The sequence below is a fragment of the Pseudomonas sp. BRG-100 genome (genome assembly GCF_000737955.1).
Lineage (GTDB): Bacteria > Pseudomonadota > Gammaproteobacteria > Pseudomonadales > Pseudomonadaceae > Aquipseudomonas > Aquipseudomonas synxantha_A.
In genome coordinates, this window is record NZ_JPRX01000001.1 from 1,996,495 (window position 1) to 2,111,837 (window position 115,343).

The following is a 115,343-nucleotide window of genomic DNA, read 5'->3' on the forward strand; positions in this document are numbered from 1 at the left end:
CCGAGGAAGACAGCGCCAGAACAGCCAGGGGAACAGCAACAGCAAACTTCTTGAACATGGTCAATACCTGTAGTTGACAACATTGATTGGTTCATTGCCAAGGAGATCCCTAACAACGAATTACATTGCCGATTAGTTGGAACAAGCAATGCCAAACAATGATCAATCGAAACTATAGGCAGGTATGCAGGCGCATTCCAAAATGAGCGTAGCCCTTGTAAACAGCGGTTGAGCGAAAAAGATGGCATTTCGCCAAAACTTTAAAATTATCCGTAGGAAACAGGCTACACACTTAAAAACACGATAAAGAAGTTACTGTAAGACACAGACCACACCAACTCAAAAGCACCTCCACAACCACGGGCCAGATAAGAATTCGAGTCATGACTCTAATTAAAGTTATAACTCTATAAATAGAAAAGATCCAATCGGACTTGTTTCACTTATGACCGAAACCCGTGCCTACCCCGTTGACCGTTGGTCGCCAAGGACTACCATTTCAGCAAAGATATATCTTAAGTTATATCTAAACCTGTTCAGAGGACTTGCGCATGAGACACGAGCATCGCGGCGAATTTGAAAAACGCGGCGGCCGCGGCCCACGGGTATTCGCCCCCGGCGACCTGAAGCTGCTGCTGTTGTCATTGATCGCCGAGCAACCTTGCCATGGCTACGACCTGATCCGCCGCATCGAGAGCCTGTTCGACGGCGCCTACAGCCCCAGTCCCGGCGTGATCTACCCCACCCTGACCTTTCTTGAAGAGAGCGAGCTGATCAGCGGCGACGCCGATGGTGGAAAAAAACGCTACACAATCACCGACGCCGGTCGTCTCTTCTTAAGCGAACAAGCCGTTGCCCTGGATGGCGTGCGCATGCGCCTGGATGTCAGCAAGCGCTCGCTGCGTGGCCACGACCGCCCACCCCAGATCCATGAGGCGGTGCACAACCTGCGCCACGCCTTGCATTCGCACAACGGGCACTGGAGCCCGGAAGAAATCATTCGTGTCGCGGCGCTGCTCAATCGCACCGCTCAAGCCATTGCCGACGGGACAGACCAATGAACACACAAGCCATTCATCGCGTGACCCACGAAATCAAACGCCGCCGCCTGGAAGTTCTGCGGGTGGTGGACATCACCCCGCGCATGCGCCGCATCACACTGGGCGGGCCTGAGCTGGAGGGCTTTATCAGCCTGGGCAGCGACGATCACATCAAGCTGCTGTTCCCGCAGAACGCCGCCGAGCAAGCAGCGCTTGAAAGCCCGACGTTCGCCATCAAGGGCGACGGCCCGCAACCGGCCATGCGCGACTACACGCCACGGCGCTACGACCTGGAAACCGGCGAGCTGGATATCGACTTCGTGCTGCATGGCGATGGCCCTGCGTCCACCTGGGCCGAGCAGGCGCAGGTCGGGCAGCACCTGTATATCGGTGGGCCACGGGGCTCGATGATCGTGCCGGACATTTTCGACAGCTACCTGCTGATCGGCGACGAAACTGCCCTGCCCGCCATTGCGCGGCGTCTGGAGGAGTTGCCCGCTGGGCGCAAGGTGCTTGCGGTGATTGAAATCGCCGATGCGGCGGAGCAACAGACGCTGCAAAGTGCGGCCGATGTGGAGGTGATCTGGGCGCTGCGTGGCCGCGATGACCTGCTTGAGGTGGTGCAAAACCTGACGCTGCCCGACGGCACGCTGTACAGCTTCGTGGCGACCGAAACCAGGTTGTCGCGCCAAGTACGGCGGGCGTTGCTGGACACCCACAAAGTCAATGAGGAATACCTCAAGGCCGTGGGTTACTGGCGCGCCGACGGCAGCCCGCAAGAGTGAGTCAGGGCCGGGGCTTGATGAATTTATCCAGCCCCACCATCACCAACGCTATCGCCACAAACCCCGCCAGAATCCCCCCGGCATTCACAAACACTTGTGGATAACCGAGGCGGTCCACATCGATGAACGGGTACTGATATTGCCCAAGCAAATGCCCACGCATCAGCACATACGCGAAGTACATCAATGGGTAAATCACCCAGGCGCCGATGTGCTTGAGGCGCAAAAAACCCTTGGGCACACAGCGCCACCAATAAATCAGAAACAGCAACGGCATCACGTCGTGCAGCAATTCATCGGCGATAAATTGAAAGCCTTCAGGGCTCCACAAATGCCGCAGCAGCAGGTTGTAGGCCAGGCTTACCACCACAATGCTCACGGCGACTCCACTGCTGATGTGAGGTGCCAGGAAAAACCGTTTGCCGGCTGACTCCCGGTTGACCCAGGCATAGCTCAACACCACCACCACCAGGGTGTTGGTCAACACGGTGAAGAAACTGAAAAAACTCACCAGCCCACCCAGCAGGCTGGCTTCAATGGACCAGCGTGAATAAAGGATCAGGTACTGCTGGATCGCCAACCCCACCCAGCCGGCAAGCGCCGCCGTCGCGACAAAACGCTTCATGGGTTCAGTCCAGCGGGCGTTTGGTGCGCATCAGCTTGACGTACAACCCTTCGACTTTTTCCCGCGCCCAAGGCGTCTTGCGCAGGAAGGTCAGGCTCGACTTGATGCTCGGGTCGCTCTTGAAGCAGCGGATATCAATACGTTCGGCCAAGCCGCTCCATTCGTAATGCTCCACCAGGGTGGTGAGCACGTGTTGCAGGGTCACGCCGTGGAGCGGGTCGTTGCTTGTCGCGGTCATGCCGGGCCTTTTGCAAAAAGAGGAAACACAGCCGCGCACCTTAGCCGACGAGGCGTGCAGGTGGAAGCATCGCATTGAATATAGCCCGCCAGGAAAAGTTCCCCTTCCAGACGAAAAAAGAGATGTTATATTGTAACTATATCTATCAGACGTTTTGCCTAGGAATATCCGATGTCCCTGCCTTCTCTCTGGCGCTTGTCCCCTCTCGCCGCCGCCTTGTTGATCAGCTCACAAGCCTATGCCCTGGAACTGCCCCCCCAAGTCGTTACTGGCAACCCGCTGGGTAGCGAACAATTGGCCTCGCCCACCACTGTGCTGGAAGGTGATGAGCTGACCCTGCAACAAAAAGGCAGCCTCGGCGAAACCCTGAACAAGCAGCCCGGGGTGTCATCGTCGTATTTCGGCCCAGGCGCCAGCCGCCCGATCATTCGCGGCCAGGATGGCGACCGTATTCGCATCCTGCGCAACGGCGTGGGGGCGCTGGATGCGTCATCGCTGTCCTATGACCACGCGGTGCCGCTGGACCCGATCAATGTCGACCGTATCGAAATCGTGCGCGGCCCCGCAGCATTGCTGTACGGCGGCAGTGCCATCGGTGGCGTGGTCAACACCTTCGACAACCGCATCCCCACCGAGGCCATCGAAGGCATCCACGGTGCGGGGGAACTGCGCTACGGCGGCGCCGACACCACCCGCAGCAGCGCGGGCAAGCTGGAGGCCGGCAACGGCACATTCGCCTTGCACCTGGACGCCAATGCGCGGGAATTCAACGACCTGAAAATCCCCGGTTATGCGCGCAGCCGCCACGCGCCGGAGAGCGAAAACGGCCCCGGCAAAAACGGCCGCCTGGGTAACAGCAACGGACGTCAGGACGGCGGTGCGGTGGGTGGTTCCTACACCTGGGATGATGGTTACGCGGGCCTGTCCTACAGCAACTACGACAGTAATTATGGCTCCCCCGCCGAGCAGGATGTACGCATCCGCATGAAGCAGGATCATTACGCCTTTGCCTCCGAAATCCGCAACCTGCAGGGCCCGTTTACCTCGGTGAAGATCGACGCGGGCTACACCGAGTATCAGCACCGCGAAATTGAAGGCGGCGAAACCGGCACCACCTTCAAGAACAAAGGCTATGAAGCCCGAGTGGAGGCGCGTCACCAGCCCATCGGCCCGTTCGACGGCGTGGTCGGCGCCCAAGTGACCCGCAATGAATTTTCGGCCCTGGGTGAGGAAGCGTTCGTACCGCAGACCGATACCAACGCTGGCGCCCTGTTTATCCTGGAAGAGATGCAAGCCACCGAGCGCTTGAAACTCAGCCTGGGTGCGCGCCTTGAGCACACCAACGTCGACCCGGATGGCAAGGGCAATGCGCGCTTTGCCACTGCGGATAAATCCAACGACTTCACCGCAGGCAGCCTGTCGTCGGGTGCGGTCTACACGCTTACGCCAATCTGGTCGGTGGCCGCGACGCTGGGCTACACCGAGCGCGCCCCGACCTTCTACGAGCTGTATGCCAACGGTGCCCACGTCGCCACCGGCACCTATGAATTGGGCGACGCCAACCTGTCGAAAGAAAAGGCCGTGTCCAGCGACCTGGCCCTGCGTTTTGACAATGGCACCCATAAGGGCAGCTTTGGCGTGTTCTACAGCCGCTTCTCCAACTACATCGGTTTGCTCGGCACTGGCCGCACGTTGAACGACGAGGGTGAAGAGGATGCTGGCGGTATTCCCGAGTACGGCTACTCCGGCGTACGTGCGCGTTTCGCCGGTTTCGAAGCCCAGGATCACTGGAAGCTCGGCGAAGGCGCCTACGGCAAGTTCGCTCTGGAACTGTCGGGCGACTACACCCGCGCCACCAACCTGGACAGCGGCGAAGCCTTGCCGCGCATTGCGCCCCTGCGTTTGAACAGCGGCTTGCTGTGGGAACTGGATCGCTGGCAGGCACGTATCGATGTGGAACATGCTGCGGGCCAAGGGCGCGTGCCGGATAACGAGAGCGGCACCGATGGCTACACCACTTTGGGAGCAAGCGCGGGGTATCGCTTCAACGTCGGTGGCAGCCAGTGGCTGGCGTTCGTCAACGGTGAAAACCTGACCAACCAGACCGTGCGCTACGCCAGCTCGATCCTGCGCGACATCGCACCGGCACCGGGGCGCAGTGTGCAGTTCGGCATCCGCACCACCTTCTGACCAACACCGAAAACCCTTTGTGGGAGCAAGCCCCCTCCCACATTATTAGCCAGCGACTATCTGTCACTGTTACCAAAACTGAAATGATGCATCTTGCGATTCACCCTTTCTCAAAACGCCCCGCCGCATTATCCTTCGCAACAATCTGAAACGCTTCACCTCCCGGTCGCCCCATTTGCCGAATCTCTTCATGCACAAAGACAGCGCTGTCTTGAATCGACTAGCGCCGGGGGGGTTATTGCCCGCCTGTGGATAACCGAGTTATCCACAGAAAAAACCAAAAATAACGATGAACCAAGCCCGAGCCGAATCGTCATCTACAGTGAGTGAAGCACGGGGTTACATAATTCCAACGTAACGGAGAAACACACTATGAGCACTGATGGTGCCTCAAGCCCAAGCCGCCTGTTGCCCAGGCTGCTGGGGGTCTTGCTGCTGATCATGGGGCTGGCCTTGCTGGCCGGCGGCGTCAAGCTGAGTATGCTCGGCGGGTCGCTGTACTACCTGCTGGCCGGTATCGGCATTGCCTTGACCGGCGTGTTGCTGCTGGCTACCCGCCGCGCTGCGCTGGGCCTGTATGCACTGGTGTTGTTCGCCAGCACCGTGTGGGCCCTGTGGGAAGTGGGCCTGGACTGGTGGCAGCTGGTGCCACGCCTGGCCCTGCTGTTCGCCCTGGGCATCGTCATGCTGCTGCCGTGGTTTCGCCGGCCATTGCTGCGTGGCCAAGCCGCGCCGCTGGGCACTGGCGCGCTGAGCGTGGCCGTGGTGCTGGCGGGCGCAACCGCCCTGGCCAGCCAGTTCACCAACCCAGGTGAAATGGTCAAGACCGGCCAACTGGACCGCGACGCGGTCCCCGGCATGGCCAACGCCGCACCCTCCCAAGCCGATGGCGACTGGAACTCCTATGGCCGTTCGGCCTTCGGTGACCGTTACTCGCCACTGGCACAGATCACTCCGGAAAACGCCCACAAACTGGTGCCGGCGTGGACCTATCGCACCGGCGATATCCCGGGGCCGAACGATCCGGGTGAAACCACCGCGGAAAACACCCCGCTGAAAGTCAACGGCATGCTCTACGTGTGCACGCCGCACAGCCAGGTGATCGCGCTGGACCCGGACACCGGCAAGGAAATCTGGCGCTTCGATCCGAAGATCAGCAGCCAGGGCGCCGAGAACTTCAAGGGTTGGGCGCACATGACCTGCCGTGGCGTGTCGTATCACGATGACGCCGCCTACGCTTCCGAACAGAGCCCGACTGGCAGCGCTAGCCCGGCTGCGGCACCGACTGCCTGCCCGAAACGCATCTTTGTGCCGACTGCCGACACCCGTCTGATCGCCCTGAACGCCGACACCGGCAAGATGTGTGAAGACTTCGGTGACAAAGGCCAGGTCGACCTGCGCGCCAACATCGGCAGCTTCGCCCCAGGCGGCTACTACTCCACTTCGCCACCGGCCGTGACCAAGAACCTGGTGGTGATCGGCGGTCATGTGACCGATAACGTTTCCATCGACGAGCCTAGCGGTGTGATCCGCGCGTTCGACGTGCACACCGGCAAGCTGGTGTGGAACTGGGACAGCGGCAACCCGGACGACACCACCCCGTTGGCCGAGGGCAAGACCTACACCCGCAACTCGCCGAACATGTGGTCCATGTTCGCCGTGGATGAAAAACTCGGCATGTTGTACCTGCCGATGGGCAACCAGATGCCCGACCAGTACGGCGGCGACCGTACCGATGATTCCGAGAAATACGCAGCGGGCCTGACCGCTCTGGACATCGACACCGGCCACGTGAAGTGGACCTTCCAGTTCACCCACCATGACCTGTGGGACATGGACGTGGGCGGCCAGCCTTCGCTGATCGACATCAAGACTGCTGACGGCGTCAAGCAAGCGGTGATGGCATCGACCAAGCAAGGCAGCATCTACGTGCTGGATCGCAGCAACGGTCAGCCAGTGGTTCCGATCAACGAAATCCCTGTACCGCAAGGCGCAGTGGCAGGTGATCGCACCTCCCCGACCCAACCCAAGTCCGACCTGAACTTCATGCCGCCGCCCCTCAAGGAGCGTGACATGTGGGGCGTGACGCCGTTCGACCAACTGATCTGCCGGATCGACTTCAAGTCGATGCGCTACGACGGCCCGTTCACCCCGCCGTCGCTGCAAGGCTCGATCGTGTACCCAGGCAACTTCGGCGTGTTCGACTGGGGCGGCATCTCGGTTGACCCGGTGCGTCAGATCGCGTTCGTGAACCCAAGCTACATGGCGTTCAAATCGAAACTGATCCCGGCAGCCGACATCGCCAAGCAAGGCCCACGCGTCAGCGAAACCGAAGGCGTACAGCCGAACAAAGGCGCGCCGTACGGTGTGATCCTTGAAGCACTGCTGTCGCCGATGGGCCTGCCGTGCCAGGCGCCAGCGTGGGGCTACGTGGCAGCGGTCGACCTGACCAACCACCAGACCATCTGGATGCACAAGAACGGCACCGTGCGTGACAGCTCGCCGGTCCCGATCCCGCTGACCATGGGCGTGCCTAGCCTGGGCGGTACGTTCACCACCGCCGGTGGCGTCGCGTTCCTCAGCGGCACCCTGGACCAGTACCTGCGTGCCTATGACGTGAAAAACGGCAAGCAACTGTGGGAAGGCCGCCTGCCAGCAGGCGCGCAAACCACCCCGATGACCTACACCGGCAAGGACGGCAAGCAATACGTGCTGGTCATGGCCGGCGGTCACGGCTCCCTGGGCACCAAGCAGGGTGACTATGTGATGGCGTTCAAACTGCCGGATTAAGCAGCACCGGCGATAAAAGCAAAGGCGGCTACCTCACAGTAGCCGCCTTTTTTTATATCCGTGTCCTGTACATCAGCCACAGGATGCTAGCGGGTATGGCAAATATCTATCCAAACCTGTCATGGTTGACAGGTTTTAACTGCGCAAAAATGATTTAGCCTCCCGCTCGAGATTGCTTTAGCTCGCGCACCGCTTACGCAATACCTAGGCGCACGGATGAAATTTTAAATGGAGCTTTTCACTATGACGGACCATAGCGCTGTACAACCAAACCTTTGTATCTCGACAAAAATCCTGGAACTGGAACAACTCGACAGTCCAAGTTTAAGAAAGCTGATCAGCGGGCAAGTGCTTGCCATTCGAGTGCCCGACTTCGCCAACGAAAAAACCAGCGCACGGCTGATTCAGAGCATCAGCGAAACCGCCACGCTGGAACAATACAGCCACGAAACCTACGAGGGCGGGCACGTCGTACAGCACTTCTATGGCGTGCATCGCTGGGGCACGCCGTTCAATTCCACCTATGGCAAGGTTGCGGGCAGTGATGCCCAACGCAAGTATTACGCTGACGCTGCCCATATGCGCAGCCTGATCGACCGTATTTGCGCCCCGCAACAACCGCCCATTCAAGACTTGATGGAGCAGTTCCAGAGCATTTGGCCGCAAGGCGCACAAGCCGCTGCATTCCAGGGCCAACCGATGTTCTGCGGGATTATCCGCGCCATGTTTCCCGAGACGGCGCACCTCTCGGAAACGGTTCCCCATGTTGATTGCCTGCCCCTGTCGATCGCGGAACTGGAACACCAATTCAGCGCCAATATTTATCTGGAAACGCCGCCATCAGGCGGAGAGTTGATCATCTGGGATACCGAGGCCTTTGCCTATGCCGAGGTCAAGCGTTTCGAAGGTGCGCAGCTACCCGAGGAGCGCTTGCAAAAGCCGTTGCGTATCCAGCCGCGCAAGAACGAATTGGTGATCATCAATACTCGCCGTCCCCATGCCATTTGCGGATTCGAATCGGGCAAACGTATCAGCATGCAGTCGTTTATCGGCTATACCGCTGGCAAACCGTTTTATTTCTGGTGCTGATACTTTTAACCCTCTTGCAAATGGACATCTTTTTATGACCCCCGAAGAATTCCGTCGCCATGGCTACGCCATGATCGACCTGATCGCAGACTATCGAGAAAACATCGAGCAACGCGGCGTGCAGCCCACCACGGTGCCCGGCGAAATCAAGGCCGCCCTGCCAGCGAGCCCGCCTGACAGCGCCGAACCGTTCGAACAGATCATGGGCGATGTCGAAAAGCTGATCATGCCCGGGCTGCTGCATTGGCAGCATCCGAGTTTTTTCGGCTTCTTCCCTTCCAACGTGGAGCTGTCTTCGGTGCTGGGCGATTGCCTGAGCACTGGCCTGGGTGTGGTGGGCTTGTCCTGGCAATCCAGCCCGGCCCTCACCGAAATCGAAGAAGTGACCACCGATTGGCTGCGCGACATGCTCGGCCTGAGCAGCGCCTGGAGCGGCGTGATCCAGGACTCCGCGTCCACCTCCACCCTGGTGGCCCTCATCAGCGCCAGGGAGCGCAGCTCCGATTACGCGCTGATGCATGACGGCCTGCAAAACAGCGGCGCACCCCTGATCGTCTACACCTCGGCCCACGCCCATAGCTCGGTCAACAAGGCGGCGATCCTGGCCGGATTCGGCCAGAACCATATCCGCACCATCGCCACCGACCAACACAATGCAATGTCGCCCCAGGCATTGGCGCACGCCATCGAACAGGACCTGGCCGCCGGCAATCGCCCCTGCGTAGTAATTGCTACCACCGGGACCACAGCCGCCATGGCGATCGACCCTCTGGATGCGATTGGCGACCTGACACAACGCCACGGTGTGTGGCTGCATGTGGACTCGGCCATGGCCGGCGCTGCGATGATCCTGCCGGAATGCCGGGCACTGTGGCAGGGCATCGAAAAAGCCGACTCCCTGGTGTTCAACCCGCACAAATGGCTGGGCGCGGCCTTCGATTGCTCGGTGTACTTCGTGCGCGACCCCGAGCATTTGATTCGCATCATGACCACCAACCCGAGCTACTTGCAGTCCAGTGCCGACGGCCAGGTCAGAAACTACCGCGACTGGCGGATTTCATTGGGCAGCCGCTTCCGCGCCCTGAAGCTGTGGTTTCTGATACGCGAACAAGGCGTCAGCGGCTTGCAGACGCGGCTGAGGCGCGACCTGGCCAATGCACGCTGGCTGGCTGAACAGGTCGAAAGCAGCGCGCAATGGAAACTGGTGGCCGCGCCAGCCCTGCAAACCCTGTGTATTCGCCATGAACCGCCAGGGCTGAACGGCGAGGCGCTGGATCAGCACACGCGGGCCTGGGCAGAAAAACTCAACCAGTCCGGTCATGCCTATGTCACCCCCGCCGTCCTCGAAGAGCGCTGGATGGTGCGGGTGTCCATCGGTGCATTGGGCACCGAGCGCCAGCATGTCGAACGGTTATGGACGCGGCTGCAAAGCCTGGTCGCTGAAACGCTGCCAAAGTAGCTCCCTCGCCACGGTTTAATGCTCGTCTGCTGTGTCTAAACAGACACCCGCGCACGGCGCATCCAGCGCTCGAACGCCATGGCATTCAGTGGCCGGCTGATCAGGTAGCCCTGGGCCGTGTCGCACTGCCAGTGCTTGAGCAGGGTGAGGCTGTGCTCGAACTCCACCCCCTCGGCCACGACCTTGAGGCCCAGGTTGTGGCTCATCTCGATGGTGGAGCGCACGATCACGCCGTCGCCGCTGGTGCTGTCGAGGTTGCGTATGAACGACTGGTCAATCTTCAACTCCTGTACCGGCAGGCGCTGCAACTGCGCCAGTGATGAGTAACCGGTACCGAAGTCGTCCACCGACAGGCTGATGCCGCAGCCGCGCAGTTGTTCCAGCACGCTGAGGGCTTGCTGTGGATTGTGCATGATGGCGCTTTCGGTGATTTCGAAAAGCAAATGCTCGGCGCTCACCTCGTATTGGATCAATAGCGCAGTGACGCGAATGGCCAAGTCGTCATCGACCAGGTCGTTCACCGAGATATTCACCGACAGTTGAATCACCAGGCCACGCAGCGCCCATTCGGCAATCTGGCGGATGGCCTCTTCAATCACCCATAAGGTCAGGGGCCCCATGCTGCCGGTGCGTTCGGCCAGGGGAATGAATTCTGTGGGCGACACTTGCCCAAGGGTCGGGTGTTGCCAACGCAACAAGGCTTCCGCCTGGCCCACATGGCCGTGCTTGAGGTCAAGCTTGGGCTGATAGCACAGGAACAACTCGCCTTCGACCACCGCCCGGCGCAGATCGCGGATCAGGGTAATCTGGCGTTGGTGAGCGAGGTCGCGATCAGGCTGGTAGATCTGCAAATGCCCCGGCATGGTGGCCGCGTCATGTCGAGCGATGGCGGCGCGGTTGATCAGTTCCTCGACCTGCTGACCGTCTGCGGGATACGCGGCAATACCGATGCTCACTTCATGACGCACTTCATCGTTACCGATGCGCTGGGGTTCGGTCAGCAGCCCGTACACGCGGTCGGCACGGGCGACGGCGGAGTCGATTTCGGTGTTTTCCAGCAACAGCAGAAACTCACTGCCGGCAATGCGCGCGGCGGTGTCGCTGGCCAGCAGGCTCATGGACAGGCAGCGGCTGGCTTCGCACAACATTTCTTCCACACCCTGGGGGCCGAAGCCTTCGTTGATGACCCGATAGTTTTCAATCCCCAGGTACAGCAACACCACCGGCCGCCGCGCACTGATCGCACTGCCCAGACGCTCCATGGCCAGGGCGCGATTGGGCAGGCCGGTGAGCGCATCATGCAAAGCGTTATGGGCCAACTGTCGTTCGCGCACGGCGATGCCGCTTTGCATGGCATTGAAAGCGCGGGCCAAGAGGCCGAACTCATCGTGGCTGCGCACCCGCACCGGCGTGTGGTAGTCACCGGCGCCGATCCGCTCAGCGGCCCGCACCAATGCATTGAGCGGGCGTGATACACGCCGCGCAAGAAATAACGCCGCCCCCAGCGAGACCAACAGCACCGCCACGGCAATCACCAGAAACTGCCGGTCCAGCGGTGCGAAGGATTCCAGGGCGTGGTCCAGCGGGCTTTGCAGCAACACGCGCACTTCATCGCCTTCGCCGCTATTGGCCAAGGGCAACACCTGGCTGAGCACGCGCTGGCCATGGAACCCTTGGACCCGCGCCTGCGGATCGATTGACGTACCCAGCAGCAGGTCGATAACGCTCGGGCGCAAACTGCCCGGCTGGGTCGTGAAGAGCTGGCCGACATGGCCGCCTTGTACGCTGAGAAACGACACCTCAAGGTTGCTCATGGAGCGCAACTCATGGGCAAATTGCGTATCCATGGGAAAGCCCATGATCACTCGGGCGATGGGCGCGGGTTCAAGGACTTCCTTCTGCACCAGCAAGTAGGGGCGCCCAGCCATGGCGACGATCAGCATTTGCTGGCCGCTGCGGCGCGCGCTGCGCAATGCATTGGCATAAGGGAACGCCTCCCCTTGCGTCATCGCCAGCAAGGTACTGACCATGACCCTGTCATCCAGGCCCAACACGAACACTTCGCTGGAGTTGACCCCAGTACCATGGCGTCCCAGGGCCTCCAGGATCGGCACAGTTGCGCCACCGGCCACGGCCTGCTTGAACGGGCCATCGATGGTGAGCCAGTCCAACCCATATTGCAGGCGGCGGCCGCGCAGGTCCAACAAGCGCTCGAACACCTGCCGGCCAGTGTCCAACTGCACCTGGGCCTGGTTCTCCACGGCGCGGGTAGTAGCGGCCTTGACGGCGAAATACGTGGCCGCCACGACCACCAGCAACAACAGCGCCAGTACTCCGGCAATCCGGGTTTGAAAGGTGTGACGCCACTGCAATGCCGCACCCGCCGGCCGCGCTCGGCGTTCTGTGCGGTGCGTTGCGTCTCTCATATGCATCCCTGCCGGTTGCTGAGCTGGCGTCAAAAAAACGTCCATCCTTAAAGAGAATTTTGTTTAGGCTAGATTAGCTTGGACAAGGCATAAGTAAACCCAATAAATACGGCACCGTTAGCGTCATATTATTGACTAAAGCACTGAGACAGCGTCATTTTGGTAATTTCATGCAATATGTTGCTATCTCACCCCCACCATTGAAACCACCGCTCCCCCGCCCCATCTAACCTGCATACTCCCTTATGCAGGTGCCCCATGAGCGACCAGCAAGACGTCCCTGATTACGACCTCAACGATTACGCCGACCCCGAAAACGCAGAAACCTCCTCGTCCAACACCGGCCTGGCGCTTCCTGGGCAGAACCTGCCGGACAAGGTCTATATCATCCCGATCCACAACCGGCCGTTTTTCCCGGCGCAAGTGCTGCCGGTGATCGTCAATGAAGAGCCGTGGGCCGAGACCCTGGAGCTGGTGAGCAAATCCGACCACCACTCCCTTGCCCTGTTTTTCATGGACACGCCGCCTGAAGATCCGCGACACTTCGACACCTCGGCCCTGCCGCTGTACGGCACCCTGGTCAAGGTGCACCACGCCAGCCGCGAGAACGGCAAGCTGCAATTCGTCGCCCAGGGCCTGACCCGTGTGCGCATCAAAACCTGGCTCAAGCACCATCGCCCACCGTACCTGGTGGAGGTCGAATACCCGCATCAGCCCAGCGAGCCCACCGACGAGGTCAAGGCCTACGGCATGGCGTTGATCAATGCGATCAAGGAACTGCTGCCGCTCAACCCGCTATACAGCGAAGAGTTGAAGAACTACCTCAACCGCTTCAGCCCCAACGACCCGTCGCCGCTCACCGACTTCGCCGCCGCCCTCACCTCGGCGACAGGTAATGAGCTGCAGGAAGTGCTGGACTGCGTACCCATGCTCAAGCGCATGGAAAAAGTGCTGCCGATGCTGCGCAAAGAGGTCGAAGTGGCGCGGCTGCAAAAAGAACTGTCTGCCGAAGTGAACCGCAAGATCGGCGAGCACCAGCGCGAATTCTTCCTCAAGGAACAGCTCAAGGTCATCCAGCAGGAGCTGGGCCTGACCAAGGACGACCGCAGTGCGGACGTCGAGCAGTTCGAGCAGCGCCTGGAAGGCAAGGTGCTGCCGGCCCAGGCGAAAAAACGCATTGATGAAGAATTGAACAAACTGTCGATCCTGGAGACCGGCTCGCCGGAATACGCCGTCACGCGCAACTACCTGGACTGGGCTACCTCGGTGCCGTGGGGCGTGTACGGCGCAGATAAGCTCGACCTCAAACACGCGCGCAAGGTGCTGGACAAACACCATGCGGGCCTGGATGACATCAAGAGTCGCATCCTCGAATTCCTCGCGGTGGGCGCCTATAAAGGCGAAGTCGCTGGTTCCATCGTGCTGCTGGTAGGCCCGCCGGGCGTGGGCAAGACCAGCGTGGGCAAATCCATTGCCGAGTCCCTGGGCCGACCGTTCTACCGTTTCAGCGTCGGCGGTATGCGCGATGAGGCCGAGATCAAGGGCCATCGCCGCACCTACATCGGCGCCCTGCCCGGCAAGCTGGTGCAGGCACTGAAAGACGTGGAAGTCATGAACCCGGTGATCATGCTCGACGAGATCGACAAGATGGGCCAGAGCTTCCAGGGCGATCCGGCATCGGCGTTGCTGGAAACCCTGGACCCGGAGCAGAACGTCGAATTCCTCGACCACTACCTGGACCTGCGCCTGGACCTGTCCAAAGTGCTGTTCGTGTGCACCGCCAACACCCTGGACTCGATTCCGGGCCCGTTGCTGGACCGCATGGAAGTGATTCGCCTGTCGGGCTATATCACCGAAGAAAAAGTCGCCATCGCCAAGCGCCACCTGTGGCCCAAACAGTTGGAAAAAGCCGGCGTCGCGAAAAACAGCCTGACCATCAGCGACGGCGCGCTGCGCGCGTTGATCGACGGTTATGCGCGGGAAGCCGGGGTGCGTCAGCTGGAGAAGCAACTGGGCAAACTGGTGCGCAAGGCGGTGGTCAAGCTGCTGGATGAGCCCGACAGCGTGATCAAGATCGGCAACAAGGACCTGGAAAGCTCCCTGGGGATGCCGGTATTCCGTAACGAGCAGGTACTGTCCGGCACCGGCGTGATCACCGGCCTGGCCTGGACCAGCATGGGCGGCGCCACATTGCCGATTGAAGCAACGCGTATCCACACGCTCAATCGCGGCTTCAAGCTCACCGGGCAGTTGGGTGAAGTGATGAAGGAATCCGCCGAAATCGCCTACAGCTACATCAGCTCGAACCTGAAGTCGTTTGGCGGTGATCCGAAGTTCTTCGACGAAGCCTTCGTTCACTTGCACGTGCCGGAAGGCGCCACGCCGAAAGACGGCCCGAGTGCGGGTGTGACCATGGCCAGTGCGCTGCTGTCGCTGGCACGCAACCAGCCGCCAAAGAAAGGCGTGGCCATGACCGGCGAACTGACCTTGACCGGGCATGTACTGCCGATTGGCGGGGTGCGTGAAAAGGTAATTGCAGCGCGGCGCCAGAAGATCCACGAGCTGATCCTGCCGGAGCCCAACCGTGGCAGCTTTGAAGAGTTGCCGGAGTACCTGAAGGAAGGCATGACAGTGCACTTCGCCAAGCGCTTTGCGGATGTGGCGAAGGTGCTGTTCTGATAGAGCTCTAGCGCCTGAACCGGCCTCATCGGGGGCAAGCCCCCTCCCACAGGGAACCAGCGTCGTGAATGACAACGCGGTCAAATGTGGGAGGGGGCTTGCTCCCGATGGCGTCAGCCGCCGTACCGCAAAGCGCTCTTGTCACACCCTGCCTCATCTTCGGTTATGCTCGCCCTTCGTCGTGTATAAACGGAGCCTCCATGACCGCTGCCCGCCTGCTTCTCCCCTTGAGCCTTGCCCTGTTGGCCGCGTGCGCCAGTGCACCGAAGCAAAACGTTACCGTGGACAACCAGAGCGCCTGCCCGCTCCAGCTTAAAACCAATCAGAACCTGATCCTCACCTTGCCCAGCAATCCCACCACCGGCTACCGCTGGGCCATCCAGGACTCCGCTGGCGGTGTTCTGCGCGCATTGAGCCCCGAGGTCTATAGCAGCGCCGAATCCGGTGTGATCGGCGGCGGTGGTCAATCGACCTGGCGCTTCCAGGCATTCGCCCCAGGGCAAGGCCGTTTGCGCCTGACCTCCCAGCAACCCTGGGAGCCGGAAGCCGAACCTGTCGAAACCTTTGACTGCGCCATTACGGTGAACTGATATGCCTTGGCTGATCCTTGCCTTGATGGGCGCCGGTACCTTTATCTACGGCCTGGCGACTCACGCGACGCTGCTGTGCCTGCTGGTCAAGCCACTGCCGGTTCTGGCGCTGCTGGGTTGGCTGCATGACGCACCGCCTACCGACTATCGACGCTGGATCAGCCTGGGGTTGATTTTTTCCGTGGTGGGCGACGTATTGCTCGCCTGGCCGGGGGACCTGTTTATCTTTGGCCTGGGCGCATTTCTGTTTGCGCATCTGGCTTACCTCAAAGCCTATTTCAGCGACTGTCGGCGCCTGGCAATAGTACCGCTGGTGCTGGCCCTGGCTGTCGGGGCGATCCTGCTGGGCATCCTGATCTCCCACGGCTTAGGCGAGTTGCTGATACCGGTGGTGGTTTACGCGCTGGTGATCAGCGCCATGCTCTGGCGTGCATTGGCAAGGTTGGGCAGCGCGGTACCGCAACGCTCGGCACTGCTGGCGGCAGCGGGTGCGGTGTCGTTTGTGTTTTCCGATACGTTGATCGGTATCAACCGGTTTGTATTGGCCTTCGATGCGGCGCCCTATTTGTTGATCACTACTTATTGGCTCGGGCAATGGGGCATCACCGCCTCAGCTTTCCATCAGACAACCCGCGCATCCGACGACCAACTTGGCTAAAATGCCGGCCTTTCCCCCTCGTCGCCGGAACAACCGTGAGCAAAGAACCCGATCGCCTATTCGCCCAGCCCCTGCCCCAGGTGCCGGACTTCGCCTTTAACGAGGATGTGGTGCGGGTGTTCCCGGACATGATCAAACGCTCGGTACCGGGCTACCCGACCATCGTCGAGAACCTCGGCGTGCTGGCCGCGCAATTTGCCCAGCCGGGTAGCGTGCTGTATGACCTGGGCTCGTCCCTGGGTGCCGTGACCCAAGCCCTGCGTCGCCATGTGCGCACCGATGGCTGCCGGGTGATCGCGGTGGACAACTCGGCGGCGATGGTGGAGCGCTGCCGCGAATACCTCAACGGCCAGGACTCGATGTTCCAGGAGTTGCTGCCGGTCGAGGTGATCGAGGGCGATATTCTCGCGTTGCAATTTGAGCCTGCATCGGTGGTAGCGCTGAACTTCACCCTGCAATTTATCGCCCCTGACGAACGTTTGGCGTTGCTCGGGCGTATCCGCCAATCGCTGCTGCCGGGCGGGGCGTTGATCCTTTCGGAAAAGCTGCGCTTTAACGATGTTGAAGAACACGCACTGCTGACCGACCTGCATATCGCGTTCAAACGCGCCAACGGCTACAGCGAACTGGAAATCGCCCAGAAGCGCAGCGCCATCGAAAACGTCATGAAACCCGACAGCCTCGAAGAACACCGCGAACGCCTGCTGGCGGCCGGGTTCTCGAAAGTCGTGCCGTGGTTCCAGTGTCTTAACTTTGCCTCGTTGATTGCCTTGCCATGATTGATTTATCCCCCCTCGCCCGCCATCTGGTCGGCACTCCTTTGGCCGTTTGGGCCCAGGGCCTGCAAGCGCAGCTCGACAGCAAGATGGAAAAAGGTCATGGCGACCTGGAGCGCTGGCAGAGTGCTTTGGACGCACTGCCGAAGATCCAGCCCAGCGAAGTCGACCTGTTGAACGGCCTGGTGCTGGACACCGATTGCGACGACGAAACCCGCGCCCGGATGCACTCGGCACTGATGGGGCTGAGCCCATGGCGCAAAGGCCCGTTCCACCTGTTCGGCGTGCATGTGGACACCGAATGGCGTTCGGACTGGAAGTGGTCGCGGGTTGCGCCGCACTTGAACTTGAAGGGCAAACGCATCCTCGATGTGGGCTGCGGCAACGGTTACTACATGTGGCGAATGCTCGGCGCGGGCGCCGACAGTGTGATTGGCGTGGACCCCAACTGGCTGTTCTTCTGCCAGTTCCAGGCAGTGCAGCGTTACCTGTCTGAGCCCAAAGCCTGGCACCTGCCGTTCCCGTTCGAAGACTTGCCAGCGAACCTGGAAGGCTTCGACACGGTGTTCTCCATGGGCGTGTTCTACCATCGCCGCTCGCCGATCGAGCACTTGCTGGCGCTCAAGGACACCCTGGTCAAGGGCGGCGAACTGGTCCTGGAAACCCTGGTGGTGGAAGGCGATCAGCAGCAGGTGCTGGTGCCGGAAGACCGTTATGCACAGATGCGTAACGTGTGGTTCCTGCCCTCGGTGCCGGCGTTGATGTTGTGGCTGCGCCGTGCAGGCTTCAGTGAGGTGCGGTGCGTGGATGTGAGCGTGACCACGGTTGAGGAACAGCGTGGAACAGAGTGGATGAAGTATCAGTCCTTGAGCGACTTTCTCGATCCCGAAGATCACAGCAAGACCATCGAAGGGCTGCCGGCGCCGATGCGGGCGGTGATCATCGCCAAAAAGTAACTGAACAAATAGAGAGCCAAATGTGGGAGGGGGCTTGCTCCCGATAGCAGAGTGTCAGCCACCACATTTATGGCTGATACACCGCTATCGGGAGCAAGCCCCCTCCCACATTTTTTGTTCTCAGTGTTCTTTAGAGTGGTGGTTTAGCTCGGCGAGCCTTGAAGAACTCGCTCAACACCGTGCCGCACTCCTCGGCCAGCACGCCGCCTTCAAACAGTACCTTATGGTTGAGAAAGCCCTGGGTAAAAAACTGCCCCTGGCTCTGCACAACCCCGGCCTTGGGCTCCAGTGCGCCATACACCACCCTTGCGATGCGTGAATGCACGATCAACCCGGCGCACATGCTGCACGGTTCCAGGGTCACATACAGCGTGCTGCCCACCAGGCGATAGTTGCTGATGGCTTGCGCAGCGGCGCGGATCGCGACCATTTCGGCATGGGCGCTGGGGTCGTTGCCGCTGATCGGGCAATTGAAACCGCGGCCGATGATTGCACCATCCTGCACCAGCACCGCGCCCACCGGCACTTCGCCCAGTGCGGCGCCTTGGGCGGCCAGGGCGAGGGCTTCGCGCATAAAGTCTTGGTCGCGGCTGCGGTCGATAATCGCGCCGGGGCGAATCTGGCGCATCACGCCACCTCGATAGCGGCCATCAGGCCGGTTTCCATATGGTCGATCACGTGGCAATGGAACATCCACACTCCCGGGTTATCCGCCACCAGCGCCACACGGGCGCGTTCGTTCTTGCCCAGCAGGTAGGTGTCGGTGAAATACGGGATGACCTTGTGGCGGTTCGACGCAATCACCTTGAAGCTCATGCCATGCAGGTGGATCGGGTGCTGGTACTGGGTCATGTTCTTCAATTCAAAGATGTAGCTCTTGCCCTTTTCAAGCCTGGCAATCGGGCGGTCGGCACAGGTCTTGTCGGTGATGTCCCAGGCCTGGCCGTTGATCTGCCACAGGCTGGGTGGCTTACCGTTTTCGACGTTGACCGACACCGAACCGACCCATTCGAAATTGAAGTTGAGTTTCTCGGCATTGGCCAGGTCCGGCTCGGCAACCGGGTTGGCCGGCAATGCCGGTGGCCACTGGGTAGGCGCATCGGTATTGGCCACCGAACGGAAGGTGCCCAGGCGCACCGGGCCGTTGCGGATCGACAATTCTTCACCCGCCGGCGGGGCCTTGATTGCCAAACAGATGCGCATCCCCGGGCCCAGCCAGTATTCCTTGCCCAGCGGGCGCGGCTCGATGGGGTTGCCGTCCAACGCGTAGATCTGCGCTTCGACGCCGGGGATGTTGAGGCGATAGGTCAGGGTGTTGTCGAGGTTGAGCAAGCGCACGCGAGTGATTTGCCCAGCGGGCAGGTCGATGACCGCCTGGGGCACGCCGTTGATGGTGGAGAGGCGCCCTGCAGTGCCGCCCCGCGCCGCTTCACGGGGGATACTGAACTCGACAAACGCACCTTCTTCGTCGATGTGCCAGTTCTTCAGGCTCAAGGTACGTTCGTATTTGAAACCGGTGGGTTCGCGCTCTTCCACAATCAATGGGCCGACCAGGCCACGGCCAAGTTCTTCGCTGCTGCTTACGTGGGGGTGATACCAGTAGCTGCCGGCATCGGGCACGCGAAATTGGTAGTCGAAATATTCCCCAGGCAGCACCGGCAATTGCGAAACGTAGGGGACGCCGTCCATTTCCAGCGGCAGGCGGATGCCGTGCCAGTGGATGGTAGTGGCGACCGGCAGGTGATTGATGAAACGTACCCGCAGCCATTCGCCCTGGCGCACGCGCAACTCGGTGCCAGGCGCCGAAGGGCCGAATGCCCAGGCTTGGGTCTTGTGCCCCGGTACCAGTTCCACGTCCAGGGGCGCGGCAATCAGTTGGTAGTCGCTTCCTGCGTTGGCATCGGCGACCTTGCCCAGCCAGTAACGATAGGCGCCACCGGCGCCCACACCGACGACTGCCAGGCCGGCAAGGCCACCGAGGATCTGTCGACGGGAAAACGATTGGGACACAGCAACCTCACGTATCTGCCGCAGGCCAAGGCCCGCAAAGGGCAGATACGATACACCTGCGTCGCCTAAACAGTAAGGCTTCGCATTGCCGCATGGCGCAATTGTGGATGTCGATAAAGATCAACATGTGGGAGGGGGCTTGCTCCCGATGGCGGTGGGTCAGCTAAAAACATGCTGACTGACACACTGCTATCGGGAGCAAGCCCCCTCCCACATTGTGAACTTCATTGTGGCTTATATTGTGTTTGCTCAGGTCCTGGCAGCCGCCAGAATCAAGGCTTTCATCTCGGCAACCGCACCCTTGAAACCGACGAACAGCGCATGGGCCACCAGTGCATGGCCGATGTTCAGCTCGTTGATGCCCTTGATCGCCGCCACAGCTTCGACGTTGTGGTAGTGCAAGCCATGGCCGGCATTGACGATCAAGCCTTCGTTGAGCCCGCAGTTCACGCCGTCGATGATGCGTTGCAGCTCGTCGGCCACTTCGGTCGGGGTGGTGGCGTCGGCGTAACGGCCAGTGTGCAATTCGATGGCCGGGGCACCGACCCGGCGCGAGGCTTCGATCTGGCGCTCGTCGGCGTCAATGAACAACGAGACTTCACTGCCGATCTTCGACAGGCGCTCCACCGCGGCCTTGATCCGCGCTTCCTGGCCAGCGACGTCGAGGCCGCCCTCGGTGGTCAGCTCCTGGCGGGTTTCGGGCACCAGGCATATATGCGCCGGGCGAATGCGCTCGGCAAACGCCATCATTTCTTCGGTGACGCCCATTTCGAAGTTCATGCGCGTTTGCAGCACGTCCTTGAGCAGCAGCACATCGCGCTCCTGGATGTGGCGGCGGTCTTCGCGCAGGTGCACGGTAATGCCGTCGGCGCCCGCTTCTTCGGCGTCCAGCGCGGCCTTGACCGGGTCAGGGTAACGGGTGCCCCGGGCCTGGCGCAGGGTGGCGACGTGGTCGATGTTGACGCCAAGAAGAATGCGATTGCTGGTGGTCACGGAAGCGCTCCTGAAAAGGGAAAGAATCGGTGCACAGCATACACGGGGATGTCAGGGCTTTCGAAACAACTCGCGACTGACCAGCGGTCGCCCGCCCAGGTGCACGGCAAGGGCCTGGCGCATCAGGCGCTTGGCGGCGGACAAGGCGCCCGGCGCGCTCCAGTCCGCGTCGCTCATGGCCAGCAGTTCGCTGCCCTGGAACAGCCCCGGCTGCAACAGGTACACGCGCTCAAGGCCCGCATCCACTTGCAGGCGGTACATGCCGTCGGCGGCGACGGGATCGCCGTGCAGGTCGTTGTGCAATTCAAAGCCATAGCCCAGGTCGTCGAGCAAGCGCCATTCGAAGGCGCGCAGCAGCGGTTCCAGGGGGCGCCCTTCAGCCAGGGCCAGCAGCGTCGCGGCGTAGTGATCGAAGACTGCCGGGTGCGGGTCTTCGGCGGGTAACAGCCGGATCAGCAGTTCATTGAGGTAAAGGCCGCTGAACAGTGCATCGCCGTTAAGCCAGGCAGAGGTGCCGACGCTTTCCAGGCGGCCGACGTTTTTCAACTCGCCTTTGCCGCGAAACTCCACATCCAGGGCCACGAAGGGCCGCGCCAACGTACCTGCCTTGCCCCGTGCGCTGCGCAGCACCGCACGCAGGCGGCCTTGAGGCGTGAGGAAGTCCACCAGCGCGCTGGTCTCGCGATAGGCGCGGCTGTGCAGCACGTAGGCGAGTTGGCTGGGAGGTGGGGATTGAGACATGGGAACTCACTGCTGGAATGCAATTTTTAAAACCACACAACCTAATGTGGGAGGGGGCTTGCTCCCGATGGCGGTGGGTCAGTTAAACAAATAAGTGACTGACCCTCCGCTATCGGGAGCAAGCCCCCTCCCACATTTTTTCAGACCTGCGGTGTTCTTAAAGGTCGCCGTAGCCCAGTGAGCGCAACGCACGCTCATCATCTGACCAGCCACCCTTAACCTTCACCCACAGGTTAAGCATGATCTTGGAGTCGAACAGCAGCTCCATGTCCTTGCGCGCTTCGGTGCCGATGCGCTTGATGCGCTCGCCTTTGTCGCCAATGATGATTTTCTTCTGGCCGTCACGCTCGACGAGGATCAGCGCATGGATATGCAAGGTCTTGCCCTGCTGCTTGAACTCTTCGATCTCGACGGTGATCTGGTACGGCAGCTCGGCACCCATTTGGCGCATGATTTTCTCGCGTACCAGCTCGGCGGCGAGGAAGCGGCTGCTGCGGTCGGTGATCTGGTCTTCCGGGAAGAAATGCTCGTTTTCCGGCAGGTAACCGGCGATCACGCGCTCCAGGGCTTCGAGGTTGTGGCCGTGCTGGGCCGAGATCGGCATGATCTGGGCGTTCGGCAGTTGTTCCTGCAACCAGGTCAGGTGCGGCATCAGCTCGGCTTTGTCTTCGATGCGGTCGGTCTTGTTCAACGCGACGATCAAGGGGCCGGTGACGTACTGCACACGCTCGAGAACCATCTGGTCTTCGTCGGTCCACTTGGTGCGGTCGACCACGAAGATCACCACGTCGACGTCTTTCAACGCCGCCGAAGCGGTCTTGTTCATGTAGCGGTTCAGGGCTTTCTCACCGCCTTTGTGCATGCCCGGGGTATCGACATACACCGCTTGCACGTTGCCTTCAGTCTTGATGCCCAGCATGTTGTGGCGAGTGGTCTGGGGCTTGCGCGAAGTGATCGCGAGCTTCTGGCCGAGGATGTGGTTGAGCAGCGTGGACTTGCCCACGTTCGGGCGGCCGACGATGGCAACATAGCCACAGCGTGTTGCGGTTGAATCAGTCATGGCCATTCTCCACGCCCAGGGCAATCAGTGCTGCAGCGGCCGCTACCTGTTCGGCAATGCGACGGCTCACACCCTGACCTCGGCTTTTTTCGTTCAATAAGGTGATTTCACACTCCACGAAGAACACGCGGCAATGGGGCTCACCCTGGATATCCACCACTTCGTAGCGTGGCAGTTCGCAACCGCGGGACTGCAGGTATTCCTGCAGGCGGGTCTTGGGATCTTTGTTGGTGTCGACCAGCGTCAGGCTTTCGATTTCAGAAGCCAGCCAGGCGACCACGCGCTCCTTGGCCGTCTCCATCCCTGCATCGAGGTAGATCGCGCCGATCAAGGCTTCCAGGGCATCGGCCAGAATCGATTCGCGACGGAAACCGCCGCTTTTCAACTCACCGGACCCCAACCGCAGGTACTCGCCCAGGCCGAAACCTCGGGCCAGCACGGCCAGGGTCTCGCCTTTCACAAGGCGCGCCCGCAGGCGCGAAAGCTGGCCTTCGCGCGCTTGAGGAAAACGCTCGAACAGCGCCTCACCGGCGGCAAAATTGAGGATGGCATCACCGAGGAATTCCAGGCGCTCGTTATTGCGCCCTGCAAAGCTGCGGTGTGTGAGGGCAAGGACCATCAATTCGGGGTCCTTGAAGGTGTAGCCGAGCTGGCGCTCGAGACGACTTAGAGAAACGGTCACGGTTTATCCATATCTAGTTGGTGGCACCGGCGGCCATCGACGATTGACGCAGTGTTCAAATTCACATCCTGATTGGTGCTGCATGGGGCCGGACGGTTAATTGTCCAAACCCCAGAAAAGCATTCGGCGCTGTGTTCACAGCGCCGCCTGTATTACTTGATCAGCCCGACCCGCGAGAAGTTCGGCAGGTGGCTGAGCTTGGGTTCCGGCCAACTCATCCAGACCGCGAAGGCTTTGCCGACGATGTTCTCGTCGGGCACCATGCCCAGCAGGTCCTTGGGAATATTGGGGTCATCCCAGTAACGGCTGTCATTGGAGTTGTCGCGGTTGTCGCCCATCATGAAGTAGTGCCCGGCGGGTACTTTCCACTGGCCATCAGGCATTGCGCGGTAGCGGCTCATTTCCTTGCGGATCTCGTGCTCTACCGCACCGAGTTTTTCCTGGTACAGCTCGGCGCTGCCCAGGGTGTTCGGCTCGGCGCCCAGCAGCTTCTCGGCCACCGATTCACCGTTGATGAACAGGCGCTTGTCGCTGGTGTAGCGCACCACGTCGCCCGGCAGGCCGACTACACGCTTGATGTAGTTGACGTTAGGGTCGCTCGGGTAGCGGAATACCATCACATCGCCGCGCTGCGGGTCACCGACCTCGATGACTTTCTTGTCGATCACCGGCAAGCGGATCCCGTAGGAAAACTTGTTCACCAGGATAAAGTCGCCCACGTCCAGGGTCGGCTTCATCGACCCAGAAGGGATCTGGAACGGCTCCACCAGGAACGAACGCAGCACCAGCACGATGAACAACACCGGGAAGAACGACTTGCCGTATTCAACCAGCAAGGGCTCTTTGTTCAGCTTCTCGATCACCACCGCATCGGGCTGGCTGACGCTGCCCTGATAGGAAGCAATGGCCGACCGCCGACGCGGGGCGAAGAACACCAGATCGAGCAACGCCAGGAGGCCGCAAACGGCGACGGCGATAACCAGCAACAGCGGGAAATTTAGTGACATAGGACCTAACTATCCAACCTGAGCACCGCAAGGAAGGCTTCTTGTGGAACTTCCACGTTACCTACTTGCTTCATGCGTTTTTTACCGGCCTTTTGCTTCTCAAGCAGCTTGCGCTTACGGCTTACGTCACCGCCGTAGCATTTGGCCAGTACGTTCTTTCTGAGAGCCTTGACGGAAGTCCGTGCAATGATCTGCCCGCCAATGGCGGCCTGGATCGCAACGTCGAACATCTGGCGCGGAATCAGTTCTTTCATCTTCTCGGTCAGTTGGCGACCTTTGTAGTGCGCGTTGTCCTTGTGCACGATCAGTGCCAGGGCATCTACCTTGTCGCCGTTGATCAGCACATCCAGTTTCACCAGATTAGCCGATTGGTAACGATCGAAATGGTAATCCAGCGAAGCATAGCCGCGACTGGTGGATTTGAGACGGTCGAAGAAGTCCAGGACCACTTCGTTCATCGGCATATCGTAGGTCACTTGCACCTGGGTACCGAGGAACAGCATGTCGCGCTGTACGCCACGCTTCTCGATACACAGGGTGATGACGTTGCCCAGGTGCTCCTGCGGGACCAGGATATTGGCCCGCACGATTGGCTCACGCATGTCTTCGATGGCCGACAGATCCGGAAGCTTGGACGGGTTGTCGACGTAAATCGTTTCACCGGTTTTGAGCAACAGCTCGAAAATAACGGTCGGCGCCGTGGTGATCAGGTCCAGGTCGTACTCGCGCTCAAGACGCTCCTGGATGATTTCCATGTGCAGCATGCCCAGAAACCCGCAGCGGAAGCCGAAGCCCAGGGCGTCGGAGCTTTCCGGGGTGTACTGCAACGACGAGTCGTTGAGGGTCAGCTTTTGCAGCGCTTCGCGAAAATCCTCGAAGTCGTCGGAGCTGACCGGGAACAGGCCGGCGTAGACCTGTGGCTGGATACGCTTGAAGCCGGGCAGTACGTCGACGTCGGGCGTGGAGCTCAGGGTCAGGGTGTCACCCACCGGTGCACCGTGGATGTCCTTGATACCGGCGATGATGAAGCCTACTTCACCGGCTTTCAGATCAGTGGTGGCGGTGTGCTTGGGGTTGAATACACCGACGCTGTCCACCAGGTGGATCTTGCCGGTGGACTTGACCAGGATCTTGTCGCCCTTCTTCACACGGCCATGGCGCACGCGGACCAGGGAGACAACGCCCAGGTAGTTGTCGAACCAGGAGTCGATGATCAACGCTTGCAGCGGATCTTCGTAGTTGCCGGTCGGCGCGGGAATGGTGTGCACCAGACGCTCGAGTACTTCGTCAACACCCAGGCCGGTCTTGGCGCTGCAGGTGACGGCGTCGGTGGCGTCGATGCCGATGATCTTCTCGATCTCTTCCTTGACGCGCTCAGGCTCGGCCTGGGGCAGGTCGATCTTGTTGAGCACGGGCATGACTTCCAGGCCCTGCTCGATCGCGGTGTAGCAGTTGGCAACCGACTGCGCCTCGACGCCCTGGCCGGCGTCGACTACCAGCAAGGCACCTTCACAGGCCGCAAGCGAACGGCTGACTTCATAGGTGAAGTCGACGTGGCCCGGGGTGTCAATGAAGTTCAGCTGGTAGGTGATGCCGTCTTTGGCCTTGTAATACAGAGTAACGCTGTGGGCCTTGATGGTGATCCCGCGTTCGCGTTCGAGGTCCATGGAGTCCAGTACCTGGGCTTCCATTTCACGCTCGGCAAGGCCGCCGCACATCTGGATGAATCGATCGGCCAGCGTCGACTTGCCATGGTCAATGTGGGCGATGATGGAGAAATTGCGGATATGACTCAAATCACTCACGGATCAACACTCAAAAAGGCTGCAGGCAGATTGCCCGCTGAAAAATAGCCGGGAATTGTACCTGATGCTCAGGCCAGACGTCATCTTTGCTGACCAGAACAAAAATGCCCCACTCACGAGAGCGGGGCATTTTTTGTGCATAAGCGCAGCTTCAACCGGCCCGACGCAGTAGCCAGAACCCGGCCACGGCGCAGATGGCCGTCGGCACCAGCACCGCAAACAGCGGCGAGAAACCGAACACCAGGCTCGACGGCCCGAGCAGATCCTGGGCGATGCGGAAGGTAAAGCCCACCAGCACGCCGGTAAATACCCGCTGGCCCAGGGTTACGGAGCGCAACGGCCCGAAGATGAAGGAGATCGCCATCAACACCAACGCGGCGGTTACCACCGGCTGCAGGACTTTCACCCAGAACGCCAGCCAGTAGCGGCCGTTGTTCAGGCCCTGGTCCTTGAGGTAATGGATGTAGCTCCACAACCCCGAGATCGGCAGCGCTTCGGGGACCATCACCACGGTGTTGAGCAGTTCCGGCTTCAGGGCGATATCCCACTGCTCGGTCGGTGCATTGACCACTTCAGTGCTGGCCTTGGTGCCCTGGCCCACATTGCGGAAGTAGGTGGTGGTGACGTCGCTCAGTTGCCATTGCTCGGCATTGTATTGCGCGCGCTTGGCGAAGCTGGAGGACAGCATGTGCCGCTCTTTATCGAAGGTATAGCGCGTGACACCGATCAACAGGCCGCCTGGCTGCACGGCGTTGATGTGGATGAACTCATCACCCTGGCGGTGCCACAGGCCGTGCTTGGCGCTTTGCGCATCGCCCGAGCCTTGGGCCAGGGCGCGATTGGCCTGGGCAGTGGCTTCGGCCGGGGGCGCGACGTATTCACCGATCAGCACGCTGCACGCCATCAGCAGCAGCATCGGCTTCATCACCGCCCAGACGATACGACCAATGGAAACGCCGGCGGCGCGCATGATGGTCAGCTCGCTGTTGCTGGCCAGGGTGCCCAGGCCGATCAGGCAACCGATCAGCGCCGCCATCGGCATCATGTCGTAGAGGCGGCGCGGCGCAGTCAGTGCCACGTAGCTCAGTACATCCGTGACCGTGTAGGTGTCGGTGACGTTGCCCACTTCATCAATGAAGGCGAACAGCAAGGCCAGGCCAAGAATGATGCCCAGTACCGCCAGGATGGCGATCAGTACACTGCTGCCTATGTAGCGATCAAGCTTAGCCACGGGCCAACTCCTTCAGGCCACGACGGCTCTTCATTTTCAAACGGATAGGTTCCCAATAGAGCAGCCCCAGGCCGATCAACAGGAAAACCCCGTGCACCCACCACAGGCCAAGGGCTGGCGGCAACTTGCCTTTCTCGAGGGAGCCACGGGCGGAAATCAGGATGGTCAGGTAGGCCATGTACAGCAGGATCGCCGGCAGCAGCTTGAGGAAACGCCCCTGGCGCGGGTTGACGCGCGACAGCGGCACGGCCATCAAGGTTACGATAAACACCAGCAGCGGCAAGGACAAACGCCATTGCAGCTCGGCAATGGAGCGCAGTTCCTGGCTGCCGAACAGCGATGCAGTCGGCAGTGCGTCGCGGTCGGTGACCTCGCCGCTGATCTCAGGCTTGGGCAGCATGACGCCATAAGTGTCGTACTTGATCGCCCGGTAGTCCGCCAGACCAGGGCTGCCGTCGTAGCGGTAGCCATTTTCCAGGATCAGGTAGCGGTTGCCGTCGGGGCGTATTTCCTGGCGCCCGCTATCGGCCACCAGAATAGTAATGCCACGGTCTTTCTGGTTCTGGCCGAGGTTTTTCTGGGAAATGAACACGCCGCCGAGGTTGGAGCGGTCATCGGTCATGGTTTCGGTATAGGTGACCCGCGAACCGTCACTGAGCGCCTGGAAGCGCCCGGGCTCGAGGGTATCGAACTCGGTCATCGCATCCTGCTTGTTCAACAGCAGCTGGAACTGCATGGCGCCCTGGGGCGCCAGGCTCATGCTCAACCAGGCCACCACCAGGGCAACGCCGGCGGCCGGCACCATGGTCATGGCCAGCAAACGTTGCTGGCTCATGCCGGTGGCCGACAGCACGGTCATTTCACTCTCAAGGTACAAGCGGCCATAGGCCAGCAATATGCCGAGAAACAGGCCAAGGGGCAGGATCAGCTGCAGCATCCCGGGCATCCGGTAGCCCATGATCAAGAACAACGACCCCGGATCCAGGGCGCCTGCGGCGGCTTGAGCCAGGAACTTGACGAAACGACCACTCATGATGATGACCAGCAACACCGCACTCACGGCACTCAGGGTCAACAGGACTTCGCGGGACAGATAACGGAAGACGATCAAACCAGACACTCCAGGGTTGTCAGGCTAAGGCGGCCAAACAAGCAAGCATACCGAGACGACCCGTTTATCACGGATCGGCTAAAAAGATGGCGCATTATCCTGTGATTGACCGCGCCTGTCACGGAGCTTACTCATGCGCACGCACAAAGCGTGCGCCAAGGGTTGTCAGGCTCCGCCGGCGAGGTTCAAACTGCGGCCTTCGTCCGCTGGCGGTTTACCAAGCTGCCGAGCTTCAAGCCTGAGTAAAAACTCCAGGCTCACAGACCTTGATAAGGGACCCGAACATGGAATTGGTTGTAAAAAGCGTTAGCCCCGAAACGTTGAAAACCGCCACCCTCGTGGTCGCTGTCGGCGAAGGCCGCACACTCGGCGTCGCCGCCAAGCAACTGGACGAACTGAGCGGCGGCGCGATCAGCGCGATCCTCAAGCGCGGCGACCTGGCCGGCAAAGTCGGCCAGAGCCTGCTGCTGCAGAGCCTGCCCAACCTCAAGGCCGAGCGCGTATTGCTGGTGGGCGTGGGTAAGGACGCCGAACTGGGCGACCGTCCACTGCGCAAGATCATCAGCGGCATCCTCACCACCCTCAAGGGCCTGGGCGGCAGCGATGCGGCACTGGCCCTCGACGAAATCGTGATCAAGGGCCGTGACAGCTACGGCAAGACCCGCCTGCTGGCCGAGTCGCTGCTGGACGGCGGCTATATTTTCGACCAGTTCAAGAGCCAGAAGGCCGAACCCCGCGCCCTGAAGAAAATCACCCTGCTGACCATCAAGGCTGCCCAGGCTGAAGTTCAGCGCGCCGTGACCCACGCCCAGGCCATCGCCAACGGCATGTCGTTCACCCGCGACCTGGGCAACCTGCCGCCGAACATCTGCCACCCGACATTCCTGGGCGAACAGGCCAAAGCATTGGGCAAAGAGTTCAAGGGCTTGAAGGTTGAAGTGCTGGATGAAAAGAAGATCAAGGACCTGGGCATGGGCTCGTTCTATGCCGTAGGCCAGGGCAGCGACCAGCCGCCACGCCTGATCGTGATGCAATACAACGGCGGCAAGAAATCCGAGAAGCCCTACGCCCTGGTGGGTAAAGGCATCACCTTCGACACCGGCGGCATCAGCCTCAAGCCGGGCGCGGGCATGGATGAGATGAAATACGACATGGGCGGCGCGGCCAGCGTGTTCGGTACCCTGCGTGCCGTGCTGGAACTCAAGCTGCCGATCAACCTGGTGTGCATCCTGGCCTGTGCCGAGAACATGCCGAGCGGCGGCGCGGCCCGCCCGGGCGATATCGTCACGACCATGAGCGGCCAGACCGTGGAAATCCTCAACACCGACGCCGAAGGCCGCCTGGTGCTGTGCGACGCCCTGACCTACGCCGAGCGCTTCAAGCCCCAGGCCGTGATCGACATCGCCACCCTGACCGGCGCGTGCATCGTTGCCTTGGGCTCGCACACCTCGGGCCTGCTGGGCAACAACGACGAACTGATCGAGCAACTGCTCAGCGCCGGCAAGGCTGCCGACGACCGCGCCTGGCAACTGCCGCTGTTCGATGAGTACCAGGAACAACTGGACAGCCCGTTCGCCGACATCGCCAACATCGGTGGCCCGAAAGCCGGCACCATCACGGCGGCCTGCTTCCTGTCGCGCTTTGCCAAGAACTTCAACTGGGCCCACCTGGACATCGCCGGCACCGCCTGGACCAGCGGCGGCAAGGACAAGGGCGCAACCGGCCGTCCGGTGCCACTGTTGACCCAATACCTGCTGGATCGCGCCAAGGCCTGAAACTGAAGATGCCGGGGCGACCATCCCGCCGCCCCGGTCTCAGGAACCGCAATGACCCAAGTCGACTTCTATATATTGCCCAGCGCCGATCCCCTCGCGCGCCTGGACTTTGCCTGCAAGCTCACCGAAAAAGCCTGGCGCATGGGCCACCGCATCTACCTGCATTGCAGCGATGCCGCCCAACGCGATGAGCTGGATGCCCGCCTGTGGCGCTTCAAGGGCGAAAGCTTCGTGCCCCACGGCCCCGCCGAATCCGAACCTGAAAGCCTGGTAGTCCTGGGTGTGGGCGACAGTTGCGGCGATCACCATGACCTGCTGGTCAACCTGGACCTGAAAGTACCGGCCTTTGCCAAGGCTTTCGCCCGCGTGGCGGAAGTGGTGGTGGAAGACCCGGCTATTCGTCAGGCCGCGCGGGAGAGTTTCCGTTTCTATCGCGAACAGGGCTATTCTCTGCAGGATCACCGGCTACAACGACTTTAGAGCACACGATGGACACTCCCAACCCGCTGAAAAAAGACGACCACCTGCTGGACGACCTGGAGTCGATCCGTCAGTTGCTGGGTGATGACAACCTGCAACCGCCGCTGCTGACCGAAACGGCCGATGGCGAGGTACAGATCCCGCTGCTGTTCGACATGGTCAGCGGCAAGCCTGCCGCGCCGGAACCTGTGGTTGCAGAACCCGCTCCCGCCGCAGAAAAAGCCCCCGATGCCCTGCTCCTGCACCTGGACAATGAACTGCGCGCCGCCGCGCAATTGATCATGCAGGATGTGATTGACGACTTTGCGCCGCATATTGAAGCCGAGATCAAGCGTCGGATGGATGCGCGGATGGAGCGGTTGCTCAGCCAGTACCAGTCCTAAACGACACTGATATTTCCTGTGGGAGGGGGCTTGCTCCCGATAGCGTTGTATCAGCCGATGATTCGGTGGCTGACACTCAGCAATCGGGAGCAAGCCCCCTCCCACATTAGTTTTGCATCAGCCTTAAGCCCGTCTTCAACTCGCCCTCCTCGTCCTCCCCCGTTATACTTGCCGGCTTTCCTGAATAAATGCCAACTAGGGTCCCGCCGCGCATGGATAAGACCTACCAGCCCCACGCTATCGAAACTTCCTGGTACAACACCTGGGAGTCCGAGAACTATTTCGCCCCACAAGGTGCGGGCGACTCGTACACCATCATGATCCCGCCACCGAACGTCACTGGCAGCCTGCACATGGGCCATGGCTTCAACAATGCGATCATGGATGCGTTGATCCGTTTCCGCCGTATGCAGGGTCGCGACACCCTGTGGCAGCCGGGCACCGACCACGCTGGTATCGCCACGCAGATGCTGGTGGAACGCCAACTGGAAGCCACCGGCCAGAACCGTCACGACCTGGGCCGCGAGAAATTCCTGGAGAAAGTCTGGGAATGGAAAGATCAGTCCGGCGGCAATATCAGCCGTCAGATCCGTCGCCTGGGCTCCTCCGTGGATTGGAGCCGCGAGCGCTTCACCATGGACGACGGCCTGTCGGAAGCCGTGAAGGAAGCCTTCGTGCGCCTGCACGAAGACGGCCTGATCTACCGCGGCAAGCGCCTGGTCAACTGGGACACCAAGTTGCACACGGCCATTTCCGACCTCGAAGTGGAAAACCACGACGAGAAAGGCTTCCTGTGGAACCTCAAGTACCCGCTGGCCGACGGCGCCAAGACCGCTGAAGGCAACGACTACCTGATCGTCGCCACCACTCGTCCGGAAACTATGCTCGGCGATGCCGCCGTCGCCGTTAACCCGAACGACGAGCGCTACCAGGCGCTGATCGGCAAGTTCGTCGAACTGCCACTGGTTGGCCGCCGCATCCCGATCATTGCGGACGACTATTGCGATCCTGAATTCGGCACCGGCTGCGTGAAAATCACCCCGGCCCACGATTTCAACGACTATGAAGTCGGCAAACGTCACAACCTGCCGCTGCTGAACATCTTCGACAAGAATGCCGCCGTATTGCCGGCCTGCCAGGTATTCAACCTGGACGGCTCGTTGAACGACAGCATCGACGGCAAGATTCCGGCCGAATATGCCGGCCTGGACCGTTTTGAAGCGCGCAAGCAGATCGTTGCCGCCTTCGACGCCGCCGGCTTGCTGGTCAGCGTCGACGACCACGGCCTGAAAGTGCCGAAGGGCGATCGCTCCGGCACCGTGATCGAACCGTGGCTGACCGACCAATGGTACGTGTCCACCAAGCCGCTGGCCGAGCCTGCCATCGCCGCCGTGGAAGATGGCCGCATCCAGTTCGTGCCTAAACAGTACGAAAACATGTACTTCTCGTGGATGCGCGACATCCAGGATTGGTGCATCAGCCGTCAGCTGTGGTGGGGCCATCGTATTCCGGCCTGGTATGACGAGTCGGGCAAGGTCTATGTAGGCCGCGACGAAGCCGAAGTGCGTGCCAAGCACAACCTCGGCGCCGACATCGCGCTGCAGCAGGACAACGACGTACTGGACACCTGGTTCAGCTCGGGCCTGTGGACGTTTTCCACCCTGGGTTGGCCGCAGCAGACCGAATTCCTGAAGAAATTCCACTCCACCGACGTGCTGGTCACCGGCTTCGATATCATTTTCTTCTGGGTTGCCCGGATGATCATGCTCACCATGCATTTGGTGAAAAACGAAGACGGCACCCCGCAGGTACCGTTCAAGACCGTGTACGTACACGGCCTGGTACGCGACGGCCAGGGCCAGAAGATGTCCAAGTCCAAGGGCAACGTCCTGGACCCGCTGGACATCATCGACGGCATCGACCTGGAAACCCTGGTGCAGAAACGCACCTCGGGCCTGATGCAGCCAAAACTGGCGAAAAAGATCGAGAAGCAGACTCGCGACGAATTCGCCGACGGCATCGCCAGCTACGGCACCGACGCCCTGCGCTTCACCTTCTGCTCGCTGGCCTCTACCGGTCGCGACATCAAGTTCGACATGGGCCGCGTCGAAGGCTATCGCAACTTCTGCAACAAGATCTGGAACGCCGCGCGCTACGTGCTGGATAAAGGCGAAGACTGCGGCCAGAACGGCGAAGCCTATGAGTTGAGCCTGGCTGATCGCTGGATCATCTCGCAGTTGCAGCGCACCGAAGCCGAAGTGACCCGCCAACTCGACCAGTTCCGTTTCGACCTGGCTGCACAGGCGCTGTACGAGTTCATCTGGAACCAATATTGCGACTGGTACCTGGAACTGTCCAAGCCGGTATTGTGGGACGAAAACGCCCCGGTCGAACGCCAGCGCGGCACTCGCCGCACCCTGGTGCGCGTACTGGAAGTGGCATTGCGCCTGGCGCATCCGTTCATGCCGTTCATCACCGAAGAAATCTGGCAGCGCCTGGCGCCGCTGGCCGGTATCGAAGGCAAGACCATCATGCTGCAACCTTGGCCAGTGGCCAATGAAGCGCGCATCGATGAGGCCGCCGAAAGCGATATCGAATGGCTCAAGACCCTGATGCTCGGCACGCGCAACATCCGCGCCGAGATGAACATCGGGCCGGGCAAGCCATTGGCCGTGTTCGTCAAGAACGCCAGTGCCGAAGATCAGCGCCGTCTCGGCGAGAACGACGCGTTGCTCAAGAAGCTGGCCAAGCTGGAGTCGATCACCGTATTGGCTGCCGATGCCGAAGCGCCGCTGTCCGCCACTGCATTGGTGGGTGATATGGAAGTGCTGGTACCGATGGCCGGCCTGATCGACAAGGGCGCCGAACTGGCCCGTCTCGACAAGGAAATCGCACGCCTGCAAGGCGAAGTGCAACGCGTGGGCGGTAAGCTGTCCAACGCGGCATTCGTCGACAAGGCGCCGGCGGAGGTGATCGAGAAAGAACGCGCCAAGTTGGCCGAAGCTGAACAGGCTTTGGGCAAACTGGCCGAGCAACATGCGCGGATTTCCAGCCTGTAAGGCTTGAGTCGCGTAAAGAAAGAGACCTTCGGGTCTCTTTTTTTGCCTCTGTGGGAGGGGGCTTGCTCCCGATAGCGGTGTATCAGTCTCAATATTTTTGACTGTCACACCGCTATCGGGAGCAAGCCCCCTCCCACATTTGACCGGGTTGAGCTCAGGATGTGTGACAATGGCCGCCACTTTGAGCCAACACCAGAATCATCATGACCGCCCCCACTACGCCTAAACCTTCGCGCAAGAAGCCTAAATCCGCTACCCCGGCCAAGCCCGTGGTACCGCGCAAAGAGGCCACTCTGCACCCGCGCAACCGCCACACGGGCCGTTACGACTTCCCGGCGCTGATCAAGACCACGCCGGAACTGGCTAAATTCGTGATCATCAACCCCTATGGCAAGGAAAGCATCGACTTCGCCAGCCCGGACGCGGTGCGGGTGTTCAACCGGGCGTTGCTCAAGTCGTTCTATGGCATCCAGCATTGGGACATCCCGGCCGATTACCTGTGCCCGCCGGTACCGGGACGTGCCGACTATGTGCACCTCCTCGCCGACCTGCTGGCCAGCGTCAACGACGGCAAGATCCCGCGTGGCTCGATCGTCAAGGTGCTGGATATCGGCATGGGCGCCAACTGCGTCTACCCGCTGATTGGCTACATGGAGTACCGCTGGAACTTCCTGGGCTCGGAGGTCGACCCTATCGCCGTGAGCGCCGCCAAGGCCATCGTGCAGTCCAACGACCTGAGCAAGGTTATCCAACTGCGCCAGCAGGCCAACCCCAAGCAGATCCTGCTGGGTTTGCTGGAACCCGGTGAGCGCTTTGACCTGACCATGTGCAACCCGCCGTTCCATGCATCCATGGATGAAGCCACCAAGGGCAGCGAGCGCAAGTGGCGCGCCCTGGGCAAGGCCGATCCGAAACGCAAGTTGCCGGTTCTCAACTTCGGCGGCCAATCGGCCGAGCTGTGGTGTGAAGGCGGCGAAGCACGCTTTGTGACGCAGTTGATCGCCGAGAGCGCGCATTTTGCCCACAAGGTGTTGTGGTTCAGCACCCTGGTGTCAAAAGCGTCCAACTTGCCTGCGATCGAAACCGCGCTGAAAAAAGCCGGCGTGCTGGAAAGCCAGGTGGTAGAGATGTCTCAGGGGCAGAAGCAAAGCCGGTTTGTGGCCTGGACGTTCCAGACCAAGAATGAGCAGCAGATCTGGCGCCAGCGCTGGGTGCGCGACTAACCTTTCATCACAATAAAACCGCAGGCAACAAAAAACCGTGCCCGGATCACTCCGGAGCACGGTTTTTTTTACTGCGTCTTACTTGTTAACAGCGTCGGTCAGGCCTTTAGCCACAACCAGCTTGATAACTTTCTTGGCAGCGATTTCGATGGCAGCGCCAGTCGAAGGGTTACGGCCAGTACGGGCAGGACGCTCGGTTACTTTCAGCTTGCCAATGCCTGGCAGAGTGATTTCGCCGCCATTTTCCAGCTGATCAGCAACGATCTGGCCCAGTTGGTCCAGAGCAGCGCGCGCGGTGGTTTTTGGCGCGTCGATAGCTTCAGCGATATCAGCGATCAGTTGGTCTTTAGTCAAAGCCATTGTGGTGTTCCTTCCCTATCAAATTCATATGGATTGCAGAGTGCAGTGTCAGCCGTCGAGCCTGACCGTCATGGCCTGGCATCCCCGGCTATAACCACGGAGATCGGGGTTATAGATGCTTGAAACGGGGATTGGTTCGACCTGACAAATGCTGAATGCACGCTTAACGCCGAGACTTGGCGTAAGACGGGGCAAAACTAGCACAGAGACGGGGAAATATCCGCCTCAACATACCCATTTGGTCAGCTTTATCGCTCTAAACCGTGAAAAAAAGGCATATGGGCAGTCGGAGGGCATCCAAAATGCCCTTCGGGGCACGTCACGGCCAATGGGTGCGGTACACTGGGCGACTTTTCGGGGAGGCCGCCCCCTCCCCCTTCAACCAGCCGAGAAGCCTATGCCGATCCGTCATTGCATCGTCCACCTGATCGACAAAAAACCCGACGGCACCCCCGCAGTGCTCCATGCCCGCGACTCCGAACTGTCCGAGTCGGCCGCCATCGAGAACATGCTTGCCGACCTCAACGAGAGCTACAACGCCAAACAAGGCAAGGCCTGGGGTTTCTTCCATGCCGAGTCCGGCGCGCATCCGTTCAGCGGCTGGTTGAAGGAATACTTTGACGGTGGCCAGGACTTCACCACCTTCAGCCGCACTGCGGTGGAACACCTGCAGAAGCTGATGGAGGAGTCCAACCTCTCCACCGGCGGCCATGTGCTGTTTGCCCATTACCAACAAGGCATGACCGACTACCTGGCCATCGCTCTGCTGCACCACAGCGAAGGCGTGGCGGTCACCGACGAGCTGGACGTGACGCCCTCGCGCCACCTGGACCTGGGCCAGTTGCACCTGGCGGCGCGCATCAACGTCTCCGAGTGGCAGAACAACAAGCAGTCCAAGCAATACATCTCCTTTATCAAGGGCAAGAACGGCAAGAAAGTCTCGGAGTACTTCCGCGACTTTATCGGTTGCCAGGAAGGCGTCGACGGCCCGGGCGAAACCCGCACCCTGCTCAAGGCGTTCAGTGACTTCGTTGAAAGCGAAGACCTGCCTGACGAATCCGCCCGCGAAAAGACCAAGACTCTGGTGGACTACGCCAGCAGCCAGGCCAAGCTCGGCGAACCCATGGGCCTGGAAGAACTCTCCGGCCTGATCGATGAAGATCGGCCAAAAGCGTTCTACGACCATATCCGCAACAAGGATTACGGCCTGTCGCCGGAGATTCCGGCCGACAAACGCACCCTCAACCAGTTCCGCCGCTTCACCGGGCGCGCCGAGGGCTTGTCCATCAGCTTTGAAGCGCACCTGCTGGGCGACAAGATCGAATACGACGAAGCCGCCGGCACCTTGATCATCAAGGGCCTGCCGACCCAACTGACCGATCAGCTCAAGCGCCGTAATTGATGCTGGGCGGGGTTTTAAAGAAAGTCCTGCTGGTGTTGCTGGTGGTAGTCGCGATCCAGAACTGGGGCAAGATCGAGCGGGTGTTCAACCCGTCCCAGGTGGTGCCGGAGCAGGTACGCGCCTCGGCGCGTGTGGTGCTCTATGCCACCGAGTGGTGTGGGTACTGCAAGCAGATCCGGCGTTTTCTGGACCAGAAGGGTATCCCGTACCAGGCCGTCGATATCGAGAAGGATGCCCAGGCGCGCAAGGCGTATGAAGCACTGGGCGGGGGTGGGATTCCGTTTGTGGATGTGAACGGGACTTTGATTCGCGACTACAACCCGGATGCGATCATGGCGGCGCTGAAGTAACCTGATTCCTGAAACACCGTGGATCAAATGTGGGAGGGGGCTTGCTCCCGATAGCAGTGTGCCAATCAATGAAAATGATGACTGATTCACCGCTATCGGGAGCAAGCCCCCTCCCACATTTGGTTTTGTGGTGGTCTTAGAAGTTGGCCTCTAGAGACACCATCGCTGTACGCTCCTCGCCCACGTTGTAATACGCCGTACTCGCCCCCAACCCGTTGACCGGCGCCGAGTTGAACGCCACGGTACGCGCCGAACTCAAGTATTCCTTGTCGAAGACATTGAGCATCGACAGGCGCAGGGTTGCCGACTTGATGACCCTCTTGTCCACCGGCAAGTAAATACCGGCATTGAGGTCAAACACCGTACGGCCTTCGATCTTCTCCTTGTTGGTCAAATCACCATAGAAGCTGCCGACATACTTGCCCGCGACGTTGCCGTAGAACCGCGAGTCGTCGTACCCGAGCACCAGGTTGAACATGTTTTCCGGCACGTTGGCCAGTTGCTTGCCCGAGGTTGGCAGCAGCACATTCTTACTGAGCAGGTCGTCCTTCTGCTCGGACTGGGTGTAGGTGTACGAGGCGTAGTAGTTGAAGTTGTGCGGCAACAAGCCACTCCACTCCAGCTCCAGGCCCTTGTTATCGACGCTGCCGACGTTAAGCACCATGTAGTCACCGCTGGCGTCGGTAGTCGACACCTGGCGATCCTTGAAACTGATATAGAACAAGGTCGCACTCAGCGCCATGTCGTCATCGGTGTAGCGCCAGCCCAGTTCCTGGTTCCAGCTCAATTCGGACTTGAGGCTGACGGAGTCGCCCTTGTTGTACAGCACGTAGTTGGGAGGCGTGCGCATATTGCGGGTGACGTTGTAGAACGCCTGGTTGCTTTCGTCGACCTGGTACTTGGCGCTGAAGTTGGGCAGGAACTGATGGTAACGGGTGTTACGTTTTTCCGCTTTGTCGTAGAGGCTGCCGAGATTGTTGCCGTCGCGCTCGACGTATTGGTAGGCCAGGCCCGCGACAAAACTCAGGTCCGGCGTGGCTTGCCAGTTGTCCTGTACCCAGAGTTTCTGCGCCGGGGTGACGGTGTAATAGTGGCGGCCTTGTACAGTGGCGCCATTCTTGTCGACCACCTGCCCGCCGCTGTTGTAATCGCCCCACACATCATCGGGTGCGCCCTCGCCGTTGATCCCGATAAATGGCTGGGTCTGGCGCTGGCGTGCGCGTTCATACCAGTAGCCGTAGTCCAGACTGTGCGCTTCGTTGATGTCCCACTTCATTTTGGCCGTGACGCCCGGGCGCCAGGTCTCGGTCCATGAAGGGCGATAATAGTTGGCCGATTGCAGGTTACTCAGGTCGTAGTTGCCGGCCTTGTCAGACTTTGGCCCCAGGTTGGAGGCGGTCTGGCCGCTGAAGCTGCCGCCGTTGGACCAGTAGTAGTACGGCGTGACTGTCAGCGACAGGTTGTCTTGCAATTGCCAGCGCTGGGTCAGCGTGGCGTTTACGCTTTCGAAGGGGTTGCGGTTGAGCTTGTAGGACGCAGACAACAGACCTGCCTTGTACACCGGGCTTTCGGCGTAGTCCTTGCGCCGCCCCTGCGTGTCAAACTGTGATTTGCTCAGGCTGTTGTAGTTGTAGTTTTCCTGTTTGTTGTACTTGACCGTGGCCAGTGTGGAATTACCGTTGTCATCTTCGAACAAGCTGCTCCACTCGATCTTGTCGCTGCGCAGAGTGCCCTTGCCGCGCCACTTGTCGCCTTCCAGGTGCGACGCCGAGACCCAGGTTTTCAGGCCGCCAAAATCGCCGGTATTAGCCCGCACAAACGTCTTGCGCAGGGCGTTGGCACCTACGATCTGCTTGGCGAATACCCCGGCATCCTTGGTCGGCCGGACAGTGATCATGCCGATGTTGCCGCCGCTGGAGCCAATGTGCGGGCCGTCTGCCTCGGAAGAGCCTTGGGTGGCGAACACTTCGGCGAGGTTTTCCGGGTCACCCAGCTGGTTGGAATACACGCTGTAGTTGCCCGAGTCGTTGATCGGCACGCCGTCGACCGAAACCCCGACCTGGTCCGAACTCATGCCGCGCATGGTGAAGGTGGTGCCGCTGGTGCCGCTGGCGTCATCACTGGAAACGTTGATGCCCGGGGTGTACTTGAGCTTGTCGATGGCGTTGGCGGTGCCCGACATTTCATCCATGGCTTCTTTGGTGACCGTGGAACGCGCCTTGGCACTTTCTTCGCGGATCATATGGCCGTTGCCCAGGGTCTGCTTGCCGGTAACGTTCACCGACCCCACATCCTGTGTGTCATCGGCCAGAACCAGCGGCGCAAAGCCGCCCAGGCCCGATGCCATAAGCAGGGCATAAAGAGTGTTGTAGTTCACGTGTAGATCCCTTACTGACATTGTTGTGTTGTATGGGGCAGAGGTGCTCTTCCTGACCACTTGTTCAGGAACCCAGGGATGATCCACGGCACGTGTAACCGTTTGGTGACAGGTTTTGGCGATTGCGATGAAGGTTTGGTGAAGCGCGCCTAGCGCAACACGATCATGCGCCCCAGCAGCGAGTGTTGTTCAAAGCCGAGCACCGCTTGCAGCGCATTCAACACCGCCTGCGGATCCTTGCTTGGAAAGCTGCCGCTGACGCGCCTGGCGCCCATCTCATCGTTAAGCAACACGATGCGGCCCGGGTAATAACGGCTCAGGTCCTTGACCACATCCGCCAGCGGCGCCTTGTAGTAATTGAGCCAGCCGTCACGCCAGGCCAGGCGGGACTGGCTGTCGACAGCGTGCAGGGTGTCGGCTACGCCGTCGGCATAGGCCACTTGCTGACCTGCAGCCAGTACCTGTTGCAGGCCCTGTTTGGATGGCGTCACGCCAACCCGTCCGGATAACACGGTGACCTCTGCCCCGGCAGGTTGCAGGCGCACTTCAAACTGGGTACCCAGCACCCGCGCCTCACCACCGCCCGCCTCCACCACGAAGGGCTGACCCGTGTGGGTCACACTGAAAAATCCCGCACCGCGACGCAGTTGGATATGCCGCTCGCCATGGCTGAAATCCACGGCAATCGCGCTGTCGGCGTCGAGGGTGACCTGGGATTGATCTGCCAGGGTAAAGGTCTTCACCTCCCCCGCCGCCGTCACGTAATCGGCACCTAACTCATCAACCCAGCGCGACGGCTGCCAACCTGCGCCCATCGCCACCATCAACAGCAGGCTTGCGGCCATCGCCAGGGCGCCGGACCAACGCACCCCACGTGAACGCTTGGAGGTGTTGATCTTATTGAGGTAGCCCTGCAAGGCCAGCGCATCCTCATCAGCCAGCTGGCGTGCCGGCACTTCGCTCAACTCCCACAGCACCTGGGCCTGGGCGTAGGCCTCGACATGCGCGGGATCAGCGCGCAGCCAGCGGCTGAAAGTAGCCTGGTCGCCGCTGCTGGGCTGGTCATGCAACAGGCTCAGCCAGGCCAGCGCGGCCTGGTCCTGGGCGGGTGTGGGCGTAACGTTCACGGTGCTTTCCCTGGCGTGCGTGGAGGCGGCGGTTCGCGAAGGCTGGCCTTGCAGGCTTCGAGGGCGCGCATCATATGTTTTTCCACGGCGCTTTGGGACAGCCCCATGGCCTTGGCGATCTCCGCGTATTTGCGACCGTGGATGCGGTTGAGCAGGAAAATCTGCCGGGTGCGCTCGGGCAAGCTGCGCAAGGCGGCTTCGACATGGCGCAGATCATTGCCGGCCTCCAGCGCCGCCTGGGGCTCGCACCTCTGGTTGTCTTGTTGCTCCGGCAACCAGCCTTCATTGCTGCGCACTCGGGCGCCTTCAGTGCGCAAATGGTCAATGGCGATATTGCCCGCGCAGCGCAGCAAGTAGGTACTGAGCTCTTCGACCTGCACCAGGGGGCGGCGCCAGAAACGCAGGAACAAATCCTGCACCAGGTCGGCCGCGGTGGCGCGGCAACCGACGCGGCGGCTGACCAGTGCCTCCATCTGCGAGCGCTGGGACAAAAATACCTGCAGGAAATGCGCTCGCCCACCGGCCGCATCTGTGTGCGGGCTGTCCTGGGGTTCCGGCGGTGGACTGATCATCATGGCAGGCTCAGGACAGGGCGAATGCCGTAACAGGGCTGGCCAGCAGGCTCAGGCCCGCCAGGATCAAGGCCAGCCTTGGGCGATAAGGCAGCAGCAACACCAGCAGCAAGGCGCTGAGCATCAACACCGCGCACCACTGCACCAGGCCCTGGCTCCAACCGGCGGCAAGCACCGCGGGCCAGATCGCGACAATCAGCAGCAACCAACCGCCCACGCGCAGCCCCAAACGCCGAGTGGGCGTGGGTTTGCTGTGCAGCAGCTCGCCGTGGTGACGGTCTGTGGACAGGCACAGCGCAGTAAACCCGGCGTAGCACATCAGCAGCGCGAGCAGCATCAGCTGGCCTCCTGCTTGAGCGTCAGGCCACGTGCACGTTCGGCCTTGGGTTGCGGCGCGGTGCGATGGTGCATCTTCCAGGCCGCCCAGGCGAGAAACGCACCACTGGCCAGGCAGGTCAGATCGAAGCCGGCCATCGCCCAGTCGCCATTGACCAGAGAAACGCCCAAATGCTGCGAGGTGGTGCTGGCGTTAAGCAGTGGGACCGCCGCAAACAGCAACGCGCCGAAGCTCAGTTGCTCGACCCAACCCTGGCGACCGCGACGCAACATGGCGTGCAGCAGGCTCAGGCCCCAGGCGGTAAAGAAGGCTTGTACTTCCCAGTCGGAACGCTCGGCGAAACTCACCGGCAACAGTCGGTTGGCCCAGAAAAACGCAGCGATGGCGATCATCAGCCCGGACATGCTGGCAATGTTCAACACTTCCACCAACCGCAGTTCAAACGGCATCACCGAAGCTTTGGCATGCTTGAGCTGGCGCTTGCCGAGCCAGATCACCAGCCCCGTGCCAATCATCGCGGTGCCCGCCAGGCCGCAGATAAAGTACAACCAACGCAGCACGGGACCGGCAAAATGGCCCATGTGCAAACCATAGAAACTGCCACCAATCACCGCAGGCAAAGACGGCTCGCCACTGGCCCGCAACAGCTCGCCAGTGGTGCCGTTGAACGACAGGGTATTGCCAAAGGCGTGCACCACGCTGTCGGAGCCGGCGCGAAACACATTCACCGAGGCGTTGACATCGCCAGGGTTATTGACCGCCAGCCGCCCCACATGGCCGCCCGCCCACTGCTCGCGCGCCTGCTGGTACATCGGCAGTAACGGCAGCAACTGACCGGGCTGGCCGAGGGCCGGCGCATTGTTGGTAGCGGGGAACAACTCATCGAAGAACGCCCGGCTGTCGTCGCCATAGGACGCCATGATAGGCGCGGGCATGACCATGTTCATGAAAATCACCAGGCTGCTGTAGGTGATCATCAGGTGAAACGGCAGCACCAGCACGCCCACCGCGTTGTGCCCGTCGAGCCAGGAGCGCTGACCTTTGCGCGGGCGGAAAGTGAAGAAGTCCTTGAAGATTTTCTTGTGGGTGATGATGCCGGTGATCAGCGCGACCAACATCACCATGGCGGCGATGGTCGACAGCCAGCGGCCCCACGGGTAAGGCATTTGCAGCTGGAAGTGGAACCGATAGAAGAACTCGCCGCCCTTGCTGTCGCGGGCCTGGACGGGTTGGCCGCTGACCGGGTCGAGGGTTTTCTGGATGAAGGTGCCGCGCTTGCCGGGCTCGACCTTGTCTTGCCACATCACGGACAGGCCGGGATCACGATGGGTAGGCAAGGTAATGAACCAGCGTGCGGCCGTGGGCGCCTGTTGTTGCAGGTAATTCTGGGCTACGGCAAGGCTACGCCCGTCGTCCAGGGGATGGGCCTGCACTTCGGGCTGCATCCAGTGGGTAATTTCGTCTTTGAAATAGGCCAGGGTGCCGGTCAGGAAAATCGCAAACAGCAGCCAGCCGAAGATCAATCCGGCCCAGGTATGCAGCCAGGCCATGGCCTGGCGAAAGCCCTCTTTCATGTGCGCGCCACCCAGAAACCAACGCCGGCCAACGTGGCGAACAGCGCACTTGGCACCATCACCCCGGCCCAGGCGCGCCAGGCCGTGCGGCAAGCAAAACACCAGAGCACCGCCAGCAGGTAGAACACAAACGAACTCATCATGCCGGTGACCACCGCATCGGCGCGGGAAGTGGGCAACCAGAGCGCCAGGCAGATGGCGGCCAGGGAGGCCATCAAGTAACCACCGATCACAGCCGCCAGCACGCGCGAGGTGACGGCGAGGCGATAGGAAATGGGCAATGCGGTTTTGCTTTTCATGCGGCAGGCGCCAAGTTCATCAACGCGCAATATTAATGATAAATATTCTCATAAGCAAAAGAGAACGGATGAATCACCTGCCCTGGCCGATTGCCGAAGCTCGTTACCCGCCCTACAATGCGAACAATTCTTGTTCTCTAAGGCATATCAATGCTTGTGGAGTGATCGCGTTGCAGCCGTCCAACACCGTCGAAGTTTTGTATAACGACCATCACCACTGGCTCACCGGCTGGTTGCGACGCAAGCTCGGCTGCCCGGAAAACGCGGCCGACCTGGCCCAGGACACCTTTATTCGCGTGCTCAGCGCACGGGATACCCCGACACTGATCGAGCCCCGCGCCTTCCTCACCACCGTGGCCAAGCGCGTGCTGTGCAACTTCTATCGCCGCCAGGACCTGGAGCGCGCCTACCTCGATGCCTTGGCGCAAATGCCCGAGCAGGTGGCGCCATCGGAAGAAGACCGCGCAATCTTTCTGCAAACCCTGCTGGAGCTGGACCAACTGCTCGACGGCCTGCCCAGGCTGGTTAAACGTGCGTTCCTGCTGGCCCAGCTCGACGGCCTGACCTACGCGCAAATCAGCGCAGAACTGGGCATTTCCATCGCCACGGTCAAACGCCACCTGACCAAAGCCGCCATGCGCTGCTACTTCGCCCTATGAACGTGTCCAGCCAAGTCGCCGAACAAGCCGTGCACTGGCTGCTGGAAATGCAGCAAGGCGCGCTCAACCCACGCCAGCAAGCGGCCTGGCAACAATGGCTGAACGCCCACAGCGAGCACCAGCGTGCGTGGGAGCAGATTCAGCAGGTCAATCAGCGCTTGCGCGGGATGCCCTCGCCCCTGGCGCACGCTGCGTTGAATGCACCGCGCTCCAGCAGCCGACGCCAGGCGCTGAAGTTGCTGTTAATCCTGGGCGCTGGCTCGGCAGCGGCCTGGAGCCTGCGTCAGCAACATATTCTGCCGCCGCTGAGCGCCGACTATCGCAGCCCGGTTGGCCAGCGCCGTACGGTGCAATTGGCCGACGGCAGCCAGTTGCAGCTCAACACCGGCAGCGCGGTGGATGTGCATTTCGACGGTCGGCAGCGCCTGGTACGCCTGCTCGAAGGAGAAATCCTGCTCACCTCCCGTGCCGGTGATACGCCGTTGCGCGTGCTGACCGGCCAGGGCCTGCTCAGCAGCCAGGCGGCGCGCTTGAATGTGCGCCAGTTCAACGACCACACCCAATTGGCGGTGCTGGCCGGCCAGGTCGAAGTGATGCCCAACAACTACAGCGGCTTGCCGCTGAGCGTCGATGCCGCACGCCAGGTCAATTTCACCCGCAAGGGCTGGGACACCCCACGCGCCACCGACGCCAACTGCGGCGCCTGGGCCGACGGTATGTTGGTGGCTGCACACATGCGCCTTGAAGACTTCTTGAATGAACTGGGGCGCTATCGTCGCGGCCAGCTCAATTGTGACCCGCAAGTGGCAAACCTTTTGCTGTCCGGCAGCTACCCACTGGATAACAGCGAACGCATCCTGGACCTGCTGGAAATCAGCCTGCCGGTGAAAGTTCGGCGCTTTACCCGCTATTGGGTGACCGTGCAGGCCCGAGCCTGAATTTATTTTGCATGTGTGTGAGCTGTTTTCCGCACCTGGCGTGACAGAGAAGGAAAGCCACCTTGATCCTTCCTTCTCAGGACCACCTTCATGCCCCAGCAACCGACGCTTCTTGCCCGCACCTTGCGCCAACTCCTACTGGGCGCCAGCCTCAGCCTGACCGTGCTGCCTGCGGTGATGGCCGCCGACGCCAAGGCGTACCACATCGCGCCGACCACCCTGGAGGCGGCCCTGAATCAATTTGGCCGCCAAGCCGGTGTGCTGGTGTCATTCGGTTCCCACGTGACGGCCGGTATGCAAAGCCCTGGCCTGTCGGGCGATTACAGCGCGGCCGAGGGCCTGAGCAAACTGCTGGAGGGCACCGGCCTGCAAGCCCGGGCCGAGGGCGACAATGCCTTCAGCCTGCAACCGGCTGGCGCCCCCGTCACCCTCGAACTGCAAACCTCCAACGTGGTCGGCGACTGGCTCGGTGACGCGGCGCAAACCAACGTGTTCGAACACCCCGGCGCCCGTGATGTGATCCGCCGCGAGGAGTTCGAACGCCAAGGTGCAACCCAAGCCCGCGACGTGCTCAACCGCATTCCCGGCGTCAACGCCCCGGAAAACAACGGCACCGGCAGCCATGACATGGCGCTGAACTTCGGCATTCGCGGGCTCAACCCGCGCCTGGCATCGCGCTCCACGGTGCTGATGGATGGCATCCCGGTGCCCTTCGCGCCCTATGGCCAGCCGCAGTTGTCCTTTGCGCCGATCAGCATGGGCAACATGGACGCGGTAGACGTGGTCCGTGGCGGCGGTGCGGTGCGTTATGGCCCGCAAAACGTCGGCGGCATCGTCAACTTCGTGACCCGCGCCATCCCGGATGCGCCCACGGTCAAGGGCGGCTTGCAGACCGAGACCAGCCCGTCTTCCAGCCACGACGGCTTCAAGACCACCGGCAACCTGCTGGCCGGCGGCACTGCTGACAACGGCTTGGGCGGCGCGATCCTGTACTCCGGCACCCGGGGTGGCGACTGGCGCGAAAACAGCAACACGCGCATCGACGACCTGATCCTCAAGGGCAAATACCAACTGGACGACGCCAACAGCTTCAACGCCATGGCGCAGTACTACGAAGGCCAGGCCGACATGCCCGGAGGCTTGAACGTCAAGGATTACAAGGCCGACCCGTATCAGTCCACCCGCCCGTACGACAAATTCTGGGGCCGCCGTACGATGTTCAACGTCGGCTATCGCTACGAGCAGGATCGCCGCGAATTCACGGTCAACAGTTTCTTCACCAAGACCCTGCGCAGCGGTTACCTGGACCAGGGCAGCTTCCTGTCGCTGTCGCCACGCGAATACTGGGTACGCGGCCTGGAAACCCGCTTCGCCCAGGGCTTCGACCTTGGCCCGACTAGCCATGAAGTGGGTGTCGGCTATCGCTATATCAATGAAGCGGGTCACGAGTTGCGCTACCGCACGCCGATTGCCGCGAACCAGCAAATCCCCACCACCAACAGTCGCAACGACCGCGACACCCGTGGCGGCACTGAAGCCAACGCGTTCTTTATCGACGACCGCATTGATATCGGCAAGTGGACCATCACACCGGGCGTGCGCTACGAGATGATCGAGTCCCAACAGACCAACAATCTCAGCAACGTCAAATACAAAGGCGACTACAACACCGCACTGCCGGCACTGAACGTGCTCTATCACCTCACCGACGACTGGAACCTCTACGCCAACACCGAAGGCTCGTTCGGCAGCGTGCAGTACAGCCAGATGCCCAACCGCGTGAACAGCGGCGAAGTAAAACCGGAAAAAGCCCGCACCTGGGAACTCGGCACGCGCTACGACAATGGCAGCCTGCGCGCAGAAATCGGCGCGTTCCTGATCAACTTCGACAACCAGTACGACAGCAACCAGACCAACGACACGGTGATCGCCCGCGGTGAAACCCGTCACCAGGGCATTGAGTCGAGCATCAACTATGCGCTCGACGGCCTGAGCCCGGCGCTGGCGGGTTTCGATGTGTATGCCACTTATGCCTATGTCGACGCGACCATTCGCGAAGACGGCCCGAACAAAGGCAACCGCGTGCCCTTCTCGTCCAAGCACAAAGGCACCCTCGGCGTGGGTTACACCGAAGGCCCGTGGAAGCTGAATGTGGACAGCAGCTACCAGAGCAGCCAATTCGCCGACAATGCCAACACCCAGGCCGAAAGCGCCGACGGTGCCAATGGGCGCATCCCCGGCTACATGCTGTTCAGCAGCCGCGCGGCCTATGACTTCGGCCCGCAATTGTCGGATTTGAATGTGGCGGTGGGGGTGAAGAACATCTTCAACAAGCAGTACTACACCCGCTCGTTTGACGACAACAACAAGGGCAAGTATGTGGGTGAGCCGCGTACGGTGTATGTGCAAACCTCTATCGCGTTCTGACCCAAATCTGCAGAACAACACAGAACCTACTGTGGGAGGGGGCTTGCTCCCGATGGCGGTGTGTCAGTCGGTACATTTGCCACTGATACACCGCCATCGGGAGCAAGCCCCCTCCCACATTGGACCTAACCGACTTCAACTGCCCGCCAGGCAACTGGGCGTGGCCGCCACCAACGCATCGATGGCACACCGCGTCTTGGCCGGCATATGCACCGCCGTCGGCCAGACCACATGGATCGGCGCAGGCTGTTCGCGATAGCTGGGCAGCACCGCTTCCAATTGCCCCCGCAGCGCATAGTGAGCAATCAACCAACTCGGCAACCAGGCCAGGCCCACGCCCGCGATGGCGGCATCGGCTAGCGCCTGGAGGTCGTCCACTATCAGGGGCGAAGCCAGACGCGAGCGATGCGTGGTGTTGCTGCGATACGCAATGCCGCGATGAGCGGCCAGGTCTTCGATACGTTCAATGGCGCCCTTGCGCTGCAGATACGCCGGCGAGGCTGCCAGCCCCATGGCCTGCTGGCCCAGGCGACGGGCACTCAGGCGGTCGGTGTCCGGCAACGGGCCGATGCGTACGGCCATGTCGAAGCCTTCTTGCGCCAAATCGATCATGCGGTCGGAGAAGCAAATCTCGATTTCAAGTTCAGGGTAACTCTCCATCAAGCCCCACAAGGCCGGTGCCGCATAGTGGTGCCCGAACGCCAGCGGCACACTGACCCTCAGCCGTCCCCGTGGTTGTTGCCGACCACTTTCGAGCACCGATTCGGCCGCTTCCAGTTCGGCCAATGCGCGCAGGCAATGTTCGTAGTACGCCTGCCCATCCTCGGTCAACCGCTGGCGGCGCGTGGAGCGCTGCAACAGGCACGTGCCCAGCCGCGCCTCCAGACGCGCCAAGCCTTTACCGACGGCCGAGCGTGTAAGGTTCAGGCGCTCGGCGGCGTCGGTCAGGTTGCCGCTCTCAACGATTTGCAAAAACAGCTCAACGCCATCAAAACGCGGGGTAGCCATGCGTCAATTGTCGCCTTTGATTCCCATATCAATGGAAAACTTATCACGAATAACGAATCCGGTTCCCGAGAGAATAGAGCCCTCCCCTATTTGAAAGGAACTCGTCATGCCGTCCGCCGCAGCTGCATCGGCCCTCAACCCGCCGAGCACCGCCAGAAATGCCCTGGCCCTCACCGCCGTTTGCCTGGTGGCCCTCATGTTCGGCCTGGAAATCTCCAGCGTGCCGGTGATCCTGCCGACGCTGGAACAGGAATTGGGTACCGGCTTTCAAGACGCCCAATGGATCATGAATGCCTACACCCTGGCCTGCACCAGCGTGCTGATGGCGGCAGGCACGCTGGCGGATCGTTTCGGTAGGCGGCGCGTGCTGGTGCTGTGTCTGTGGGTGTTCGCCCTGGCCTCGCTGGCGTGTGGCCTGGCCAACGATGCGCCGACACTGATCGTGGCGCGGTTCATCCAGGGCATTGGCGCCGGCGCGATGATGATTTGCCAGTTTGCCATCTTGTCCCACCAGTTCCGCGAACCGGCGGCGCGGGCGCGAGCGTTCGCGATATGGGGCGTAATTGCTGGCGTGGGCCTGGGTTTCGGGCCGATGATCGGGGCAGTGATACTGGCCGTCGCGGACTGGCGCTGGGTGTTCCTGGTGCATGTACCACTGACCCTGTTTACCTTGGCGCTGCTGCACATCAGCGTGCAGGAATCCCGTGACCCGGCCAGCCATCGCCTCGACATTGCCGGCATGTTGACCATGACGCTGGCGGTGTTTGCGCTGGTCTACTTCATCACCCAGGGCAGCGAGAACGGCTTCGGCACCCCGGCGATGCTCGGCTGGGCCGGCCTGTCGGTCTTCGGACTGCTGCTGTTTATCTTGATCGAACGGCGCAGCGCCCATCCGATGTTCGACTTCTCGGTGTTCCGCATCCAACGTTTCAACGGCGCCTTGATGGGCTCAATCGGCATGAACTTCAGCTTCTGGCCGTTCATGATCTACTTGCCACTGTATTTCCAGGCGGGCCTGGGTTACGACACGCTGACCACCGGCGCCGCACTGCTCGCGTATACCTTGCCCACTTTGTTGGTACCGCCATTGGCCGAACGCCTGGCCCTGCGCTTTGGCGCCGAACGCATCATCCCCCTGGGCCTGGGGACGATGGGCGCAGGTTTTTTGGGCATGGCCGCGGTTAATTACGCCGAACAGCCCAGCACAGCACTGGTGCTGCTCAGTTGCGCGATCGCCGGCATTGGGCTGGCGCTGACCAATTCGCCGACCACCAATACCACTACCGGCGCCGTCTCGACTGACCGCGCAGGCATGGCCTCGGGCATCGACTTCAGCGCACGGCTGATCACCCTGGCGCTCAACATCGCATTGATGGGGCTGGTGCTGTTGCTCGGAATCAGCCATCACCTGGCCAATGTATTGCCGACCAGCACGGCGGCGGATTGGGCAACCCTCAGCCAGCATATTGCGGCGGGCAAGCTGAACGCGCCTGGCCTCACAAGCCTGGAGGCACAGACGGCCCTGCGTAGCGGTGCTGGTTGGGCCATGCTGTTTGCGGGCTTGGGCGCTTGCGGACTGGCCGCTCTGAGCCGGTATTTCTTCCAGCGACGGCGTTGAACGAAAACGGGCCTGCATATGCAGGCCCGTTTTCAGTGGGGGTTTAAAAAACGGTCAGCCGTTGATTGCAGCGTTTTCGTTTTCCAGGAATTCCTCTTCAAGCGCGTCTTCATTCACTTTGTTGATTGGCTGGGTTTTCGCGGCAGCGCGGGGCTTGCCTTGCAGTTTGCCAAACAGGTGTTCCAACGCATGGTCCAACTTGGTGGCGGCGCCATCGATCGCTTGTTCCAGCGTATCGGCTTTATGGCACACGGAAACCGGTTGATGGCCCTTTGGCCGTGCTTCCAGGCGGCAACTTAAATCGTGGGGACCGGGCTTGTCGCCGTTCTCATCCCGCAGGTAGACCTCAACGCGGGTCAGGTCTTCTTCGTAACGTTCGAGCGTGCTCTCAATGGTAGTACGTACCCACTCCTCCAGTCGGATGCTGCTTTCAATATGGTTATCGCTATTGACTTGGATTTGCATAGTTCTTCCCTTATTTCAGCTAGCTCGCCAGAGGTCACAAACTGCAACACCAGGGTGGTGAAACCATGACCTCCTGATTACACAATTGAGCACCTGCTAAAACAATTCAACCCCTTTGCAAAGATAAATCCTACATTACAAATTAACCCTGACGACGGGCAAAAACGCTGGTAGGGTGGGGAGTTAGTTACAACTTCTTACGTTCTGTTTTCCTCACAATTGCCCCTCTCCCAACGGGTGCAAACCGCGAAAAATCCCTGCTTCCTCCACCAGCCAGTCGTGCACCGCGCGCACGCCGGGGTGGCTCAATGCACCTGGCGCATACAGCAGCACATAGCGCTTATGGTTGGGCACGGCCAGGCCAAACGGCACAATCAAGGTGCCGCGTTCCAGTTCATCATTGAGCAACGTGCGCCGCGCAATCGCTACCCCCATGCCGGCAATGGCGGCTTCGATGGTCAGGTGGTTGCGGTTGAAGGTATGCCCGCGCCGCACGTCGGCACCGTGGTGGCCGATGGCATTCAGGTAGAACTCCCACTCGGCATATTCATAACTCCCACGCCAGGCAGTGATGTCGTGCAGCAGCGGAAAATGCGCCAGATCGGCCGGGCCATGCAACGGCGGCCGTCCACGTAGAAGGCTGGGGGCGCACACCGGGAATATCTGCTCGTCCAGCAGGGCTGTGGATAACAAGCCGGGGTAGCTGCCATCGTTGAGGTCGATGGCCAGGTCGAAGTCGCCTTCATGCAGGGCGATGCTGCTGTCTTCGGCGACCATGCGCAGTTGGATATCGGGAAAGCGCTGCTGCAAACGTGGCAGGCGCGGGGTCAGCCATTTGCCGAGAAACGAGGGGATCGAGCGCAGGCGCAGGGTGCCGCTGATCATCCCGGCATCCAAGCGCTGCAATTCCGCATCAATGCTGCCATAAGCCTCGCCGACCACCGCCGCCAGGCGCTGCCCCTCGGCGCTGAGTTCAACGCCACGGGCGCGCCGATGAAACAGACGAAAGCCCAGGCGCTCCTCCAACTGGCGAATCTGCTGGCTCACCGCCCCCGGTGTGATGTGCAGTTCTTCGGCGCAGCGGGTGAACGACAGATGCCGTGCAGCGCAAGAAAACACATGCAGCCACACATAGGTCTGGCCGTGAAGGGGGCGGGTCATAGCGTTTAGTCCTGCTAAAGGGTGTCTTAGGATAATTCGTTGGTCAGTGCCGATCCAGAGGCTCAGTATCGCGCCAATTCCGCCTGCTCTACAAAACATGGCAGCGATTTCTACTCCATTGCTTGTAAGGCTTTAGCATGGCTATCAGTGTTTTCGATCTATTCAAGGTGGGCATTGGCCCCTCCAGCTCCCATACCGTCGGCCCGATGCGCGCTGCCGCGACGTTCGCCCAGGCCCTGACCGATCAGCATTTGCTCAGCCAAACCCGCCGCGTTGAAGTGCGCCTGTACGGCTCGCTGTCCGCCACCGGCGTAGGCCATGCCACTGATCGTGCCTGTGTGATGGGCTTGATGGGCGAATGGCCGGACCGCGTCGACCCCACCTCGATCAATGCGCGTATCCAGCAACTGCGCGAGTCGGGTCAATTGCTATTGGCCGGCTCCCAGGCAATCGCTTTCAACTGGCACACCGACCTGCTGCTGCTGGATGAAAGCCTGCCTTACCACCCCAACGCCATGTCCCTGCACGCCTATGGCGACAGCGGCCTGCTGAGCGAGCAGACCTATTACTCGGTAGGCGGTGGTTTCATCATCGAAGCCGCGGAAGCCGCCTCGGGCATTGCGCCGACCAGCGACGTGCAATTGCCGTACGACTTTTCCAGTGCCGTGGAACTGCTGGCGTTGTGCAACAAGCATGGCTTGCGGGTTTCCGAACTGATGATGGCCAACGAACGTGCGTGGCGCAGCGACGAAGAGATCCGTAGTGGCCTGCTGCACATCTGGTCGGTGATGCGCGAATGCGTGGAACAGGGCCTGCGCGATGAAGGCATCCTGCCCGGCGGCCTGGACGTACCGCGCAGGGCGGCGAAACTGCACCGCAGCCTGCTGGAAATCGGCAAACCCAATGTGATCACTTCAACCTTGTCGGCGATGGAATGGGTCAACCTGTTCGCCCTCGCCGTCAACGAAGAAAACGCCGCCGGCGGGCGCATGGTCACTGCCCCGACCAATGGCGCGGCCGGCATCATCCCGGCGGTGCTGCATTACTACATGAAATTCAACGCCGACGCGTCTGACGATGATGTGGTCAATTTCTTCCTGGCCGCCGCCGCCGTCGGCATCCTCTGCAAGAAAAACGCCTCGATCTCCGGCGCCGAAGTCGGCTGCCAGGGCGAAGTGGGCTCGGCCTGCGCCATGGCCGCCGCCGGCCTGGCCGATATTCTCGGCGCCACCCCCGAGCAACTGGAAAACGCCGCCGAAATCGGCCTGGAACATAACCTCGGCCTGACCTGCGACCCGGTCGGCGGCCTGGTGCAGGTGCCGTGCATCGAGCGTAATGCCATTGCCGCGGTCAAGGCGATCAACGCCACGCAAATGGCCCTGCGCGGTGACGGCAAGCACTTCATTTCCCTCGACCGGGTAATCCGCACCATGCGCGATACCGGCGCCGATATGCATGACAAATACAAAGAAACTTCACGGGGCGGCCTGGCGGTCAGCTGGGTGGAGTGCTGATCGGAGCACTGCTACCCGCCCCAACGTGAGCCCGCGCAAAAATAATAACGAGGCAATACCGATGACTGATGTACGTACACCTGCTGCCGAAAATCCCGCTCTGGACAACACCGTTACCACCGGCTGGACCAAACACGACACCACCTGGATGCTCGGCCTCTACGGCACCGCCATCGGCGCCGGTACCCTGTTCCTGCCGATCAACGCCGGCGTCGGCGGGTTCTGGCCGCTGATCGTGCTGGCGCTGCTGGCTTTTCCGATGACTTTCTTCGCCCACCGTGGGCTGACGCGCTTTGTGTTGTCGGGCAAATCCGGCGACATCACCGAAGTGGTCGAGGAACACTTTGGTGTCGGCGCCGGCAAGCTGATCACCCTGCTCTACTTCTTTGCGATCTTCCCGATCCTGCTGGTGTACAGCGTGGCACTGACCAACACATTGGGCAGTTTCATGGAGCACCAACTGCACATGACCCCACCGCCCCGTGCGATCTTGTCCCTGGTGCTGATCCTCGGCCTGATGGCCATCGTGCGTTGTGGCCAGGGTGTGATCGTCAAGGCCATGAGTGTGCTGGTGTACCCTTTCGTTGCTGCGCTGTTGCTGCTGGCTGTCAGCCTGATCCCCAACTGGAATGGAGCGTTCTTCGCCTCCGCCAGCGAAGGCATGCCGCTGCCGCTGTTCTTCAAGACGCTGTGGCTGGCGATCCCGGTGATGGTGTTCTCGTTCAACCACTCACCGATCATCTCCGCTTTCGCCGTGGACCAGAAGCGCGTCTACGGCGCCCAGACCGAGCGCAAAAGCAGCGGCATCCTCGCCACCGCCCACGCCATGATGGTGCTGACCGTGATGTTCTTCTGCTTCAGCTGCGTACTGGCGCTGTCACCTGCTGACCTGGCCGCCGCCAAGGCGCAGAACATCTCGATCCTGTCGTACCTGGCCAACCACTTCCAGACCCCAGTAATCGCCTACGCCGCGCCGCTGATCGCGCTGGTGGCGATTACCAAATCGTTCCTGGGCCACTACATCGGCGCCAGCGAAGGCTTCCAGGGCTTGATCGTCAAATCCCTGCGCGGGCGCAACCGCTCGATGTCGGCGAAATGGCTGGAACGCTCCACCGCGCTGTTCATGGTGCTGACCTGCTGGGCCGTGGCCACCTTCAACCCAAGCATCCTCGGCATGATCGAAACCATGGGCGGACCGATTATCGCGTGTCTGCTGTTCCTGATGCCGATGTACGCGATTCGCCGCGTGCCATCTTTGCGCCAGTATTCGGGACAGGTATCGAATGTGTTTGTGGTGGTCATCGGGCTGATTGCGCTGTCTGCGATCGTTTTTTCCGTGATGCCCTGAAATAGCTCACCGACCTCAAGCACAACGCAGATCAAATGTGGGAGGGGGCTTGCCCCCGATAGCGGTGTATCAGCCAATAAATACTCGGCTCAAAGACTGCTATCGGGGGCAAGCCCCCTCCCACATTGAGCTTCCAGCGCCTGTACGGCACGGCCCTTGCTGTAGAGCTATTGAGGAAAACGGAATTTGGCCGATGGTCAGGCAATGCGAACTAATCCTGACACCGGCCGTCAATGACTGCATGTTCTTATCAGGCGGTAACGCACCATGGACAATCCTTTTCAGATCATCACCGACACCTTCACCCCCCAATACCGCGTCAATCTGAGCATCCAACGGTTGGACGGCAGCATCATGCTCACCCTCTCGGACGAGACCGGCGTGGTGGCCAAGCGCATGATCAGCGCCGAACAGCGCAACGACCCGCAGCGCCTCAAGCGCCTGGTGCAAAGCATCCAGTTCGGCATCGCCATCGAACAGGGTCATAGCGCCGTGGAAATCCTGGAGCTGATGACGGACGGCGACAGCCACAAACTCCTGCAGCGACCGCCCGCCCGTACCCTGCCCTTCAGCGTGGGGCTTTAAAGCTCGCCCTTCTCGGTCTCAAGGCTCGCTTCGCCCTTGCGGCGCGGGCTCTCGACCTTCACCGAAGGGAACGCCGACGACGCATAGCGCACCACCAGGATCGCGAACGCCAACAACAGAATTCCGCCGCACAGGTAGATGATGCCTACATCCGGCGGGTTGTGGTGCGACACGTTGGAGATCAGCAAACGCGTGAGCGCGGTGATTGCCACATAGATCAGGAAGCGTACCGGCATGTGGTTGGTCTTGAAGTAAATCCCGACCATCGCGCCCAGTTCCAGGTAGATGAACAGCAGCAAGATGTCATCGATCTTGATGTGCCCATTTTCCAGCATCCCCAAAAACTCCATCACCGCTGCCCAGGCGGTCACCGCACCAATGGCAAACAACGCCAGGTAGTGAAACGACTCGACAAACAGATTGCCCAGGGACTCGGCCAGCCCGTGGACTTGCTGGCGCAGCCTTTCGGCCCAGTTGATTTTCACGATGATGCTTCCTTAGGTCGGTTCGACCGGATAATGCGGGTTGGACGTGACGGTTGTTCTGTATGCAGAAACAAGGCCATAGGCAGGATAGTGAGATGGTGGCGGGCTGACATTAGGCACTTAATCAATCCTTGCTCCCGCTGGGGTGCGCAGCGCCCCCATTTCCCAACTACATTAAAAACCTACTATCCAAACCCCAACGTTTGGCTTATCCTTTTCGCTGTATATAAATACAGTAGTCGCAAAAGACAACTATCGTGAAGGCATGTGAGGTGGTGAATGGCCGTCGAAGTGGTATACCGCAGCAGCCGAGATCTGGAGCGTTTGTTCATGGATAAAGCCGAAGCTGACCGTCATGACAAGATGCTTGAACTCGCTGAGTTGCTGGCAGAGGTGTTGCAAAAAGCCGTGCCGTCGTTGAGCGAGCAGCAGGTGGAAGAAGCCGGGATCTACATGGCGAAGAACCGCGATGTATTTGCCAAGGCGTTCAAGAGCCAACCGGACGCGCTGTCCGAGCTGTTGAACCCGGCGGCAGAGTAAAGCCCGAATTGAACAGGCCCTGAATCATGTATTCAGGGCCTTTTTAATGCCCGGCCTATTTGTACAGCAGGCGTTCGGCCAGCTCATCGGCGACCCGTGCGGGGGAGCGCTTTTCGGCCTGGGCGTGGGCGAAGATTTCGGTCAGGCGCGTGCCAATGTTCGACAGGTGCGCGGTGATGCCGGGCAGGTCGGTGCCGGCGTGTTTGAGGGCGACGTAGATCAGGCCGCCGGAGTTGATCACGTAGTCCGGGGCATAGAGGATGCCGCGGCCTTCCAACTGGTCGGCGATGTCCAGGTTGGTCAGTTGTGCGCTGGCCGAACCTGCCACGGCAGCGCACCGCAACTGGCCGACGCTGTTACGGTTGAATACGGCGCCGACGCCGCAGGGCGCGAGGATGTCGCAGGGTGTGCTGAGCAAAGCATCGTTGGCAATCGGGTGGGCGCCCAGTTGCTCCATGGCCAGTTGCACCTTGCCGTGGTCGATGTCGCTGACCAGCAGTTCTGCACCCGCGGCGTGCAGTTGCTCGGCCAGGGCATAACCGACGTTGCCCAGGCCCTGCACCGCTACGCGCAGGCCCTCAAGGTTGTCGCTGCCCAGGCGCGCCATGGCGGTGGTGCGGATGCCGGTAAATACACCCATGGCGGCATGGGGCGCAGGGTCGCCGGCGGCGGTGGTGCTGGTGACGAAGCGGGTGTGTTGGGCGATGCAATCCATGTCGGCGACCGAGGTGCCGCTGTCGATCGAGGTAATGAAACGGCCATCGAGTTTTTCGATACAGCGGCCAAACGCCTCGAATAGCGCGGCGCGGCTCTCCACGTGCACAGGGCGGATGATGACCGCCGTGCCGCCGCCCACCGCCAGCCCGGCCAAGGCAGCCTTGTAGCTCATGCCTTGGGCCAGGCGCGCGGCATCGGCCACGGCACTGTCATCGTTGGGGTAAGCCAGGTAGCGACAGCCGCCCAAGGCAGGCCCCAGGCGACTGTTGTGGATGGCGATGATCGCTTTCAGCCCGGTCACCGGGTCGACGCTCAGGTGCAGCGATTCAAGGCGGGTGCTGTGCATGAGCGCAAACATCAATGAGCTCCCGAATCACTTTTGGTTGTGGGCAAAGTATAGGCTCGCGGCAGAAAACTGCTGGATTGCACTGGAATAAGCCGCGCTGTTTCGTAAGATCCAGGACATAAGCACGCAGGATATTTTTCAAGAGACTGGACGAAATTTCATGGCAAGGCTAAAACGGGGCATCCGCCGGAGAACGCGATGAATCCCCGCACAGCCTTTTTCGCCTGCCTGGACCGTTCACCCCCTGCGCTGTTTGAAGCCGCGCTGTGGATGGCTGCCGAACACGATGCCAGCGTACAGCCGTTGCTGATCCTGCAAGAGCTGCGTGTGCTGCAACAGCAGGTCAGCCTGGGCATGCCCCTGTTGCCGGCCGATGAACTCGGCCAGCCGCTGCTGCGGCGCCTGAATGACCTGGGGTTTGCCCAGGATGATCACACCCCATTGCGCCCCGCCGCCGCGCTGCTGGACAAAGTGCTGCTGCGAAAACGCGGGCAACCCTTGGCCATGGGCCTGATCGCACTGGAAATGGCACGGCGCCTGGATATCCCCATGGTCGGGGTAAATTTCCCCGGCCACTTCCTGCTACGCGTACCCGGTGCCGACCACCTGCTGGACCCGTGCGGCGGTCGACGCCTGTACCCCAACGACTGTCGCGAACTGCTGCACCGCCAATACGGGCCAAAACTCAACTTGCACGCCGACCACCTGCACACCGCCGAGCCTAGGGCGATCCTGCAGCGGCTGTCACGTAACCTGCGCCAACTGCACCTCGCCAACGACGATCCCCTGGCTGCCCTGGTGGACGCCGAGCGCGTACTGGAACTGGGCAATGCCAGCGCCGCCGACTACCTTGCCCGCGCCAGCCTGTACCAGCGCCTGGATTGCCCGAGCGCCGAGCGCTTTGACCTGGAACATGCGTTGATGCTCAGCGAAGACCCAATCCAGCGCCTGCGCCTGACCGAGCGGCTGGGGCACCTGCCGCCCAATTCAGTGGTGCATTGACCTAGGGGGCGTTCTCAATTAGTTTCCCCGCCGCGTTGTCGCCTTAAAGCGGGCCAGGCAAGGCGCAGGCCGCAGGGAATGGTTGTTCCCTTTCCAAGGCCTGCAACGCAGGCTGGCCCGCTTTAAGGCACAACCCGAAGGGCCGGGCCTGCTGTTGTGCAGGGCTGCGTTGCTCGAAGCTTATTTGGAATGACCAAACCACGCTTCTCGCGCCTTGCCCTGCACAACAGCAGACCCGGCGCGACGGGGAAACTAATTGAGAACGCCCCCTAGGTGCGATTGAGAATATCGCCAGGCACTGGCGTTTTTAGCGTAGTGGAGCCCGGCGCCCGCACCCGAATAATCAACAGCGCCGCAATCACCGCCGGAATCGCACAGAAGAAGAAAATCTGCTCCACCGGTATATGCATCGCCAGCAACATACTGCCGAACAGCGGCCCCAGGATTGATCCAAAACGCCCTACCCCCAACGCCCAGCCTGTGCCGGTGGCGCGCACCTGCGCCGGGTAGAAATTGCTCGCAAAGGCATTGAGGGTCAGTTGCCCGCCGATGATGCAAAACCCGGCGGCGAACACGCAGGCCACCAGGTAACGGGGATTGTCGTGGTTCAAGCCCAGCAGGATAGTGCACAACGCAGCCGCCGCCAGCACTCCGGACAACAGTCGCACCTTGCTTTTCAGGCGGTCGGCAAACCAGGCCATGAGGATGGCGCCCAAGGTGCCGGCAAACAGGAACATGGACGTGACCAGGTTGGCTTCGTTTAGCGCCAGGCCGCTTTCGAGCAACAGCGATGGCAACCAGCTGATCATGAAATACAGCAAAATCAGGCTGACAAAAAAGGTCGCCCAGATCAGCAGCGTCGGGCGCGCGTAGCCGTTGCGAAACAGCTCCACCACCGTCAGTTTGCTGCCTTGTTCCTGCAGGTTTTCAGCTTCGGTCGCGGGCGGCGGTTGCCAGTCGGGCAGCATCCGCGCCGTGACTTTGCGCAAACGCAGATACGGCGGGGCATCGCGCAACAGGCGTGGCAAGGATTCGGGCAACAGCCACACCAGGAACGGGAACAGCAGCAACGGCGTTACCCCACCAGCCAGGAACACCGCCTGCCAACCAAAGCTGTCGATAAACCCGGCCGCCACAAAGCCGCCTGCCGCGCCGCCGAACGAAAAGCCGCAGGCCGCCAGGGTCACCATCAAGGTGCGCATGCGCGGCGGCGAATATTCAGACATCAATGCCATGGCACTGGGCATTGCGCCTCCCATGCCGATGCCGCAGATAAACCGCGCCGCCATCAGTGTGGTGAGGGAATTGGCAAACACCATCAGTACGGTCAGGCTGGCGTAGATCAGCACACAGGCCAACAGGATGCGCCGCACGCCGAAACGATCCGCCAGCGGTGTCACCAGCAGCGAGCCGAGGGTCAACCCGAGCAGGTTGGCGCTGAACACCGGCCCAAACGCAGCTTTTTCCAGGCCCCAATCCTGAGCCAGCGCCGGCACTACATAGCCCAGCACCTGGGCGTCGTAGCCATCGGTGACCAGCAGCAACGCCAGCAACACGAGAATCAACCACTGGTAGCGCGACACCGGACGGGCGTCGAGTGCCGCGCGAAAGCTGGCAATCTGATTGTGCATCGCAAGGTACCTTTATTTTTTATTAGGTTGGCACGATCAAAGGTGGGAGGGGCTTGCTCCCGATAGCGATGTGTCAGCTAAAAAAGTGTCGGCTGGTACATCGCTATCGGGAGCAAGTCGAATCGTCGCACCGCCCCTCCCACAGGGTTCTACGGTGTGTCAGGTTGATTGGCGGGGTGGGCCTGTACGAAGGCCGGATGCTGCGCCGCCAACGCTGCCACTCGCCCAATGCGCGGGTAAGCCACCAGCGGCACCTTGAAACGTTCGGCCGCATACAGCTGTGGAATCAGAAATGCATCCGCCATGCCTGGCTGCTCGCCAAAGCAGAAGCCCTTATCTCCAATCAACTGCTCCACCGCACCCAGCCCCTGGCTGACCCAATGGGCGATCCATTCAAGCAACTGCGCTTCATCGTGCCCCCACTGACGCAACAGGTTCTGCGTGCTGGAGTTGTGCAACGGGTGGATATCGCAGGCGATGATCGACGCTACCGCCCGTTCATGGGCACGGGCTGCCGGATCGCTGGAGAGCAGTGGCACCTGTGGATAACGCTCCTCCAGGTATTCGATGATCGCCTGTGACTGGATCAACGTCTCCCCTTGATCAGTACGCAACGCCGGTACACGTCCTTGAGGGTTGATCGCCAGGTACTCGGGCTGGTGGTTGGCGCCGCCTGCCGGGACCAGCAGGTTGACTGGCAGCGCGGTGAAATCCAGGCCCTTGAGCGCCAGGGCAATACGTACCCGATACGACGCGGTGGAACGGTAGTAAGTATAGAGTTCCATGACCCTGCCCTCTTAACGTGCCGCAACCACAGTACCGCGGCATTCACCGAAGCCGATGCTGGCAAAACCTTCGCGGCGGCAACGGCCACGCAGGATGATTTCGTCGCCGTCTTCAAGGAATTTACGTACCTCGCCCGAGGCCAATTCAATCGGTTTCTTGCCGCCTTCGGTAATTTCCAACAGGCTGCCGAACTGCCCCGGCTGCGGCCCGGACAAGGTGCCTGAACCAAACAGGTCGCCGGCCTGTAACTGGCAACCGTTGACGCTGTGGTGCGCAACCATTTGCGCCACTGTCCAGTACATATGCTCGGTATTGCTCAAGGTCAGGCGATGGGCGGGCAGGTTCTGCTCGCGCATTGAGGCGGTGGTGAGCAGCACTTCCAGCTCGATATCAAAGGCGCCCGCGTTCTGATCACGTTTATCCAGCAGATACGGCAGCGGTTGCGGGTCGCCCTCGGGCCGCGCCGGTTGCGCTTTGCGAAAGGGCTCCAGCGCTTCGGCGGTCACCACCCATGGCGAAATACTGGTGATAAAGCTTTTCGACAGGAACGGGCCCAGCGGCTGGTATTCCCAGGCCTGGATATCTCGCGCCGACCAGTCATTGAGCAGGCAGAAACCGGCGATATGCTCGGCCGCATCGCCGATGGCAATCGCTTCGCCCATGGCATTGCCCTGGCCGATCCAGATGCCCAGCTCCAGTTCGTAGTCCAGGCGTGCGCAGGGGCCGAACGTCGGTTCGGACTGGCCGGCCGGCAGTGTCTGGCCTTTGGGGCGCCGGACCTGCGTGCCCGACGGGCGAATGGTCGACGCACGGCCGTGGTAACCAATCGGCACGTACTTGTAGTTGGGCAACAGGGGGTTATCCGGGCGAAACAGTTTGCCGACGTTCTGCGCGTGCTCGATGCCGACGTAGAAGTCGGTGTAGTCATTGATCTTCGCCGGCAAGTGCATCTGGCAATCGGCGGCGTGGTGCAGCACCTGCGCTTCGCGCTGTTGCAGCTGGCTGCCTTCGGCCAGCAGCTCCAGCAGGCGCTCGCGTAACGCCACGCGTGGCCCACGGCCAAGTTCAAAAAAAGCGTTCAATTGGCCACCCGCTGTTGCCTCAACGGCACGCCGGGCAGCACCGTCAAACTCATCCAGCGCGGCGTGCAGGTCGAGGACCATATCGCCGATCGCCACGCCACAGCGCGGGGCCGAGCCGTTGATACTGAACACGCCCAGGGGCAGGTTCTGCAGGGGGAAATCCACGTGACCGTTGGCCGAGGCCACCCAGCTGCGGGTCTGCGTTGGTTGCGTCATGGGCTATCTCCGATTCGGGTTGAAGGTGGCGGGCAGTGAGGCCCAGCACGCGTCGTAAGCAGGTTGCAGCTGCGGGCACTCCAGAGCGAACTGGGTCGGGCGCAGCACTTGGCTGGTCTCGAACATGAAGGCCATGGTGTTATCGATCTTGTACGGCGCCAGGTCCGCATTGATGGCCTTGGTGCAGGTCTCGCCATCCGGGCCATGGGCGCTCATGCAGCTGTGCAGCGACGCGCCGCCGGGCAGGAAGCCTTCGGCCTTGGCATCGTAGGCGCCCTGGATCAGGCCCATGTATTCGTTCATCAGGTTGCGATGGAACCATGGCGGACGGAAGGTATTCTCGGCCACCATCCAGCGCGGCGGGAAGATCACGAAGTCGAGGTTGGCCAGGCCATGCACGCTGGTAGGTGAGGTCAGCACGGTGAAGATCGACGGATCCGGATGATCGAAACTCACCGTGCCGATAGTGTTGAAACGACGCAGGTCGTATTTGTACGGTACGTTGTTGCCGTGCCAGGCGACCACGTTGAGTGGTGAATGGTCCAACTCGCAGGCCCACAGTTCACCAAGGAATTTCTGTACCAGCGTGGTCGGTTGCTTGAGGTCTTCGTAGCGGGCCACTGGCGTGAGGAAGTCACGCGGGTTAGCCAGGCCATTACTGCCGATGGGGCCCAGGTCGGGCAGGCGCAGCGGGGCGCCGTGGTTCTCGGCAACATAACCGCGTGCGTGTGCATCCAGCAGTTCGATACGGAATTTGAGGCCACGGGGCAGCACGACAATTTCCAGCGGCTCGACGTCCAGCGCGCCCAGTTCGGTGGCGATGCGCAGGCGGCCCTGCTCCGGCACGATCAGCAGTTCGCCGTCGGCATTGAAGAACACGCGCTCCATGGAACGATTGGCGCGGTAGGTGTAGATGCTGATGCCCGAAGGTTTTTCCGACCCCGAGTTGGCCACCATGCCGACCAGTCCATCGATAAAGTCCGTCGGCTCACTCGGAATATCCAGCGGGTTCCAGCGCAGACGATTGGGCGTCACTGCGCCCAAGGGTCCACCGGCCAATTGCTGCGCAAGCTTGATGAACGCCGGGTGATTGGCCGACGGCTGGATGCGGTACAGCCAGGTGCGCCGGGCTTCGCTGCGCGACATGGTGAAGGCCGTGCCGGAAAACAGTTCGGTATACAGCCCGTAGGGGGCCTTCTGCGGCGAGTTCTGGCCGACGGGCAATGCGCCAGGCAAGGCTTCGCTGGCGAATTCGTTGCCGAAACCCGAAAGGTATTCGAGGGTCATGGATCATCCTCTGGGGGTCAGTTGTATTTATCGTAATCCAGTTACGCATAACGTAATTTGATCACTGTTGACCGTCAAGCTATAAAGACGCCCATTCATCTTTCGGATTCTCGCCCTTCCATGGAAAAGCCCCGCGACACCGGTAAACAGAAAGTCCGTTCGGCGGAAGTCGGCACCGATATTCTCAAGGCTCTGGCCGAATTGTCCCCGGCCACCTCGCTGTCACGTCTGGCCGAACATGTGCAGATGCCGGCGAGCAAGGTCCACCGCTATTTGCAGGCGCTGATTGCCTCCGGATTTGCCGAGCAGAACACCGCCACCAACCATTACGGCCTGGGCCGGGAGGCGTTGCGCGTGGGGCTGGCGGCACTGGGCAGCATGGATGTGTTGAAAGTCGGCGCCATGCCCCTGGCCGAGCTGCGCGATGAATTGAATGAAACCTGCTTTCTGGCGGTGTGGGGCAACCAGGGCGCGACCGTGGTACAGATCGAGCCGGCAGTGCGCGCCGTTACTGTGGTGACGCAGTTGGGCTCAGTGCTGCCGCTGCTCAGTTCGTCCACCGGGCTGGTGTTCAGCGCTTACCTGCCGTCACGGGAAACGGTGGAACTGCGCGAACGCGAGGTTCAAGCCGGCACCGCTCATACCTTGGCAGACGATCAGGCCTATGCCAGCGTGTGCGAACAAATCCGCAGCCGTGGCCTGCACTTTGTGCATGGCCTGCTGATGCCCGGCGTGGATGCGTTGTCGGCGCCGGTGTTCAATGCGGTCGGGCAAGTGGCGGCAGTGATGACCGTGGTCGGCCCGACCTCACTGTTCCATGCCGATGAAGATGGCCCGGCGGCGCAGCACCTGCTGGCGGCGACCCGGGCCGTGAGTTGGCGCATGGGCTATCAGCCCTGAATCAATCGTCGTTGCGCGACAGCGCCACTGCCACGCGATCCTCCAACGCCTTGACCTGCGCGCCGGCCACCACGTAGTTGTTGGTCAGCATCGCGAACACCAGCTTGCGCCCGCCGGCGTCGGTGATGTAACCACTCAATGACGACACGCCGCCCATGGAGCCGGTCTTGGCGTGCAGGTTGTTCTGCGCCTGCGTGTCGCGCAGACGGTAGCGCAGGCTGCCGCCGGTCATGCGGTCGGTGTTGCCGGCAATCGGCAGCGCGTTGTACCAGGTGTCGAACCACGGCTGTTTGCTGGCGGCCAGTAGCAGGTCGGTGAGGGTTTGCGACGACACCAGATTGCGCCGCGAGAGGCCGGAGCCGTCGACCTGACTGAACGTGCTGGTGTCCAGCCCCTGACGCTTGAGAAACCCGGCCACCGCCACGGCGCCCGCCGCTGCCGTGCCGCTATTAGCGGTCTGGCGCCCCATAGCCTTGAGCAAGGCTTCGGACATGTTGTTGTTCGAGAGCTTGAGCAACGGCGTGATCAACTCCTGTAACGGTGCCGATTGGTGCTCGGCCAGCACCGTCACTGCAGCCGGGCTTGCCCCACCCATCACTCGACGCCCCAATACGGTGATGCCCTGTTGCGCCAAGGCCTGTTCGAACAGATTGGCCACCAGTTGCGTTGGCTCCCAGACGCTGACCAATTGCTGGCTCTGCCGCCCCGGCGCCACTGCGCCGCTGAGCTGCAACAGGTTGGTGCCATGGCGACGGTTGATCCCATAGCTGTTGCCCGGCCCACTGATGGCGCGGTTGCTCAGTTGCAGGTAATCGGTGGGCGGAAAAATCTCGACACTTACCGGCGAGCCGGCCCGCAGCGCAGCCTTCGCGGTGACCAGTACGCTGCCTGCATCGAAATCCGAATCAGGCGACACGGTCAGCGCTGAAATCTGCGCGCCGTAGTAGGTGGTTTCGTCATCGTGAGACCAGTCGACACCCAGCCGCTCAGCGTCGAACCAGGTGTCATCGAACACCAGGTCGCCCTGCACCTGGCGCACGCCCTGGCTGGCCAATTGCGCGGCCAGGGCCTGGTAATCGGCAAACTGAACGGTCGGGTCGCCGAGGCCACGCAGGTACAGGTTGCCGGTCAAACGGTCGCCCTGGCGTATGCCATTGCTCAGCAGTTGGGTGGCGAAGCGGTATTGCGGCCCCAGCACGTCCATGGCCGCGGCTGTGGTCAACAGCTTGAGGTTGGACGCGGGCACCAACAGGGTGCGCGGGTTTTGCTGATACAGCGTGGAGCCCGTGCGGGCGTCACGTACCATCAGCGAGACCGTAGCGCCTTGCAGCGCCGGATCGCTCAACAGTTTATCCAGGGTTGCCGGCGTGGAAGTTTGGGAGACGCTGGCGCAGCCGCCCAGTAAAAAACTCAAACCGACCAGCAGGGTGCCGGTGCGTAACCATTTTACAAAGTGCATCGTTGCGTTTTCCATAAGCATGCAATGGCGGCAACGCTAACAGCTCGCTATCAATGTGGCGACCGCTTTCCTGTGGGAGCTGGCTTGCCTGCGATGCAGACAACTCGGTGTATCAGGCAAACCCAGTCGATGCCATCGCAGGCAAGCCAGCTCCCACAGATAAATGAATCAGAAGGTCAAGGTGCTGGATACCGACACCTGCCGCGCATCGCCCATGGACACAAACTGCGTATTCACCGATGAGGTGTAGTAAGTACGATCGAACAGGTTCTTCACATTGAGCTGGAACTTGACCTTCTGCCCTTCAAGCCGGGTGTCATAGCTGGCGAACACATCGGCCACGGTGTAGCTGGGCAGTTCGAAACTGTTGGCCGCGTCCCCTGCCCGCTCGCCGACATAACGCGCCCCGGCGCCGACACGCAGTTGATCGCCGCCCAGGACACTGCCGAAGTCATACACCGCCGACAACGAGCCGGTGCTTTTTGCCACATTCTGCAGGCGATTGCCTTTGAGCTTAGGGTCTTCGGTAACCTCGGCATCGGTATAGGCATAGCTGCCAATCAGGCTCCACTTATCCGTCAGTTGGCCGCTGGCATCCAGCTCCAGACCGCGAGAGCGCACCTTGCCGGCCACGCTGTACTCCGAGGTCAGGCCCTCGCCTACCTGCACCAACACGTTGCGTTTATCGATCGTGAACAGCGCGGCACTGGCGGTGATGCGCCCCGGCAGGTCGAACTTGGTACCCAGCTCCCAGGCTTTGGATTCTTCCGGCTGCAAACTGCCACTCAACACGGTTTTATTGGCCAGCGGCGCGATGGTGGAGTTGGGTTTGAACGACTCGGTATAACTGCCGTAGAACGACAATTGATCAGTGTAGCGATACACCAGCCCGGCCCGTGGTACCCACTTCTGGCCATTGCCGTCGGTGTTGGCGGTGAACGGCACGCCTTTGCCGGCGTATTGATCGTACATCTGGTAGCGCGCACCGCCGACCAGGATCCATTGATCGTTGAGGTGGATGGCATCCTGGAAGAACAGCGAATCGCTGCGCAGCAGATCGGTCTGGTTGCTGTCCGGCGCGCTGACTTTGGAACCGGCGACTTCATTGCCGTATACCGGGTTGTTGTAATCGAAGGTGCCTCGCGGCGCCTGGCGGATCAGGTCGGCACGGTAGATCTTGCGGTACTCATCGTCCAGGCCGAACACCAGATCGTGCTGCATACCTGCAACATCGACCCTGCCTTCGAGGCTGGCGGTGGCGAAGCGGTCGGTGGTCAACGCGCCCTGGGTACCGTCCATGTTACGGGTCAGGGTGCCGTTGGTGTTGACCTTGACCACGCGCACCTGGCTGGCGTCATAGGTTTCGCGATTCCAGCTGTAGCCGAAGTGAGCTTTCCAGTCGTCGTTCAGATCATGATCGACGGTCAGGCGGTACAGATCGGAGCGACCTTCCATGTTGTTGAACGGTTCATCCAGACGCCGGGTGGCGGGGATGTTCAGCGGGTGGTTGGTCTTGGGATCGATGGCGGTGCCACGGTCGAACGGCGCGAGAAATTCGCGGTGTTCATAGGCCAGTACCACTTGGGTGGTATCGCCGTACCAGGCCAGGGACGGCGCCACCAGGGTCTCGCGATGGGTGCCGTAGTTACGCCAGTAATCTTCGTCTTCATGATCGACAATCAGGCGATAAGCCAGGCCGCTGTCGCCGAGGGGGCCGGTGGTGTCGAGGTTGCCGCCGCTGCCGTTCTTGCCGCTGCCGAAGGTCGAGCCGCGCGCGGTCAGGGAGGTGGACTGCATCAGCTCAGGCTTTTTGCTGACGATATTGACCACGCCGCCCGGGTCCTGGATGCCATACAACAGCGAGGATGGGCCCTTGAGCACTTCAATACGCTCGGCGGTAGCGTTCATGGCACGGCCCTGCACCACCGGCATACCGTCCTTCATGATCGAGCCGTTACGGTTGTCGCCAAAACCACGCAACATCACCGCGTCCTGAGTACTGCCGAGGGTGTTGGACTGGGTGATGCCGCTGATATTGCCCAGGGCGTCATCCAGGTTGCGCGGTTGCTGGTCGCGCAGCACCTGGGCCGGCACCACGTTGACGGTTTGCGGGGTTTCCAGCAGCAACCCATGGGAGCGCATCACCGAACTGGTGGGCGGCGGCTGATAGCTGGTGCTGTCCTGCGTCGGGTTGGCCGCGCTGATGGTGGTGGCGCCAAGGTTGACCGCGCCGTCGCTGGGCAGCGGCTCCAGGGCCAGGGTGCGGGCGTCGATCTGGCGGAAGGTGAAACCTGTATTGCTCAGCAGACGTTGCAGGGCCTGGGTCGCGCTCATCTGCCCACTGAGCGCCGGGGCATTGAGGCCATAAGGCGCTTCATCGGTGTAGATCACACTGATGCCTGTGACACGGCTGAACTCGCTCAGGGCCTGGGGCAGTGGTTTGGCTGCCAGGGCAAAATTGAACTGGGCGCTTTGCTGCTCCTGCGCACGCGCAACGCTCAAAGGCAGCAACGCCAGCCCTGACACCGCCAAGACCGAGGCTCCCAGCCACTGTTTTACCCAACCACCCGCCGTTGACTTCATGCTGTGAGAACCCGTGTAGAAAACGCTGTTAATGCGAATAGATCGCAGTTTCATGCACTACACGGATGGGCCGGGGATTTACCTCACATGAATCAGTAAATAATTTCGATCATTGCTTGCCACTCGTCGCGAGACACTCCTTGGCACTCTTCTTCAGCTTCTTGATCAGCCGCTCCTGGCGCAACGCCTCACCCTTGCTCGCGCATTGTTCGGTGTACACCAACGCCACCGCCGGGCTGGACAAGAAAAACCGCGCGCCCTTGCCGCTTTGGTGGCAGGCAAAGCGGCGCACCGGGTCATTGCTGATGCCGCAATACAACGAGCCATTGGCGGCACGCACCAGGTAGACGAACCAGGGTTTGGGTTCTACAGGATCAGTCACAGGGCAATTTCGGCAAACCAGAGGAGCGCCAATCTTATCAACGACCGGCCTGGAATGCCTTCAAGCCTTTAAGCGCCTGGGCCCGCACCGCATTTTTCAGCGCCGGCGACCAGCCCAACAGCAGCCCTTTCAAGCCCAGCGCCTGGCGCGACCATCGCCACAGGTCGAAGTGATCGTGGTGCTCGCAGATCTTGCCGTCGCGAAACACAAAGCGCGCACCGATGTCGTTAACCACCGTATTGCCCGTGGCACTGAACAGGTACGTCGCCACCCAGTGCGCGCTGCCTGTGCTGTCATCACTGCGCACGTGGTCGAAGGTCAGGGAGAAATCCTTGGCCCGCGTGGTGAGCATTCGCCACATATCCCCCGCGTCGCGCCCGCGCAACTCGCCGAAGGCCGGGTCGCTGAACACCACGTCTTCGGTGTAGCAGGCGGCCATGGCTTCGGCATCCAGGCGCTGGAAGGCACTGTAGAACGCGGTGATCAGGGCGTTATGGGCATCACTCATGGGCAGGCTCCGCAGGTTTCGAAAGAATAAGCGCACGATAGGCTGCCCACACCGCGCTGGCTACTGACATTCGCCAGGCAAATGCAGGAGCCTACGGCACCATCCCAGTGCTGCGAGCGTAGGCGAACAGGTCTACATCGGTTGAGATACTCAGCCGCTGCATAGCCGTGCTTTTCTGCTTACTGATGGTAGAGATACTGCGGTTGACCTGTGCCGCAATCTGGCTGACGGTCATGCCGCTGGCCAACATGCGCACCACCTCGCGCTCCTTGCAGGACAATTGCGGCACCTGGGACTGATCGCCCGTACCCGCCTCTACCATTTGCATCCGCAGGGATTCACTGGCGAACGTCTGGCCGGCACACACAGCCTTGATCGCCTGGGGCAGCTCCTTGGCCGAAGCACTTTTGGCCACCACGGCCTTGGCACCATGGGCGAAGGAAGCACGCAGGGTGGCGACGCTGGCGAACATGGTCACCAGAATCACCGGCAACTGCGGATATTGGCGGTGCAACAGGCTCAACAGCCCGTAGCCGTCGGCCTGCTGGCCGCCTGGCATGGCAAAGTCTGTGACGAGCACGTCACACGGGGTTGTCCTCAACAGTTCGAGCAACTGATCGGGGCCGTCGGCTTCCGCGACCACTTTGCACCGGCCATGCGCCTCAATCACGACTTTCTGCCCGATACGCACAATAGGGTGATCGTCAGCAATAATTACTCGAAGCATAGATTCCCACGAATGATGGCAAACTGAATCCGCGCAAAATACCCCCGCTGGCGCTCATCAACAACCGCTAACAAAGTGCTGCTGGCAGTCACGCTCAATGTTCAGTAGCTCATACTTTTTTGCCTACAAAACAATAAGAAAATACCTACAGCAAAGACAAGATCAACGGATTGCAAAACGCTCTGCGCCAACACTACCTCTCAGACTTCAGAGAGGTACTCGAGATAGACGAACAAGCGTGCCAGGAAAAACTCCAATTGCACCTTGTGCGCAGCAACACCCTGGGACTGGACCTGTTCGATCAGCTTCACGGCGCTGGCTTCAAGGCCAGTACCGCCCAAAAACACCAGGCTGCCCACCAATCGATGGAGGCGCTCAGCCGTCAGTGACGAGTTCAACGTCAAGCAGGCATGGCGCAACACGCGGTGGTCTTCCCAGGCCTCGAACAACAGGGTTTCCAACAATTGATCGACGATACGCTCGCTGCCAAACATGGCGACCAACGTGGCACGGGTTGGCCAGCCGGCGAGCGGCGCAACAGCCTTCTGGACGACATACGCGTCATCCACGCCCGGCAGCCAGCGTGCCAAAACGGCGTGCAGCTGTTCAAGGGTCAATGGCTTGAGCAGCCAGGCATCCATGCCGGCGTCGCGGCAACGCTGGGGGCTGTCGTTTTGCAGGTTGGCGGTCAAGGCAATGATCGGCACTCGCCTCTGCCCGTTGTCGCACTCATGCTGGCGAATAGCGCGAGCCATGCTGTAGCCGTCCATGAACGGCATCTGGCAATCACTGATCACCAAGTCGAAGGGCCGGCTGGCAAAGGCCGCCAGCCCGACGTACCCATCGTCGGCCAATTCGTATCCCAACCCCAGTTTCTGCAGCAAACAACCCAGCAACAGGCGGTAGGCTGAATGGTCTTCCACCACCAGCACGCTCAACTGCTGCCAATGAAGCGGGGGGGCACCTTGCGGCTTCAATTTGCGGTTCGCTCCTGCTGTTGAACCTACCAGCGAACCCATCAGTACCTCTATCGTGACTATTGATCCGGCAGTAATCTCCGGCACTGGTGCAATAGCCCTCGAGACCTCTCATGTAGCAAATACCCATTCAGGGGATATCTATAATCTTTTGAGCCTGACCGAGTCGATACAACAACTACGAAAAGCACCACCGCCCCCCTCTCCCGGCACGTCCTTCGCCCCCCCCCGCCAATGTCGTATTAGTTGTATTTCCCCCGCGCGCCCCCCTCGCTAGATTGTGCCCACCCCAAAGAGGGACGACTTGCCACTCCCCGGCAAGCGCAAAAAAATCGAGATCGCCTCCAGGCAACCACCCGCCCACACACGACCGGGCGTTGCCCTGGCGTGCCTCAATCTGCCAGCTTGTAATGGAACAATTTGAAATGAAGACCTCTGTATCCCTACTGAGCAGTGCCCTGCTGCTCGCTATAACGTCATCCGCTTTCGCCGCCAGCAGCGTCGACCTGACTGTCAAAGGGTTGATCACGCCCAGCGCCTGCACACCCAACCTGCCGGGTGACGTCGATCTTGGAAAAATCGCCGCAAAAGATCTGAATCAAGACAGCTATACGCCGCTTGAGAAAAAGACCCTGCAACTGAGCGTCAATTGCGACGCGGCGACGCTGTTTGCAATCCATCCCGTCGACAATCGAGCCGGTTCCGCCGCGTCCGGCTTCGCCTTTGGCCTGGGCTTGATCAACGAAACCCAGAAGCTCGGCCTGTATCAGTTGACGTTCAGCAACCCCGTCACTGAAACACCATCCACCCTGATTGCAATGTACAACTCCGAGGGCCGATGGACAGACCTCCTTACGGATGAGGCCATTGCCCCCAACGATCTGGTGGCGCTGGGCAGCCGCGGTGAGAACGGTTGGGCCCCCCACCCGATCAAAGACGCGCTCATGGATATGACGCTGCACACCTTGATTGCACCTGCAAGAAACCTGACCTTGACTAGCGAAGTGGCAATCGACGGCTCCGCGACCTTTGAAGTGAAGTACCTGTAAATGGACGTTTCCCAGATGAAGCCCCGCCTGCCCCTGTTGAGCGGCGCGCTGTTGCTCACCATGACGTCATCCGCTTTCGCTGCCAGCTCCGTGGACCTGACCGTCAAGGGCTTGATCACACCGAGTGCCTGCACCCCGAACCTGCCAGGGGCTGTGGACTATGGAAAAGTCGCAGCAAAAGATCTGAACCTCGACAGCCATACCTGGCTTGAGGACCAGACATTACAACTGAGCGTGAATTGCGAGGCGGCGACGCTGTTTGCCATCAAGCCCATCGACAACCGAGCCGGCTCCTCAACGTTTGGCGCCTACGGCCTGGGTGTAGCCAACGGCACAGAAAAGCTCGGCGGGTACCAACTGATGTTCAGTAACCCCGTCGCCGAAACACCTTCGACCTTGCTCTACCAGTACGAACAGCGCCCCTGGGCGCCGCTCTATCCGGAGGACCCGCTGCAAGACGATATGTTGGTGGCCCTGGGCAGCCGTGCCGATTCCGGCTGGGCCCCGCACCCCGTGCAGAACGCGCTCATGGACATCACCGTGCGCACTGCCATTGCACCCGCCAACGGCTTGAGCCTGGCCAACGAAGTGGCGCTGGACGGCTCCGCAACTTTTGAAGTTCTGTACCTGTAACCCATCATCTTCGTACTAAGGAAGGTTCAAACGATGACTTACTTAAGAGCCACGCCCCTGGCCGTCCTATTGTTGACCATCTCGCCTCTCACACTGGCCGCCAGCAGCCTGGACCTCACCGTCAAAGGCATCATCACGCCAAGCGCCTGCGCGCCAGAGGTCTCCGGCGGTGGCAATGTCGACTTCGGCAAGGTGTCGGTCAAGGATCTCAATAGCGACACCTACACCGACCTGCCCCGAGAAACCATGCTCTTGAGCGTGCATTGCGAAGGGCCGACGTTTTTTACCCTGAACACCATCGACAACCGCGCCGGCACCACCGCCAGCCACTTCAGCTGGCACGGCCTGGGCATGACCCCCAACGATGAAAAAGTCGGTGATGCCGGGCTTGGCCTCTACCAGCCGGTGGCCGACGACGTGCCGGTACGCACCATCGTCTCAAGGGATGGCGGCGCAACCTGGATGCCCTCCGTGATGCTCAGCCACACCGTGCTGACAGCGGTCGCCAACAACGACGGCGTGGTACCGATTGCGATCCAGAAGCTGGAGGCCGAGATCCGCCTGATCACTCACATCGCGCCCGCCAGCAACCTGACACTGACCGACGATGTGCCTATCGACGGTCACGCCACCGTGCAAGTCAATTACCTCTAAGGATAAGGAGACCCGATGAATATTCGATTGACCACGCTGGCCGCCAGCGTACTTCTGCTCAACTCAGCCACTGCCTTCGCTGCCTCCAGCGTCGACCTGACCGTCAAGGGGCTGATCGTGCCCAGCGCCTGTATACCCAGCCTGTCCGGTGGAGGTGTGATCGACCATGGCAAGATTTCCGCTAAAGATCTGAAACCTGACAACCCGACAGTCATTGGCAACCATACCCTGATCCTGGCCGTCAATTGCGATGCGCCGATCCAATTCGCCCTGCACTCGATCGATAACCGTGCATCCTCAGGTATCTCTTCGAGTTACGGCCTGGGCTTTATCAATGACACCCAGAAGCTGGGGGGATACAGCCTCACGCTTGCCAATCCACTGGCCGAGGATGGTGTAGTGGTGCAACCCATTGCATCGTCCGACCAAGGTAATACCTGGTTCAAAGAAAAGTTCTGGGATCCGGGCCTGTACATGTCGATCGCCGCAATGGATGACGACAGCCAGCCGCTACCTGTCAAAGACCTGCTGGTCGATCTGCAAGTGCAGACCTTCATCATGAGCACTGCCGGCATGGACCTCAGCAATGAGGTGACCATCGACGGCTCCGCCACCCTTGAAGTGAAGTACCTGTAACCCATGGCCGCCCACCCCTCGAACGCCGGCAGGCATGGGCTGCGCCTGGCGTTGCGCGTGCTCACGGCATGGGGGCGAAACGTGGCCATCGTGCTTGGCCTGGCCGCGATGACCGATACCCACGCAGCCTCGACCGTCGACCTCACGGTGACCGGCCGGGTGACACCGGATGCCTGCCACATCGATCTGATGAATGACGGCATCATCGAGCATGACAAGATCCCCGCACATAGCCTCAACGTAGACGAGTTCACCGTGCTGCCCAGCCAGCTACTCGAACTGCATGTGCTCTGCGCCAGGCCCATGCTGTTTGCCTTGGTAGGCATCGACAATCGCGCCGACTCCTCGCTGGCCCCCGACTTTTTCTACGGACTGGGCAGAAACATCCACGCCCCCGAGGAGCGTCTCGGCTCCGTAGCGTTGTCCTATCGCAACGTAGTGGGCGATGCGCAGCCCATGCAGGTATTGGCCTCCACCAACAACGGGGAAACCTGGTCACCGGACCCCAACGCCTATCCAAGATCCTATATGGCCTTTGCACTGCTGGGCGACCGTCAACCGGACTTCATCAGCCAACTGACCGCGGAGCTTCAGGTGGTCACCGCCATCAATTTTTCGCAGTACCTGACGCTGGACCAGGAAGTCCCCCTCGACGGCTCCATTGTCCTGGATTTGCGTTACCTCTGACCGATACCTTTTGGCCTAATGGAAAACCCGTCATGACGACGACATTCTCAAACACCGCTGTCGGCCTTATCGCCCTGCTGCTGATACTCGGCAATCAAGTCAAAGCCGACGGGATGGTACCGGACACCTCCGTGGTGATCGTGTTCGAAGCCGAAGGCGAAGCGGCAGTGTCGGTGACCAACACCGACAGCCAACTCGCGCTGCTGCATGTGACCTTGCAGGATATTCCGGAAGACACCGAGCCGCTGCTGGTGGTGACACCGCCGCTGTCGCGGGTCGAGGCGTCCAAATCCCAGTTGGTGCGCTTCATCCTGCAAAACCGGAAGCCGTTGCTCACCCAACGGCTTAAACGCGCAGTGTTCGAAGGCATGCCCCAAGGCCGTGCCGCGACCGCCGCCGGGCATGCCCGCGTGGGCGTGACCGTGCGCCAGAACTTGCCGGTGATCGTGCATCCCAGAGGCCTTGCCCCCAACCGCACGCCTTGGACCGACCTGACCTGGACCTTGCGCGACGGCCAGTTGCAAGTACGTAACGACACGCCCTATGTAGTACGCCTGGCGCAGGAACTGCTGCTGTTGCCCGGCAACGGCAGGGCGATGCTGCCGCGCACTTACGTGCTGCCCGGCGAAGCCCTGAGCGTGCCGGCCAGCGGCGGGCAGGCCAACACGGTCAGGTTGCAGCCGGCCACTGTGTACGGCTTTGCGGTGAAAGCCTACGACGCACCGATCACCCTCTGACTGAAAACCGCAGGCGTCGCACCCCTGACCGCCGCCTGAATAACGAAGTGACGGCTCATTGACCGTCACCAGAACGCCTGGGCACACGGGGCCCGCGCGTTCACTACTCGAGTACCTTGCGTGAAAACAGTATTGAGTTACCGTGACGGCGAAGCCGTGCCCGACATCCCTGCCAACTCGACCTTGCCGCTGGTGTTGCTGCTGTGCGCGCTGATGCCCGCCAAGGCATGGGCCGAAAACTCCAGCGCCTCCAGCTTCGACGCCCAGACCTTGCATCAACGCGGCATTGATCCACAGCTGGCCAGCCTGCTGCTGGCAGCACCGCGCTTCGCCACCGGGCAACACACGGTCAATCTGCGGGTCAATGGTCAGCGACGCGGCCGGCTGGATGTGACCTTCGATCAGCAAGGCAACCCGTGCTTCGACCGCGAATTGCTGGACGCCGCCAACCTGGTGATCCCGAATGAAACGGCAGGTTGTCACGATTTTCTTGCGCAATATCCGCAAACCCTGGTTGAACCGGACCCGGCGACGCTGACGGTGTCACTGGTGGTACCCACCGAGGCGCTGCGCCCCATACAGCAGGATATCTCGGGGTACGAAACCGGCGGGTTTGCCGGGCTGCTCAACTACGACCTCAGTGGTTTCTACAACCGCTTCGGCGATGACGCCAGCCGCTTTGGCTCGGCCAACACCGAGGTGGGGTTCAATGCCGGCGATTGGATCGTGCGCAGTCGCCAAGTACAGACCTGGCAGGATGGCCTGTCACGCAGCACCCACTTGCAAGCCTATGCCCAGCGCACCTTCGCCAGCCACCAGGCGGTGCTGCAGGCTGGGCAAATCAACCTGTATAACCCGGTACTGTCCGGCGCGCAGATTACCGGGGTGCAGGTGCTTACCGAGCAAGCCCTTCAAGAACAGGGCCAGGGTGCGCTGATCCAGGGCATTGCCAACAGCCCTGCCCAGGTGGAGGTACGACAGAACGGTGCGTTGATTCACTCCACCGTCGTGCCCGCAGGCCCCTTTACCCTGCCAGATGTACGTCGCTTGAATACGCGCTCGGACGTCGAGGTCACGGTCAAGGAAAGCGCCGGGGGTGAGCGGCGCTTCACCGTACCGGCGGCCATGCTCGGCCTTGGGTTGCCCGCACCGGGTTACTCCGTGGCCGCGGGCCGGGTGCGGAATGTGGGCGACGCCAAAGGCGAGGATCCGTGGGTGGTCAGTGGCGGCTGGACCGGTGCGCTGCACCCGCAGTTGACCTTGGGCACTGGTGTACTGGCAGCCAGCGAATACCGCTCGGTGGGCGCCAGCCTGGGCTGGTTGCCGTGGGTGGACAGCCAGATCCAACTGTCCACACAGCTGTCCAACACCCAGGCGTGGGAAAAGGTTTCGGGCGTACAGACCGACCTTTCCTGGTCCCAGCGCCTAGGCGAGCAGTGGTCGATCAGCGCCGCCAATTCCTGGCGCAGCATCGGCTATCGCGAACTTGAAGAAAGCACGTATGAGCGTGATGACAGCAACCGCGACGCCCGTTATCGCGACCAACAAAGCCTCAACCTGGGCTGGTCGCATCCGCTGCTGGGTGCGTTCAGCGCCGGGGTTGCGCGCTCGGCCAACTTCGCTGGCGACAGCAGCAGCCGTGCGCTGGCCTCTTGGGGCACGAGCATCGGCGCTGTGTCACTGTCGGCCAGTGCCGAGTGGCAAATGGGCGGTAGCCAGCAACAGGACAACGCGGTGTACCTCAATATCAGCGTGCCGTTGGGCGAAAGTCGCCGGCTACGTAGCTGGGTGCGCAATTCCGGCGGTGAGAACCGCACCGGCCTGGGCCTCACCGAACAGATCGACGACCAACTCAGCTATCGCGTCAGCGCCGAACACGACAGCAGCGACCATCAAGTGGAAACCACGCTGGGCGTCTCGGTACTGCCGCGTTACAGCCAGCTCGATTTCAGCTACAGCCGCGCTGATGCCGAACGCTCCAGTTATCAAGGCGGCGCTCGCGGCGGTGTGGTGATACATGGCGACGGCGTGACTTTTTCACCCTACCCGGTGCGCGACACCTTTGCCCTGGTGTCGGTCGGCGATATGAGTGGCATCAAGCTAAGTACCCCCAGCGGCGCGGTGTGGACCGACTGGCAAGGCCAGGCCGTGGTGCCGCAAGTCGCCGCCTACGGGCGCAGCCCAGTGGAAGTGCAGACACGTTCACTGCCGCGCAATGCCGACATCAACAATGGCCTGGCGATGATCTCGGCCGGACGCGGCGCCGTTGACCGAGTCGAATTTGGCATCAGCTTGACCCGTCGCATATTGCTCACCGTCAGCACCGACCAGGGTACACCTCTGCCTGCCGGAGCCTCAGTCAGCAGCGCCAGCGGCGAGTTCGTCACCTTGGTGCAGGACGCCAGCCAGGTGTTTCTACCCAACGTGCTGGACCAATCGACGCTGTGGATAACCACACCCGATGGCGGTCGATGCGAATTGCGTTACTCCCTGCCGGAAAAAGCCGACCCCACGGTGTACTTCGAAACTGCTCCCGCGCGTTGCCACGCGCCTTGAGGATCCCCGTCATGCCCTTCGCAACATGTATGCGCCAACTGTGCCTGTGGTTATTGATCGGCGGGGCCGGCACCGCCCACGCCTTGGAAGAATGCCAACTGAATGTCAGCGAATCCCTGATCGATTTCGGCTTGATGAGCCGCCTGGCACAAAGCGACAGTGCGCTGGAGCGCTTGCTTGGCGAGCGGCGCCTGAGCGTGACCATCAACTGTCCGCAAGCGCAAGATTTAAGCCTGTTCTATCGCGCACTGGCCGCTAGCCCGCAGCGCCTGCAATTTACCCCGCATGGCAGCTATGCCATCGAAGCCGGCAACGCCGTGCTCGATGGTCGCGCCGTAGAGTTGGGGCTGCTACCTGCTGCGGGCCAGGCGCCCGTGGCCAATGGCGCGGTGCTGGAATGGCGTTCCGGCCATGGCATCGCGCCGGTCGCACACGGTGCGGTGCTCAGGGGCAACACCCTGTCGTTGCAACTGACGCTGCGCGCCTGGGCCGACCCCGCTGCCACTCAAGTGCGCGACAACACCACCTGGGAAGTTTCCGGGATGTTGTACAGCGCACAAAACGGACGCTACCGGGAACTGACCGTGCGCGCGCACTTTGCGCCCATCGCCTGCCTGCCGACATTATCCGATCAGGGCGTAGTGGACTACGGCACCCTGTACGCCAAAGACCTAAACGCCACCACTGAAACACCGCTGCCCATTCGCACACTGCGCCTGAGTGTGACCTGCGATGCGCCGATCCGCTTTGCTCTGCGCATGAAAGACAACCGCGACGGTTCGGCCACGGGCGGTACCGATGAAACCGCTTATGGATTGGACCTGGATGCCAGTCGCAACAAAATCGGGCGATTTTACCTGACTATCGACCCGGCCGAATTCAGCGCCGACACCTTGCCCGCGCTGTACCGCACCGACTCCACCAGCAACGGCGTGGCGTGGAGCAGTTCCACCGCGCGGCAAATCCCCATGGCCGCCAACAGCCTGCTGGGGTTTACCGACACGACGGGCGTCACCACCGGCCCGGTGGCCATCCAGACCCTGACCGGCACGATGCGTCTCAAGTCTTACCTTGCCCCCATGCAAAGCCTGGATCTTCGCGAGGTGGTGCATATCAATGGTTCCGGCACTATCGAAATCGTCTACCCCTGACCCGTCACTGTGAGGAACTCGTCCCGTGAAAACCCGCCTCTTTACCAGTCTGTTGCTGTTGACCAGCACGCCCTCTGTGCTAGCCGCCTCGGCGGTGGACCTGAGTGTCAAAGGCTTGATCACTCCCTCCGCCTGCTTGCCGCAGTTCCCCGGCGGCGCCCTGATTGACTACGGCAAGATTGCCCAACAGGACTTGAACCTGGCGACCGCCACGCGCCTGCCCGTCAAGACCCTGACCGTCGGCATCGCCTGCACGGGCACGGTTCGCTTTGCCCTGCGCATGCGCGACAACCGCGACGGCTCGGCCATGGTCGACAGCGAGATTTACTACGGCCTGGGGTTCGATATCAGCGGCAATCGCCTGGGGGTCTACTCCATGACCTTCGACCCACGACAGACCCAGGCCGGCAACATTGCGCAGATCTACGGCACCGAGTCCACTACCGGGGGACTGGCGTGGCGCACGTCCAACCTCAACCCCATCGACATCGGCTCCAGGAGCTACCTGGGCTTTACCGATGTGGAGGGCAGTGTCAGCGGGCCCGCGGCCATCGGTTTAATGCTGAGCACCGTCACCGTGCAGACGGTGATCAATGCTCGACAAAACCTGGACCTGAGCGTGGACACCCCGCTCGATGGTTCGGCCACTCTGGAAGTGGTTTACCTCTAGAGCTTCTCGCTGGTGACCTGTACGTAGCGCGCACGACCGGCGCCCAGGCCCGCGACAATCGCGCCCAGGCCGATCACCGCGAAGATCCAGCCGATAGCCGCCCAGCCGCCGGTCCAGTCATGCACCAGGCCAACCGCAAACGGGCCCATTGACGCCAGGGTGTAACCGATACCCTGGGCCATGCTCGACAGGTTGGCGGCGACGTGAGCGTCACGCGAGCGCAGCACGATCAAAGTCAGCGCCAGGCTGAAGGTGCCGCCCTGCCCCAGGCCGAGCAGAATTGCCCAGCCCCATAAACCGTCCAGCGGCGCATACAGGCAACCGAACAGGCCACCGAGGGTCAGCAGCATCACCACCACAATCGCCAGGCGCTGGTCCTTGCCTCGGGTGGCCAACCACGGTGCGGCCAGGGAACTGAGCAGTTGCACGATGATGGAGCCTGAGAGCGCCAACCCGGCTTCGGTAGCACTCAGGCCACGTCCGATCAGGATTGACGGCAACCAGCCAAACACAATGTAGGCCAGGGACGATTGCAGGCCCATGTACAAAGTCACCTGCCAGGCGAGCGGGTCACGCAGCAAGCCTCTGACCCGGTAAGCCACCTGATGGGCACCGTGCTTTTGCCCCACTTGTGGCAACCAGAACAAGGCCGCCAGCAACGCCGGAATAACCCAAAAACCCAGACCGATGGCCCAGCTGTCTGCGAAATATTGGCTCAGGGGCACCGTGGCTCCCGCAGCCAACGCAGCCCCTAGACACAACGCCATGGTGTAGACGCCGGTCATGGCGCCCGCCTGCCTGGCAAAATCGCGCTTGACGATGCCCGGCAGCAACACGCCAATGATGCCGATACTCGCACCGGCAATCAGGCTGCCGGCGAACAGCCCCACTTCACCGAACGAACTGCGCAGGATAATCCCCGCGGCCAGGGTCAGCAGAATGCCCAGCACCACGCGCTCGGCGCCAAAACGTCTGGCCAGGATCGGCGCAGTGGGCGCGAACAGGCCCAGGCACAAGACCGGCAAAGTGGTCAGCAACCCGGCCTTCGCCGCAGATAACCCAAGGCTGCTGGAGACTTCAGCCAGCAGTGGCGACATGCTCGACAGCGCCGGCCGCAGGTTCAACGCCACCAGTACCAGGCCCAGCAGCAGGAGCCACGGGCGAACCACCCGCGGATGGGCCTGCTGAACGGCCTCGTCATCGGCTTCCGCGTCGATCAACAGTTCTTCGAGTTCAGTCGTACGTCTGGCTTCAAGGTTCATTGATCAACTGCCGGCAGAGGGATTTGGCACGTTCGGGGTCTTGATTTTCTACCGCGTCGAGCAAGGCGATATGCAGGTCGAGTACAGCCTGGCGACACGGTGAGATGTTCAGGGCCTGACGTAACAGGGCGCCGACGAGGCTATTCGCAGTTGCCTGCAAAGGCAACGCACCAGAGTGCCTGGGTAGCAAAAGAAGCAGTGGAGTGGCTATGCCAAGGTATTTGCGCGGTTTCACTCATATCGTCAACACGGAGCCAGAGGCGCTCATGGCTTGCTAGCCGACAAACAATAAACCCGGCACCAGGCCGGGTTTATGTGTTCAACCATCGATCAATGCAGTATCTGGCTCAAGAACAACTTGGTCCGGTCATTCTGCGGGTTGTCGAAGAAGTCATTCGGCGCCGCCTGCTCCACGATCTCGCCCTTGTCCATGAAGATCACGCGGTTGGCCACGGTGCGCGCAAAGCCCATTTCGTGAGTCACGCACAACATGGTCATGCCGTCTTCGGCCAGGCCAATCATGGTGTCCAGAACCTCTTTCACCATTTCCGGGTCGAGTGCCGAGGTCGGCTCGTCGAACAGCATGATTTTCGGTTTCATGCACAAGGCACGGGCGATGGCCACACGCTGTTGCTGGCCGCCGGACAGTTGCCCCGGAAACTTGTGGGCCTGCTCTGGAATGCGTACACGTTCAAGGTAGTGCATGGCAATTTCCTCGGCCTTGCGCTTGGGCATCTTGCGCACCCACATCGGCGCCAGCGTGCAGTTTTGCAGGATGGTCAGGTGTGGGAACAGATTGAAGTGCTGGAACACCATGCCCACTTCACGGCGGATCGCTTCGATCTGCTTGAGGTCGTTGGTCAACTCCACGCCATCGACCACGATGCGGCCTTGCTGGTGCTCTTCCAGGCGGTTGAGGCAGCGAATGGTGGTGGACTTGCCCGAGCCCGACGGCCCGCACAGCACAATACGCTCGCCCTGCTTGACGTTGAGATTGATGTCTTTCAACACGTGGAACTGGCCGTACCACTTGTTGACGCCCTGCATCTGAATAATGCCTTCAGGGCTCACCGGCTGTTTGATTGCTTGGCTCATTAAAACAACTCCTAACGCTTGTGGCCGGTGTCGAGCTTGCGTTCCAGATGCATGGAATAGCGCGACATACCAAAACAGAAAATCCAGAAAACCAGGGCGGCAAACACGTAGCCTTCAGTGGCCATGCCCAGCCATTTGGGGTCGGCGGCGGCTTGCTTGACGCTGTTGAGCAGGTCGAACAGGCCAATGATGATCACAAGGCTGGTGTCCTTGAACAGTGCGATGAACGTATTGACGATGCCCGGTATCACCATCTTCAAGGCTTGCGGCAAGATCACCAGGCCCATGCTGCGCCAGTAACCCAGGCCCATCGCCGCAGCCGCTTCGTATTGCCCCTTGGGGATCGCCTGCAAGCCACCGCGCACCACTTCAGCCACATAGGCCGACTGAAACAGAATCACGCCGATCAGGGCACGCAACAGCTTGTCGAAGTTCATGCCCTCGGGCAGAAACAACGGCAACATTACCGATGACATGAACAGCACCGTGATCAACGGCACGCCACGCCAGAACTCGATGAAGGTCACGCAAACCACCCGAATCGCCGGCATGTTCGAACGCCGTCCCAACGCCAGTACAATGCCCAACGGCAAGGCGCCGGCGATGCCCACCGTGGCGATCACCAGGGTCAGCATCAAGCCGCCCCATTGGCTGGTCGCCACGTTGCTCAGCCCGAACACGCCGCCATGCAGCAAGCAGTAGGCAATGATCGGGTACAGCAGCAAAAAGCCCAGGCCGTAGATCGCCTTGCGTGGAAAACGCGAGATGAACAACGGCGCCACGCCAATGATGGCCAGCCATACCGTCATGTCCACGCGCCAGCGCAGGTCCACGGGGTAATAGCCATACATGAACTGCCCGAAGCGCTGCTGGATGAACACCCAGCAGGCGCCCTCTTTGGTGCAATCGGCGCGCGTGGTGCCGACCCAGTTGGCGTCCAGAATCGCCCAATGCAGGATCGGCGGCACCACCAGGTACACCAGGTAGATCGCCAGCAAAGTCAGCAGCGTGTTAAGCCAGCTTGAGAACAGATTGGCGCGCATCCAGGCCACCGGCCCGAAGACTTTGTCCGGGGGTGGCATATCAGGTTTGAACGTATGCGTAGTCATGGGCGTTTCCTCACCGCTCGATCAGCGCAATGCGCTTGTTGTACCAGTTCATCAGCAGGGAAATGCTGATGCTGATCGCCAGGTACACGCTCATGGTGATGGCAATGACTTCGATGGCCTGGCCGGTCTGATTGAGCACCGTGCCGGCAAACAGCGAAACCATTTCCGGATAACCGATACCAGCGGCCAACGAGGAGTTTTTCGCCAGGTTCAGGTATTGGCTGGTCAACGGGGGAATGATCACGCGCAAGGCTTGCGGGATGATGACCTTGCGTAGCGTAGGCCCCGGGCGCAGGCCCAGCGAGCGTGCCGCTTCAGTCTGGCCATGGCTGACGGACTTGATGCCCGAACGCACGATCTCCGCAATGAAGGCCGCCGTGTACACGGTCAGGGCCAGGGTCAATGCCAGCAGTTCCGGAATCAGTACCCAGCCGCCGACGAAGTTGAAGCCGGCAAGCCTGGGCATTTCCCAATGCAGCGGTGCGCCGAAGGTCAACCCGCACAACGTCGGGATCACAATCAATAGCGCCAGGCCCGCCCAGAATTTATGGAACGGTACGCCTGTCGCTTCAAAGCGCTTGTTGGCCCAGCGGGTCATCAGCACGATAGCCACGATAGCGACCACCACACTGGCGACAAACGGCCAGAACCCATCGGCCGCCAGCGCCGCCGGCATGTTCAGGCCACGGCTGCTGACGAAGAACATGTCACCAAAGTTATGGCTGTTGCGCGGCCCCGGCATGGTCAGGAACACCGCGAAATACCAGAACAGAATCTGCAGCAGCGGCGGAATGTTGCGGAAAACTTCCACATAGACCGTCGCCAGCTTGTTGATCATCCAGTTGGGCGACAGGCGCGCCACGCCGATGATGAAACCGAGCAGGGTTGCCAGCACCACACCAATGACCGTCACCAGCAAGGTATTGAGCAAGCCGATCACAAACACCCGGGCGTAGCTGTCCGATTCGGTGTAGTCGATCAAATGCTGCGCGATGCCAAAGCCGGCACTGCGCTCAAGAAAGTCGAAGCCGGAGGTGATGCCCCGGTGTTGCAGGTTGGTCTGGGTGTTGTGAAACAGGTACCAGCCCAGCGAGACCACCGCCACAATGGTGATGATCTGGAAGAGCCACGCGCGCACTTTGGGATCGCTGAAGCTGAGCTTCTGCTTGGGTGCGCCGATGAGATTTTGCATGGAATGCCCCGCAAGGAATGGAACAGAACATCACCCGGCGGTTGGCCCACCGGGTGATAGAACCATCAGCGATCAGCGCACAGGAGGTGCGTACTGGATACCGCCGTTGTTCCACAGCGCGTTCAGGCCACGGTCGATTTCCAGCGGGGTGCTCTTGCCCAGGTTGCGCTCGAACATTTCGCCGTAGTTACCCACTTGCTTGACGATCTGTACGACCCAATCCTTCTTCACTTTCAGGTCCTTGCCGTATTCACCATCCGCTCCCAGCAGACGGGCGACGTCGGGGTTCTTGGTGGACTTGGCCTCAGCTTCAACGTTCTTCGACGTCACACCGGCCTCTTCGGCGTTGAGCATGGCGTAGCCCACCCAGCGCACGATGGCCAGCCACTCGTCGTCACCGTTACGCACCACCGGGCCCAGTGGTTCCTTGGAAATGGTTTCCGGCAGCACCACGTAGTCTTTCGGCGCCGCCAGCTTGCTGCGCTGGGCGAACAGTTGCGACTTGTCGGAAGTCAGCACGTCGCAACGCCCGGATTCCAGCGACTTGGCGCTTTCATCAGACGTGTCGAAGGTGATCGGGGTGTACTTGAGGTTGTTGGCGCGGAAGTAGTCGGAAACGTTCAGCTCAGTGGTAGTACCCGCCTGGATGCAGATGGTTGCACCGTCCAGTTCCTTGGCACTTTTCACGCCGAGCTTGTTGTTGACCAGAAAGCCGATGCCGTCGTAGTAGGTGATGAAGCCCGGGAATTTCAGGCCCATGCCCGCATCGCGGGAACTGGTCATGGTGGTGTTGCGCGACAGGATGTCGACTTCGCCCGATTGCAGCGCGGTGAAACGCTCCTTGGCGTTCAACTGGCTGAACTTGACCTTGGTGGCGTCACCAAAAACCGCAGCGGCCACGGCACGGCAGTAGTCAGCGTCAATCCCGAGGATCTTGCCGCTGGCATCCGGCACCGAGAAGCCCGGCAAGCCGTCACTTACGCCGCATTGCACAAAGCCTTTTTTCTGCACGGCATCCAGGGTGGCACCCGCCTGGGCTAAACCACTGACACCCAGTACAGCCGCCGCTGTGACGATGGCCAGGGTGGACTTCAATACCTTCATTACATACCTCCAGTTGCTCTTGTTGTGTCCAAGCTCCAACCTCAGCGCACCCTTATGAGGCGATATCGACCCGTGTTGGCTTTTTTTGGGGTCAAGCAGCATGAGGTTTTTGCGGTAATTCCAGTTGCTTTCCCACCGGCGGCAGTCACTGATAGTGTTACCGCCCTGGGAGAGTTCTGACATCCACCTACACATAGCAAGGCGCGTACCAGAGTGCTGGCCGAGTCGTTGCCCGTCCTGTTCAGTGGTAAAAGATTCAACCTTGCGACATTCTCTTAACAGATCAACCTGTCGCGCACCGTCCCGACGCCCCCAATCCAAGCGTGCGCACATATATGGAGCAGACATGACCGACCCCTTGATTCTTCAGCCCGCCAAGCCCGCAGACGCCTGCGTTATCTGGTTGCATGGCCTGGGTGCCGATCGCTACGACTTCCTGCCGGTGGCCGAGGCGCTGCAGGAAAGCTTGCTGACCACCCGCTTCGTTTTGCCCCAGGCGCCGATGCGCCCGGTGACCATCAACGGCGGTTATGAGATGCCGAGCTGGTACGACATCAAGGCCATGAGCCCGGCACGTTCGATCAGCCTGGAAGAACTGGAAACCTCGGCCAACATGGTCACGGATTTGATCGAGGCACAAAAGAGAACCGGAATAGACGCTTCGCGAATTTTTCTCGCGGGTTTCTCCCAGGGTGGCGCAGTGGTTTTCCACACGGCGTTCAAACACTGGGAAGGTCCATTGGGTGGCGTAATTGCCCTCTCCACGTATGCACCGACCTTTGACGATGAGCTGGAGTTGTCTGCCAGCCAGCAACGCATTCCCGCCCTCTGCCTGCACGGCCAGTACGATGAAGTGGTGCAGAACGCCATGGGTCGTAGCGCCTACGAGCATTTAAAGAGCCGTGGTGTCACCGTGACATGGCAGGAATACCCAATGGGCCACGAAGTGTTACCCGAAGAGATACGCGATATCGGCACCTGGCTGGCTGAGCGCCTGCGCTGAAACCCGCGTTTATGTAGCCGTATGACAGACGCACTACGCCGCGCCCGATTCTTGCATTACACTGGCCGGCGTACATTCCTTAACCAATTAATGAGATGACCGTGCTCAAAGCACTCAAGAAGATGTTCGGCAAAAGCGAGGCTGAGCCGCTCGCGCCTGTTCCCAGTGCTCCTGCCCCCAAGTCCGGCAACCGCAATGACGGTCCACAGCCTGGCCGGACCGCGCCTGCCGCCTCACCGAAAAAACCCACGGTGACGCCGCCTGAACAGGTAACGCCTGCCGAGGCCGCCCCAGCACCTGCGGCCAAACCTCGTCGCGAACGCGCGCCCAAGCCGCCGGTGACCCCGTGGAAACTCGAAGACTTCGTCGTCGAGCCCCAGGAAGGCAAAACCCGCTTCCACGACTTCAAGCTGGCCCCGGAACTGATGCACGCCATCCAGGACCTGGGCTTCCCGTACTGCACGCCGATCCAGGCGCAGGTGCTGGGCTTCACCCTGGCGGGCAAAGACGCCATCGGCCGCGCCCAGACCGGTACCGGCAAGACCGCCGCATTCCTGATCTCGATCATCACCCAGCTGCTGCAAACGCCGCCGCCCAAAGAGCGCTACATGGGTGAACCGCGCGCGCTGATCATCGCCCCGACCCGGGAGCTGGTGGTGCAGATCGCCAAGGACGCCGCCGACCTGACCAAGTACACCGGCCTCAACGTGATGACGTTCGTCGGTGGCATGGACTTCGACAAACAGCTCAAGCACCTCGAAGCCCGCCACTGCGACATTTTGGTTGCCACCCCGGGCCGCCTGCTGGACTTCAACCAGCGCGGCGACGTACACCTGGATATGGTCGAAGTGATGGTGCTGGACGAAGCCGACCGCATGCTCGACATGGGCTTTATCCCGCAAGTGCGCCAGATCATTCGCCAGACGCCGCCGAAAACCGAGCGCCAGACCCTGCTGTTCTCCGCGACCTTCACCGAAGACGTGATGAACCTCGCCAAACAGTGGACCACCGACCCGTCGATCGTCGAGATCGAGGCGCTGAACGTTGCCAGTGAAAACGTCGAGCAACATATCTACGCCGTGGCCGGTGCCGACAAGTACAAGCTGCTCTACAACCTGGTCAACGACAATGGCTGGGAACGCGTGATGGTCTTTGCCAACCGCAAGGACGAAGTGCGCCGCATCGAAGAACGCCTTGTGCGCGACGGCGTCAATGCTGCGCAACTGTCGGGCGACGTGCCGCAGCACAAGCGCATCAAGACCCTGGAAGGCTTCCGCGAAGGCAAGATCCGCGTGTTGGTGGCTACCGATGTAGCCGGTCGCGGTATTCACATCGACGGCATCAGCCACGTGATCAACTTCACCTTGCCGGAAGTGCCGGACGACTATGTGCACCGCATCGGGCGTACCGGTCGCGCAGGCGCGGCGGGTGTGTCGATCAGCTTTGCCGGGGAGGATGACTCGTATCAGTTGCCGTCAATCGAGACGCTGCTGGGGCGCAAGATCAGCTGTGAGACACCGCCGACGCACTTGCTGCGAGCTGTAGAACGCAAACGGCCGTAAGGTGGAACCAATGCCAGTCATCGAGCCTGACTGGCATTTTTTATGCGCCCACTGTCTTGTCCTGATCAGTCACTATCGCCCAGGTCACTCCAGACAGGCTGACGAATACGCATAGTCTCTTTTCGAAATTCCCCATAGAACTGAAAACTGCTCCCCGGCATGTCTGCCAGCCCCAGGCTTATGGGGCGCGGCTGTGGCTGCTGCTGGCGCTGTGACTGCTCGTCGTCGGCCGATGGCTGAGCTTGCAGGCTCTTGATTCGCGCATCCAAGCCACGACCGAAGTTAGTCCATCTGAGTACCGAGCGGGCACCGCCGAAAAGTTGACTGGCAGTGGTTATCTTGGCGGGGACAGCGAGCGAGTAAGACAACCCCGTCGCGTTTTTGCCTGCCGCAACGAGCCCGCTGCCGAGGGGGCTGGAGAAGAATCCAATGGTCTTTTCAGATGACCTGCCCGCTGCGGCTGCAAAAGCTTTAGCCCCCAATGTGACAGAAAGGCCGACACTGGCAACAACGCCAACACTGGAGAACCCGAAAGACGCCCATCCAAGGTTCTTGATGTGCTGCGAACGATCCCACCCCATTTGCTTGTCGACGGCCTCGATACTCAGCCCTGTAATCCCCAGCGTGCCGCCTACCGAGCTAGAGCCCGTAGCGATGACGCCCAGAATATTTGCCGCCTTTACCCCCCCTTTAGCGAGCGCCGCCGCCATCCCGACCACTGCAACCTTGAACGCCACCACCGATAAGGCCAGCGCAACCCCGGTCAGCACCCAAGCCAGCCACTTTGGAAAAAGCCCACTCGGGTCGATGAGGTTGATCGGGTTACCAGCGCAGTAGGCGTAGCTGTTAATCCCACCCTCATCAAAAGGCGCCAATGGATCAGCCGAAAGAAATACCATCAAGCGCGGGTCATAGGCACGCGCGCCCAAATGGTAAAGGCCGACCGCCGCATCCAGACGCTCGCCGTTAAACGCCGGCAGTTGCAGATCCGCCATCGATCGCACATTGCCGTCCTGCGGCACAACCTGGCCCTCGCCATACGGAGCGTAATGACGCTGTACAGGCGCTTGCCCAGGCGCCACCACGCCGCGCACGGTACCGGCACCGTCATTCAGATGCAGCTGCGGCCCCTCGACGCCGCCGGTACGCGCCTGCACTTGGCCCCCGGCATTGAAGTAACGCAGTTTTCTACTGCCCTGCACCAACCTATCCAGATGATCCGCCGCATAGACCATGGCCACCGGTGATTCATTGTCACGTGTCGCCACGACTTGTCGAGACTCGGCATCGTACTGGTAGCTGCACTGCTGGGAACCTTCCTGCACGCAGGTCAACTGGTCATAGCCGTTATAGGTGTACGTTCGCCCTGCTGGCCCCCCGGTCAAGTTACCCGCCGCATCATAGGTCAGGGCATCATCCTGCAAAGGGTTGGAGTGGGTCACACGGGTCAGGCGCGTGGGGTCTGCGTCGGTGAAAAACCGCTCGCTGATGTCCTGCGTGCCGTCAGCGAAAGTCGTCACGACGCCTGTGATGTTATCCAGGCTGTCGAAGCTAAATTGCTGCCCAACGATGTCGCGCCCCAGCCAATCCCGGGGATGTTCACGCCCCTCGCAGCCATAATCCTTGAGCCGCAGGAAGGCGTCATAGGTAAAGGTCTCCCCCATCACCAATTCAGAGGCTGCGTCACGCACAATGCGACTGGCCAGCAGGCTGTTGGGATGATAAGTGCTGCTCATGACGTGTAGCAGCACGCCATTGTGCAAAAAGCGCCGCTGCGCCTCCCGCCCCAAGGTGTCGTAACTCACCTGTGTGACCACCTCAGTATCGGCGTAGCGAGTGGTCAGTACATCTGGTCGCGCAAACATGTCATAGCGCTGTTCAATGACTACCGTCCCAGCAGTCATCGTGCAAACCCTGCCCAGGGAGTCATATTCAAAGTCGCTACGCTGCCCATCATCCGTGGTGTGTTGCAACATACGCCCGCCGATTGAATAACCATACTGCGTGGTCTGCGGCCTACCGAGGACCGTCTGTATCTCTTTTTCCGGGTAGCCGTTCACATCATGGAATAACTCATGTTTGAGCGCGCCGCTTTCTGAATAGGTCGGCTGACCACTGACCGGATCATGCCGGTACTGCCTATCCGTGTGCCCCGCCATTTTGACCGTGCCTGGTGTGCTCAACTGCTTGTCGTAGGTCCATTGCTGACGGTGCCCACTGCCCGAGACCACGGCGACAGGTTCGGTCCAGTTTGTCTCATAGTGCCAAGTGGTGGCGGGTGCCGTGCCCCTGGACTGAGCAGTCAAACGCCCCAGGCTGTCGTAGGTGCGCGATCCCACCTGCTTGTCATCGATACTGATTGAACTGGGCAGCGACTCGCTGGCTCCATGCGCATAGGCCACCGTGCGCAGCCGCGCAGGGCTGCCATCCGAGGGCGTGTGGAGGGTGGTCAACACGCGGTCGAACAGGTCATAGGTGTAAACGGTGCGATGCTTGTCCACGTCCACCCGTGACAGGCAGCGCCCCAGGCCGTCATAGAGGGATGACTCCACTTCAGTGACCTGCCCCAGGGCGTCCACCCGGTTTACCAGGAACGGCTGATGATGGGCATTCAGATAGGTTTCCAGGAGCTCGCCGCCCTCGACCCCCGTTACACGCAGGTGCAGCCTTGGGTCATATTCATCGATCGCCACGCTGCCATCGGCACGGCTTACACGGCAGGCGTTGCCCCACGCGTTATAAGCGTAGCCGGTGGTCAATACACGCTCGCCATCCGGCAGATAATCAATATGAGTCCGTTCCACCGTTTGCCCAAGGGCATCGTAGCGCCAGGTCCCGAGGGGCTGCTCCTTTGCGCCATTCTCCAGTAACAATGCCTCGGCAACTGGCCGTCCTGCCCCGTCGAAGTAAGTGACGGTACTGCGGCCTTGCGCATCAGTCATCACCAAATGAGCGCGTTTCCCTGACGCTGCATAGTGATAAACAAAACGACGGCTGGCCTCCTGCGGCTCACCTGGCGAGGCTGTCTGCGCCGTCAATCGTCCTGCGACATCGTACGCGGTGACCAGCGTTGCCCCTCCGTCCCGGCTCATCAACAGTAAGCGCCTGTCGACCAGAGAGTGCGTGCGCACTGACTCCAGCCAGTGGCCCTCACGCCCCAATAGCCGGCGAGTTTCGCTCAGCGTGTCGCCGGTGACGGTGTAATCGTAATTGCTGACTAATTGCAGGCCATCAATGGTAGACGTGGTGCTTTTCAACCGGCCAACCAGCTCGGCTGGCGTGTCGTAGTAGGTTTGCTGTGTGCTGAATACACCAGCCTGAGTGACCGACTCCTGCACGACAAAGTAGCTGCTACCCATATGTGGCACACGGGTATGGGTGTACTCGGTGAGTCGGGCGGCAGGCGTGCCTTCCGCGGGGATAAGGCGCTCTTGCTTGACGTAACGCTGAAACAAATCATGAGGGTCGGCCGGGCATTTACCCGCCTCGCCTTTGATCGGGTAATAGCTGTATTCAATGCGAACCCCGGAGGCCTCAGTACGGCTTAGCTCGTTACCGTAGTCGTCAGTCTCACTCTCGAGCTTGACCACCCGTTCCGCACCACCCGCCACCAACGCGTAACACGTGGTGAGAATTTTTGGCAGCTGGAGGTTGGGAGGCTGGTCCGGGAAGAGCCCTGGGCTCACGTTATATTCAATGGTCCTGGTAGTCAGGGTGCCTTCGCGCAGGACCTGTTCCTCGGCCAGCAGGTGGAATTTGTTGTAGGTGGTACGCGTAACGCTCAGCGGTGCCTCATGGGTTGTGTTATCGATGCGGGTCTCTTCCGTCCAATAGTCATACTTACTGCCTATCAGGTACAGGTTGTCTTCGCCCTCACGAAAACCGCCTGAAAAGGGATAGCCAGTGAAATTCCTGCTTGGGCTGTAACTATAGGTACGTGACATGCCGGGCTGACCGGCAGCGGGTGTATGGACCCAACTGGTGACGCGAGGGATGTATTGACCATTGGCATACTGATGGCCGTTTTCGGCGTAGTTGATCAACTCGTCACCACCCATCGGTGAGCGCACCCGACGGATAGCAATCATGCCGTTGCGAAAGGCTTGTCCGTACTCCAATACATAGCCTGCGCCGGGAGGAGATTCGCGACTGTCATAAGGAGCGGTGAAACCGGTCACCCGAGCGTTCGATTGGGTGAAGGTGATACGCGCATAACGTCCTCCGTCGACTCGCGTATCACTGCGTACCAAGCGCCCATTGGAATAGGTCAACAACAGCAGCACTTGCTGATCATGATCCAGAATACGCTCAAGAGAACCACCCGGCGCATACTCCCATTTCAGACGCTCACCGTTTTCAAACTGGATAGCATCAATACGATAGGGCGTGGTGCTGCCCGTACGCTTCAATATCTCGACGGTACCGTCCTTGTAAATCACATGAAGCGTCGTGGCATCGGGCCGCTGGACCACCAGGTCGGCAAGCTTGCGATCCTTGATCACCAGTGTTCCGCCCGCAGAGGGCAGGCTCTGGGTTTTGAATTGCTCGCCGGTAAGCAGCGTGAGCATAGAACGAGCGCTATCAAACTCGGTATTGCTGATCCGCCAGCCAGTCCCATAAACACCCGACTCGATGTTCATCATGGAGAATGACAGCGCGATCGTTCTACTGACCTCCAGCGGGCCTTGCGGGTATAAGGTGGCCAACTGAATTCGACAAAAGTATTGGCCGGTGCGTGGGTCTACTCCAGCGCCAAAACGGGTATCAAAATTGAACGCCTGAGAATAAATATCCATACAAAACCTCATCACCAAACATGAATATCATTCAACTAACCGTCCACCAATTCAAGTTCAAGCCCGTCCCAAAACTTCCGTAATCTAAAAACATGCTCACAGCCATAATTATCCAAAAGGCGCCATTGACTTTCCGTATCACCAGACCCTGGTGATGGCGCCGTCACGCGAGCTACAACAGCACGCATTATGGTAGGCCGCATATTAAACCAAATAACTTTTTCATTCCCATGAGGCGCACCTAGAACAATATCATCGAGCACAACCACCGGACCAACAATATCTTTATTGATCACTACCCCACCTTTATAATAATACCCAGCCCCCATCTTATTAAAATATGATGTCTGAAAATTCAGACCTTCCTTAATAACTGACAATGGCGCATCAAGGCCTTTGTTCACAAGAAAGTGCAATCCTGCTGGTGGAGACCAGTAGTAAACATCAACATCGTAATATTCATCATGATAGGCATCCTTATCATGGTATCTAGTCAGATTCTCTACGCGCAACTGATAAAGCCGTACCGGGCGAACAACCACATACGAGTCAAATGCAACATCACCATCACTGTAGTTAGTCGTGTAAGTCACACCACTTATCTCGATAGACGCCATGAATCTGCGCTCGTCGATGGGCACACTCGGATCCACACGTAAATAGCGATCTACGATCTCGACTTGTCGCTGAGCGTGCCCGGTCACGGCTTCTGGTTTTTGATCCGGCCTTACCTCATCGATACGTGTACGCCAGAGACCCGTATCGTAAATGTTTTTCTCCTTATCACAGCTCCAACCTTCTGGAAGCGGCTCATTGACATTTGGCGAGTAGAGCGTAACGGTCAAGCCATTACGCTCCGCTTCCGAAAGCCTGACAGGCAGCCAATACCCATCGGTTTGTCGCTGTTCAATAGCAACCTCAACAACCACCTTGCATTGATGACGACTATTGGCATAGAGCTCATCGGTAAAAGTCCCGCCACCGGGCAACATGATTTTAAAATGAGTGACCCTCAGCGTCCGAACGATCTCACCGGTCAATTTAAAAAATGGAACGCCAGGCAGGTTCATTGAATCTATCTGTTTCACTAAAAACTTTTGCTCATTGCCATAGTTATCCAATACCCGCCAAAAACTCTTGGTGTCGCGACTCGCAGGCACCAGCGCAGACTTCAACCTGATCGCACGCAGCACAGTCGGTCTTTTGTTAAACGGTATCAAGGGGTTGGGCGATGGCGCAGGAAGCCCTGCATCAATCTCATGCAGATGAAGTGTCGAGTCCAACTCGTCCTTATTTATAAATGTTCCCACCCTACTTGAAGAAGTGTTATCAAGAGGTGAATGCCACGATAAAACGCTCTGAAAATCCTTACCCTCCCCAGGCAAACTCAGCGGACTATCAAAGCCCATGTTTTTTACCACCCACAAGCCGCCTGGAGGTGTCCAGTAGTAAACATCCACCGACGTGCGATAAGGCGGTGCACTGGAGTAGGCAAGATAATCTACATAGAGATCCATATCGTCTGCATCCCAGCTCATGGGACGGACCGGGCTAAGGGTGACAAAAGACTCAAGAGCAGCTTCATCTCTGAAGCTGTAAGTTGTGTAAATACAACTTTCAATCGTCACACACGCCATAAATACTGCTGGCCCGATGGGTGCGCCCGGGTCGCAACGCAAGTAGCGCTTGATAGGAGCTTCTGAGGAACGCTCAACACGCTCTACCAAGTCGTTGATCGGTTCCTGCTGCTGTGATTTGTCCCGCCAAAGTCCAAGAGTGAATTGATTTTTTTCTACATCGCAGCTCCACCCGGGAGCGAGCGTTTGATTGCCATGTTCTGACCATTCAACAAGGGTGACACTGGCGCGCTCCTCATCAGTTAAGTGCACACGGACCCACTCGTCGCCAGCGCCACTGACTTCTTTAATAACGTCAATGAGGACTTCACACTGATGGCGTCCGTTGGCATAGAGCCCATTCGCCGCCTCCGTATTGGCAGGACGACTGATGCTGAACCTCGACAAACGGCACTTGCTTGGTTGCGCGACCATGTCCCACCCCTTCATTAAGTTAGCCCTGATACCATCAGAACCTGCAGAGGGGGGGCGAAACAACTGTCAGATCTGACAGTTCGATAGATCCATTTTTAATATCGCTATCGGTTAGCAGCCCTGTATAAGCTATGGCTTCCAGCGATCCGCCGCCGCATGATCACTGTGCCGCCCTTCCACCCAACGCGGGCCGTCCGGGGTATTTTCCTTCTTCCAAAACGGCGCCCGCGTCTTCAGGTAATCCATCACAAACGCACACGCATCAAAGGCCGCCTGCCGATGCGCACTGGCCGCAGCGACAAACACAATCGGCTCTCCCGGCTCCAGCGTGCCGATGCGATGCAGCACCTCCAACTTGAGCAACGGCCAACGCTGCTCGGCTTCCAAGACGATCTTGGTCAGGGCTTTTTCGGTCATGCCGGGGTAGTGTTCAAGAAACATCCCCGACACCTCGCGCCCGTCATTGAAGTCACGCACATAACCGACAAAACTCACCACCGCGCCTACGCCCACATTGGCCGCGTGCATGGCGTTGACTTCGGCGCCCGGATCAAAGGCTTCGACCTGCACACGAATGGTCATGCTCAGCCTCCGGTTACGGGCGGGAAAAATGCGACTTCGTCACCCGCTTGCACCGGTTCATCAAGGCCGCACAGTTCTTCATTGCGTGCGCACATCAGGCTGCTCTCGTTGAGCACTGCAAACTCCGGGTCAGCGGCCAGCGCCAGGCGCACAGCATCGACGGTGGCGAAATCACCCTCCATCTCCAGAGAGTCAAAGCCTACCGCTTCGGCGTAACGGGCAAAAAACAGCACGTTGATACTCATACCGGGTCCGCCTTGAAATGCCCGCTTTTACCGCCAAGCTTTTCCAGCAGGCGAATGCTTTCGATGGTCATGCCACGGTCCACGGCCTTGCACATGTCGTAGATCGTCAGTGCCGCGACGCTGGCGGCAGTCAATGCCTCCATCTCCACGCCGGTCTGGCCTGAGAGTTTGCAGCGCGCCAGGATATGCACGGCATCCACGCCATCGGCGCGCAGTTCGACCTTGACCCCGGTGAGCATCAGCGGGTGGCACAGGGGGATCAAGTCACTGGTTTTTTTCGCCGCCTGGATCCCGGCAATGCGAGCCACCGCAAATACGTCGCCCTTGGGGTGGGCGCCGTCGACAATCATTGTCAGGGTTTCGGGCAACATGCGCACCCGCGCTTCGGCCACGGCCTCACGGAACGTCACGGCTTTGTCGGTGACGTCGACCATATGGGCACGACCTTGGGAATCGAGATGAGTCAGCACAGCAATACTCCTGATCAGGAGCAGCGATTGTAAACCTGTGGGTCAAATTTGCGCAGGGCTGTTTATTCCATAGATGACTGTGGCGCGGGAGCAAGCTCCCTCGCCACAGGACACCGCTGCCGGGTTAGAAACGGAAGGTAAACCCGGCGTTGATCCCGTTGTTGTTACCGCGATTGGACAGCAAGCCGCTGTAGTTCAGCGACACCAGGGTGTCTTTGGTCAAGGCCATTTCCGCACTGGCCTTGATCACCGCGCCGTCCCGGGCGACGGGTACGCTATTAACGGCAAAAGCAGTGTCGCTGCCGGCAAACTTCAGCGAGGCTTCGCGATCGGTATCACCGAACTGATGCTCCCAACCCAGCTCACCGCGCAACGTCACTGCCGAGGTGGAGCTGAGCGGCAACTGCGTATGCGCACGCAGGCCCACCGTAGATAGCGTCGCGTCCTGGCTTTGCTTGCTGGCGTGCAAAGCAGCGGCGCCGCCTTTTTCCTTGAACGAGTCGCTCTGGTAGTTCAGGTACGTGAGGTTGGCGAAGGGTTCGAATGGGTTCCATTGGGTGTAGCCGATCTCGGCAAACACTTGGTCGGTGCGCGCATTGTAATCGGCCTTGGCATAGTCCGACTGGTTGGCGTAAGCAACCCGCCGCGAAGTATCCAGACGGTGCCAGGTGGTAGCGCCGCCCAGGCGTAAGGCGATCGCCTCGAAGCGCTTACCGCCATACACCGACAGGTGATAGTTGTCGCTGTCCGCCGAAGCAGACTGGCCATTGAGGTGGCTCTGGGTATAACCGGTCGCCGCCCCCACGCGCCAGCCGTCGCTGACCTCGGTATCCAGCCCCAGCAACACCCCACTGGTGGACGAAGAGTAGCCACTGGCGTTGTTGTCACCGCTGACGTTATTGCGCCCACCGAGCAGCTGCACCCAGCCGCCGTTGTCACGGCTATCGATCTGCGCGCTGGAATCCAGTGCCTGGGCCTGTTGCAGACGAGCATTGACCGCTTCGCGAAGGTATCGACTGTCGGCCATTTGCGCTGCCGCAACATCAGAATGCAGCTGCCCCGACAACTGCTTGAATGCATCCCGAGCCTGTGCGGCGGAATCGGAAGCCAACAGGCTTTCGTAAACCGGGCTGCCGGCGCCCAGCTTCTCGGCCGCCGTCGCCACAGCCCGTTCGTTGCGGGTTTGCGCGACGCTGGCGAAGGTGGTCTGGTTGCGCGCTATCGCCAGGGTCAGTTGGTTCGGTTGGTAAGCGAGTTGCGTGCCGATAAACAGGTAGTTGGGCGCGAACGCCGCAAACTGGCCATTGATACCCTGGCTGGCGCTGAGGATGTTGAACTGCTGGCCCAGCAAGCTACGCGCCTCAGTGGCGGACAGCAGGTTGGGGCTGTTCTCTAAAGACACGGTCACCACACCGCCATTAAGGGTTGCAACCCCGCTGCTCTGGATTTGGTCGCTGCGGCCACTGGTACCGACTTCGACGGCATACACCGAGCCAGGGTTGAAGGTCACGTCGCCGGTACGCAGCGTGCCAATCGAATGCCCTGGTGCCACGCGCCCGCCATTGTTGACGGTCAAGGCGCCCACCGTGCCGGTGCCGGCCAGGGTGCCGCCCAAGGTGGTCACCACGCCATTGTCCGCATTACGCGTGCCCACGGCACTGCCATCCACCGTCACGGCAGAGGTCAACGCACCGTCCACCGACAATTTGCCACCGCGCACCCAGGTGCTACCTGAATAGGTGTTCTGCCCTTCCAACACCAACTCGCCGTCACCGGACTTGACCAGGCTACCGACGTAAGTGGCGCCGGTGAGCAAGTCCTGGCCACGAGTGAGCGTCGCCTGTTCCCGGGCATGGCCGATCTCGTATTCGAACTGATCATCGGCCGAGGCATTGGTGGGCAGGCCATTGAGCCAGCCCTTCTGCTGCTTGGTCGCCGCCCAGGTGGCCTGCTCGGTAGCGTCTTCCACACGGCGGGCGCGAATGGCTTCATCGGAAATCGGGTTGGCCCAGATATCGCGGGTACCGGTAGGCAAGGCTACCGCCACGGCGCCAAGGAACTGCCCCGGCCCTTGCATCGCTTTTTGCAGATTGGGCAGACCCCATCCGCTGACCACACCCGGCACTTGCGGCGTTCCCGGCGCGGCATCATGCACCGGTTGCAGGTTGTCGTAGGTGCGCCCTCCCGTCAGCTCGCCCACGGGCGTGTCCGCACCGTCCGGCGCCTGCAGGCTGGAGGTGGTGAGCAACACATCCCGCGCCTGGCTGGCGGTCATGTAGGGAAAGCGCTGGATCACCAAGGCCAAGGCTCCGGAAACGCTCGGCGCCGCCGCGGAGGTACCATTGGCATTCGGGATGATTTCGCCCTCAGGCCCGGCAGACGGGATGCCCGATACGCCCATTACACACCACCACTTCGAGGTGCCGCAGCGGTTGTAGACCTGGGCGCTGGTCTCGTCATAGCCGGTGATCGCGAGGAACTTGCCTTCGATATCCGGCTTGAAAAATGGCAGGTTGGCGTTGGTGTCCGGGTTGGCACCGTGGCTGTCGTTGCCCGCCGAGATGATCTGGATAAAGGTGTTCTGGCGGGCCGCGTCGGCCATGGCGTCCATCCAGGTTTTGTGCCCGGCGTGGGCCTTGTCCCAGAACGGGCGATAGGCGGCGGTCATGTCACGCAGGTTTTGCGCGGCGCTGTCGCCGACATTGCCAAAGTGGTTCTCCACGTCATCGCGCGAGCTTTGCCCCCAGCTCTGGTTGACGATCGACACGTTCTTCGCCGCCAGGGCGTTGTAGCTGGCCATGAACGCGTTGTAGTCGAGGTCGTTGGAGCCTTGGTACCGATCGTTGTCGCTGCCGCCGGTGTTGGCGACAAAGATATTCGCATCGAAGGCGATTCCGTGCATACCGGTGCCGTTGCGGCTGGCGCCGAGCACACCCGACATTTCCGTACCGTGGCCATCATTGAACGCCGGGTCATACTCACCGGGAATACTGAAATGTTCACCCTGCTTGAACTCGCCGCTGGGCACTTCAAGACGGTAACGCGGATGGGTGGCGTAGTACTCGCCAGTGGATGTCACCGCCTGTACCCGGTCCTGGCCCAGGGCATTCTTGCCCTGAAACTCGAAGTGCCGGGTAAGGATGCCCGAGTCGAGCACGCCGACATTCACACCCTTGCCGGTGATGCCCAGGGCATAGGCGTAATACGCGTTGGTGCGGTCCAGGCCAGAGTTGACCTGGGCTTCCGGGGTTTTCCAGGTTTGCGCGTTAGCGCTCCAGTCACGGGTTGCGCCAGCCCAGGATTGCCCGGCGTTCAGTTGCCCAGTGAGATTGCTGCTCACACCCGGCTCTACGTAGGTATAGGGCTTGGCGGCCGGCAGGTTGGCGATGATGGCCTTGGAGAAATCGAGAATATTGGTGGTGTAGCGACCATTGTTGCTGAACAGCCGGCTGCGGTAGTAATCCAGGCGCGAGGTGTAGTCCAGCGGGCGCCGGGTATCGCCGAGCATGGCGCCGATGGTGAGGTTTTCAGGCTGTAGTTCGTAGTTCTGCTTGAGGGCCGAATCGAACTTGCCGGACTGGGCGGCGAAGTCCTTGGCCGCCAGGTCGACGATATCCGCGTAGGCAAACCGCAGGTTCTTGTACACCTCAGTGTCGGGGCCGAACGAGGCGACGGCTTTGCGAAATGCCGACTCCAGTACCTGGGAGGTGTAGGGATTGTCGTCCGCCCAGGCCAATGAGCCCTGGCCCAGCCAGAGGGCCAGACCGAGCGCGATAGGTGCCAGGGGTATCTGCTTGAAACGAGTGGCGTGCTTGCGTTGCGACAAAGTGAAGCCATTACCTGCTACGTCCATTTTCCTTTCCCTTTGGATATGTGCGTCGTCAATGAGCGATATTTCGGGCTTTTGTAATAGGCAGGGTCACGGTGAAAACCCTAGATAGGTCTTCAAAAGGTTCGTCGAATCAAGGAGGTGGCGCTCCGACGGGTTGTGGAGTGTTTTTATTATTTCTACCGCGAGAAAAAATGTAACAAAATAATTACAAAAACCACAAGCACCCAGGGCGCGTTATCGCAGGCAAATGTCGCACACAACAAAAACCCCGGATTTCGTGAAACATCCGGGGCGGTTCGTGGCATTTAGCCACTTGTTAGTTACAGGTGGGACTCGGCGTATTCAGCCAGAATCGAACGAGGCACCCCTTGCAGCGCGATATGCACGCCGTTGGGGAAGTCTTTGAAACGTTCCGTCAGGTAGGTCAGCCCGGAGCTGGTCGCGGACAGGTAAGGGGTGTCGATCTGTGCCAGGTTGCCCAGGCACACCACTTTGGAACCGGCGCCGGCACGGGTGATGATGGTTTTCATCTGGTGCGGGGTAAGGTTCTGGCATTCATCGATCAGGATCAGGCTCTGCTGGAAGCTGCGACCTCGGATGTAGTTGAGGGATTTGAACTGCAACGGCACTTTGCTGAGGATGTAATCGACGCTGCCATGGGTGTTTTCGTCATCCATGTGCAAGGCTTCGAGGTTGTCGGTGATCGCCCCCAGCCACGGCTCCATTTTTTCCGCTTCGGTGCCGGGCAAAAAGCCGATTTCCTGGTCCAGGCCCTGCACACTGCGCGTGGCGATGATGCGGCGGTAGCGCTTGGTCACCATGGTCTGTTCGATGGCAGCGGCCAGGGCGAGGATGGTTTTGCCCGAGCCTGCGGCGCCGGTCAGGTTGACCAAGTGGATGTCCGGGTCGAGCAGCGCGTACAGCGCCAGGCTTTGGTAGATATCACGCGGTTTCAGGCCCCAGGCTTCCTGGTGCAACAGGGGTTCCTGATGCAGGTCGAGAATCAGCAGCTTGTCGACCTGGATCTCTTTGATCCAGCCCACGAAGCCTTGTTCGTCGACGATGAATTCATTGATATGCACGGCCGGCAGGTTGTCGATCAGCTGTACCTGGTGCCAGGTGCGGCCATGGTCCTGACGGGTCTCGACCTTGCTGACACGGTCCCAGAACGAACCGGTCATCATGTGATAACCCCGCGACAGCATCGACACGTCGTCGACTAGCTGGTCGGTGCTGTAGTCCTCGGCAGCGATCCCACACGCTCGTGCCTTGAGGCGCATATTGATGTCTTTGGTCACCAGCACTACGCGCAGGTCCTTGTCGCGAGCGTGCAGGTCGATCAATTGGTTGATGATTTTGTTGTCGTTCAGGTTTTCCGGCAGCAGGCTGTTGGGCTCGCTGCGCTTGCTCATCAGGATCGACAGCAAGCCCTTGGGCCCGCTTTTGCCACGCTGGATCGGCACACCGACCTCAACGTCCTCGGGCGAGGCTTCGCCCAGGGTCTTGTCGATCAGACGGATGGCCTGGCGGCATTCGGCGGCGACGCTGTGGTGGCCGCTTTTGAGTTTGTCGAGCTCCTCAAGCACGATCATCGGGATGGCGACGTGGTGTTCTTCGAAGTTAAGCAGTGCGTTTGGATCGTGGATCAATACGTTGGTATCAAGCACGTAAAGGATTGGCTGGTCGGAAGAAGGGGTACGTCCATGATCATCCATACTCGGTCACCTTTGTGGGAGCCAGTCGACGCAATACCTGGGCGGTGCTGCGCCTCGATTCGACCACCGACCACACCTGAGTGACGTCAAGTGCAGTGCCCACATGAGGAGTCTTGGAAGACGCCACCTGTGTTGCAGGGTTCGGCGGTCTGACTTCGTAATACCGCAAAACCCATGACAGGAAAAAGCACTTTGACGCTTTTTTGAAGTTTATTTTTCAGGATGACGAATAGCACTAGCCGAGTGCCAGCCACCCCGTTAAAGTCGGAAGTCCGCCTGCATCGAAATGTCGCAGCAAATCACCCCAGAAATGCCTCATCCCCAACGGGGCCGGGGATTTTCAGCGAAATGCCTCGCGACACTCCTGCCAACCCAAACCACTCTGCGCCGTTGCCTGCAACACTATCGGTATTGCCACCCGCGCCTTGTCCTGGGTGTCGTGAAACGCAATTACGCCTTTGCGCCACAGCAGCATCAGCGTCAGCACCCGCTGCGCCGATTCCTCGGCCTTGAGTTTGCCCGGATCGTCCTGGGAATCGATGTCCCACAACGCCACCTGCAAACCCTGCTGCTGGAAGAACCCCTGGCTGTCCGCACGACGCTGCCCATAAGGCGGTCGGAACAGCGGCACATAGTTTTCCGGCATCAGGTTCTGTACCAGCGCGGCACTGCGGGTGATGGAGCTTTGCCAGTCGACCCAATGGCTATGGGAACGGTATTGCCAACCCTGGATACCTACGCACTGCCCTTGGTACAGCGCCTGCACATCCGCGACAGAACTGCGCTCCACACGACTTTGCAAACTGCTGCCGAGGGCGAAGAACGTGGCGTTCATCTTCTGCTTGCGCAGGCAGTCGGTGAGCCAGTCGGTATTACCGCCCACCAACGCCGGGCCGCCGTCGAAGGTCAGCAGGAACATGCGATCGTTGAGCTCGTCGCCATTGCGCTCATGGTCGCCGAAACGCGCCACTTCGCTGCTGATCTGCGGGAACAGCGCAGCCTTGCGCAGCAGCTCATCCAGATAGCGCTCATGAAAGTGCCGGCTGGGTGCGGCCCAGCCTATATAGAACGAGTTGTCACTGACCTCGAACTTGCCGGCCTGCTCGCGCAGGTCGTCCATGTTTTCCACCAGGTAGCAGAACGAAGCATCTTCCTCGCAGCTTTGCTGGGCGAAGCTGTAGTTCTCCAACAGCCGTTGCCAGAGCTGGCGGCGCAGGTCGTCGATGGCCGCCAGGTTGATGATCTTCAGCCCCAGGCGTTGCTTGAGCGCGCTTTCGTCCAAGGCTTCGCTGGCAAGCAGGCCGTGGGCAAACATCAGGATTTCTGCCCGCGAAGCCACATCGAACAGCGCCGGGCTGCTGAGTTTTTCCGGCCAGGTGCTACGGTCTAGGCTGGCGACATCCACCGGCGCCGCTTGGGCGGTGACGCACAGCAGGCAAGCCGACAATAAAAGCGCTAATCGCACACGGGGTCTTCCTTTCCAGAGTTACCGCCCATCATAGCGGATCGCATCTATCGCCATCATAGGTGGAGTCCAAACGCCCCAACCCCTAGAATCTCGCCCACGATTCCAGGAGCCAACTTCATGCTGATGGTGATTTCCCCCGCCAAAACCCTCGATTTCGAGTCCAAGCCGGTCACTGCGCGCTTTACCCAACCGCAATACCTGGACCATTCCCAGGAGCTTATAGAACAGCTGCGCGAACTGAGTCCGGCGCAAATCAGCGAGTTGATGCACGTCTCCGACAAGATCGGTGGCCTCAACGCCGCCCGCTTCGGCAGTTGGACGCCCGCCTTCACCTCGGCCAACGCCAAGCAGGCGCTGCTGGCTTTCAAGGGCGACGTGTATACCGGCCTGAACGCCGAGACCTTCAGCGATGCCGATTTCAGCTATGCCCAGGACCACCTGCGTATGCTCTCAGGCCTGTACGGCCTGCTGCGCCCGCTGGACCTGATGATGCCGTATCGCCTGGAGATGGGCACCAAGCTGGCCAACGCCCGGGGCAAGGACCTTTACGCGTTCTGGGGCACCCGCATCAGCGAATGGTTGAATGAGGCCCTGGCCGCACAAGGCGACGATGTGCTGCTCAACCTGGCGTCCAATGAGTACTTCTCGGCGGTCAAGCGCACGGCCCTGAACGCGCGGATCATCAACACCGAGTTCAAGGACCTGAAGAACGGCCAGTACAAGATCATCAGCTTCTACGCGAAAAAGGCCCGGGGCATGATGAGCCGCTTTGTGATTGAAGAACGCATCAACGATCCGGCCAAGCTCAAGCAGTTCGATGTGCAGGGCTATCGCTTCAATGCGGAGCAGTCCAAGCCGGATAACCTGGTGTTTTTGCGCGATCACGCACCGGAGTAAGGCTGCACAGACACTGCGGATCAAATGTGGGAGCAAGCCCCCTCCCACATTTTTTTTGTATTCCAAACCATAAATCGTCATTTATTTGGCGCCAGAAAAACATCCATACATAACCCTAACGATTTATTCACTCGACACTCGTCGGTTTTTTTCGTAGTGGCACCACTTTTTTTAATCAGTAGTGGCACAAAACTATCTACGCGTACCAACTCCCCATAACTACTGGCCTAAATAGCAAGTGCTATCACTATAGTGCCAGTGCCATCTTTTCTAATATTTCAAGAAATTTCCGGAAACAGGATGAGCGGCCAGGAACTTCGTCCTGATGCACCGCTCATACCACCGGTAACGAAATTCTCTGCTTACGTAAGAGATGACTTACATAACGACCAACGGAAGTAGCCAAGTTGTCATAAAACACTTTGGTTCTATGGTCATAACATCAACTGATCGAGTTAAGGGTGGCGATAAGTACGCATTGCTATCCCCCGCAGGCCAAGGCAGCGCTGACCTAAATGAGCCCGTGTACACACACAAGGCATTGATAAAAAAGGCATTTTGCCTTCATCAAAACCTTGCCGCACCGGCGCCGGAGCCTTCCTCCAAGGAAGCACGGCTGCATTTCAGGGCAAGCCCCAATAATAAGGCCTCGTTGCGCACAACTTGAGTGCAATAGTTAGTCACTCGTTATTCAACATGCCTGCACGCGGTAAGTCGGCGTCTATTCGCCTAACTTTCGCGGCATCAGTGACGCTTGCAAACATGAACTCCGGCCATTTAATGGCATGAATTAAACAAAGAGGTAATTGCGATGCGCATCAGCATATTTGGTTTGGGTTACGTTGGCGCCGTGTGTGCCGGTTGCCTGTCTGCCCGTGGCCACGAAGTGGTCGGCGTAGACATCTCCAAGGAAAAGATCGACCTGATCAATGCGGGTAAATCGCCGATTGTCGAGCCGGGTCTGGGCGAGCTGTTGAGCCAGGGTATCCAGACCGGCCGACTGCGTGGCACTACCAACTTCGCCGAGGCGATTCGCGATACCGACCTGTCGATGATTTGCGTCGGCACGCCCAGCAAGAAGAACGGCGACCTGGAACTGAACTACATCGAGTCGGTATGCCGCGAGATCGGTTTTGTCCTGCGTGACAAGACCACCCGCCACACCATCGTGGTGCGCAGTACCGTCCTCCCGGGCACTGTCGCCAACGTAGTGATTCCAATCCTCGAAGACTGCTCCGGCAAGAAAGCCGGCGTCGACTTCGGCGTTGCGGTCAACCCGGAATTCCTGCGTGAGTCCACCGCCATTGCCGACTACGACCTGCCACCGATGACCGTCATCGGCGAGTTCGATAAAGCTTCCGGCGATGTCCTGCAATCGCTGTACGAAGAACTCGACGCGCCGATCATCCGCAAGGACATCGCCGTCGCCGAAATGATCAAGTACACCTGCAACGTGTGGCACGCCACCAAGGTCACCTTCGCCAACGAGATCGGCAACATCGCCAAGGCCGTCGGCGTCGATGGTCGTGAAGTGATGGAAGTGGTCTGCCAGGACAAGACCCTCAACCTGTCCCAGTACTATATGCGCCCAGGCTTCGCTTTCGGCGGTTCGTGCCTGCCAAAAGACGTGCGTGCCCTGACCTACCGCGCCGGTTCCCTGGACGTGGAAGCACCACTGCTCAACTCGCTGATGCGCAGCAACGAGTCCCAGGTACAGAACGCCTTCGACATCGTTTCCAGCCACGACAAGCGCAAAGTCGCCCTGCTGGGCCTGAGCTTCAAGGCCGGTACCGATGACCTGCGTGAAAGCCCATTGGTAGAACTGGCGGAAATGCTGATCGGCAAGGGCTACGACCTGAGCATCTACGACAGCAACGTCGAGTACGCCCGTGTGCACGGCGCGAACAAGGACTACATCGAAGGCAAGATCCCGCACGTGTCGTCCCTGCTCAACTCGGATTTCGATGATGTGATCAACAACTCCGACGTGATCATCCTCGGTAACCGTGACGAGAAGTTCCGTGCCCTGGCGCATAACGCTCCGGAAGGCAAGCAAGTGGTCGACCTGGTGGGCTTCATGTCCAAGGCCACCAGCGTGAGTGGCCGTACTGAAGGTATTTGCTGGTAACAGCAACGGCAAGTTTCAGGCTGCCAGTGGCTTACCCCAGCACTTGCAGCCTGAAGCCTCCTCCCCTTCCGGATGACGCTTATGTCCAAGTTAAAACATGTATTTCTGCAATCGGCCGGCTGGCTGTTATTCCTCAGCCTGTTGATGGGTCTCGCCCTGCTGTTGCCGGCGAGTACTTTCGATTCGCAATCGAAGAATTTTATTTTCCTGATTGGCGCCGTGGGTATCTGGCGCTACTCGATGGGTGCGACGCATTTCTTTCGCGGCATGCTGTTTCTCTACGTGGTGTACCCGCACCTGCGCCGCAAAGTGCGCAAGCTGGGCAAGGCCGCCGACCCGTCCCACGTGTTCCTGATGGTCACCAGTTTTCGTATCGATGCGCTGACCACCGCCCAGGTGTACAGCTCGGTGATTCGCGAAGCCATCGAATGCGGCTTCCCGACCACCGTGGTCTGCTCGCTGGTGGAAATGTCCGATGAGCTGCTGGTGAAAAGCCTCTGGGAAAAGATGAACCCGCCGGCTCACGTCAAGCTCGACTTCGTGCGCATCGCCGGTACCGGCAAGCGTGACGGTTTGGCCTTCGGTTTTCGCGCCATCTCGCGCCACCTGCCGGATGACCGTGCCGTGGTAGCTGTGATCGATGGCGACACCGTGCTCGCCGAAGGCGTGGTCCGCAAGACCGTCCCCTGGTTCCAGCTGTTCGGCAATGTCGGTGGCCTGACCACCAACGAATTCTGCGAAGTGCGCGGCGGCTACATCATGAGCGAGTGGCACAAGCTGCGCTTCGCCCAGCGCCACATCAACATGTGCTCCATGGCTCTGTCCAAGCGCGTGCTGACCATGACCGGGCGCATGTCGGTGTTCCGCGCCAGCGTAGTGACTGACCCGGGCTTTATCGCCGACGTGGAAAGCGACTCGCTGCAACACTGGCGCCTGGGGCGCTTCAAGTTCCTCACCGGCGATGACAAGTCCAGCTGGTTCAGCCTGATGCGCCTGGGCTACGACACCTTCTACGTACCGGACGCCGCGATCAACACCGTGGAACACCCGCCGGAAAAGAGCTTTATCAAAGCCAGCCGCAAACTGATGTTCCGCTGGTACGGCAACAACCTGCGCCAGAACTCCCGTGCCCTCGGGCTGGGCGTGCGTCGCCTCGGCCTGTTCACCAGCGTGGTGCTGTTCGACCAGCGCGTGTCGATGTGGACCTCCCTGCTCGGCCTGACCGTGGCGATGATCGCCACGTTCAAGTATGGCGGCGCGTTCATCCTCGCGTACCTGCTGTGGATCGGTATCACCCGCCTGATCCTGACCCTGTTGCTGTCGTGCTCGGGCCACAAGATCGGCCCGGCCTACCCGCTGATTCTCTATTACAACCAGATCATGGGCGCGTTGGTGAAGATCTACGTGTTCTTCCGCCTTGATCAACAGTCCTGGACCCGCCAGGACACCAAACTGACCCGCGATTTGGCCAGCTTTCAACGTTGGTTCAACACCTGGTCGTCTCGGACCATGACCTTCTCCGCCGGCAGCATCTTCGTTGCCGTGTTGCTGATGATGGTCTGACCCTGCCAAGCCTGAATTAACTAGGAAATCGAATACTATGAACAGCCAAGTAAACGCCAACGTTGTCCACGAATCCGAAGCCCAGCGCCAGCACGCCCGGGTCAAAATCCCGGCCAAGCTGCGCTTCTTCAACAGCGACCGCACGCCAACTGAAGCACGCGTGATCGACCTGTCCGCCGGTGGCCTGGCCTTTACCGCCACCCAGCCGCTCACCGTCGGCCAAGTGCACAAGGGCCGCCTGCAGTTCGTGATCGATAACCTCGGCCTGGCCATGGACGTGGAGCTGCAAATCCGCTCCTACGACCGCCAGACCGGCCGCACCGGCTGCCAGTTCCAGAACCTTGATGCCCAGGACATTTCCACCCTGCGCCACCTGATCACCTCGCACCTGTCCGGCGACATCGTGACCATGGGCGACGTGCTGGCGACCCTGCAACGCGACAACTTCACCAAGGCGCGCAAGGTCAAGGACGGCGGCAGTGGCATGACCGCGTTCGGTCGCCTGCGTGCGGTGACGTTCAGCCTGGCGATTTTCCTGGTTGGCCTGGCCGCCTTCGGTTTTGTCTTCAAATCGCTGTACGGCATGTACTTCGTCAGCCACGCCCAGGCCGGCCTTGTGAGCGTACCGGGCATGAACGTGACCATGCCGCGTGACGGCACCGTGCAGAGCCTGCTCAAAGGTGACTCGGTAGCGGCCAAGGGCGCGCCACTGGCGACGTTCAGCACCAGTATGCTCGACGTGCTCAAGGGCCACCTGGACGAAGACCAACTGCAACCGGCCAAGGTTGAAGAGCTGTTCGGCAAGCAAATGACCGGCACCCTCACCTCGCCATGCGATTGCGTGGTCGCCCAGCAACTGGTCGCCGACGGCCAGTACGCCAGCAAGGGCGATGTGATCTTCCAACTGGTGCCGCGTGGCAGCCAGGCTAACGTCGAAGCCCGCTTCACCTACCGCCAGTTTGGCGATGTGCGTCCAGGTACGCCGGTGAGCTTCCAGGTCGCCGACGAAGAACAGGTTCGCACCGGCACCATCGTCAGCAGCACCAGCCTGAACAGCGCCGACCTGTCCTCTGACATCCGTGTGCAGATCAAGCCCGACGCACCGCTGGACAGCACCTATGCCGGTCGCCCGGTGGAAGTCACCAGTGACCGTGGCCCATCGCTGAACTGGCTGATCGACAAAGCCATGGCTCACGGTCTGTAAGCGAGGACATGCCTGTGAACCCTATTCCAACAACACCGCTGACCTCTGTGGGAGCCGGGCTTGCCCGCGATGCAGGCGACTCGGTGCATCAGTTGCGCCGCAGCGATGCCATCGTAGGCAAGCCAGCTCCCACACAGAGCAGATTTCACTTGGCCTCTGCGTACTGCGCGCTGGCACTGGCCGTGAGCCTGGCCGGTTGCGCCGGCCTGCCCGACCAACGCCTGGCCAATGAAGCGCTGAAACGCGGCGACACCGTCACCGCGCAGCAGAATTACCAGCAACTGGCAGACCTGGGCTACAGCGAGGCCCAGGTGGGCCTGGCCGATATCCAGGTAGGCACCCGCGATCCGGCGCAAATCAAGCAGGCCGAAGCCACTTACCGTGCAGCGGCAGACACCTCGCCGCGTGCCCAGGCACGCCTGGGTCGCCTGCTGGCGGCCAAGCCTGGCGCCACTGAGGCCGAGCACCATGAAGCCGAAAGCCTGCTGAAAAAAGCCTTCGCCAATGGCGAAGGCAACACCCTGATCCCGCTGGCGATGCTGTACCTGCAATACCCGCACAGCTTCCCCAACGTGAATGCCCAGCAGCAGATCAGCAAATGGCAAGCGGCCGGTTACCCGGAAGCCGGCCTGGCCCAGGTGCTGCTGTATCGCACCCAAGACACTTACGACCAGCACCTGGATGATATCGAGCGCATCTGCAAGGCCGCGTTGAACACCACCGATATCTGCTATGTCGAGCTGGCCACGGTCTACCAGAAAAAAGCCCAGCCGGAACAACAGGCCGAACTGCTCAAGCAAATGGAAGCCGGCTACAGCCGTGGCACAGTCACCGCCCAGCGCGTCGACAGCGTCGCCCGCGTACTCGGTGATGCCAGCCTCGGCACGCCGGACGAAAAAACCGCTCAGGCATTGCTTGAAAAAATCGCCCCCGGCTACCCGGCGTCCTGGGTCAGCCTGGCGCAGCTGCTCTACGACTTCCCCGAACTGGGCGATGTCGAGCAGATGATGAAGTACCTGGACAACGGCCGCGCCGCCGACCAGCCGCGCGCCGAATTGCTGCTGGGCAAGCTCTACTACGAAGGCAAGTGGGTGCCGGCCGACGCCAAGGCCGCCGAGGCGCATTTCGAAAAAGCCGTGGGCCGTGAAGTGGCCGCCGATTACTACCTCGGCCAGATCTACCGCCGTGGCTACCTGGGCAAGGTCTACCCGCAAAAGGCCCTGGACCACTTGCTGACCGCTGCGCGCAACGGCCAGAACAGCGCCGACTTTGCCATTGCCCAACTGTTTTCCCAAGGCAAGGGCACCAAGCCCGACCCATTGAACGCCTATGTCTTCAGCCAGTTGGCCAAGGCCCAGGACACGCCAGAGGCCAATGACCTGGCCACCCAGCTCGAAGCGCCGTTGACCCCTGAGCAACGCGCCGAGGGCCAACGCCTGGTGCAACAGGAACTGGCCGCCCGCGGCACCCTGGCCCAAAGCACGCTGCAACTGCACGCCCTGCAAGAAGACGGCGAGGAATCCCTATGAAGCTCAACCCATTCGTCAAGGCCGGTATCGGCCTGTCCTTCGCCCTGCTGTGGTCGTGCCCGACCCTGGCCGCGCTGACCGAAGCCAAGAACTTCGGCCTGGAAGTCAAAGCCACCGCGCAGTCCGAAGACGACCGCGACCTGGGCACCCAGAAAGGCGGCGACGTCAACGGTATCGGCCTTGACCTGCGCCCCTGGATCTACGGCGAAAGCGGCGCGTGGAGCGCCTATGCCATGGGCCAGGCGGTCGTGTCCAGCGACATCATCGAGACCGACACCCTGCAACAGTCGGCCGATGACACCACCGAACAATCGAGCAACGACGACCGCAAGGCCAAGAAAAACTACCTGGCCCTGCGCGAGTTCTGGGTCGGCTACAGCGGCTTCACGCCCTACCCCGGCGAGATCCTCAAGTTCGGTCGCCAGCGCCTGCGCAATGACGACGGCCAATGGCGCGACACCAACATCGAAGCGCTGAACTGGACCTTCGATACCACCTTGCTCAAGGCCAATGTCGGCGCCGCCGAACGTTTCAGCGAATACCGCACCGACCTCAAGGAACTCTCGCCGGTCGACAAAGACCGCCAGCACTTCTACGCCGACGCCGCCTACCAGTGGACGCCGGGCCAGTGGATCGGCCTGCGCGGCCACCACACCCACGACGACGGCAAGCTCGATTACGCCGAACCGGGTGTGGCCAGTGACCCGTTGGACAAGCGCGAAAACGGCGACCTGACCTGGCTCGGCATCGAAGCCAACAGCGATGCTTATAACTGGCGCAATACCAACACCGTCAACTACTGGGCCAGCATCACCGGTATGCGCGGGGACCGCGACAAGGTCAACGCCTTGAACGCCGACGGCACGCGCCCCACCAGCGCCAAGCGCAGCGATGACCTCAGCGGCTGGGCCACCGACATCGGTGTGCGCCTGCGCCTTGACCCGCAGTGGCAAGTGGGTGCGGCCTATTCCCGTGCCAGCGCCGAATACGAACAGAACGGCCTGCAAAGCAACCGTTCGAACTGGACCGGCACCCAGTCCCGCGTACACCGCTTCGGTGAAGCGTTTCGCGGCGAGATGAACAACATGCAGTCCATGAGCCTGTTCGGTTCCTGGCAGCTGCGCGAGGACTACGACGCCAGCCTGGTGTACCACAAGTTCTGGCGCGTGGACGGCAACAAGCCGGTGGGCAGCAACGGTATCGATGCGGTGCAGAACAACACCGATGACGTCACCGGCGCGATCCTCTCCAGCACCTCCCTGCCGCTGGAAGATGGCAAGAAGGACCTCGGCCAGGAGATGGACCTGGTGGTCACCAAGTACTTCAAGAAAGGCTTGCTGCCCGCCGCGCTGAGCCAGTCGATCGACGAGCCATCGGCCCTGGTGCGCTTGCGTGCCGGCGTGTTCAAGCCGGGCGACGCCTATGGCAGCCAGGTCGACTCCTACATGCACCGCGCGTTTGTCGACGTGGTCTGGAAATTCTGATGGGAGCCTGCGCCATGAATGCTCAAAGCCTACTCGTCGCGGCAATGCTGATGGCCAGCGCCACAGCGTTTGCCGATACGGCGGCCAAGGCGCCGATCATCGCCAAGGAACTGCAACAGGCCAAGACCTACACCATTTCCAGCCCGCCCACCGCGCCGCTGGAAATGGCCAAGCCGGCGCTGCCCGATCTGTCGGGCTACACCGCCGCGGCCATGGAAAAGAAGATCATCAAGACCAAGGCGGGCAAGATCAGCATCCGCCGCATGATGCAGGAAGACGCGCTCAAGGACTTTATCGGTGGCGATAACAAGATGGCCGAGTGGGTGGTGCGCCAGCATGGCATTCCTCAGGCGATCTTTGTCGACGACGGCTACATGAACCTCAAGGACCTGCTGGGCAAGGTGCCCAAGCAGTACTTCAGCGAGACTTCGCCGGGAGTGTTCCTGGCCAAGTTGCCGATTGTGGTGGGCCGCAAAGGCATCCTCGATATCGACAAGAACACCCAGGAATTGCGCCTGTCCCAGCAAGCCGGCTCGTTTTTGATCAACGACGGCCAGTTGTTCGTACGTGACACCAAGGTCACCGGCTGGAATGAAAAAACCAACGGCCCTGCCCTGTTCAAGTCGCCCAAGGAATTCCGCCCGTTCCTGCTGGCCTGGGGCGGCACTGAGACCTATATCTCCAAGACCAAGATGGCCAGCTTCGGCTACGCCAACAGTAAGTCCTACGGGGTGAGTATTTCCCAGTACACGCCGAACATGGCCAAGGTGCTCAAGCGTCCTGAGCCGACCGGTTGGATCATCGACTCCGAGTTCTCGGACATGTGGTACGGCTTCTACTGCTACGAGACCACGGGCTTTGTGATCAAAGGCAATACCTACAAAGACAACATCGTCTACGGCATTGACCCCCACGACCGCTCCCACGGCCTGATCATCGCCGACAACACCGTATACGGCACCAAGAAGAAGCACGGCATCATCATTTCCCGGGAAGTGAACGACAGCTTCATCTTCAATAACCGCAGCTACGACAACAAGCTCTCGGGCCTGGTGATCGACCGTAACAGCGTCAACAACCTGATCGCCGACAACGAGATCTACCGCAACCACACCGACGGCATCACCCTCTATGAGAGCGGTGACAACCTGCTGTGGGGCAACAAGGTGATCAGCAACCGTCGCCACGGTATCCGCGTGCGTAACAGCGTGAACATCAAGCTCTACGAAAATACCTCGATGGCCAACGGGCTGACCGGCGTGTACGGCCACATCAAGGACTTGACCGACACCGACCGCGACATCGCCCTCGACCCATTCGATGCCAAGGTCTCGCTGATCGTGGTGGGTGGTGAACTGGCGGGTAATGGCAGCGGGCCGCTGTCCATCGATTCGCCGTTGAGTATCGAGTTGTATCGCGTGTCGATGCTGGCGCCGACCAAATCCAGCGGTATCAGCTTCTCCGGCATTCTGGGCGATCGCCAGGAAGAAATTCTCGACCTGCTGGTGCGCCAGCAGAAAGCCGTGCTGATCGACCCCGTCGAACGCCAGACCGAATTGCAGGACTGAGGATGACCCTTATGCACCCACACATGATCAAGCTGTTGAGCCTCTCGGGTCTGACCCTCGGCCTGCTGGCAGCCAGCCAGGGCGTGCGCGCCGATGAAGTGAAAGCACCGACCTTCACCGCCGAACCGTGCTGCAGCCTGTGCCCGGCCGCCCATGACGCGAAGAACTACACCACGCGCTACCAGCAGAACTTCACCACCCTGGTACAAGCCCAGGGCGACTGGCTGTTCCGAACCCAGGAAGACCTGCGCACCGAATTCGACACCACCCCGGCCGGCTACAAACGCATGCAGCAATTGCACGATGCGTTCAAGGCCAAGGGCGTGGAACTGGTGGTGGTCTACCAGCCAACCCGTGGCCTGGTGAACCGCAACAAGCTCAACCCTGAAGAAAAAGCCAAGTTCGACTTCGACAAGGCGCTGACCAACTACAAGACCATGCTTGGCCGTTTCGCCAAGATGGGCTACGTGGTGCCGGACCTGTCGCCGCTTACCAACGAGCAGTTGCCGGACGAACTGCCGGCTCACGACTTCTACTTCCGCGGCGACCAGCACTGGACCCCCTACGGCGCCCAGCGCACGGCGAAGATCGTCGCCGCCAAGGTCAAGCAGATGCCGGAGTACGCCGAGATTCCCAAGCGCGAATTCGAGACCAAGCGCTCGGGCCGCATGGGCAAGACCGGCACCCTGCATAACATGGCCGGGCAACTGTGCGGCACCAGCTATGCGATCCAGTACATGGACCAGTTCACCACCGAGCCCAAGGGCGAAGCCGGTGACGGTGACCTGTTCAGTGATTCGGGCAACCCGCAGATCACCCTGGTGGGCACCAGCCACAGCGGCAAGAACTACAACTTCGCCGGTTTCCTCGAAGAAGAAATCGGGGCCGACATCCTCAACGTCGCCTTCCCCGGTGGTGGCCTGGAAGGCTCGATGTTGCAGTACCTGGGCAGCGACGAGTTCCAGAAGACCCCACCGAAGATCCTGATCTGGGAATTCTCGCCGCTGTACCGTCTCGACCAGGAAACCATCTACCGCCAGATGATGGCGCTGCTGGACAACGGTTGCGAAGGCAAGCCTGCACAGATGTCCGCCAGCACCA

General features: G+C 60.4%; 96 protein-coding genes and 1 pseudogene (2 of these 97 only partly in view). 47 read left to right on the forward strand and 50 right to left on the reverse strand.

Annotated features, from left to right (window positions below; all coding sequences use genetic code 11):
* Positions 1-58: the beginning of a CS1 type fimbrial major subunit gene (locus JH25_RS18395; protein ID WP_032877593.1), read on the reverse strand. It extends 440 nt beyond the left edge of the window; the window shows 58 of its 498 coding nt (coding positions 1-58); its start codon is at positions 56-58; the stop codon falls past the left edge of the window.
* A gap of 493 nt (positions 59-551) precedes the next feature.
* On the opposite strand from JH25_RS18395, the gene JH25_RS18390 reads away from it, so the two are divergent.
* Positions 552-1,061, forward strand: coding sequence for a PadR family transcriptional regulator (locus JH25_RS18390; protein ID WP_032877595.1), 510 nt, complete (start codon positions 552-554; stop codon positions 1,059-1,061).
* Positions 1,058-1,825, forward strand: a complete 768-nt coding sequence (locus JH25_RS18385) for a siderophore-interacting protein (protein ID WP_032877596.1) — start codon at positions 1,058-1,060, stop codon at positions 1,823-1,825. Before JH25_RS18390 ends, JH25_RS18385 begins: the two co-directional genes overlap by 4 nt.
* Position 1,826: 1 nt before the next feature.
* On the opposite strand, the gene JH25_RS18380 is transcribed toward JH25_RS18385, so the two are convergent.
* On the reverse strand, positions 1,827-2,450 hold the full coding sequence (locus tag JH25_RS18380; protein WP_032877598.1) for a Pr6Pr family membrane protein: 624 nt from the start codon (positions 2,448-2,450) through the stop codon (positions 1,827-1,829).
* Positions 2,451-2,454: 4 nt separating this feature from the next.
* On the reverse strand, positions 2,455-2,688 hold the full coding sequence (locus JH25_RS18375; RefSeq protein WP_003188882.1) for a VF530 family DNA-binding protein: 234 nt from the start codon (positions 2,686-2,688) through the stop codon (positions 2,455-2,457).
* 171 nt (positions 2,689-2,859) lie between these two features.
* On the opposite strand from JH25_RS18375, the gene JH25_RS18370 reads away from it, so the two are divergent.
* From JH25_RS18370 to JH25_RS18355, 4 genes are all read left to right on the forward strand, one after another.
* The gene (locus JH25_RS18370) at positions 2,860-4,878 is read left to right on the forward strand and encodes a TonB-dependent receptor (protein WP_032877600.1); all 2,019 of its coding nucleotides are present in this window, start codon (positions 2,860-2,862) and stop codon (positions 4,876-4,878) included.
* A gap of 372 nt (positions 4,879-5,250) precedes the next feature.
* A complete protein-coding gene (locus JH25_RS18365; protein WP_032877602.1) occupies positions 5,251-7,668 on the forward strand; it encodes a glucose/quinate/shikimate family membrane-bound PQQ-dependent dehydrogenase in 2,418 nt (805 codons plus the stop codon).
* A gap of 243 nt (positions 7,669-7,911) precedes the next feature.
* Entirely contained in the window at positions 7,912-8,757 is an 846-nt protein-coding gene (locus JH25_RS18360; RefSeq protein WP_032877604.1) for a 2OG-Fe(II) oxygenase, read from the forward strand.
* 34 nt (positions 8,758-8,791) lie between these two features.
* Positions 8,792-10,216, forward strand: a complete 1,425-nt coding sequence (locus JH25_RS18355; protein WP_032877606.1) for a pyridoxal phosphate-dependent decarboxylase family protein — start codon at positions 8,792-8,794, stop codon at positions 10,214-10,216.
* 35 nt (positions 10,217-10,251) lie between these two features.
* Here JH25_RS18355 and JH25_RS18350 read toward each other — a convergent pair whose 3' ends face one another.
* Positions 10,252-12,588 (reverse strand): putative bifunctional diguanylate cyclase/phosphodiesterase, encoded by a 2,337-nt coding sequence (locus JH25_RS18350; protein ID WP_032877608.1) that lies wholly within the window; start codon positions 12,586-12,588, stop codon positions 10,252-10,254.
* A 312-nt stretch (positions 12,589-12,900) separates the two neighbouring features.
* On the opposite strand from JH25_RS18350, the gene lon reads away from it, so the two are divergent.
* The 5 genes from lon (at position 12,901) to cmoB (ending at position 18,301) form a co-directional block, all read left to right on the forward strand.
* Positions 12,901-15,321, forward strand: coding sequence for an endopeptidase La (gene lon, locus JH25_RS18345; protein ID WP_032877610.1), 2,421 nt, complete (start codon positions 12,901-12,903; stop codon positions 15,319-15,321).
* A gap of 200 nt (positions 15,322-15,521) precedes the next feature.
* The gene (locus JH25_RS18340) at positions 15,522-15,911 is read left to right on the forward strand and encodes a protease inhibitor I42 family protein (RefSeq protein WP_032877611.1); all 390 of its coding nucleotides are present in this window, start codon (positions 15,522-15,524) and stop codon (positions 15,909-15,911) included.
* A gap of 1 nt (position 15,912) precedes the next feature.
* Entirely contained in the window at positions 15,913-16,569 is a 657-nt protein-coding gene (locus tag JH25_RS18335; protein WP_032877612.1) for a lysoplasmalogenase, read from the forward strand.
* A 35-nt stretch (positions 16,570-16,604) separates the two neighbouring features.
* The gene (gene cmoA / locus JH25_RS18330; RefSeq protein WP_032877613.1) at positions 16,605-17,348 is read left to right on the forward strand and encodes a carboxy-S-adenosyl-L-methionine synthase CmoA; all 744 of its coding nucleotides are present in this window, start codon (positions 16,605-16,607) and stop codon (positions 17,346-17,348) included.
* Complete coding sequence (gene cmoB / locus JH25_RS18325; RefSeq protein WP_032877614.1) at positions 17,345-18,301, forward strand: tRNA 5-methoxyuridine(34)/uridine 5-oxyacetic acid(34) synthase CmoB; 957 nt, start codon at positions 17,345-17,347, stop codon at positions 18,299-18,301. The genes cmoA and cmoB overlap by 4 nt, the downstream gene beginning before the upstream one ends.
* A 130-nt stretch (positions 18,302-18,431) precedes the next feature.
* Here the strand turns inward: cmoB and tadA are convergent, their stop codons facing one another.
* The 10 genes from tadA to lptF form a co-directional block, all read right to left on the reverse strand.
* Entirely contained in the window at positions 18,432-18,929 is a 498-nt protein-coding gene (gene tadA / locus JH25_RS18320; protein ID WP_032877615.1) for a tRNA adenosine(34) deaminase TadA, read from the reverse strand.
* Positions 18,929-20,311, reverse strand: a complete 1,383-nt coding sequence (locus JH25_RS18315) for a multicopper oxidase family protein (protein ID WP_032877616.1) — start codon at positions 20,309-20,311, stop codon at positions 18,929-18,931. Before JH25_RS18315 ends, tadA begins: the two co-directional genes overlap by 1 nt.
* A 249-nt stretch (positions 20,312-20,560) precedes the next feature.
* Positions 20,561-21,304 (reverse strand): pyridoxine 5'-phosphate synthase, encoded by a 744-nt coding sequence (pdxJ, locus tag JH25_RS18310; protein WP_032877617.1) that lies wholly within the window; start codon positions 21,302-21,304, stop codon positions 20,561-20,563.
* Positions 21,305-21,355: 51 nt separating this feature from the next.
* Positions 21,356-22,045 (reverse strand): DNA repair protein RecO, encoded by a 690-nt coding sequence (recO, locus tag JH25_RS18305; RefSeq protein WP_005785148.1) that lies wholly within the window; start codon positions 22,043-22,045, stop codon positions 21,356-21,358.
* 157 nt (positions 22,046-22,202) lie between these two features.
* Positions 22,203-23,105, reverse strand: coding sequence for a GTPase Era (gene era / locus JH25_RS18300; RefSeq protein ID WP_005785147.1), 903 nt, complete (start codon positions 23,103-23,105; stop codon positions 22,203-22,205).
* Positions 23,098-23,787 (reverse strand): ribonuclease III, encoded by a 690-nt coding sequence (rnc, locus tag JH25_RS18295; protein WP_005785145.1) that lies wholly within the window; start codon positions 23,785-23,787, stop codon positions 23,098-23,100. Before rnc ends, era begins: the two co-directional genes overlap by 8 nt.
* Before the next feature lie 152 nt (positions 23,788-23,939).
* Positions 23,940-24,794, reverse strand: coding sequence for a signal peptidase I (lepB, locus tag JH25_RS18290; RefSeq protein ID WP_032877618.1), 855 nt, complete (start codon positions 24,792-24,794; stop codon positions 23,940-23,942).
* 5 nt (positions 24,795-24,799) lie between these two features.
* Positions 24,800-26,599, reverse strand: coding sequence for a translation elongation factor 4 (gene lepA, locus JH25_RS18285; protein ID WP_032877619.1), 1,800 nt, complete (start codon positions 26,597-26,599; stop codon positions 24,800-24,802).
* A 151-nt stretch (positions 26,600-26,750) separates the two neighbouring features.
* The gene (gene lptG, locus JH25_RS18280; RefSeq protein ID WP_032877620.1) at positions 26,751-27,830 is read right to left on the reverse strand and encodes an LPS export ABC transporter permease LptG; all 1,080 of its coding nucleotides are present in this window, start codon (positions 27,828-27,830) and stop codon (positions 26,751-26,753) included.
* Positions 27,823-28,941 (reverse strand): LPS export ABC transporter permease LptF, encoded by a 1,119-nt coding sequence (gene lptF, locus JH25_RS18275; protein WP_032877621.1) that lies wholly within the window; start codon positions 28,939-28,941, stop codon positions 27,823-27,825. The genes lptG and lptF overlap by 8 nt, the downstream gene beginning before the upstream one ends.
* Positions 28,942-29,225: 284 nt before the next feature.
* Between lptF and JH25_RS18270 the strand changes: the two genes are divergently transcribed.
* From JH25_RS18270 to rlmF, 5 genes are all read left to right on the forward strand, one after another.
* The gene (locus JH25_RS18270; RefSeq protein ID WP_032877622.1) at positions 29,226-30,716 is read left to right on the forward strand and encodes a leucyl aminopeptidase; all 1,491 of its coding nucleotides are present in this window, start codon (positions 29,226-29,228) and stop codon (positions 30,714-30,716) included.
* Positions 30,717-30,767: 51 nt separating this feature from the next.
* Positions 30,768-31,196, forward strand: coding sequence for a DNA polymerase III subunit chi (locus JH25_RS18265; protein WP_005785137.1), 429 nt, complete (start codon positions 30,768-30,770; stop codon positions 31,194-31,196).
* An 8-nt stretch (positions 31,197-31,204) separates the two neighbouring features.
* Positions 31,205-31,579: a hypothetical protein gene (locus JH25_RS18260; protein ID WP_005785135.1), complete on the forward strand. Its 375-nt coding sequence runs from the start codon at positions 31,205-31,207 to the stop codon at positions 31,577-31,579.
* Between the two features lie 212 nt (positions 31,580-31,791).
* Positions 31,792-34,638: a valine--tRNA ligase gene (locus JH25_RS18255; protein ID WP_032877623.1), complete on the forward strand. Its 2,847-nt coding sequence runs from the start codon at positions 31,792-31,794 to the stop codon at positions 34,636-34,638.
* 203 nt (positions 34,639-34,841) lie between these two features.
* Entirely contained in the window at positions 34,842-35,861 is a 1,020-nt protein-coding gene (gene rlmF, locus JH25_RS18250; RefSeq protein ID WP_032877624.1) for a 23S rRNA (adenine(1618)-N(6))-methyltransferase RlmF, read from the forward strand.
* Positions 35,862-35,939: 78 nt separating this feature from the next.
* Here rlmF and JH25_RS18245 read toward each other — a convergent pair whose 3' ends face one another.
* Positions 35,940-36,221, reverse strand: coding sequence for an HU family DNA-binding protein (locus JH25_RS18245; RefSeq protein ID WP_005785131.1), 282 nt, complete (start codon positions 36,219-36,221; stop codon positions 35,940-35,942).
* Positions 36,222-36,618: 397 nt separating this feature from the next.
* Here JH25_RS18245 and yejK point away from each other — a divergent pair, with 397 nt between their 5' ends.
* Both yejK and JH25_RS18235 read left to right on the forward strand, forming a co-directional pair.
* On the forward strand, positions 36,619-37,623 hold the full coding sequence (gene yejK / locus JH25_RS18240; protein ID WP_003171997.1) for a nucleoid-associated protein YejK: 1,005 nt from the start codon (positions 36,619-36,621) through the stop codon (positions 37,621-37,623).
* Positions 37,623-37,973 (forward strand): glutaredoxin family protein, encoded by a 351-nt coding sequence (locus JH25_RS18235; RefSeq protein ID WP_032877625.1) that lies wholly within the window; start codon positions 37,623-37,625, stop codon positions 37,971-37,973. The genes yejK and JH25_RS18235 overlap by 1 nt, the downstream gene beginning before the upstream one ends.
* A gap of 136 nt (positions 37,974-38,109) precedes the next feature.
* Here the strand turns inward: JH25_RS18235 and JH25_RS18230 are convergent, their stop codons facing one another.
* The 6 genes from JH25_RS18230 to JH25_RS18205 all read right to left on the reverse strand — a co-directional run bounded on the left by JH25_RS18230 (position 38,110) and on the right by JH25_RS18205 (position 44,259).
* Entirely contained in the window at positions 38,110-40,350 is a 2,241-nt protein-coding gene (locus tag JH25_RS18230) for a TonB-dependent receptor (protein ID WP_164699510.1), read from the reverse strand.
* Positions 40,351-40,499: 149 nt separating this feature from the next.
* Positions 40,500-41,477, reverse strand: coding sequence for a FecR family protein (locus JH25_RS18225; RefSeq protein WP_032877627.1), 978 nt, complete (start codon positions 41,475-41,477; stop codon positions 40,500-40,502).
* The gene (locus JH25_RS18220; protein WP_032877628.1) at positions 41,474-42,052 is read right to left on the reverse strand and encodes an RNA polymerase sigma factor; all 579 of its coding nucleotides are present in this window, start codon (positions 42,050-42,052) and stop codon (positions 41,474-41,476) included. Before JH25_RS18220 ends, JH25_RS18225 begins: the two co-directional genes overlap by 4 nt.
* Positions 42,053-42,059: 7 nt before the next feature.
* Positions 42,060-42,386: a DUF3325 domain-containing protein gene (locus tag JH25_RS18215; protein WP_032877629.1), complete on the reverse strand. Its 327-nt coding sequence runs from the start codon at positions 42,384-42,386 to the stop codon at positions 42,060-42,062.
* A complete protein-coding gene (locus JH25_RS18210) occupies positions 42,386-43,960 on the reverse strand; it encodes a PepSY-associated TM helix domain-containing protein (protein ID WP_032877630.1) in 1,575 nt (524 codons plus the stop codon). Before JH25_RS18210 ends, JH25_RS18215 begins: the two co-directional genes overlap by 1 nt.
* A complete protein-coding gene (locus tag JH25_RS18205; protein ID WP_032877631.1) occupies positions 43,957-44,259 on the reverse strand; it encodes a DUF3649 domain-containing protein in 303 nt (100 codons plus the stop codon). Before JH25_RS18205 ends, JH25_RS18210 begins: the two co-directional genes overlap by 4 nt.
* Before the next feature lie 170 nt (positions 44,260-44,429).
* On the opposite strand from JH25_RS18205, the gene JH25_RS18200 reads away from it, so the two are divergent.
* From JH25_RS18200 to fecA, 3 genes are all read left to right on the forward strand, one after another.
* A complete protein-coding gene (locus JH25_RS18200) occupies positions 44,430-44,918 on the forward strand; it encodes a sigma-70 family RNA polymerase sigma factor (protein ID WP_032881092.1) in 489 nt (162 codons plus the stop codon).
* Positions 44,915-45,856 carry a FecR domain-containing protein gene (locus tag JH25_RS18195; RefSeq protein WP_032877632.1) on the forward strand — a complete coding sequence of 314 codons (942 nt, stop codon included), beginning with the start codon at positions 44,915-44,917 and terminating at the stop codon, positions 45,854-45,856. The genes JH25_RS18200 and JH25_RS18195 overlap by 4 nt, the downstream gene beginning before the upstream one ends.
* Positions 45,857-45,946: 90 nt before the next feature.
* A complete protein-coding gene (gene fecA / locus JH25_RS18190) occupies positions 45,947-48,283 on the forward strand; it encodes a TonB-dependent Fe(3+) dicitrate receptor FecA (RefSeq protein ID WP_032877633.1) in 2,337 nt (778 codons plus the stop codon).
* Between the two features lie 135 nt (positions 48,284-48,418).
* Here the strand turns inward: fecA and JH25_RS18185 are convergent, their stop codons facing one another.
* The gene (locus JH25_RS18185) at positions 48,419-49,291 is read right to left on the reverse strand and encodes a LysR family transcriptional regulator (RefSeq protein ID WP_032877634.1); all 873 of its coding nucleotides are present in this window, start codon (positions 49,289-49,291) and stop codon (positions 48,419-48,421) included.
* Positions 49,292-49,397: 106 nt separating this feature from the next.
* Between JH25_RS18185 and JH25_RS18180 the strand changes: the two genes are divergently transcribed.
* Positions 49,398-50,909 carry an MFS transporter gene (locus JH25_RS18180; RefSeq protein WP_032877635.1) on the forward strand — a complete coding sequence of 504 codons (1,512 nt, stop codon included), beginning with the start codon at positions 49,398-49,400 and terminating at the stop codon, positions 50,907-50,909.
* A 54-nt stretch (positions 50,910-50,963) separates the two neighbouring features.
* Here the strand turns inward: JH25_RS18180 and JH25_RS18175 are convergent, their stop codons facing one another.
* Together JH25_RS18175 and JH25_RS18170 are read right to left on the reverse strand one after the other, a co-directional pair.
* The gene (locus tag JH25_RS18175; RefSeq protein WP_032877636.1) at positions 50,964-51,374 is read right to left on the reverse strand and encodes an HPF/RaiA family ribosome-associated protein; all 411 of its coding nucleotides are present in this window, start codon (positions 51,372-51,374) and stop codon (positions 50,964-50,966) included.
* A 213-nt stretch (positions 51,375-51,587) separates the two neighbouring features.
* Positions 51,588-52,535: a LysR substrate-binding domain-containing protein gene (locus JH25_RS18170; protein WP_005785109.1), complete on the reverse strand. Its 948-nt coding sequence runs from the start codon at positions 52,533-52,535 to the stop codon at positions 51,588-51,590.
* 137 nt (positions 52,536-52,672) lie between these two features.
* On the opposite strand from JH25_RS18170, the gene JH25_RS18165 reads away from it, so the two are divergent.
* The 3 genes from JH25_RS18165 to JH25_RS18155 all read left to right on the forward strand — a co-directional run bounded on the left by JH25_RS18165 (position 52,673) and on the right by JH25_RS18155 (position 55,982).
* Complete coding sequence (locus tag JH25_RS18165; protein WP_032877637.1) at positions 52,673-54,049, forward strand: L-serine ammonia-lyase; 1,377 nt, start codon at positions 52,673-52,675, stop codon at positions 54,047-54,049.
* Between the two features lie 61 nt (positions 54,050-54,110).
* Positions 54,111-55,397: a serine/threonine transporter gene (locus JH25_RS18160; RefSeq protein ID WP_032877638.1), complete on the forward strand. Its 1,287-nt coding sequence runs from the start codon at positions 54,111-54,113 to the stop codon at positions 55,395-55,397.
* A gap of 267 nt (positions 55,398-55,664) precedes the next feature.
* Positions 55,665-55,982 (forward strand): DUF3509 domain-containing protein, encoded by a 318-nt coding sequence (locus JH25_RS18155; protein WP_032877639.1) that lies wholly within the window; start codon positions 55,665-55,667, stop codon positions 55,980-55,982.
* Here JH25_RS18155 and JH25_RS18150 read toward each other — a convergent pair.
* Entirely contained in the window at positions 55,979-56,467 is a 489-nt protein-coding gene (locus JH25_RS18150; protein ID WP_003188808.1) for a phosphate-starvation-inducible protein PsiE, read from the reverse strand. The two genes, JH25_RS18155 and JH25_RS18150, sit on opposite strands and share 4 nt — an antisense overlap.
* A gap of 279 nt (positions 56,468-56,746) precedes the next feature.
* On the opposite strand from JH25_RS18150, the gene JH25_RS18145 reads away from it, so the two are divergent.
* On the forward strand, positions 56,747-57,007 hold the full coding sequence (locus tag JH25_RS18145; RefSeq protein WP_003188807.1) for a YebG family protein: 261 nt from the start codon (positions 56,747-56,749) through the stop codon (positions 57,005-57,007).
* Positions 57,008-57,062: 55 nt separating this feature from the next.
* On the opposite strand, the gene JH25_RS18140 is transcribed toward JH25_RS18145, so the two are convergent.
* On the reverse strand, positions 57,063-58,082 hold the full coding sequence (locus JH25_RS18140; protein WP_005785098.1) for a Glu/Leu/Phe/Val dehydrogenase family protein: 1,020 nt from the start codon (positions 58,080-58,082) through the stop codon (positions 57,063-57,065).
* Positions 58,083-58,268: 186 nt separating this feature from the next.
* Here JH25_RS18140 and JH25_RS18135 point away from each other — a divergent pair, with 186 nt between their 5' ends.
* Positions 58,269-59,072: a SirB1 family protein gene (locus JH25_RS18135; protein ID WP_032877640.1), complete on the forward strand. Its 804-nt coding sequence runs from the start codon at positions 58,269-58,271 to the stop codon at positions 59,070-59,072.
* 269 nt (positions 59,073-59,341) lie between these two features.
* On the opposite strand, the gene JH25_RS18130 is transcribed toward JH25_RS18135, so the two are convergent.
* The 4 genes from JH25_RS18130 to hmgA form a co-directional block, all read right to left on the reverse strand.
* Positions 59,342-60,703 carry an MFS transporter gene (locus JH25_RS18130; protein ID WP_032877641.1) on the reverse strand — a complete coding sequence of 454 codons (1,362 nt, stop codon included), beginning with the start codon at positions 60,701-60,703 and terminating at the stop codon, positions 59,342-59,344.
* 149 nt (positions 60,704-60,852) lie between these two features.
* On the reverse strand, positions 60,853-61,488 hold the full coding sequence (gene maiA / locus JH25_RS18125) for a maleylacetoacetate isomerase (RefSeq protein WP_032877642.1): 636 nt from the start codon (positions 61,486-61,488) through the stop codon (positions 60,853-60,855).
* A gap of 12 nt (positions 61,489-61,500) precedes the next feature.
* Positions 61,501-62,787 carry a fumarylacetoacetase gene (fahA, locus tag JH25_RS18120; RefSeq protein ID WP_032877643.1) on the reverse strand — a complete coding sequence of 429 codons (1,287 nt, stop codon included), beginning with the start codon at positions 62,785-62,787 and terminating at the stop codon, positions 61,501-61,503.
* Between the two features lie 3 nt (positions 62,788-62,790).
* Positions 62,791-64,074 (reverse strand): homogentisate 1,2-dioxygenase, encoded by a 1,284-nt coding sequence (gene hmgA, locus JH25_RS18115; protein ID WP_032877645.1) that lies wholly within the window; start codon positions 64,072-64,074, stop codon positions 62,791-62,793.
* Positions 64,075-64,194: 120 nt separating this feature from the next.
* On the opposite strand from hmgA, the gene JH25_RS18110 reads away from it, so the two are divergent.
* Complete coding sequence (locus tag JH25_RS18110; RefSeq protein WP_032877646.1) at positions 64,195-64,974, forward strand: IclR family transcriptional regulator; 780 nt, start codon at positions 64,195-64,197, stop codon at positions 64,972-64,974.
* A 1-nt stretch (position 64,975) separates the two neighbouring features.
* On the opposite strand, the gene dacB is transcribed toward JH25_RS18110, so the two are convergent.
* From dacB to JH25_RS18080, 6 genes are all read right to left on the reverse strand, one after another.
* Positions 64,976-66,433, reverse strand: a complete 1,458-nt coding sequence (gene dacB / locus JH25_RS18105; RefSeq protein WP_032877648.1) for a D-alanyl-D-alanine carboxypeptidase/D-alanyl-D-alanine endopeptidase — start codon at positions 66,431-66,433, stop codon at positions 64,976-64,978.
* Between the two features lie 168 nt (positions 66,434-66,601).
* Complete coding sequence (locus JH25_RS18100; RefSeq protein WP_032877649.1) at positions 66,602-69,016, reverse strand: TonB-dependent siderophore receptor; 2,415 nt, start codon at positions 69,014-69,016, stop codon at positions 66,602-66,604.
* A 109-nt stretch (positions 69,017-69,125) separates the two neighbouring features.
* Positions 69,126-69,398: a GIY-YIG nuclease family protein gene (locus tag JH25_RS18095; RefSeq protein ID WP_032877650.1), complete on the reverse strand. Its 273-nt coding sequence runs from the start codon at positions 69,396-69,398 to the stop codon at positions 69,126-69,128.
* Between the two features lie 37 nt (positions 69,399-69,435).
* Positions 69,436-69,906 (reverse strand): nuclear transport factor 2 family protein, encoded by a 471-nt coding sequence (locus tag JH25_RS18090; RefSeq protein WP_032877651.1) that lies wholly within the window; start codon positions 69,904-69,906, stop codon positions 69,436-69,438.
* Between the two features lie 91 nt (positions 69,907-69,997).
* Positions 69,998-70,633 carry a response regulator transcription factor gene (locus JH25_RS18085; protein WP_032877653.1) on the reverse strand — a complete coding sequence of 212 codons (636 nt, stop codon included), beginning with the start codon at positions 70,631-70,633 and terminating at the stop codon, positions 69,998-70,000.
* A gap of 200 nt (positions 70,634-70,833) precedes the next feature.
* The gene (locus tag JH25_RS18080) at positions 70,834-71,652 is read right to left on the reverse strand and encodes a response regulator (RefSeq protein WP_032877654.1); all 819 of its coding nucleotides are present in this window, start codon (positions 71,650-71,652) and stop codon (positions 70,834-70,836) included.
* 383 nt (positions 71,653-72,035) lie between these two features.
* Between JH25_RS18080 and JH25_RS18075 the strand changes: the two genes are divergently transcribed.
* The 9 genes from JH25_RS18075 to JH25_RS18035 all read left to right on the forward strand — a co-directional run bounded on the left by JH25_RS18075 (position 72,036) and on the right by JH25_RS18035 (position 80,383).
* Positions 72,036-72,659 (forward strand): DUF1120 domain-containing protein, encoded by a 624-nt coding sequence (locus tag JH25_RS18075; RefSeq protein WP_032877655.1) that lies wholly within the window; start codon positions 72,036-72,038, stop codon positions 72,657-72,659.
* Positions 72,660-72,674: 15 nt separating this feature from the next.
* Positions 72,675-73,292: a DUF1120 domain-containing protein gene (locus JH25_RS18070; RefSeq protein ID WP_032877656.1), complete on the forward strand. Its 618-nt coding sequence runs from the start codon at positions 72,675-72,677 to the stop codon at positions 73,290-73,292.
* Positions 73,293-73,325: 33 nt separating this feature from the next.
* A complete protein-coding gene (locus JH25_RS18065) occupies positions 73,326-73,946 on the forward strand; it encodes a DUF1120 domain-containing protein (protein WP_032877657.1) in 621 nt (206 codons plus the stop codon).
* A 15-nt stretch (positions 73,947-73,961) separates the two neighbouring features.
* Positions 73,962-74,582, forward strand: coding sequence for a DUF1120 domain-containing protein (locus JH25_RS18060; protein WP_032877658.1), 621 nt, complete (start codon positions 73,962-73,964; stop codon positions 74,580-74,582).
* Between the two features lie 3 nt (positions 74,583-74,585).
* Complete coding sequence (locus JH25_RS18055) at positions 74,586-75,269, forward strand: DUF1120 domain-containing protein (RefSeq protein ID WP_032877659.1); 684 nt, start codon at positions 74,586-74,588, stop codon at positions 75,267-75,269.
* 32 nt (positions 75,270-75,301) lie between these two features.
* Positions 75,302-76,006, forward strand: coding sequence for a fimbria/pilus chaperone family protein (locus JH25_RS18050; protein ID WP_032877660.1), 705 nt, complete (start codon positions 75,302-75,304; stop codon positions 76,004-76,006).
* A 132-nt stretch (positions 76,007-76,138) separates the two neighbouring features.
* Positions 76,139-78,562: a fimbria/pilus outer membrane usher protein gene (locus JH25_RS18045; protein WP_032877661.1), complete on the forward strand. Its 2,424-nt coding sequence runs from the start codon at positions 76,139-76,141 to the stop codon at positions 78,560-78,562.
* 11 nt (positions 78,563-78,573) lie between these two features.
* Entirely contained in the window at positions 78,574-79,713 is a 1,140-nt protein-coding gene (locus JH25_RS18040) for a DUF1120 domain-containing protein (protein ID WP_177327400.1), read from the forward strand.
* Between the two features lie 25 nt (positions 79,714-79,738).
* A complete protein-coding gene (locus JH25_RS18035) occupies positions 79,739-80,383 on the forward strand; it encodes a DUF1120 domain-containing protein (RefSeq protein WP_032877663.1) in 645 nt (214 codons plus the stop codon).
* On the opposite strand, the gene JH25_RS18030 is transcribed toward JH25_RS18035, so the two are convergent.
* From JH25_RS18030 to JH25_RS18010, 6 genes and pseudogenes are all read right to left on the reverse strand, one after another.
* Positions 80,380-81,645, reverse strand: coding sequence for a CynX/NimT family MFS transporter (locus tag JH25_RS18030; RefSeq protein WP_032877664.1), 1,266 nt, complete (start codon positions 81,643-81,645; stop codon positions 80,380-80,382). The two genes, JH25_RS18035 and JH25_RS18030, sit on opposite strands and share 4 nt — an antisense overlap.
* Positions 81,635-81,790 (reverse strand): annotated as a pseudogene (locus tag JH25_RS27905) (GntR family transcriptional regulator); the annotation flags it as partial. The gene JH25_RS18030 and the pseudogene JH25_RS27905, both read right to left, overlap by 11 nt.
* Before the next feature lie 185 nt (positions 81,791-81,975).
* Positions 81,976-82,740: an amino acid ABC transporter ATP-binding protein gene (locus tag JH25_RS18025; protein WP_005785051.1), complete on the reverse strand. Its 765-nt coding sequence runs from the start codon at positions 82,738-82,740 to the stop codon at positions 81,976-81,978.
* 11 nt (positions 82,741-82,751) lie between these two features.
* On the reverse strand, positions 82,752-83,849 hold the full coding sequence (locus JH25_RS18020) for an amino acid ABC transporter permease (protein WP_032877666.1): 1,098 nt from the start codon (positions 83,847-83,849) through the stop codon (positions 82,752-82,754).
* Positions 83,850-83,859: 10 nt separating this feature from the next.
* The gene (locus JH25_RS18015) at positions 83,860-85,041 is read right to left on the reverse strand and encodes an amino acid ABC transporter permease (RefSeq protein WP_032877668.1); all 1,182 of its coding nucleotides are present in this window, start codon (positions 85,039-85,041) and stop codon (positions 83,860-83,862) included.
* A 72-nt stretch (positions 85,042-85,113) separates the two neighbouring features.
* Positions 85,114-86,145 (reverse strand): amino acid ABC transporter substrate-binding protein, encoded by a 1,032-nt coding sequence (locus tag JH25_RS18010; protein WP_032877669.1) that lies wholly within the window; start codon positions 86,143-86,145, stop codon positions 85,114-85,116.
* A 346-nt stretch (positions 86,146-86,491) separates the two neighbouring features.
* Between JH25_RS18010 and JH25_RS18005 the strand changes: the two genes are divergently transcribed.
* Both JH25_RS18005 and rhlB read left to right on the forward strand, forming a co-directional pair.
* Positions 86,492-87,148, forward strand: a complete 657-nt coding sequence (locus tag JH25_RS18005; RefSeq protein ID WP_032877671.1) for an alpha/beta hydrolase — start codon at positions 86,492-86,494, stop codon at positions 87,146-87,148.
* Between the two features lie 95 nt (positions 87,149-87,243).
* A complete protein-coding gene (gene rhlB, locus JH25_RS18000; protein WP_032877672.1) occupies positions 87,244-88,710 on the forward strand; it encodes an ATP-dependent RNA helicase RhlB in 1,467 nt (488 codons plus the stop codon).
* Between the two features lie 65 nt (positions 88,711-88,775).
* Here rhlB and JH25_RS17995 read toward each other — a convergent pair whose 3' ends face one another.
* From JH25_RS17995 to JH25_RS17960, 8 genes are all read right to left on the reverse strand, one after another.
* Complete coding sequence (locus JH25_RS17995; RefSeq protein ID WP_032877673.1) at positions 88,776-93,506, reverse strand: RHS repeat domain-containing protein; 4,731 nt, start codon at positions 93,504-93,506, stop codon at positions 88,776-88,778.
* Positions 93,507-93,541: 35 nt separating this feature from the next.
* The gene (locus JH25_RS17990; RefSeq protein WP_032877674.1) at positions 93,542-95,557 is read right to left on the reverse strand and encodes a hypothetical protein; all 2,016 of its coding nucleotides are present in this window, start codon (positions 95,555-95,557) and stop codon (positions 93,542-93,544) included.
* A 129-nt stretch (positions 95,558-95,686) separates the two neighbouring features.
* Positions 95,687-96,139 carry a molybdopterin synthase catalytic subunit MoaE gene (gene moaE, locus JH25_RS17985; protein ID WP_032877675.1) on the reverse strand — a complete coding sequence of 151 codons (453 nt, stop codon included), beginning with the start codon at positions 96,137-96,139 and terminating at the stop codon, positions 95,687-95,689.
* 2 nt (positions 96,140-96,141) lie between these two features.
* Positions 96,142-96,384, reverse strand: a complete 243-nt coding sequence (gene moaD / locus JH25_RS17980; RefSeq protein WP_032877676.1) for a molybdopterin converting factor subunit 1 — start codon at positions 96,382-96,384, stop codon at positions 96,142-96,144.
* Positions 96,381-96,854, reverse strand: coding sequence for a cyclic pyranopterin monophosphate synthase MoaC (gene moaC / locus JH25_RS17975; RefSeq protein ID WP_032877677.1), 474 nt, complete (start codon positions 96,852-96,854; stop codon positions 96,381-96,383). The genes moaD and moaC overlap by 4 nt, the downstream gene beginning before the upstream one ends.
* A 124-nt stretch (positions 96,855-96,978) precedes the next feature.
* Positions 96,979-100,707 (reverse strand): autotransporter domain-containing protein, encoded by a 3,729-nt coding sequence (locus tag JH25_RS17970; protein ID WP_032877679.1) that lies wholly within the window; start codon positions 100,705-100,707, stop codon positions 96,979-96,981.
* Positions 100,708-101,006: 299 nt separating this feature from the next.
* Complete coding sequence (locus JH25_RS17965; RefSeq protein ID WP_032877681.1) at positions 101,007-102,401, reverse strand: PhoH family protein; 1,395 nt, start codon at positions 102,399-102,401, stop codon at positions 101,007-101,009.
* Between the two features lie 340 nt (positions 102,402-102,741).
* A complete protein-coding gene (locus tag JH25_RS17960; protein ID WP_032877682.1) occupies positions 102,742-103,866 on the reverse strand; it encodes a polysaccharide deacetylase family protein in 1,125 nt (374 codons plus the stop codon).
* A gap of 120 nt (positions 103,867-103,986) precedes the next feature.
* Between JH25_RS17960 and yaaA the strand changes: the two genes are divergently transcribed.
* From yaaA to JH25_RS17920, 8 genes are all read left to right on the forward strand, one after another.
* Positions 103,987-104,766: a peroxide stress protein YaaA gene (gene yaaA, locus JH25_RS17955; RefSeq protein WP_032877684.1), complete on the forward strand. Its 780-nt coding sequence runs from the start codon at positions 103,987-103,989 to the stop codon at positions 104,764-104,766.
* Between the two features lie 811 nt (positions 104,767-105,577).
* Complete coding sequence (locus JH25_RS17950) at positions 105,578-106,894, forward strand: nucleotide sugar dehydrogenase (RefSeq protein ID WP_014717010.1); 1,317 nt, start codon at positions 105,578-105,580, stop codon at positions 106,892-106,894.
* Between the two features lie 81 nt (positions 106,895-106,975).
* Entirely contained in the window at positions 106,976-108,457 is a 1,482-nt protein-coding gene (gene alg8 / locus JH25_RS17945) for a mannuronan synthase (RefSeq protein WP_164699511.1), read from the forward strand.
* Between the two features lie 37 nt (positions 108,458-108,494).
* On the forward strand, positions 108,495-109,661 hold the full coding sequence (locus JH25_RS17940; RefSeq protein ID WP_005785015.1) for an alginate biosynthesis protein Alg44: 1,167 nt from the start codon (positions 108,495-108,497) through the stop codon (positions 109,659-109,661).
* An 83-nt stretch (positions 109,662-109,744) separates the two neighbouring features.
* On the forward strand, positions 109,745-111,190 hold the full coding sequence (gene algK / locus JH25_RS17935; RefSeq protein ID WP_032877686.1) for an alginate biosynthesis TPR repeat lipoprotein AlgK: 1,446 nt from the start codon (positions 109,745-109,747) through the stop codon (positions 111,188-111,190).
* Positions 111,187-112,674: an alginate export family protein gene (locus tag JH25_RS17930; RefSeq protein ID WP_032877688.1), complete on the forward strand. Its 1,488-nt coding sequence runs from the start codon at positions 111,187-111,189 to the stop codon at positions 112,672-112,674. Before algK ends, JH25_RS17930 begins: the two co-directional genes overlap by 4 nt.
* Positions 112,674-114,242 (forward strand): mannuronan 5-epimerase AlgG, encoded by a 1,569-nt coding sequence (gene algG / locus JH25_RS17925; protein ID WP_032877689.1) that lies wholly within the window; start codon positions 112,674-112,676, stop codon positions 114,240-114,242. Before JH25_RS17930 ends, algG begins: the two co-directional genes overlap by 1 nt.
* Before the next feature lie 11 nt (positions 114,243-114,253).
* Positions 114,254-115,343: the 5' portion of an alginate O-acetyltransferase gene (locus tag JH25_RS17920; RefSeq protein WP_032881093.1), read on the forward strand. The gene runs 359 nt beyond the window's last position; the window shows 1,090 of its 1,449 coding nt (coding positions 1-1,090); its start codon is at positions 114,254-114,256; its stop codon lies off the right edge, out of view.

Excerpts from the sequence above, each read along its gene's own strand:
- JH25_RS18390 (WP_032877595.1), top strand. The coding sequence starts at position 552 with ATGAGACACGAGCATCGCGGCGAATTTGAAAAACGCGGCGGCCGCGGC.
- JH25_RS18385 (WP_032877596.1), top strand. The coding sequence starts at position 1,058 with ATGAACACACAAGCCATTCATCGCGTGACCCACGAAATCAAACGCCGC.
- JH25_RS18380 (WP_032877598.1), bottom strand. The coding sequence starts at position 2,450 with ATGAAGCGTTTTGTCGCGACGGCGGCGCTTGCCGGCTGGGTGGGGTTG.
- JH25_RS18375 (WP_003188882.1), bottom strand. The coding sequence starts at position 2,688 with ATGACCGCGACAAGCAACGACCCGCTCCACGGCGTGACCCTGCAACAC.
- JH25_RS18370 (WP_032877600.1), top strand. The coding sequence starts at position 2,860 with ATGTCCCTGCCTTCTCTCTGGCGCTTGTCCCCTCTCGCCGCCGCCTTG.
- JH25_RS18365 (WP_032877602.1), top strand. The coding sequence starts at position 5,251 with ATGAGCACTGATGGTGCCTCAAGCCCAAGCCGCCTGTTGCCCAGGCTG.
- JH25_RS18360 (WP_032877604.1), top strand. The coding sequence starts at position 7,912 with ATGACGGACCATAGCGCTGTACAACCAAACCTTTGTATCTCGACAAAA.
- JH25_RS18355 (WP_032877606.1), top strand. The coding sequence starts at position 8,792 with ATGACCCCCGAAGAATTCCGTCGCCATGGCTACGCCATGATCGACCTG.
- lon (WP_032877610.1), top strand. The coding sequence starts at position 12,901 with ATGAGCGACCAGCAAGACGTCCCTGATTACGACCTCAACGATTACGCC.
- JH25_RS18340 (WP_032877611.1), top strand. The coding sequence starts at position 15,522 with ATGACCGCTGCCCGCCTGCTTCTCCCCTTGAGCCTTGCCCTGTTGGCC.
- JH25_RS18335 (WP_032877612.1), top strand. The coding sequence starts at position 15,913 with ATGCCTTGGCTGATCCTTGCCTTGATGGGCGCCGGTACCTTTATCTAC.
- cmoB (WP_032877614.1), top strand. The coding sequence starts at position 17,345 with ATGATTGATTTATCCCCCCTCGCCCGCCATCTGGTCGGCACTCCTTTG.
- tadA (WP_032877615.1), bottom strand. The coding sequence starts at position 18,929 with ATGCGCCAGATTCGCCCCGGCGCGATTATCGACCGCAGCCGCGACCAA.
- recO (WP_005785148.1), bottom strand. The coding sequence starts at position 22,045 with ATGTCTCAATCCCCACCTCCCAGCCAACTCGCCTACGTGCTGCACAGC.
- era (WP_005785147.1), bottom strand. The coding sequence starts at position 23,105 with ATGACTGATTCAACCGCAACACGCTGTGGCTATGTTGCCATCGTCGGC.
- lepB (WP_032877618.1), bottom strand. The coding sequence starts at position 24,794 with ATGTCACTAAATTTCCCGCTGTTGCTGGTTATCGCCGTCGCCGTTTGC.
- JH25_RS18270 (WP_032877622.1), top strand. The coding sequence starts at position 29,226 with ATGGAATTGGTTGTAAAAAGCGTTAGCCCCGAAACGTTGAAAACCGCC.
- JH25_RS18265 (WP_005785137.1), top strand. The coding sequence starts at position 30,768 with ATGACCCAAGTCGACTTCTATATATTGCCCAGCGCCGATCCCCTCGCG.
- JH25_RS18260 (WP_005785135.1), top strand. The coding sequence starts at position 31,205 with ATGGACACTCCCAACCCGCTGAAAAAAGACGACCACCTGCTGGACGAC.
- JH25_RS18255 (WP_032877623.1), top strand. The coding sequence starts at position 31,792 with ATGGATAAGACCTACCAGCCCCACGCTATCGAAACTTCCTGGTACAAC.
- rlmF (WP_032877624.1), top strand. The coding sequence starts at position 34,842 with ATGACCGCCCCCACTACGCCTAAACCTTCGCGCAAGAAGCCTAAATCC.
- JH25_RS18245 (WP_005785131.1), bottom strand. The coding sequence starts at position 36,221 with ATGGCTTTGACTAAAGACCAACTGATCGCTGATATCGCTGAAGCTATC.
- yejK (WP_003171997.1), top strand. The coding sequence starts at position 36,619 with ATGCCGATCCGTCATTGCATCGTCCACCTGATCGACAAAAAACCCGAC.
- JH25_RS18235 (WP_032877625.1), top strand. The coding sequence starts at position 37,623 with ATGCTGGGCGGGGTTTTAAAGAAAGTCCTGCTGGTGTTGCTGGTGGTA.
- JH25_RS18220 (WP_032877628.1), bottom strand. The coding sequence starts at position 42,052 with ATGATGATCAGTCCACCGCCGGAACCCCAGGACAGCCCGCACACAGAT.
- JH25_RS18215 (WP_032877629.1), bottom strand. The coding sequence starts at position 42,386 with ATGCTGCTCGCGCTGCTGATGTGCTACGCCGGGTTTACTGCGCTGTGC.
- JH25_RS18210 (WP_032877630.1), bottom strand. The coding sequence starts at position 43,960 with ATGAAAGAGGGCTTTCGCCAGGCCATGGCCTGGCTGCATACCTGGGCC.
- JH25_RS18205 (WP_032877631.1), bottom strand. The coding sequence starts at position 44,259 with ATGAAAAGCAAAACCGCATTGCCCATTTCCTATCGCCTCGCCGTCACC.
- JH25_RS18195 (WP_032877632.1), top strand. The coding sequence starts at position 44,915 with ATGAACGTGTCCAGCCAAGTCGCCGAACAAGCCGTGCACTGGCTGCTG.
- fecA (WP_032877633.1), top strand. The coding sequence starts at position 45,947 with ATGCCCCAGCAACCGACGCTTCTTGCCCGCACCTTGCGCCAACTCCTA.
- JH25_RS18185 (WP_032877634.1), bottom strand. The coding sequence starts at position 49,291 with ATGGCTACCCCGCGTTTTGATGGCGTTGAGCTGTTTTTGCAAATCGTT.
- JH25_RS18180 (WP_032877635.1), top strand. The coding sequence starts at position 49,398 with ATGCCGTCCGCCGCAGCTGCATCGGCCCTCAACCCGCCGAGCACCGCC.
- JH25_RS18175 (WP_032877636.1), bottom strand. The coding sequence starts at position 51,374 with ATGCAAATCCAAGTCAATAGCGATAACCATATTGAAAGCAGCATCCGA.
- JH25_RS18170 (WP_005785109.1), bottom strand. The coding sequence starts at position 52,535 with ATGACCCGCCCCCTTCACGGCCAGACCTATGTGTGGCTGCATGTGTTT.
- JH25_RS18165 (WP_032877637.1), top strand. The coding sequence starts at position 52,673 with ATGGCTATCAGTGTTTTCGATCTATTCAAGGTGGGCATTGGCCCCTCC.
- JH25_RS18160 (WP_032877638.1), top strand. The coding sequence starts at position 54,111 with ATGACTGATGTACGTACACCTGCTGCCGAAAATCCCGCTCTGGACAAC.
- JH25_RS18155 (WP_032877639.1), top strand. The coding sequence starts at position 55,665 with ATGGACAATCCTTTTCAGATCATCACCGACACCTTCACCCCCCAATAC.
- JH25_RS18145 (WP_003188807.1), top strand. The coding sequence starts at position 56,747 with ATGGCCGTCGAAGTGGTATACCGCAGCAGCCGAGATCTGGAGCGTTTG.
- JH25_RS18140 (WP_005785098.1), bottom strand. The coding sequence starts at position 58,082 with ATGTTTGCGCTCATGCACAGCACCCGCCTTGAATCGCTGCACCTGAGC.
- JH25_RS18135 (WP_032877640.1), top strand. The coding sequence starts at position 58,269 with ATGAATCCCCGCACAGCCTTTTTCGCCTGCCTGGACCGTTCACCCCCT.
- JH25_RS18130 (WP_032877641.1), bottom strand. The coding sequence starts at position 60,703 with ATGCACAATCAGATTGCCAGCTTTCGCGCGGCACTCGACGCCCGTCCG.
- maiA (WP_032877642.1), bottom strand. The coding sequence starts at position 61,488 with ATGGAACTCTATACTTACTACCGTTCCACCGCGTCGTATCGGGTACGT.
- fahA (WP_032877643.1), bottom strand. The coding sequence starts at position 62,787 with ATGACGCAACCAACGCAGACCCGCAGCTGGGTGGCCTCGGCCAACGGT.
- hmgA (WP_032877645.1), bottom strand. The coding sequence starts at position 64,074 with ATGACCCTCGAATACCTTTCGGGTTTCGGCAACGAATTCGCCAGCGAA.
- JH25_RS18110 (WP_032877646.1), top strand. The coding sequence starts at position 64,195 with ATGGAAAAGCCCCGCGACACCGGTAAACAGAAAGTCCGTTCGGCGGAA.
- dacB (WP_032877648.1), bottom strand. The coding sequence starts at position 66,433 with ATGCACTTTGTAAAATGGTTACGCACCGGCACCCTGCTGGTCGGTTTG.
- JH25_RS18100 (WP_032877649.1), bottom strand. The coding sequence starts at position 69,016 with ATGAAGTCAACGGCGGGTGGTTGGGTAAAACAGTGGCTGGGAGCCTCG.
- JH25_RS18090 (WP_032877651.1), bottom strand. The coding sequence starts at position 69,906 with ATGAGTGATGCCCATAACGCCCTGATCACCGCGTTCTACAGTGCCTTC.
- JH25_RS18085 (WP_032877653.1), bottom strand. The coding sequence starts at position 70,633 with ATGCTTCGAGTAATTATTGCTGACGATCACCCTATTGTGCGTATCGGG.
- JH25_RS18080 (WP_032877654.1), bottom strand. The coding sequence starts at position 71,652 with ATGGGTTCGCTGGTAGGTTCAACAGCAGGAGCGAACCGCAAATTGAAG.
- JH25_RS18075 (WP_032877655.1), top strand. The coding sequence starts at position 72,036 with ATGAAGACCTCTGTATCCCTACTGAGCAGTGCCCTGCTGCTCGCTATA.
- JH25_RS18070 (WP_032877656.1), top strand. The coding sequence starts at position 72,675 with ATGAAGCCCCGCCTGCCCCTGTTGAGCGGCGCGCTGTTGCTCACCATG.
- JH25_RS18065 (WP_032877657.1), top strand. The coding sequence starts at position 73,326 with ATGACTTACTTAAGAGCCACGCCCCTGGCCGTCCTATTGTTGACCATC.
- JH25_RS18060 (WP_032877658.1), top strand. The coding sequence starts at position 73,962 with ATGAATATTCGATTGACCACGCTGGCCGCCAGCGTACTTCTGCTCAAC.
- JH25_RS18055 (WP_032877659.1), top strand. The coding sequence starts at position 74,586 with ATGGCCGCCCACCCCTCGAACGCCGGCAGGCATGGGCTGCGCCTGGCG.
- JH25_RS18050 (WP_032877660.1), top strand. The coding sequence starts at position 75,302 with ATGACGACGACATTCTCAAACACCGCTGTCGGCCTTATCGCCCTGCTG.
- JH25_RS18040 (WP_177327400.1), top strand. The coding sequence starts at position 78,574 with ATGCCCTTCGCAACATGTATGCGCCAACTGTGCCTGTGGTTATTGATC.
- JH25_RS18030 (WP_032877664.1), bottom strand. The coding sequence starts at position 81,645 with ATGAACCTTGAAGCCAGACGTACGACTGAACTCGAAGAACTGTTGATC.
- JH25_RS18025 (WP_005785051.1), bottom strand. The coding sequence starts at position 82,740 with ATGAGCCAAGCAATCAAACAGCCGGTGAGCCCTGAAGGCATTATTCAG.
- JH25_RS18020 (WP_032877666.1), bottom strand. The coding sequence starts at position 83,849 with ATGACTACGCATACGTTCAAACCTGATATGCCACCCCCGGACAAAGTC.
- JH25_RS18015 (WP_032877668.1), bottom strand. The coding sequence starts at position 85,041 with ATGCAAAATCTCATCGGCGCACCCAAGCAGAAGCTCAGCTTCAGCGAT.
- JH25_RS18010 (WP_032877669.1), bottom strand. The coding sequence starts at position 86,145 with ATGAAGGTATTGAAGTCCACCCTGGCCATCGTCACAGCGGCGGCTGTA.
- JH25_RS18005 (WP_032877671.1), top strand. The coding sequence starts at position 86,492 with ATGACCGACCCCTTGATTCTTCAGCCCGCCAAGCCCGCAGACGCCTGC.
- rhlB (WP_032877672.1), top strand. The coding sequence starts at position 87,244 with ATGACCGTGCTCAAAGCACTCAAGAAGATGTTCGGCAAAAGCGAGGCT.
- JH25_RS17995 (WP_032877673.1), bottom strand. The coding sequence starts at position 93,506 with ATGGATATTTATTCTCAGGCGTTCAATTTTGATACCCGTTTTGGCGCT.
- JH25_RS17990 (WP_032877674.1), bottom strand. The coding sequence starts at position 95,557 with ATGGTCGCGCAACCAAGCAAGTGCCGTTTGTCGAGGTTCAGCATCAGT.
- moaE (WP_032877675.1), bottom strand. The coding sequence starts at position 96,139 with ATGACCATTCGTGTGCAGGTCGAAGCCTTTGATCCGGGCGCCGAAGTC.
- moaD (WP_032877676.1), bottom strand. The coding sequence starts at position 96,384 with ATGAGTATCAACGTGCTGTTTTTTGCCCGTTACGCCGAAGCGGTAGGC.
- JH25_RS17970 (WP_032877679.1), bottom strand. The coding sequence starts at position 100,707 with ATGGACGTAGCAGGTAATGGCTTCACTTTGTCGCAACGCAAGCACGCC.
- JH25_RS17965 (WP_032877681.1), bottom strand. The coding sequence starts at position 102,401 with ATGGATGATCATGGACGTACCCCTTCTTCCGACCAGCCAATCCTTTAC.
- yaaA (WP_032877684.1), top strand. The coding sequence starts at position 103,987 with ATGCTGATGGTGATTTCCCCCGCCAAAACCCTCGATTTCGAGTCCAAG.
- JH25_RS17950 (WP_014717010.1), top strand. The coding sequence starts at position 105,578 with ATGCGCATCAGCATATTTGGTTTGGGTTACGTTGGCGCCGTGTGTGCC.
- alg8 (WP_164699511.1), top strand. The coding sequence starts at position 106,976 with ATGTCCAAGTTAAAACATGTATTTCTGCAATCGGCCGGCTGGCTGTTA.
- JH25_RS17940 (WP_005785015.1), top strand. The coding sequence starts at position 108,495 with ATGAACAGCCAAGTAAACGCCAACGTTGTCCACGAATCCGAAGCCCAG.
- JH25_RS17930 (WP_032877688.1), top strand. The coding sequence starts at position 111,187 with ATGAAGCTCAACCCATTCGTCAAGGCCGGTATCGGCCTGTCCTTCGCC.
- algG (WP_032877689.1), top strand. The coding sequence starts at position 112,674 with ATGGGAGCCTGCGCCATGAATGCTCAAAGCCTACTCGTCGCGGCAATG.